At 52.2% G+C, this 115343-nt stretch carries 98 protein-coding genes and 6 pseudogenes (2 of these 104 only partly in view); 62 read left to right on the top strand and 42 right to left on the bottom strand.

Features of this window, described 5'->3' with window-relative positions:
• The 5 genes and pseudogenes from sgrT to BJJ97_RS01785 form a co-directional block, all read left to right on the top strand.
• On the top strand, positions 1 to 101 hold the 3' portion of the coding sequence (sgrT, locus tag BJJ97_RS01805) for a glucose uptake inhibitor SgrT (protein WP_095992910.1). It extends 64 nt beyond the left edge of the window; the window shows 101 of its 165 coding nt (coding positions 65-165); its start codon lies beyond the left edge, outside the window; it ends in the stop codon at positions 99 to 101.
• Positions 102 to 691: 590 nt separating this feature from the next.
• The gene (locus BJJ97_RS01800; RefSeq protein WP_095992909.1) at positions 692 to 2311 is read left to right on the top strand and encodes a methyl-accepting chemotaxis protein; all 1620 of its coding nucleotides are present in this window, start codon (positions 692 to 694) and stop codon (positions 2309 to 2311) included.
• A gap of 217 nt (positions 2312 to 2528) precedes the next feature.
• Complete coding sequence (locus BJJ97_RS01795) at positions 2529 to 3365, top strand: AraC family transcriptional regulator (protein ID WP_095992908.1); 837 nt, start codon at positions 2529 to 2531, stop codon at positions 3363 to 3365.
• Positions 3366 to 3469: 104 nt separating this feature from the next.
• Positions 3470 to 4203: pseudogene (locus tag BJJ97_RS01790) on the top strand (AzlC family ABC transporter permease).
• On the top strand, positions 4200 to 4511 hold the full coding sequence (locus tag BJJ97_RS01785; protein WP_039501490.1) for an AzlD domain-containing protein: 312 nt from the start codon (positions 4200 to 4202) through the stop codon (positions 4509 to 4511). The pseudogene BJJ97_RS01790 and the gene BJJ97_RS01785 overlap by 4 nt, the downstream one beginning before the upstream one ends.
• A gap of 68 nt (positions 4512 to 4579) precedes the next feature.
• On the opposite strand, the gene leuD is transcribed toward BJJ97_RS01785, so the two are convergent.
• Genes leuD through leuA form a run of 4 tightly spaced genes read right to left on the bottom strand, consistent with a single transcriptional unit; the run spans position 4580 to position 9288 of the window.
• A complete protein-coding gene (gene leuD / locus BJJ97_RS01780) occupies positions 4580 to 5182 on the bottom strand; it encodes a 3-isopropylmalate dehydratase small subunit (RefSeq protein WP_095992907.1) in 603 nt (200 codons plus the stop codon).
• 13 nt (positions 5183 to 5195) lie between these two features.
• Complete coding sequence (gene leuC / locus BJJ97_RS01775; protein WP_095700622.1) at positions 5196 to 6596, bottom strand: 3-isopropylmalate dehydratase large subunit; 1401 nt, start codon at positions 6594 to 6596, stop codon at positions 5196 to 5198.
• A gap of 2 nt (positions 6597 to 6598) precedes the next feature.
• Positions 6599 to 7690 carry a 3-isopropylmalate dehydrogenase gene (leuB, locus tag BJJ97_RS01770; RefSeq protein ID WP_039465791.1) on the bottom strand — a complete coding sequence of 364 codons (1092 nt, stop codon included), beginning with the start codon at positions 7688 to 7690 and terminating at the stop codon, positions 6599 to 6601.
• Positions 7690 to 9288, bottom strand: a complete 1599-nt coding sequence (gene leuA, locus BJJ97_RS01765) for a 2-isopropylmalate synthase (protein ID WP_039483465.1) — start codon at positions 9286 to 9288, stop codon at positions 7690 to 7692. Before leuA ends, leuB begins: the two co-directional genes overlap by 1 nt.
• A gap of 410 nt (positions 9289 to 9698) precedes the next feature.
• On the opposite strand from leuA, the gene BJJ97_RS01760 reads away from it, so the two are divergent.
• The 4 genes from BJJ97_RS01760 to cra all read left to right on the top strand — a co-directional run bounded on the left by BJJ97_RS01760 (position 9699) and on the right by cra (position 15350).
• On the top strand, positions 9699 to 11504 hold the full coding sequence (locus tag BJJ97_RS01760) for an AMP-dependent synthetase/ligase (RefSeq protein ID WP_095995305.1): 1806 nt from the start codon (positions 9699 to 9701) through the stop codon (positions 11502 to 11504).
• Between the two features lie 361 nt (positions 11505 to 11865).
• A complete protein-coding gene (gene ilvI / locus BJJ97_RS01755) occupies positions 11866 to 13584 on the top strand; it encodes an acetolactate synthase 3 large subunit (protein WP_095992906.1) in 1719 nt (572 codons plus the stop codon).
• Between the two features lie 2 nt (positions 13585 to 13586).
• Entirely contained in the window at positions 13587 to 14078 is a 492-nt protein-coding gene (gene ilvN, locus BJJ97_RS01750; protein ID WP_095700619.1) for an acetolactate synthase small subunit, read from the top strand.
• Positions 14079 to 14345: 267 nt separating this feature from the next.
• Positions 14346 to 15350, top strand: coding sequence for a catabolite repressor/activator (gene cra, locus BJJ97_RS01745; protein WP_039483474.1), 1005 nt, complete (start codon positions 14346 to 14348; stop codon positions 15348 to 15350).
• Between the two features lie 67 nt (positions 15351 to 15417).
• On the opposite strand, the gene BJJ97_RS01740 is transcribed toward cra, so the two are convergent.
• Positions 15418 to 15855: an L-alanine exporter AlaE gene (locus tag BJJ97_RS01740; RefSeq protein WP_010681525.1), complete on the bottom strand. Its 438-nt coding sequence runs from the start codon at positions 15853 to 15855 to the stop codon at positions 15418 to 15420.
• Between the two features lie 888 nt (positions 15856 to 16743).
• Here BJJ97_RS01740 and mraZ point away from each other — a divergent pair.
• The 16 genes from mraZ (at position 16744) to lpxC (ending at position 34619) form a co-directional block, all read left to right on the top strand.
• Positions 16744 to 17202 (top strand): division/cell wall cluster transcriptional repressor MraZ, encoded by a 459-nt coding sequence (gene mraZ, locus BJJ97_RS01735; RefSeq protein ID WP_010298042.1) that lies wholly within the window; start codon positions 16744 to 16746, stop codon positions 17200 to 17202.
• Between the two features lie 2 nt (positions 17203 to 17204).
• Positions 17205 to 18149 (top strand): 16S rRNA (cytosine(1402)-N(4))-methyltransferase RsmH, encoded by a 945-nt coding sequence (gene rsmH, locus BJJ97_RS01730; RefSeq protein WP_095700617.1) that lies wholly within the window; start codon positions 17205 to 17207, stop codon positions 18147 to 18149.
• The gene (gene ftsL / locus BJJ97_RS01725; protein ID WP_039278301.1) at positions 18146 to 18466 is read left to right on the top strand and encodes a cell division protein FtsL; all 321 of its coding nucleotides are present in this window, start codon (positions 18146 to 18148) and stop codon (positions 18464 to 18466) included. The genes rsmH and ftsL overlap by 4 nt, the downstream gene beginning before the upstream one ends.
• A gap of 23 nt (positions 18467 to 18489) precedes the next feature.
• Positions 18490 to 20253 carry a peptidoglycan glycosyltransferase FtsI gene (locus BJJ97_RS01720; RefSeq protein ID WP_095992905.1) on the top strand — a complete coding sequence of 588 codons (1764 nt, stop codon included), beginning with the start codon at positions 18490 to 18492 and terminating at the stop codon, positions 20251 to 20253.
• Positions 20240 to 21727, top strand: coding sequence for a UDP-N-acetylmuramoyl-L-alanyl-D-glutamate--2,6-diaminopimelate ligase (murE, locus tag BJJ97_RS01715; protein WP_095992904.1), 1488 nt, complete (start codon positions 20240 to 20242; stop codon positions 21725 to 21727). The genes BJJ97_RS01720 and murE overlap by 14 nt, the downstream gene beginning before the upstream one ends.
• On the top strand, positions 21724 to 23085 hold the full coding sequence (gene murF, locus BJJ97_RS01710; RefSeq protein WP_095992903.1) for a UDP-N-acetylmuramoyl-tripeptide--D-alanyl-D-alanine ligase: 1362 nt from the start codon (positions 21724 to 21726) through the stop codon (positions 23083 to 23085). Before murE ends, murF begins: the two co-directional genes overlap by 4 nt.
• Positions 23079 to 24161, top strand: a complete 1083-nt coding sequence (gene mraY, locus BJJ97_RS01705) for a phospho-N-acetylmuramoyl-pentapeptide-transferase (RefSeq protein WP_010298023.1) — start codon at positions 23079 to 23081, stop codon at positions 24159 to 24161. Before murF ends, mraY begins: the two co-directional genes overlap by 7 nt.
• Before the next feature lie 3 nt (positions 24162 to 24164).
• Positions 24165 to 25481 (top strand): UDP-N-acetylmuramoyl-L-alanine--D-glutamate ligase, encoded by a 1317-nt coding sequence (gene murD / locus BJJ97_RS01700; RefSeq protein ID WP_095992902.1) that lies wholly within the window; start codon positions 24165 to 24167, stop codon positions 25479 to 25481.
• Entirely contained in the window at positions 25481 to 26683 is a 1203-nt protein-coding gene (ftsW, locus tag BJJ97_RS01695) for a cell division protein FtsW (RefSeq protein ID WP_039483495.1), read from the top strand. The genes murD and ftsW overlap by 1 nt, the downstream gene beginning before the upstream one ends.
• Positions 26680 to 27771: an undecaprenyldiphospho-muramoylpentapeptide beta-N-acetylglucosaminyltransferase gene (gene murG / locus BJJ97_RS01690; protein WP_095992901.1), complete on the top strand. Its 1092-nt coding sequence runs from the start codon at positions 26680 to 26682 to the stop codon at positions 27769 to 27771. Before ftsW ends, murG begins: the two co-directional genes overlap by 4 nt.
• 62 nt (positions 27772 to 27833) lie before the next feature.
• Positions 27834 to 29294 (top strand): UDP-N-acetylmuramate--L-alanine ligase, encoded by a 1461-nt coding sequence (gene murC, locus BJJ97_RS01685; RefSeq protein ID WP_095700611.1) that lies wholly within the window; start codon positions 27834 to 27836, stop codon positions 29292 to 29294.
• 8 nt (positions 29295 to 29302) lie between these two features.
• Positions 29303 to 30223, top strand: coding sequence for a D-alanine--D-alanine ligase (locus BJJ97_RS01680; protein WP_095992900.1), 921 nt, complete (start codon positions 29303 to 29305; stop codon positions 30221 to 30223).
• Between the two features lies 1 nt (position 30224).
• Entirely contained in the window at positions 30225 to 31067 is an 843-nt protein-coding gene (gene ftsQ, locus BJJ97_RS01675; RefSeq protein ID WP_095700609.1) for a cell division protein FtsQ, read from the top strand.
• A gap of 53 nt (positions 31068 to 31120) precedes the next feature.
• Entirely contained in the window at positions 31121 to 32377 is a 1257-nt protein-coding gene (gene ftsA / locus BJJ97_RS01670) for a cell division protein FtsA (RefSeq protein WP_039483509.1), read from the top strand.
• 68 nt (positions 32378 to 32445) lie between these two features.
• A complete protein-coding gene (gene ftsZ / locus BJJ97_RS01665) occupies positions 32446 to 33597 on the top strand; it encodes a cell division protein FtsZ (RefSeq protein WP_005975217.1) in 1152 nt (383 codons plus the stop codon).
• A 104-nt stretch (positions 33598 to 33701) separates the two neighbouring features.
• Complete coding sequence (gene lpxC / locus BJJ97_RS01660) at positions 33702 to 34619, top strand: UDP-3-O-acyl-N-acetylglucosamine deacetylase (protein ID WP_039278868.1); 918 nt, start codon at positions 33702 to 33704, stop codon at positions 34617 to 34619.
• 18 nt (positions 34620 to 34637) lie between these two features.
• On the opposite strand, the gene BJJ97_RS01655 is transcribed toward lpxC, so the two are convergent.
• Positions 34638 to 35165 (bottom strand): DUF721 domain-containing protein, encoded by a 528-nt coding sequence (locus BJJ97_RS01655; protein WP_095992899.1) that lies wholly within the window; start codon positions 35163 to 35165, stop codon positions 34638 to 34640.
• 26 nt (positions 35166 to 35191) lie between these two features.
• Between BJJ97_RS01655 and secM the strand changes: the two genes are divergently transcribed.
• The 3 genes from secM to mutT all read left to right on the top strand — a co-directional run bounded on the left by secM (position 35192) and on the right by mutT (position 39008).
• Positions 35192 to 35707 carry a secA translation cis-regulator SecM gene (gene secM / locus BJJ97_RS01650; protein ID WP_174864976.1) on the top strand — a complete coding sequence of 172 codons (516 nt, stop codon included), beginning with the start codon at positions 35192 to 35194 and terminating at the stop codon, positions 35705 to 35707.
• Positions 35708 to 35819: 112 nt separating this feature from the next.
• On the top strand, positions 35820 to 38522 hold the full coding sequence (gene secA, locus BJJ97_RS01645; RefSeq protein WP_095992897.1) for a preprotein translocase subunit SecA: 2703 nt from the start codon (positions 35820 to 35822) through the stop codon (positions 38520 to 38522).
• A 90-nt stretch (positions 38523 to 38612) separates the two neighbouring features.
• Complete coding sequence (gene mutT, locus BJJ97_RS01640; RefSeq protein WP_095992896.1) at positions 38613 to 39008, top strand: 8-oxo-dGTP diphosphatase MutT; 396 nt, start codon at positions 38613 to 38615, stop codon at positions 39006 to 39008.
• A gap of 44 nt (positions 39009 to 39052) precedes the next feature.
• Here mutT and yacG read toward each other — a convergent pair whose 3' ends face one another.
• From yacG to coaE, 3 genes are all read right to left on the bottom strand, one after another.
• Positions 39053 to 39247: a DNA gyrase inhibitor YacG gene (gene yacG, locus BJJ97_RS01635; RefSeq protein WP_039483526.1), complete on the bottom strand. Its 195-nt coding sequence runs from the start codon at positions 39245 to 39247 to the stop codon at positions 39053 to 39055.
• Positions 39248 to 39322: 75 nt separating this feature from the next.
• Positions 39323 to 40075, bottom strand: a complete 753-nt coding sequence (zapD, locus tag BJJ97_RS01630) for a cell division protein ZapD (RefSeq protein ID WP_095992895.1) — start codon at positions 40073 to 40075, stop codon at positions 39323 to 39325.
• The gene (gene coaE, locus BJJ97_RS01625) at positions 40068 to 40694 is read right to left on the bottom strand and encodes a dephospho-CoA kinase (protein WP_095700604.1); all 627 of its coding nucleotides are present in this window, start codon (positions 40692 to 40694) and stop codon (positions 40068 to 40070) included. The genes zapD and coaE overlap by 8 nt, the downstream gene beginning before the upstream one ends.
• 293 nt (positions 40695 to 40987) lie before the next feature.
• On the opposite strand from coaE, the gene BJJ97_RS01620 reads away from it, so the two are divergent.
• A complete protein-coding gene (locus BJJ97_RS01620) occupies positions 40988 to 42028 on the top strand; it encodes a GMP reductase (protein WP_039483533.1) in 1041 nt (346 codons plus the stop codon).
• An 86-nt stretch (positions 42029 to 42114) separates the two neighbouring features.
• Here the strand turns inward: BJJ97_RS01620 and hofC are convergent.
• From hofC to BJJ97_RS01595, 5 genes and pseudogenes are all read right to left on the bottom strand, one after another.
• Positions 42115 to 43319: pseudogene (hofC, locus tag BJJ97_RS01615) on the bottom strand (protein transport protein HofC).
• On the bottom strand, positions 43316 to 44812 hold the full coding sequence (gene gspE / locus BJJ97_RS01610; RefSeq protein WP_095992894.1) for a type II secretion system protein GspE: 1497 nt from the start codon (positions 44810 to 44812) through the stop codon (positions 43316 to 43318). Before gspE ends, hofC begins: the two are co-directional and overlap by 4 nt.
• Positions 44813 to 44814: 2 nt before the next feature.
• On the bottom strand, positions 44815 to 45261 hold the full coding sequence (gene ppdD / locus BJJ97_RS01605; protein WP_095700600.1) for a prepilin peptidase-dependent pilin: 447 nt from the start codon (positions 45259 to 45261) through the stop codon (positions 44815 to 44817).
• Between the two features lie 318 nt (positions 45262 to 45579).
• Positions 45580 to 46470, bottom strand: a complete 891-nt coding sequence (nadC, locus tag BJJ97_RS01600; protein ID WP_095992893.1) for a carboxylating nicotinate-nucleotide diphosphorylase — start codon at positions 46468 to 46470, stop codon at positions 45580 to 45582.
• Between the two features lie 144 nt (positions 46471 to 46614).
• Positions 46615 to 47475, bottom strand: coding sequence for a nucleoside-specific channel-forming protein Tsx (locus tag BJJ97_RS01595; RefSeq protein ID WP_095992892.1), 861 nt, complete (start codon positions 47473 to 47475; stop codon positions 46615 to 46617).
• Between the two features lie 419 nt (positions 47476 to 47894).
• On the opposite strand from BJJ97_RS01595, the gene ampD reads away from it, so the two are divergent.
• Together ampD and ampE are read left to right on the top strand one after the other, a co-directional pair.
• On the top strand, positions 47895 to 48467 hold the full coding sequence (gene ampD / locus BJJ97_RS01590; RefSeq protein ID WP_095992891.1) for a 1,6-anhydro-N-acetylmuramyl-L-alanine amidase AmpD: 573 nt from the start codon (positions 47895 to 47897) through the stop codon (positions 48465 to 48467).
• Positions 48467 to 49321 carry a beta-lactamase regulator AmpE gene (gene ampE, locus BJJ97_RS01585; RefSeq protein WP_095992890.1) on the top strand — a complete coding sequence of 285 codons (855 nt, stop codon included), beginning with the start codon at positions 48467 to 48469 and terminating at the stop codon, positions 49319 to 49321. Before ampD ends, ampE begins: the two co-directional genes overlap by 1 nt.
• Positions 49322 to 49357: 36 nt before the next feature.
• Here ampE and BJJ97_RS01580 read toward each other — a convergent pair whose 3' ends face one another.
• From BJJ97_RS01580 to BJJ97_RS01570, 3 genes are all read right to left on the bottom strand, one after another.
• Positions 49358 to 50314: a glycoside hydrolase family 43 protein gene (locus tag BJJ97_RS01580; RefSeq protein WP_167385213.1), complete on the bottom strand. Its 957-nt coding sequence runs from the start codon at positions 50312 to 50314 to the stop codon at positions 49358 to 49360.
• Positions 50292 to 51725, bottom strand: coding sequence for a glycoside-pentoside-hexuronide (GPH):cation symporter (locus BJJ97_RS01575; protein ID WP_095992888.1), 1434 nt, complete (start codon positions 51723 to 51725; stop codon positions 50292 to 50294). The genes BJJ97_RS01580 and BJJ97_RS01575 overlap by 23 nt, the downstream gene beginning before the upstream one ends.
• Before the next feature lie 182 nt (positions 51726 to 51907).
• Entirely contained in the window at positions 51908 to 53266 is a 1359-nt protein-coding gene (locus BJJ97_RS01570; protein WP_095700594.1) for an amino acid permease, read from the bottom strand.
• Between the two features lie 681 nt (positions 53267 to 53947).
• On the opposite strand from BJJ97_RS01570, the gene pdhR reads away from it, so the two are divergent.
• The 4 genes from pdhR (at position 53948) to lpdA (ending at position 61057) form a co-directional block, all read left to right on the top strand.
• Positions 53948 to 54712: a pyruvate dehydrogenase complex transcriptional repressor PdhR gene (gene pdhR / locus BJJ97_RS01565; RefSeq protein WP_039483559.1), complete on the top strand. Its 765-nt coding sequence runs from the start codon at positions 53948 to 53950 to the stop codon at positions 54710 to 54712.
• Between the two features lie 141 nt (positions 54713 to 54853).
• Positions 54854 to 57517: a pyruvate dehydrogenase (acetyl-transferring), homodimeric type gene (gene aceE / locus BJJ97_RS01560; RefSeq protein WP_039483562.1), complete on the top strand. Its 2664-nt coding sequence runs from the start codon at positions 54854 to 54856 to the stop codon at positions 57515 to 57517.
• Positions 57518 to 57531: 14 nt separating this feature from the next.
• Positions 57532 to 59418, top strand: a complete 1887-nt coding sequence (aceF, locus tag BJJ97_RS01555; RefSeq protein WP_095992887.1) for a pyruvate dehydrogenase complex dihydrolipoyllysine-residue acetyltransferase — start codon at positions 57532 to 57534, stop codon at positions 59416 to 59418.
• Positions 59419 to 59632: 214 nt separating this feature from the next.
• On the top strand, positions 59633 to 61057 hold the full coding sequence (lpdA, locus tag BJJ97_RS01550) for a dihydrolipoyl dehydrogenase (RefSeq protein WP_039490973.1): 1425 nt from the start codon (positions 59633 to 59635) through the stop codon (positions 61055 to 61057).
• Between the two features lie 61 nt (positions 61058 to 61118).
• Here the strand turns inward: lpdA and BJJ97_RS01545 are convergent, their stop codons facing one another.
• Positions 61119 to 62015, bottom strand: a complete 897-nt coding sequence (locus BJJ97_RS01545) for a LysR family transcriptional regulator (RefSeq protein WP_095992886.1) — start codon at positions 62013 to 62015, stop codon at positions 61119 to 61121.
• A 115-nt stretch (positions 62016 to 62130) separates the two neighbouring features.
• Here BJJ97_RS01545 and BJJ97_RS01540 point away from each other — a divergent pair, with 115 nt between their 5' ends.
• The 6 genes and pseudogenes from BJJ97_RS01540 (at position 62131) to BJJ97_RS01515 (ending at position 70707) form a co-directional block, all read left to right on the top strand.
• Positions 62131 to 63324, top strand: coding sequence for a serine hydrolase domain-containing protein (locus BJJ97_RS01540; protein WP_095992885.1), 1194 nt, complete (start codon positions 62131 to 62133; stop codon positions 63322 to 63324).
• Entirely contained in the window at positions 63321 to 64505 is a 1185-nt protein-coding gene (locus BJJ97_RS01535) for an MFS transporter (protein ID WP_193438347.1), read from the top strand. The genes BJJ97_RS01540 and BJJ97_RS01535 overlap by 4 nt, the downstream gene beginning before the upstream one ends.
• Positions 64506 to 64701: 196 nt before the next feature.
• Positions 64702 to 66608, top strand: a pseudogene (locus tag BJJ97_RS22435) (rhamnogalacturonan lyase).
• A gap of 246 nt (positions 66609 to 66854) precedes the next feature.
• Positions 66855 to 67478 (top strand): hypothetical protein, encoded by a 624-nt coding sequence (locus tag BJJ97_RS01525; protein WP_039483703.1) that lies wholly within the window; start codon positions 66855 to 66857, stop codon positions 67476 to 67478.
• 224 nt (positions 67479 to 67702) lie between these two features.
• Positions 67703 to 68881, top strand: coding sequence for a dienelactone hydrolase family protein (locus BJJ97_RS01520; RefSeq protein WP_095995303.1), 1179 nt, complete (start codon positions 67703 to 67705; stop codon positions 68879 to 68881).
• 113 nt (positions 68882 to 68994) lie between these two features.
• Positions 68995 to 70707, top strand: coding sequence for a hypothetical protein (locus tag BJJ97_RS01515; RefSeq protein ID WP_095992884.1), 1713 nt, complete (start codon positions 68995 to 68997; stop codon positions 70705 to 70707).
• A gap of 123 nt (positions 70708 to 70830) precedes the next feature.
• Here the strand turns inward: BJJ97_RS01515 and BJJ97_RS01510 are convergent, their stop codons facing one another.
• Complete coding sequence (locus BJJ97_RS01510; protein ID WP_095992883.1) at positions 70831 to 72159, bottom strand: MmgE/PrpD family protein; 1329 nt, start codon at positions 72157 to 72159, stop codon at positions 70831 to 70833.
• A 107-nt stretch (positions 72160 to 72266) separates the two neighbouring features.
• Positions 72267 to 73250 carry a helix-turn-helix transcriptional regulator gene (locus BJJ97_RS01505; RefSeq protein ID WP_095700587.1) on the bottom strand — a complete coding sequence of 328 codons (984 nt, stop codon included), beginning with the start codon at positions 73248 to 73250 and terminating at the stop codon, positions 72267 to 72269.
• A 422-nt stretch (positions 73251 to 73672) separates the two neighbouring features.
• Here BJJ97_RS01505 and BJJ97_RS01500 point away from each other — a divergent pair, with 422 nt between their 5' ends.
• Entirely contained in the window at positions 73673 to 75967 is a 2295-nt protein-coding gene (locus BJJ97_RS01500; RefSeq protein WP_095992882.1) for a TonB-dependent siderophore receptor, read from the top strand.
• 81 nt (positions 75968 to 76048) lie between these two features.
• On the opposite strand, the gene BJJ97_RS01495 is transcribed toward BJJ97_RS01500, so the two are convergent.
• The gene (locus BJJ97_RS01495) at positions 76049 to 76360 is read right to left on the bottom strand and encodes an ArsR/SmtB family transcription factor (RefSeq protein ID WP_039317193.1); all 312 of its coding nucleotides are present in this window, start codon (positions 76358 to 76360) and stop codon (positions 76049 to 76051) included.
• 260 nt (positions 76361 to 76620) lie between these two features.
• On the opposite strand from BJJ97_RS01495, the gene BJJ97_RS01490 reads away from it, so the two are divergent.
• Positions 76621 to 78021, top strand: coding sequence for an RtcB family protein (locus BJJ97_RS01490; protein ID WP_095992881.1), 1401 nt, complete (start codon positions 76621 to 76623; stop codon positions 78019 to 78021).
• Positions 78022 to 78164: 143 nt separating this feature from the next.
• Here BJJ97_RS01490 and BJJ97_RS01485 read toward each other — a convergent pair whose 3' ends face one another.
• A complete protein-coding gene (locus BJJ97_RS01485; protein WP_095992880.1) occupies positions 78165 to 78671 on the bottom strand; it encodes a DUF3060 domain-containing protein in 507 nt (168 codons plus the stop codon).
• A gap of 445 nt (positions 78672 to 79116) precedes the next feature.
• Between BJJ97_RS01485 and acnB the strand changes: the two genes are divergently transcribed.
• On the top strand, positions 79117 to 81714 hold the full coding sequence (gene acnB, locus BJJ97_RS01480) for a bifunctional aconitate hydratase 2/2-methylisocitrate dehydratase (RefSeq protein WP_095701965.1): 2598 nt from the start codon (positions 79117 to 79119) through the stop codon (positions 81712 to 81714).
• Between the two features lie 205 nt (positions 81715 to 81919).
• Positions 81920 to 82279, top strand: a complete 360-nt coding sequence (yacL, locus tag BJJ97_RS01475; RefSeq protein ID WP_095992879.1) for a protein YacL — start codon at positions 81920 to 81922, stop codon at positions 82277 to 82279.
• Positions 82280 to 82364: 85 nt separating this feature from the next.
• On the opposite strand, the gene BJJ97_RS01470 is transcribed toward yacL, so the two are convergent.
• The 8 genes and pseudogenes from BJJ97_RS01470 to BJJ97_RS01435 form a co-directional block, all read right to left on the bottom strand.
• A complete protein-coding gene (locus tag BJJ97_RS01470; protein WP_095992878.1) occupies positions 82365 to 83039 on the bottom strand; it encodes an amino acid ABC transporter permease in 675 nt (224 codons plus the stop codon).
• 1 nt (position 83040) lies between these two features.
• Positions 83041 to 83766 (bottom strand): amino acid ABC transporter ATP-binding protein, encoded by a 726-nt coding sequence (locus tag BJJ97_RS01465; protein WP_095992877.1) that lies wholly within the window; start codon positions 83764 to 83766, stop codon positions 83041 to 83043.
• Positions 83763 to 84442, bottom strand: a pseudogene (locus BJJ97_RS01460) (amino acid ABC transporter permease). Before BJJ97_RS01460 ends, BJJ97_RS01465 begins: the two are co-directional and overlap by 4 nt.
• Before the next feature lie 6 nt (positions 84443 to 84448).
• Positions 84449 to 85207 carry a transporter substrate-binding domain-containing protein gene (locus BJJ97_RS01455; protein WP_095992876.1) on the bottom strand — a complete coding sequence of 253 codons (759 nt, stop codon included), beginning with the start codon at positions 85205 to 85207 and terminating at the stop codon, positions 84449 to 84451.
• 383 nt (positions 85208 to 85590) lie between these two features.
• Positions 85591 to 86256, bottom strand: a complete 666-nt coding sequence (gene fsa, locus BJJ97_RS01450; RefSeq protein WP_095992875.1) for a fructose-6-phosphate aldolase — start codon at positions 86254 to 86256, stop codon at positions 85591 to 85593.
• Between the two features lie 53 nt (positions 86257 to 86309).
• Positions 86310 to 87569: a PTS ascorbate transporter subunit IIC gene (locus tag BJJ97_RS01445; RefSeq protein WP_039483604.1), complete on the bottom strand. Its 1260-nt coding sequence runs from the start codon at positions 87567 to 87569 to the stop codon at positions 86310 to 86312.
• Positions 87570 to 87583: 14 nt separating this feature from the next.
• Entirely contained in the window at positions 87584 to 87871 is a 288-nt protein-coding gene (locus BJJ97_RS01440) for a PTS sugar transporter subunit IIB (RefSeq protein WP_039470109.1), read from the bottom strand.
• Between the two features lie 22 nt (positions 87872 to 87893).
• A complete protein-coding gene (locus BJJ97_RS01435) occupies positions 87894 to 88337 on the bottom strand; it encodes a PTS sugar transporter subunit IIA (protein WP_095992874.1) in 444 nt (147 codons plus the stop codon).
• Positions 88338 to 88652: 315 nt separating this feature from the next.
• On the opposite strand from BJJ97_RS01435, the gene BJJ97_RS01430 reads away from it, so the two are divergent.
• Complete coding sequence (locus BJJ97_RS01430; protein WP_095992873.1) at positions 88653 to 89843, top strand: LacI family DNA-binding transcriptional regulator; 1191 nt, start codon at positions 88653 to 88655, stop codon at positions 89841 to 89843.
• Between the two features lie 45 nt (positions 89844 to 89888).
• Here BJJ97_RS01430 and BJJ97_RS01425 read toward each other — a convergent pair whose 3' ends face one another.
• The 6 genes from BJJ97_RS01425 to BJJ97_RS01400 all read right to left on the bottom strand — a co-directional run bounded on the left by BJJ97_RS01425 (position 89889) and on the right by BJJ97_RS01400 (position 96012).
• Positions 89889 to 90578: an SDR family NAD(P)-dependent oxidoreductase gene (locus tag BJJ97_RS01425; RefSeq protein ID WP_095992872.1), complete on the bottom strand. Its 690-nt coding sequence runs from the start codon at positions 90576 to 90578 to the stop codon at positions 89889 to 89891.
• Between the two features lie 46 nt (positions 90579 to 90624).
• Positions 90625 to 91092, bottom strand: coding sequence for a YhcH/YjgK/YiaL family protein (locus BJJ97_RS01420; protein ID WP_039555260.1), 468 nt, complete (start codon positions 91090 to 91092; stop codon positions 90625 to 90627).
• A gap of 186 nt (positions 91093 to 91278) precedes the next feature.
• The gene (locus BJJ97_RS01415) at positions 91279 to 92466 is read right to left on the bottom strand and encodes a sialidase family protein (RefSeq protein WP_095992871.1); all 1188 of its coding nucleotides are present in this window, start codon (positions 92464 to 92466) and stop codon (positions 91279 to 91281) included.
• Positions 92467 to 92469: 3 nt separating this feature from the next.
• The gene (locus BJJ97_RS01410) at positions 92470 to 93885 is read right to left on the bottom strand and encodes a sodium:solute symporter family protein (RefSeq protein WP_095992870.1); all 1416 of its coding nucleotides are present in this window, start codon (positions 93883 to 93885) and stop codon (positions 92470 to 92472) included.
• 37 nt (positions 93886 to 93922) lie between these two features.
• Positions 93923 to 94807 carry a dihydrodipicolinate synthase family protein gene (locus tag BJJ97_RS01405; protein WP_039470120.1) on the bottom strand — a complete coding sequence of 295 codons (885 nt, stop codon included), beginning with the start codon at positions 94805 to 94807 and terminating at the stop codon, positions 93923 to 93925.
• A 68-nt stretch (positions 94808 to 94875) separates the two neighbouring features.
• Entirely contained in the window at positions 94876 to 96012 is a 1137-nt protein-coding gene (locus tag BJJ97_RS01400) for an iron-containing alcohol dehydrogenase (RefSeq protein WP_095992869.1), read from the bottom strand.
• Between the two features lie 236 nt (positions 96013 to 96248).
• Between BJJ97_RS01400 and dtnK the strand changes: the two genes are divergently transcribed.
• The 4 genes from dtnK (at position 96249) to BJJ97_RS01380 (ending at position 100218) form a co-directional block, all read left to right on the top strand.
• Entirely contained in the window at positions 96249 to 97577 is a 1329-nt protein-coding gene (dtnK, locus tag BJJ97_RS01395) for a D-threonate kinase (protein ID WP_095992868.1), read from the top strand.
• Positions 97570 to 98550 carry a D-threonate 4-phosphate dehydrogenase gene (locus BJJ97_RS01390; RefSeq protein WP_095992867.1) on the top strand — a complete coding sequence of 327 codons (981 nt, stop codon included), beginning with the start codon at positions 97570 to 97572 and terminating at the stop codon, positions 98548 to 98550. The genes dtnK and BJJ97_RS01390 overlap by 8 nt, the downstream gene beginning before the upstream one ends.
• Before the next feature lie 143 nt (positions 98551 to 98693).
• Entirely contained in the window at positions 98694 to 99518 is an 825-nt protein-coding gene (locus tag BJJ97_RS01385) for a DeoR/GlpR family DNA-binding transcription regulator (RefSeq protein WP_095700569.1), read from the top strand.
• A gap of 16 nt (positions 99519 to 99534) precedes the next feature.
• A complete protein-coding gene (locus tag BJJ97_RS01380; protein WP_095992866.1) occupies positions 99535 to 100218 on the top strand; it encodes an HAD-IB family hydrolase in 684 nt (227 codons plus the stop codon).
• A 42-nt stretch (positions 100219 to 100260) separates the two neighbouring features.
• On the opposite strand, the gene BJJ97_RS01375 is transcribed toward BJJ97_RS01380, so the two are convergent.
• The 6 genes from BJJ97_RS01375 to BJJ97_RS01350 all read right to left on the bottom strand — a co-directional run bounded on the left by BJJ97_RS01375 (position 100261) and on the right by BJJ97_RS01350 (position 104829).
• Entirely contained in the window at positions 100261 to 100836 is a 576-nt protein-coding gene (locus BJJ97_RS01375) for a TerD family protein (RefSeq protein ID WP_095700567.1), read from the bottom strand.
• Between the two features lie 72 nt (positions 100837 to 100908).
• On the bottom strand, positions 100909 to 101487 hold the full coding sequence (locus tag BJJ97_RS01370) for a TerD family protein (RefSeq protein ID WP_095700566.1): 579 nt from the start codon (positions 101485 to 101487) through the stop codon (positions 100909 to 100911).
• A 52-nt stretch (positions 101488 to 101539) separates the two neighbouring features.
• A complete protein-coding gene (locus BJJ97_RS01365) occupies positions 101540 to 102583 on the bottom strand; it encodes a TerC/Alx family metal homeostasis membrane protein (RefSeq protein ID WP_095700565.1) in 1044 nt (347 codons plus the stop codon).
• A gap of 25 nt (positions 102584 to 102608) precedes the next feature.
• Positions 102609 to 103064 carry a tellurite resistance TerB family protein gene (locus tag BJJ97_RS01360; RefSeq protein ID WP_095700564.1) on the bottom strand — a complete coding sequence of 152 codons (456 nt, stop codon included), beginning with the start codon at positions 103062 to 103064 and terminating at the stop codon, positions 102609 to 102611.
• Between the two features lie 23 nt (positions 103065 to 103087).
• A complete protein-coding gene (locus BJJ97_RS01355) occupies positions 103088 to 104248 on the bottom strand; it encodes a TerD family protein (RefSeq protein ID WP_095992865.1) in 1161 nt (386 codons plus the stop codon).
• Entirely contained in the window at positions 104248 to 104829 is a 582-nt protein-coding gene (locus tag BJJ97_RS01350) for a TerD family protein (RefSeq protein ID WP_095700562.1), read from the bottom strand. The genes BJJ97_RS01355 and BJJ97_RS01350 overlap by 1 nt, the downstream gene beginning before the upstream one ends.
• 322 nt (positions 104830 to 105151) lie before the next feature.
• On the opposite strand from BJJ97_RS01350, the gene BJJ97_RS01345 reads away from it, so the two are divergent.
• The 12 genes and pseudogenes from BJJ97_RS01345 to BJJ97_RS01295 all read left to right on the top strand — a co-directional run.
• Positions 105152 to 106216 carry an ATP-grasp domain-containing protein gene (locus BJJ97_RS01345; RefSeq protein ID WP_095992864.1) on the top strand — a complete coding sequence of 355 codons (1065 nt, stop codon included), beginning with the start codon at positions 105152 to 105154 and terminating at the stop codon, positions 106214 to 106216.
• A gap of 6 nt (positions 106217 to 106222) precedes the next feature.
• Positions 106223 to 107365 carry a phosphoribosyltransferase domain-containing protein gene (locus tag BJJ97_RS01340; protein WP_095992863.1) on the top strand — a complete coding sequence of 381 codons (1143 nt, stop codon included), beginning with the start codon at positions 106223 to 106225 and terminating at the stop codon, positions 107363 to 107365.
• Positions 107358 to 108140, top strand: a complete 783-nt coding sequence (locus BJJ97_RS01335; RefSeq protein ID WP_095992862.1) for an HAD family hydrolase — start codon at positions 107358 to 107360, stop codon at positions 108138 to 108140. The genes BJJ97_RS01340 and BJJ97_RS01335 overlap by 8 nt, the downstream gene beginning before the upstream one ends.
• Positions 108133 to 108877, top strand: a pseudogene (locus BJJ97_RS01330) (cysteine protease StiP domain-containing protein); the annotation flags it as partial. The gene BJJ97_RS01335 and the pseudogene BJJ97_RS01330, both read left to right, overlap by 8 nt.
• A gap of 110 nt (positions 108878 to 108987) precedes the next feature.
• A pseudogene (locus BJJ97_RS22430) lies at positions 108988 to 109215 on the top strand (RNA-binding protein); the annotation flags it as partial.
• Entirely contained in the window at positions 109215 to 110168 is a 954-nt protein-coding gene (locus tag BJJ97_RS01325; protein ID WP_095992860.1) for an HpcH/HpaI aldolase/citrate lyase family protein, read from the top strand. The pseudogene BJJ97_RS22430 and the gene BJJ97_RS01325, both read left to right, overlap by 1 nt.
• Before the next feature lie 344 nt (positions 110169 to 110512).
• On the top strand, positions 110513 to 110977 hold the full coding sequence (locus BJJ97_RS01320; RefSeq protein WP_095700556.1) for a tellurium resistance protein TerW: 465 nt from the start codon (positions 110513 to 110515) through the stop codon (positions 110975 to 110977).
• Between the two features lie 158 nt (positions 110978 to 111135).
• Positions 111136 to 111774 carry a vWA domain-containing protein gene (locus BJJ97_RS01315; protein WP_095700555.1) on the top strand — a complete coding sequence of 213 codons (639 nt, stop codon included), beginning with the start codon at positions 111136 to 111138 and terminating at the stop codon, positions 111772 to 111774.
• A gap of 20 nt (positions 111775 to 111794) precedes the next feature.
• A complete protein-coding gene (locus BJJ97_RS01310; RefSeq protein ID WP_095992859.1) occupies positions 111795 to 112439 on the top strand; it encodes a TerD family protein in 645 nt (214 codons plus the stop codon).
• A complete protein-coding gene (locus tag BJJ97_RS01305) occupies positions 112440 to 113078 on the top strand; it encodes a vWA domain-containing protein (RefSeq protein WP_095700553.1) in 639 nt (212 codons plus the stop codon).
• Between the two features lie 119 nt (positions 113079 to 113197).
• Positions 113198 to 114238 (top strand): TerY-C metal binding domain-containing protein, encoded by a 1041-nt coding sequence (locus tag BJJ97_RS01300; RefSeq protein WP_095700552.1) that lies wholly within the window; start codon positions 113198 to 113200, stop codon positions 114236 to 114238.
• Positions 114238 to 115343, top strand: partial view of a PP2C family serine/threonine-protein phosphatase gene (locus BJJ97_RS01295; protein WP_095992858.1) — the 5' portion only. The gene runs 502 nt beyond the window's last position; only the first 1106 of its 1608 coding nucleotides appear in the window; the start codon lies at positions 114238 to 114240; its stop codon lies off the right edge, out of view. Before BJJ97_RS01300 ends, BJJ97_RS01295 begins: the two co-directional genes overlap by 1 nt.

Raw genomic sequence — 115343 nt, 5'->3', positions numbered from 1 at the left:
TTCGGTGGATGTCTACCCAACAGCGCATTGCATTATTGCAGCAGGCGACGCAGTGGCACCTGAAAGACATGTCTGACGACGAGTACCGTCATTGGCTCTAGGTGGCATGAAGCAATTTATTCTGAGTAAAACAATTTATTCTGAATAAAACAATGTATTCTGAGTAATGGTGATGTTTCACCAGCCAGCGAGTTTTTCGCTGGCTTTTTTTATGGTGTTGACTGCCGCTAGCTTTGGCTGTTGTGGATGGTTTGCATAGTGGGAAGGTATCAGCGGCGTTGTTCACGTGATGCTTTTATATTCAGGATGACGAAATAATCAATCAGTAATGTTGAATGTTAAAGCGTGTTTATTTTCAATAAAAAAGAATGACTCCGTTAATTTATTTTTTCTCTTATAATTAATATTAATGTAAGAATAATGACTAAAATAATTCACTAATTTAGTGTAATGGTTTTCATTCTAAATTGTTTTTCTTGGAAACTATTTTCGTTGAAATTATAGGCGGTTTTTTGTGATGGCGGTCCTATGGATAAAATTATTCTTTATAGTCCACTGTTTTTTATCTTGTGTTTAACGCACATTGTCACAACCTTTAAATATTATGTAACATGCAGCAGCGTTTTATTTTTTCTTGCTTACCAGCAATTTACTTCACAGCAATTTTTTGAATAACTCGACGGATGTAAAAATGAGCGATGTTCCTTATCAGTCAATAGCGATTTACGAAAAACCAGAACCCTGGCACGCTGCACCTGGCGTACACAACATCAAACTGACGCCCCTTTTCATCATTGTTTTTTCTGGTGTTTTACTTCTTTTTGCTTTGGCAGTTTCCACATCGTCCTATTTCCTTAAGCAGGCTGAACAGTCGTTAAATAGTTCGACGCTGGAATTGAATGTTCGAATGGAACTTGTTGATAGTGCTAATCATATGCGTGCAGCGCGTATGAATTTGCTACATGCTGTGAATCACTTACGTAATGGCCTTACTGATAACTACAATGCGAGTATGAAAGCGGCAGAAGAACGTTTGTCGATGTCTCAGCAAATGTTTAATGGGTATCAAAATAGGTCGGTTCGTTCTGATGTTGAACTCGCCCGCGATAATGAATTAAAAGCGCGCTATGGCGATTATGTTGAACGCGGTATTAAACCCATGTTTGACATCGCGAAGAAGGGCAATGTTGAAGAACTGAATGCATTTGAGTCGACGACCCTGTCTAAATTGGACGATGAGTATGATGTGCCGTTGAAGGCGTCTTATCTTTATCGGGTTGAGATGGCGAAAAATATTAATGTGACGGCGGAAAGGAATTCCACTCTGGGCTATACGCTCATGATAGGCGCCTTTATTCTGGCGATCGTATTAACGGGCATGACGTTCTTATTAATTCGTCGGGTCATTATTAACCCAGTGCAGTATTGGGTGTCACGCATACAGGCCATCGCGCACGGTGATTTAACGCGCACGAGTGTGGATGTCGGACGGAATGAAATCGGTATTTTGGGGAATAACATCCAGCAAATGCAGGATTCGCTCTCCGAAACGGTTGGCTCGGTACGCGACAGTGCAGAGTCGATTCACAGCAGTTCGACGAAAATTACCGTCGGTAATACGGATTTGTCTGCACGAACAGAGCAGCAGGCTGCGGCGTTGGCGGAAACGGCGGCCAGCATGGAGCAGCTCACGGCTGCGGTGAAGCAGAATACCGATAATGCGCACCATGCAAGCGTTGTGGCGACGGAGACCTCAGCCAAAGCGGTGAACGGTGGCAGCATTGTTGAACAGGTTGTGGGGTCTATGGCGGATATCGCCAAGAGTTCAGACAAGATTTCTGAGATTATCGCGCTCATTAACGGGATTGCATTCCAGACCAATATTCTGGCACTGAATGCGGCGGTTGAAGCAGCGAGAGCGGGCGAGCAGGGTAAAGGATTTGCGGTAGTCGCAGGAGAGGTGCGTAATCTGGCACAGCGCTCGGCTAACGCCGCGACGGAAATTGCCGCACTGATTAAAGAATCCGAAGCCAGAGTGACAGAGGGAACGACGCTGGCATCCGAAGCGGGTAAAGCGATGGCCGAGATTGTGGCTGAAATTAATAACGTCACCCGCATCATGAATGAGATCGCGCTGGCGTCTGATGAACAGAGCAGTGGCATCAATCAGGTGTCGTTAGCGATATCAGAAATGGATCGCGTCACGCAACAGAACGCGACGCTGGTGCTAGAGGCGTCCTCGTCTGCCGCATCGCTTGAGCAGCAGGCCGAACGGTTGAATCTTGGCGTGTCCCGATTTCATCTGATGTAACCCGGTGGGTAAAAGACAAAAGCGGTAAAAGACAGGAATCATCATTAATGGCCAGCGGCTTTGTCGCTGGCTTTTTTTCGTTGTTTTTTCGAGCATGGGGATGTGAATCCGCTTCTGATAGAATCAGTGAACAGGTACGCTGTTTCTGGCGATAAAAAAGTACGCACGTATCGCTTCCGCCAGAGCAATTTTGTACAAATGATAAGAGGATTAACGTGTGCATAAAAAGCCGGTAGTGCAAGAGCAAACACACTTCAGACACCTGGAAGCATTAGGGGGTCTGGATATGTTGCAGGCGCAGTACTATCAGCAGCGTTTTCCTCGTCATGTGCATGATACGTATTGCATCAGTGTGATTGAGCAGGGGGCTCAGCGTTTTTATCGCTCCGGTGCAGAGCATGTTGCGCCCAAAGGTGACATCATTCTGGTGAACGCGGACGATGTGCACACGGGGAGCTCCGAGGTTGAAACTGGCTGGGCCTATCGTGCCATTTATCCGCATCCCGATCTTTTTTGCTCGATTAATCAGGATCTGCAACGCTCAAAGGATTCGATCCCGTGGTTTCCCGACGCCGTTGTTCACGACCCTGGGCTGTCGGAACAGTTGCTCATGACGTTCAATATGCTCGCTCAGCCGGGCAATATTTTATTGAAAGAAACGCTGCTGTTGTCGTCATTGACCTGGCTGACGATGCGTTATAGCAAGACGCGCCTGACACCGCAGATGCTGCCCGTTGCGACCCAAAATATATTGAACGTTAAAGCGTTTATGGACAGCTATCCCGAGAGAGAACTGGCTCTCGTTGAATTGGCCGCGCTGGCCGAACTCAGTGTGTGGCACTTCTTACGACAGTTTAAAGCGGTGGTGGGGATTACGCCTCACGCTTACTTGATTCAGGCTCGCCTGCGCAAGGCTAAGACACTGTTGCGTAAAGGCGGTGCTATCCTTGATGTCTCCGTATCGTGTGGTTTTACCGATCAGAGCCACTTTCATCGTCATTTCAAAAATTCTTTGGGGCTGACGCCGGGCGAGTTTGCTAAAGGCAATCTGTAGTTATACTCGTCCCCTATTCTGGGGCGCAGCAAATTCATCCAATACTCTTAAACAACGTTTTGTTAGTTTTCCGCTATCGATTTTTTATGGTAGTGCAATGTTATATGGAAAACACCGTAGCCCGCTCATCGTCTGAATCAAAAGACACCGTTAGTCCGTGGAAGCATTTTATGACCGGCGTGGTTGAAATGCTGCCGCTCTGTTTGTCCGTGGTGCCCTGGGGAATTCTAGCTGGTTCTATGGCTATCCAGTCGGGATTATCTGTCGGACAAAGTATCGGGATGTCGGCGATTATTTTCGCGGGGCGGCGCAGCTCGTCTCGCTCGGGTTGCTCATGTCTGGGGCGAATGTCGCGACGCTATTAATCTCCGTTTTTTTTATCACCGCACAGCACCTGATATATGGCCTGACGCTACGAGAATATGTTTCAACGTTGAAATTAAGAAAGCGGCTTCCTATCGGATTTTTATTATCAGACGAGCTTTTTGCACTCAGTGAAAAGAAAGACCGTAAGAACAACGTTAGCACCAGCTATTTAATTGGTGCGGGTTTCACCTTTTATATTTTTTGGAATATCTTCAGTATTCTTGGTGTGGTCATGGCGTCATCTGTGCCCGACTTGGATAAGTATCATCTTGATTATTCTATCGTTGCTACGTTCATCACCATCGTTGTGCCGATGATAAAGAAAATCAGTACCTTCTCTGGCGTACTGTTCTCTCTGCTGTTGTCGATGTTATTGACCTATTTCAAGGTAGAAGGTGCCATTGCTATTGCCGGCGTCGGCGGCATGTTTTTCTCTGTATTCATCGCGTCTGTGCTTAAGGAAGAAAAATGAGCTGGTTATTGATATTCGTTCTGGCAGGGATTGTGTTTTTTAATCGCTATATTTTTCTCGAACCCGCTGTGCCGGTAAAAATTCCGGTTTTACTCCATCGTGCATTAAAGTATTCAGCACCTTGTTTACTCACCGCGATTTGCGGGCCGATTATTTTAATGGATCACGGTGTGATTCGCGCATTTCCTGATAACCCGTATTTTCTCGGCGCGATAGTGAGTGTGGTAATTTCATTCTTTATCAGAAATATTGTGGGCGCGGTGCTTTTGAGTATGTTGGCTTTTTATCTGATTGCCGCGCTGTTGTAATCCCCCCATTCTTCCAAAAGAAAAAGCCCGCAATAAAGTGCGGGCTTCGGGCTATCTGTAATCTTGAATCAGTTCAAAAATGCAGGCTGATTCTTTTCATACTCGGTAATAGACGCTTCGTGTTGCAGCGTCAGGCCGATGCTGTCTAATCCGTTGATCATGCAGTGACGGCGGAAGCTGTCGATTTCGAACGGATAGCTTTTGCTGCCCGCCTGAACAACCTGATTTTCCAGATCGACCGTGAAGGTAATACCTTCCTGACCGTCAACCAGCTTGAACAGCTCGTCCACTTCTTCGTCGCTCAATTTCACCGGCAGCAGCTGGTTGTTAAACGAGTTGCCGTAGAAGATATCGGCGAAGCTTGGGGCGATAACGACGTTGAAGCCGTAATCGGTCAGCGCCCACGGCGCGTGCTCACGGGAAGAGCCGCAGCCGAAGTTTTCCCGCGCTAGCAGGATGCTCGCTCCTTTGTAATGCGGCTGATTCAGCACAAACTCAGGGTTAGGCTGTTGGCCCGCATCGTCCAGAAAGCGCCAGTCGTGGAACAGGTGTTGGCCGAAACCGGTACGCGTCACCTTTTGCAGAAACTGCTTAGGAATGATGGCGTCGGTATCGACGTTAGCGGCATCCAGAGGAACCACCAGACCTGTGTGTTGAGTAAATTTAGCCATGTCGGTTTCTCTCTTAATTCAACTCGCGGACGTCGGCAAAGCGACCCGTCACTGCGGCAGCCGCAGCCATTGCCGGGCTGACCAGATGGGTGCGGCCAGCGCGACCCTGACGGCCTTCAAAGTTACGGTTGCTGGTTGATGCACAACGTTCGCCGGGGTTCAGGCGGTCATTGTTCATCGCCAGACACATGGAGCAGCCCGGTAAGCGCCACTCAAAGCCCGCCTCGATGAATACTTTATCCAGCCCTTCCAGCTCCGCCATGGTTTTTACCGGGCCGGAACCGGGTACGACGATAGCCTGAACGCCAGCGGCGACTTTACGCCCTTTGGCGATTTCTGCTGCGGCGCGCAAATCTTCGATACGCGAGTTGGTGCAGGAGCCGATGAAGACTTTATCGATCTTCACGTCGGTCAGTTTAATGCCGGGTTGCAGATCCATATAGGCCAGCGCTTTGGCCGCGGAGGCGCGTTCTACCGGATCGCTGAAAGAGTCAGGGCTAGGGATTTCCTGATTGACGGCGATAACCTGACCGGGGTTGGTGCCCCAGGTGACTTGCGGCGCGATCTGAGCGGCGTCCAGCGTGACGATTGTGTCGAACTGTGCATCATCGTCGGATTTCAGCGTGCTCCAGTACGCAACGGCAGCATCCCAGTTGGCATCTTTCGGTGCAAACTGACGGCCTTTCAGGTAGTTGAAGGTGGTGTCATCCGGTGCCACCAGACCCGCCTTCGCGCCCATCTCAATGGCCATGTTGCACAGCGTCATACGGCCTTCCATGCTCAGCGCACGAATAGCGGTACCGCAGAATTCAACGACGTGACCGGTGCCGCCTGCGCTACCGGTTTTACCGATGATCGCCAGCACGATGTCTTTCGCGGTGATGCCGTGTGGGGCATCGCCGGTGACTTCGATCTTCATGGTTTTGGCGCGACCCTGCTTCAGGGTTTGCGTCGCCAGCACATGTTCCACTTCCGACGTACCGATACCGAAAGCCAGTGAGCCAAATGCGCCATGCGTTGCCGTGTGTGAGTCACCGCAGACGATGGTCATACCCGGCAGCGTCATCCCTTGTTCAGGCCCGATAACGTGAACGATGCCCTGATACGGGTGGTTCAGGTCATACAGCTGAACGCCGAATTCCGCACAGTTCTTGATTAACTCCTGCATCTGGATGCGGGCCATCTCGCCACTGGCGTTGATATCTTTGGTTTGCGTGGACACGTTGTGGTCCATGGTCGCGAAGGTTTTCCCCGGTTGACGAACCTTACGGCCCATCGCGCGCAGGCCGTCGAAGGCCTGTGGGGACGTCACTTCGTGTACCAGATGTCTGTCGATATACAGCAGCGGCGTTTCGTTCGGCGCTTCATGAACCACGTGCGCTTCGAACAATTTTTGATATAACGTCTTACCCATGGTTATGCCCCTTGCGCGACAAAACGCGCAATCACGTCGCCCATTTCGTTGGTGCCGATCGCGCTGCCGGTGCTTGCCAGATCGGCAGTGCGGTAGCCTTCAGCCAGTGCGGTATTGACGGCTTTTTCGATCGCCTCTGCGGCATCATCCGCACCCAAGCTGTAGCGCAGCAACAGTGCCAGCGACAGAATCTGTGCAATCGGGTTAGCAATGTCTTTGCCAGCGATATCCGGTGCGGAACCGCCAGCCGGTTCGTACAGGCCAAAGCCTTGCTCGTTCAGGCTTGCGGACGGCAGCATACCCATTGAACCGGTAATCATGGCGCACTCGTCGGACAGAATGTCACCGAACAGGTTAGAACACAGCATCACGTCAAACTGAGACGGATCTTTAATTAACTGCATCGTTGCGTTATCGATATACAGGTGAGACAGCTTCACATCGGGATAGTGCTGTGCGACTTCGTTGACGATCTCGCGCCACAGAATCGAGCTTTGCAGCACGTTGGCTTTATCGATAGAGGTCACGATGCTGCGACGTTTGCGAGCGGATTCAAACGCGATATGGGCGATGCGCTCAATCTCGAAACGGTGATACACCTCGGTATCGAAAGCGCGCTCATACTGACCGCTACCTTCACGACCTTTTGGCTGGCCGAAGTAGATCCCACCCGTCAGTTCGCGGACGCACAGGATATCAAAGCCTTTCGCGGCGATATCACTACGCAGCGGACAAAACGCTTCCAGCCCCTGATACAGACGAGCAGGGCGCAGGTTGCTGAACAGTTTGAAGTGCTTACGCAGAGGCAATAACGCACCGCGCTCCGGCTGCTCTGCCGGTGGCAGGTGTTCCCATTTAGGGCCGCCCACGGAACCAAACAGAATCGCATCGGCCTGCTCACAGCCTGCGACGGTCGCCTGCGGCAGCGGCGTGCCCTGACGGTCAATGGCGATACCGCCAACGTCATATTCGCTGGTGGTAATGCGGATGCCAAAACGCTGACGTACCGCATCCAGTACTTTATGGGCCTGCGCCATTACTTCTGGGCCAATGCCGTCTCCGGGTAAAACGGCGATATGGTAGCTCTTTGTCATCACACTGTTTCCTGACTGTTTTGTTGTTTGCTATCGTTTTGTTGTTGGTTGCTGTGCTGCTGCAGACGTTGAATTTCTTTTTCTACCTGCTGAGCACGTTTGATGTTGTTTAATACATTTACCATTGCCTGCGCGGAAGATTCAACGATATCCGTTGCCAGACCGACGCCGTGGAAGCGACGCCCTTGATAATCCGCGACAATATCAACCTGACCCAGCGCATCACGACCCTGGCCTTTGGCGGTCAGTTGGTATTTGACCAGTGAAACCTGATAACCCGTAATGCGGTTGATCGCCTGATAAACGGCATCCACCGGGCCATTACCCGTTGCGGCTTCTGATTGGGTTTCTTCGCCGCAGATCAGTTTTACAGAGGCAGTTGCCATCACGCTGGAGCCGGACTGAACGCTGAAATAATCCAGATGGTAGAACTCAGGCTCTTCCTGCTGACGGCTGATAAAGGCCAGCGCTTCCAAATCGTAATCAAAGACCTGACCTTTCTTGTCCGCCAGTTTCAGGAAGGCAGAATACAAGTCGTCCAGATTGTAATCGCTGTCCTGATAGCCCATCTCTTCCATGCGGTGTTTCACCGCCGCGCGACCAGAACGGGAAGTCAGGTTCAACTGTACTTCTTTCAGGCCGATGGATTCTGGCGTCATGATTTCGTAGTTTTCACGGTTCTTCAGCACGCCATCCTGGTGAATACCAGAGGAGTGAGCGAAGGCGTTGGCTCCCACAACCGCTTTGTTAGCAGGGATAGGCATGTTGCAAATCTGGCTGACCAGTTGGCTGGTACGGTAGATTTCCTGATGATTGATGTTGGTGTGTACATTCAGGATGTCATGGCGGGTTTTGATCGCCATGATGACTTCTTCCAGTGAACAGTTACCCGCGCGTTCGCCGATACCGTTCAGTGTGCCTTCTACCTGACGAGCGCCTGCATGCACCGCTGCCATGGCGTTGCCAACGGCCAGACCCAGATCGTCATGAGTGTGAACGGAAATGATAGCTTTATCGATATTGGGAACACGTTGGTACAACGAGGCGATGATATTGCCGAACTCATGCGGCATGGTGTAGCCGACGGTGTCCGGGATATTGATGGTGCGAGCACCGGCATTGATGGCAGCTTCAACCACGCGACACAGGTCTGGGATTGGCGTGCGGCCCGCATCTTCGCAGGAAAATTCAACATCGTCTGTGTAGTTACGTGCGCGTTTGATCATGTAAATGGCGCGTTCGATCACTTCATCCAGCGTGCTGCGCAGCTTCGTGGCGATGTGCATCGGTGAGGTCGCGATAAAGGTGTGGATACGGAACGCTTCTGCGACACGCAGCGCCTCTGCGGCGACATCGATGTCCTTCTCGACGCAGCGGGTCAGGCCACACACACGACTGTTTTTGATATTGCGTGCAATCGTCTGAACAGATTCAAAGTCGCCGGGAGAGGACACAGGAAAGCCAACTTCCATAACATCAACGCCCATACGCTCCAGGGCGAAGGCAATTTGCAGCTTCTCTTTTACACTCAGACTCGCCTGTAAAGCCTGTTCACCATCGCGTAATGTGGTATCGAAAATAATGACTTGCTCGCTCATCGGTTTAGTTCCTTGTCGTGTCTACTTGTACTTGGCGCTCGGCGAGTAAAAAAAAACCCGCGCATCAGCGCGGGTTTTTGTATCGTGTGGCGAGAAACTTAGTTCTGAACTCTGCCCACAAACCTACCGCGCAAGAAGGATGCGTTTAGTAGTAGGCCTAGTAGGACAGTAAAGTTGAACATGGTGTCTCGTCATCTAAAATTCGGTGTTCCTTTATTGGTACGCGATTATCAGGGTTATGTCAACTTTTGATTGGTGTGACATGCATCAAGTAAACCAGCGATAGCCTGCGCCGAATGAACGAAAGATCGTTGCGGTTTTGAACAATGACGGTAGACTGCACGCCAAATAATGTACAGCTGTACGCTGAAACGCTGTCAAATTCTTCCCCCTTAGAAATTCTTTTACAGATGAATAATCATTTACAGCCATACCATGTGGTGCACCGGGTCCAAGATCGAATCAATCACTGCGCAGGCCGTATTACGTTGCGCGAGTGGACGCCTGCGGGCGAGCAGCAGCTCACCTGGACACAGGCCGGGCAGCGCATTCAGCGCATTGCCAGCGCGCTCTTAGCGCTGGGGCTGGATGTTCAGGAACGGGTTGCAATTTTCTCTCATAACTCAATGAATTGGTCGCTAGCCGATCTGGCGCTGCTGCACCTGCGTGCGATCAGCGTGCCAATCTATGCCACGAATACGGCGTCGCAGGCGGCGTTCATCATCAATGATGCCGATATCCGTACGATATTCGTCGGCGGCCAGGAGCAGTTGGATGCGCTGCTGGCGCTGCGGGACACGTGCCCGCAACTGCGAAACATCATCGTGATGGACGAGGGCGTTAATCTACGCGGTAGCGACATCGCGCAATCCCTGCATGAATTTGAAGCGCAGGCCGTAGACGATTTCTGGCGTGATGAATGGCAAACGCGCATCGACAGCCGCGATCTCAACGATCTGTTTACGCTGATCTATACCTCTGGCACTACCGGCGAGCCGAAAGGCGTCATGCTGGATTACACCAACATGGCGATGCAGCTTAAGCTGCATGACGATCGTTTAAGCATGTCGGAAAACGACGTATCGCTCTGTTTCTTACCGCTTTCCCACGTATTTGAACGTGCGTGGAGCTTTGTCATCATGCATCGTGGTGCCCAGAACGTGTATCTCAACAACACGAATCTGGTTCGTGATGCGATGCAGGCGGTGAAGCCGACGGTGATGTGCGCCGTACCGCGTTTTTATGAGAAAGTTTATAGCGCCATCCATGAAAAAGTGGCGCAGGCGCCGTGGTATCGCCAGCGGCTATTTAACTGGGCCATCGCGCAGGGGCAACACGCTTTTCTGACGAACCAAACCGCGAAGAAGGGCGGTCTCTTCCGCCGCGTTATGCACCACTATGCAGACCGTCTGGTGTTAGGGAAACTGCGCCAACTGCTGGGGGGCGAGATTCGCTTTATGCCAGCCGCAGGCGCGCGACTGGATGACAATATCATTCTGTTTTTCCGGTCGATCGGGATTCGCATTATCTATGGTTACGGCATGACAGAAACCTGTGCGACGGTTTCCTGCTGGGAGGAAGGCCGCTTCCGCCTGGGCTCTATTGGTACGCCGTTGCCGGGCATTGAGGTCCGCATTGGCGAGGAGAAAGAGATTCAGGTACGCGGTGCGACCATCATGCGGGGCTATTTCCACCGTCCGCAGGAAACCGCAGAAACGTTTACCGAAGATGGCTGGCTGAAAACCGGCGATGCGGGGGAACTGGATGCCAACGGTAACCTGTTTATTACCGAACGGTTGAAAGACCTAATGAAAACCTCCGGCGGTAAATATATTGCCCCGCAGCATCTGGAAGGCACGCTGGGACAGGATCGCTTCATCGAACAGGTTGCGATTATTGCGGACACGCGTAAGTACGTGTCTGCGCTGATTGTTCCTTGCTTTGAGGCATTGGAAGAATACGCTCATTCCATCAATCTGAAGTACCATGATCGTCTGGAGCTGCTGCGCCACAGCCATATTATTGAGCTGTTCGAACAGCGTTTGCGGGAGATGCAGAAAGAGCTTTCCCGCGTGGAGCAGGTGAAGAAATTCACGCTGCTGCCAGTGCCGTTTTCGATGGCGGAGGGGGAATTGACGCCAACGCTCAAGCTGCGCAGGAAGATCATCAACCAGCGTTACCAACTGGAAATTGATGCGATGTACGCAGAGTCTTGATGATGTCGTAGGCCGAGAAGCGCGTTTCCTGAAAAGAAATGTGGTTTTCGGCCTCAATATTTCACTCTGTAATTTGTGGCCTTTATGGACGATCTCTCAGGTCTGAAGGTTCCCAGTTAGTATTTTATCTCAGTTCCTTTTTCCCTCACGTTTGATTTCCCCTAGGCACGATTAAGGGCGGTGGTTTTTTGCCGTTTGTCTGCGTCATAATCTGGCGTTATGTTAATGGGTTATCAGTAATCCCTATAATATTTCGTATTCTTGTACTAAAAGTTAACAGTATTAATACAATGTGAGCGCGGGGATTTCTCCCGATCAATACAGAAGCGGATTCCGCTTTCTGAACAAAAGAGGCAGACCCATGGAGATGTTGTCAGGCGCCGAAATGGTGGTCCGATCGTTGATCGATCAGGGCGTAAAACATGTGTTCGGTTATCCGGGCGGTGCGGTGTTGGATATTTACGACGCCCTGCATACGGTTGGCGGTATCGAGCATATTTTGGTGCGGCATGAGCAAGGTGCGGTACATATGGCGGATGGCTATACGCGCGCGACGGGTGAGGTCGGCGTTGTGCTGGTCACGTCCGGTCCCGGTGCGACCAATGCCATTACCGGTATCGCTACTGCCTATATGGACTCCATTCCTATGGTGGTGTTGTCCGGTCAGGTTGCGACTTCGTTGATTGGCTACGATTCCTTCCAGGAATGCGACATGGTGGGGATCTCTCGCCCGATCGTGAAGCACAGTTTTCTGGTCAAGAAAGCGGAAGATGTCCCGACGATCCTGAAAAAAGCGTTTTATCTGGCATCAACCGGACGTCCGGGGCCCGTGGTGGTCGATCTGCCGAAAGACGTCATGAATCCGGCGAATAAGCTGCCGTACGTTTACCCCGAAAGCATCAGCATGCGTTCCTATAGCCCGACGGTTCAAGGGCACAAAGGGCAGATTCGTCGTGCGTTGCAAACGCTGCTGGCGGCAGAAAAGCCGATTATCTACAGCGGTGGCGGCGTGATTAACGCAGAGTGCCACGAAGAACTGCTGACGCTGGCGGAAAAACTGAACCTGCCAGTGACAACCTCGCTGATGGGGCTGGGCGGCTTTCCTGGCACGCACCGTCAATGCCTCGGTATGCTGGGGATGCACGGGACGTATGAAGCCAACATGGCTATGCATAACGCCGATGTAATTTTCGCCGTCGGGGTGCGCTTCGACGACCGTACAACGAACAATCTGGCGAAGTACTGTCCGAATGCGACGGTATTGCATATCGATATCGATCCCGCGTCGATTTCCAAAACGGTCAATGCCGATGTTCCTATCGTTGGCGATGCCAAACAGGTATTAAGCCTGATGCTGGAGTTGCTGGCGCAAGATGGCGCACAGCAGCAGTTTGATGCGCTGCGCGACTGGTGGCAGGTTATCGAACAGTGGCGTGGGCGTCACTGTCTGAAATACAGCACCGACAGCGACAAGATTAAACCGCAGGCGGTGATTGAAACGCTGCATCGGCTGACCGAAGGCAAAGCCTATGTGGCATCGGACGTCGGCCAGCACCAGATGTTCGCCGCGCTGTATTATCCTTTCGATTTACCGCGCCGCTGGGTGAACTCCGGTGGACTGGGCACGATGGGCTTTGGCCTGCCTGCGGCATTGGGCATCAAACTTGCTCTGCCGGAAGAAACGGTGATTTGCGTAACGGGCGACGGCAGTATTCAGATGAATATTCAGGAGCTTTCTACGGCGCTGCAATATGATCTGCCTGTGGTGGTCATTAACCTGAACAACCGTTTCCTCGGCATGGTGAAACAGTGGCAGGACATGATTTACTCTGGCCGCCATTCCAGTTCTTACATGGAATCATTACCGGATTTCGTCAAGCTGGCTGAAGCGTACGGTCACGTCGGGATTTCTATCGATACGCCGGACGAACTGGAAAGCAAGCTGTTGCAAGCGCTGGCGCAGAAAGATCGTCTGGTGTTTGTTGATATCAATATCGACAGCAGCGAGCATGTTTACCCCATGCAGATTCGCGGCGGGGCGATGGATGAAATGTGGTTGAGCAAAACGGAGAGGACCTGATCATGCGGCGGATTTTATCAGTATTACTTGAGAATGAATCAGGCGCCTTGTCACGTGTCGTCGGCCTGTTTTCCCAGCGCGGCTACAATATCGAAAGTCTGACGGTGGCACCAACCGAAGACCCAACGCTATCTCGTATGACTATCCAGACGGTAGGCGATGAAAAAGTGCTGGAGCAAATCGAAAAGCAACTGCATAAGCTAGTGGATGTCCTGCGCGTCAGTGAACTGGGGCAGGGGTCGCACGTTGAGCGTGAGATCATGCTGGTGAAGCTACAGGCTACAGGCTATGGTCGTGAAGAAGTGAAACGCTGCGCCGATATTTTCCGCGGCCAGATCGTGGATGTTACCGCTTCGCTTTATACCGTACAGCTTGCTGGTACCAGCGATAAACTGGATGCGTTCCTCAGTGCCGTACGTGAAGTGTCCGAAATTGTTGAAGTGGCGCGTTCTGGTATCGTCGGCGTATCGCGCGGCGATAAAATCATGCGTTAATCGACTTTTCGCTGCTTTTTCTTTTAAGAGGCCCGATAATCGTATCGGGCCTTTTTATTTCCCTTATCTTATATAGACACAATATATTCAGCTTAAAAGACATCCATTATTGATATGGCAGCTTGAAATATGTGGGTAACGTGATAAAAGCAGTTGCCGTACAAAAGCTTCTGCTGTTAGATCTACGCCATATCCATGATGATTTTATGGTCATCACACTATTTATTGAGCCGGCCTACTTATTTTCCGGCCTACTAAGGGGTTACCGTGAAACTGGATGAAATCGCGCGTCTTGCGGGTGTTTCACGCACGACAGCCAGCTATGTCATTAACGGGAAAGCAAAACAATATCGCGTCAGCGATAAGACCGTTGAGAAAGTCATGGCTGTCGTCAGGGAGCACAATTATCATCCCAACGCCGTCGCGGCTGGATTACGTGCCGGGCGTACGCGTTCAATTGGTTTGGTTATTCCCGATTTGGAAAATACCAGCTATACGCGCATCGCTAATTATCTGGAGCGCCAGGCCAGACAGCGCGGATATCAGCTATTAATTGCGTGTTCAGAAGATCAGCCAGACAACGAGATGCGGTGTATTGAGCATCTGTTGCAGCGCCAGGTTGACGCGATTATTGTTTCTACTGCATTACCGCCAGAGCACCCGTTTTATCAACGTTGGATAAACGGCAGTCTGCCGATTATTGCGTTAGACAGGGCGTTAGATCGTGAGCACTTCACCAGCGTGGTGGGAGCCGATCTTGAAGATGCTGAAATGCTGGCGCAAGAATTAAGGAAAATGCCTGCGAAATCGGTACTTTATCTTGGTGCCTTGCCTGAGCTTTCCGTCAGTTTCTTGCGTGAGCAGGGGTTCCGTCAGGCATGGGCGGGCGATCCGCGCGAAGTGAATTACCTTTATTCCAATAGCTATGAACGTGTGGCTTCCGCTGCTGCGTTTATGGATTATTTGAAAGATAATCCTATGCCCGAAGCGTTGTTCACCACCTCATTCCCGTTATTGCAGGGGGTGATGGATGTTAACCTGAGGATTAACGGACGTTTGCCGAATAATCTGGCTATCGCGACCTTTGGGGACAATGAGCTGTTGGATTATCTGGAGTGCCCGGTATTGTCTGTCGCTCAGCGCCATCGTGAAGTCGCGGAACGCGTACTGGAGTTGGTGCTTGCCAGTCTGGATGAGCCGAAAAGACCGAAGCCAGGTTTGAATCGTATCCGACGTAATCTGTACCGCCGTGGCTCACTGAGTCGCGTGTAATCTCTACCTGCTTTTTTGCGCCATAGATTGCTATGGCGCTTCTTCCTTACCCAGCCTCAATTCACTTTTACGGCAAGGCGACCCGGAATAGCCGACGGCAATATTCCAGAAAGTAGCCATATATCACGCCCGTCACCATCGACACCACCAAATTACTGGTCACTGCGGTCAGGATTTGCGCGGGATTTGCCCCGATAGACCAGAGAATGATGGCGTAAACCGGGGATTGGAAACTGACATAGGCAAACAGATCGGCAACGCTGCGCACCAGGAAATGCTCACCGCCGTGACGTCTGGCCATATTCAACACGCGATCGCGATAAAGCCCGTACGGCCAGGCAATGGCAATATTGACGGGGATAGATAACAAGCGTGAAGACAGCGATTGTTCGAAGCTCATACCGGAAAGCATGATTTCTATCGCCATGCCGGTGATGAAACAATAGACAACGAGCGCAAAGGTATCTGCGGTGGCACTTCGCAATCGTGACGTCGGGGAAAACATTCCTGGTTGCTCCATTCTTAGGGCGGATAAACTGGTGTAATGGCTTGGCATGGTTTTTTGTCATGCCTTATTTTGTTTGTGTAGTTTACATCACTGCATGATTGGCTTTGTACTAGGTAAAAATATTTATTTATGAGTGTTTTTTATACTTTCCCGCTACTTTATGTCTGTCCGGTAATTTTCCCGTTTTTTTATCGCGACAAGGGATTTAAAGTTATTTAAAAACAATTTGTTATGATTTTTTGGCAAGAGGCCTTTCTGCGCGGAAGAGAATTGCGTTAAAGCATTAAAGGAAGTGAGTAGATGACCGATAAAACAGGGTTGCTTGTGGTGCCCCATTTTTAATACGTCTTTGGGGATGAAGGGCGCTCAATTTATTCGGCGCGTTTCCTGAACCTGCTTTCTTTTCAGGAAACCGAATTCGTCAGTAGGGGTATCAATTAACGTAAATCAGCTGATTAATGAGGAATTGGCGATGTTGATGTTAAAAATGTGACATTGAGCAGATGTTAACAGCTACGGTATGATGCTGCGGACTTGTGTAGGCCTTGGTATTCAAGGTGTTTGGCTTGGTAAGACTATTCTGAAAACCGCTGTCTTTGGTATCAGCTTGTGACAATAAAAATAATCGATATACCGGAGTTGGTGGCTATATGTTTGCAATGTTCTCGTTCCGCTATGAATTTATCTCAAATTATCATGATGTTAATCTTTGTTAATTCTGACTCCTTATTCCTTTTGCCTCTATTACGGCCCCAATTCATTCAGGAATAATCCCAAAGCGCGCCAGCTCTGGCTTGACAAGGTTTTCATACCCTCCGTACACTCTTAAAGGTGGGATTTTGTGGGGTAAAGTGGTGAAAAAGGTTATGGAGGGGTAACTCAGGTATGTTTCGTGGAGCTACGCTGGTTAACCTCGACAGTAAAGGGCGCCTTGCTGTGCCTACCCGATATCGGGAAATGCTGAACGGGGAATCGCAAGGTCAAATGGTTTGCACCATTGACTTGCATCAGCCATGCCTGCTGCTTTATCCCCTACCTGAATGGGAAATTATTGAACAAAAATTGTCGCGCTTGTCGAGCATGAACCCTGCTGAACGTCGTGTTCAGCGTTTGTTATTGGGGCATGCCAGCGAGTGCCAAATGGATAGTGCAGGGCGTTTGTTGATTGCGAATACGTTAAGGCAGCATGCGGACCTCAAAAAAGAAGTGATGCTAGTCGGGCAGTTCAACAAGTTTGAACTGTGGGATGAACAGACTTGGTATCAACAGGTCAGGGATGATATTGACGCTGAACAATCGACTCAGGAACCTTTGTCTGAGCGGTTGCAGGACCTATCGCTATAGCCATGCTGGAAAATTATAAACATACCACCGTCCTGTTGGATGAGGCAGTAAATGGCCTGAACATTCGCAGCGGCGGCATATACATCGACGGCACATTTGGCCGTGGTGGCCATTCTCGTCTGATTCTTTCCCAACTGGGGCCGGAAGGACGTCTGTTAGCTATCGATCGCGATCCTCAGGCAATTGAAGCCGCCAAGGCGATTGACGATCCTCGTTTCTCTATTATTCACGGGCCGTTTTCCGCGATGGCGGAGTATGTTGCGGAACTCGGACTGACCGGAAAGATCGATGGCGTTCTGCTCGATCTTGGCGTTTCTTCTCCTCAGCTTGATGACCCTGAGCGTGGGTTCTCCTTTATGCGCGATGGCCCGCTGGATATGCGTATGGATCCGACGCGTGGCTTGTCCGCTGCTGAATGGCTGATGAAAGCGGAAGCTGACGACATTGTCTGGGTCTTGAAAACGTTCGGCGAAGAGCGTTTTGCCAAGCGTATTGCTCGCGCCATTGTGGAACGTAATCGTCTTGATCCGATGACGCGAACAAAAGAACTCGCCGAATTGATCGCTGCCGCCAGCCCGTTTCGGGAAAAACATAAACATCCGGCAACGCGCAGTTTTCAGGCGATCCGCATTTATATCAATAGCGAACTGGAAGAGATCGAACGTGCACTAGAAGGTGCATTGAGCGTACTAGCTCCGCAGGGGCGTCTGTCGGTGATCAGCTTCCACTCGTTAGAAGATCGGATTGTGAAACGGTTTATTCGCCATCAGAGCCGTGGGCCACAGGTGCCAGCTGGCCTGCCGTTAACGGAAGAACAGTTGCGCAGCCAGGGCGGACAGACGTTAAAAGCTGTCGGCAAGAAACTGATGCCTTCGGAAGCCGAAGTGGCGGAAAACCCACGCGCGCGCAGTTCTGTTCTGCGTTTTGCCGAGAGACTGCCAGCGTGATCGGTAACGAGCGGCATACTCTGGTTGGCGTCATTGGTGAAGATTTGCTGCGTCATGCAAAGCTCCCGGTGTTGCTGATGGTTGCCGTGCTGGTTTCTGCGGTCTTTGTGGTTACAACGGCGCATAAGACGCGTCTGCTGACGGCTGAACGCGAACAGCTTCTGCTGGAGCGTGATGCGTTGGATATCGAATGGAGAAACTTGATCCTAGAGGAAAACTCACTAGGGGATCATAGCCGCGTGGAGCGGATCGCGACGGAAAAACTGCAAATGGGGCACGTTGATCCGTCACAGGAAAACATTGTGGTTAAGCAATGAACTAAATAGGCAACCAGCTAAGCATGAAAGCAGCCCGTACAGGAAAGTTAAAGCGCCAAGAAGATCAAGCCAGCTTTGTTAGCTGGCGTTTTGCGTTGCTTTGCGGCTGTATCCTGCTTGCGATGGTTGGCTTGATGGCGCGTGCGGCTTATCTTCAGGTCATCAACCCAGACAAACTGGTGCGTGAAGGGGATATGCGTTCTCTGCGCGTACAGGAAGTGCCAACGGCACGCGGCATGATAAGCGATCGTGCTGGCCGGCCTTTGGCCGTCAGCGTGCCGGTAAATGCCGTCTGGGCCGATCCGAAAGAAGTGAACGATCGTGGCGGTATTACGTTGGATACGCGCTGGAAAGCACTGTCCGATGCGCTCGATATTCCGTTGGATCAGTTGGCAACCAAGATCAACGCTAATCCTAAAGGTCGCTTCGTTTATCTGGCTCGTCAGGTGAACCCAGCTATTGGTGAATATATCCATAAGCTGAAGCTACCGGGCATTAATCTGCGGCAGGAATCTCGCCGGTATTATCCTTCTGGACAAGTGACCTCTCACCTCATTGGCTTCACCAATATCGATGGACAGGGTATTGAAGGCGTTGAGAAAAGTTTTGACCGCTGGCTGACTGGGCAACCCGGTGAACGAACCGTGCGTAAAGACCGGTTTGGCCGCGTGATTGAAGATATCTCCTCCGTTGACAGCCAGGCTGCACACAATCTGGCGCTCAGTATTGATGAGCGTTTGCAGGCGCTGGTTTACCGTGAACTCAATAACGCCGTTGCCTTTAACAAAGCTGAGTCAGGAACGGCCGTATTGGTCGATGTGAATACGGGCGAAGTGCTGGCAATGGCGAATAGCCCGTCTTATAACCCGAACAATTTGGCGGGTACGCCGCAAGACATTATGCGTAACCGCGCGATTACCGACATTTTCGAACCCGGCTCTACCGTTAAACCGATGGTGGTAATGACGGCGCTACAGCGCGGGGTCGTGAAAGAAAACAGTGTACTCAGCACCCTGCCGTATTACGTCAATGGTCATGAGATCAAAGACGTGGCGCGTTATAGCGAATTGACGCTGACGGGTGTGCTTCAGAAGTCGAGTAACGTTGGCGTGTCCAAGCTGGCGTTAGCGATGCCTTCCTCTGCGCTAGTAGATACTTATGCGCGCTTTGGATTAGGAAAAGCGACCAATTTGGGGTTGGTCGGAGAAAGCAGTGGCTTATACCCTCAAAAACAACGGTGGTCTGACATAGAGAGGGCCACCTTCTCTTTCGGCTACGGGCTAATGGTAACACCGTTACAGTTAGCGCGAGTCTATGCCACGATCGGCAGTTTTGGCATTTATCGTCCACTGTCGATTACCCGAGTTGATCCACCCGTTCCTGGTGAGCGTGTCTTCCCTGAAGCGCTGGTGCGTTCCGTGGTGCATATGATGGAAAGCGTGGCGCTACCCGGCGGCGGCGGTACCAAGGCGGCCATCAAAGGTTACCGCATCGCGATTAAAACCGGTACGGCCAAGAAAGTTGGCCCAGATGGCAAATACATCAACAAATATATTGCCTACACGGCGGGTGTGGCACCAGCCAGTAACCCACGCTTTGCTCTGGTTGTTGTGATTAACGATCCGCAGGCAGGGAAGTACTACGGCGGCGCGGTTTCTGCGCCAATCTTTGGCGCCATCATGGGCGGCGTTTTGCGTACGATGAATATCGAACCGGATGCCTTGCCGACGGGCGACAAAAACGATTTTGTAATTAATAGAGAAGAGGGATCAGGTGGCAGATCGTAATTTGCGCGATTTACTTGCGCCGTGGGTGCAAGACACTCCGGCGTGCGCGCTGCGGGAAATGACATTAGACAGCCGCGTTGCGGCTGCCGGGGATCTGTTTGTCGCGATTGTCGGGCACAAAGCAGATGGACGGCGCTATATTCCGCAGGCAATTGCGCAAGGCGTAGCAGCGATTGTTGCCGAAGCAGAAGGTGAAGCCGCTGATGGCACCGTTCGCGAAATGCACGGTGTGCCAGTGGTGTATCTCAGCAATCTGAACCAGCGGCTTTCTGCGCTGGCAGGCCGTTTTTATCAGCAGCCTGCGGAAAAGTTACAGCTGATTGGCGTAACGGGAACCAACGGAAAAACGACGACGACTCAGCTTCTGGCGCAGTGGAGCCAGGCATTAGGCGAAACGAGTGCGGTGATGGGCACGGTAGGCAATGGCCTATTGGGTCGGGCGATTCCGACAGAGAATACGACAGGATCCGCTGTCGATGTTCAGCAGGTACTGAGCCAGTTGGTAGAGCAAGGCGCGACGTTCGCCGCAATGGAAGTGTCCTCGCACGGTCTGGTGCAGCATCGTGTGGCTGCGTTGCCGTTCGCGGCGGCGGTGTTCACTAACCTGAGCCGCGATCATCTTGATTATCATGGCGATATGGAAAGCTACGAAGCGGCCAAATGGGCGCTGTTCGCCGAGCATAGCGTCGGGCAGATGATTATCAACGCTGATGATGAGATTGGGCTGCGCTGGTTGGCGAAGTTGCCGGATGCGGTTGCTGTCACTATGGAGAACAATCTGGTCCCCGGCTGCCGTGGGCGCTGGCTGAAAGCGACACAGATTGATTATCACGACAATGGTGCCACGATCGCGTTTGATTCAAGCTGGGGGCATGGCGAAATTGAAAGCCGTCTGATGGGCGCGTTTAACGTCAGCAATATGCTGTTGGCGCTGGCAACGCTGCTGTCTCTCGGTTATCCGCTCGACAAATTGGTCATCGCGGGCTCTCATCTGCAACCCGTATGTGGCCGCATGGAAGTTTTCCATGCTGAAGCAAAACCAACAGTCGTTGTGGATTACGCCCACACGCCAGACGCGCTGGAAAAAGCGCTTGAAGCGGCTCGCTTGCACTGTCAGGGGAAACTCTGGTGTGTGTTTGGCTGTGGTGGCGATCGTGATAAAGGTAAGCGCCCACTTATGGGCGGTATCGCAGAACAACTGGCTGACCGCGTTGTGGTTACCGATGATAACCCGCGTAGCGAAGAACCTCAGGCCATTGTTGCCGATATTCTCTCCGGGCTGCTGGATGCCGGACGCGTTCAGGTGATTCACGGACGTGCTGAAGCGGTCACGAGCGCGATCATGCAGGCGCAGGAAAATGACGTGGTGCTGGTTGCGGGTAAAGGGCACGAAGATTACCAACTGGTGGGCAATCAGCGTCTTGATTATTCCGATCGCATCACCGTTGCCCGCCTGCTGGGGGTGATTGCATGATTCGCGTCTCCTTGCAGCAGCTTGCCACGGTGCTGAATGCGCAGCTGATTGGCAAAGATATTGAAATTGAAGATGTTTCAACCGATACGCGTAAGTTGACGTCCGGTGGTTTGTTTGTTGCGCTGAAAGGCGAGAAATTCGATGCGCATGATTACGCTGCTGATGCAGTGAAAGGCGGCGCGGCGGCTCTTTTAGTCAGTAAGCACTTACATATCGATGTGCCGCAGCTGCTGGTGAGCGATACGCGTCTGGCGCTGGGTCAATTAGGTGCATGGGTTCGTCAGCAGTCAACGGCGCGTGTTGTCGCCCTGACAGGCTCTTCCGGCAAAACCTCGGTTAAAGAGATGACGGCGGCGATTCTGCGCCAGTGTGGCTCCGTGTTGTATACCGCTGGTAACTTCAACAACGATATCGGTGTGCCGCTAACGCTGTTGCGTCTGACGGCGGAACACCAGTTCGCAGTGATTGAGCTGGGGGCGAATCACATTGGTGAGATTGCCTATACCACCGATCTGGTGCGGCCGGAAAGCGCGTTGGTCAACAACTTAGCTGCCGCGCATCTGGAAGGTTTTGGTTCACTGGCCGGCGTGGCGCAGGCGAAAGGTGAGATATTTTCTGGTTTGCCAGCAGACGGCGTAGCGATCGTGAATGCGGACAGCAACGATTTCCCGCACTGGCAGGTCATGCTGAATCATAAAACCGTCTGGCGTTTCTCACCGCAGGCTGCTTGCGATATCGATTTTTTTGCCAGCGACGTAGACGTTTTGGCGCAAGGCACGCGCTTCACTCTGCATACACCGTTTGGCGAAACGCAGGTTCTGCTGCCTTTACCGGGTAGACATAACATCTCGAACGCACTGGCGGCGGCTTCACTGGCGATGTCCGTCGGAGCGACGCTGGAAGCCGTTAAAGCTGGGTTATCTCAGCTTCAGGCTGTGCCTGGGCGGCTGTTCCCGATTGCCTTGTCTGAAGGCAAACTGCTGCTGGATGACAGCTACAACGCCAATGTCGGCTCAATGACGGCTGCGGCACAGGTGCTGGCAGAGATGCCGGGCTACCGCGTGATGGTCGTTGGTGATATGGGCGAACTGGGTGATGAAGCCCCTGAGTGCCATCGTCAAGTGGGCGAAGCGGCGCGTGTTGCAGGCATTGATCGTGTATTGAGTGTGGGAACATTGAGTGAATTGATCGGCACGGCCAGTGGCAATGGTGAGCATTTTCAGGATAAAGCCGCTCTGGTTTCACGTTTGAAGGTGCTGATGTCAGAACATAACGTCATCAGCGTATTGGTTAAAGGCTCACGCAGTGCTGCGATGGAGCAGGTTGTACATGCATTACAGGAGAATGCGCAATGTTAGTATGGCTGGCCGAACATTTGGCCAAACTTTATACCGGTTTTAACGTCTTTTCTTATTTGACGTTCCGCGCCATTGTCAGCCTGCTGACCGCATTGGTTATTTCCCTATGGATGGGACCGCATATGATTGCCTGGTTGCAGCGTTTGCAGATTGGGCAGGTTGTGCGTAACGAAGGGCCAGAATCGCATTTCAGTAAGCGCGGAACCCCGACGATGGGCGGCGTGATGATCCTGGTGGCGATTATCGTTTCCGTTTTGATGTGGGCGAATCTGTCTAACCCGTATGTCTGGTGCGTACTGCTGGTGTTAGCGGGCTATGGCGCGGTCGGCTTTGTCGATGATTACCGCAAAGTGGTTCGTAAGGATACCAAGGGGTTGATTGCCCGCTGGAAATATTTCTGGCAGTCGGTGATTGCGCTCGTGGTGGCTTTCACCATGTATTCCATCGGTAAAGATACGCCAGCCACGCAGCTGGTTGTACCGTTTTTCAAAGACGTAATGCCGCAACTGGGCCTGCTCTATGTTGCGCTGGCCTACTTTGTGATTGTCGGCACCAGTAATGCGGTAAACCTGACCGATGGTCTGGATGGCTTGGCAATCATGCCGACCGTGTTTGTTGCCGCTGGCTTTGCGCTGGTGGCATGGGCAACGGGGAACATGAATTTTGCCGGTTACCTGCACATTCCGTATATCCGCCATGCCAGTGAACTGGTGATCGTCTGCACCGCGATTGTGGGCGCAGGGCTTGGGTTCCTGTGGTTTAACACCTATCCGGCGCAGGTCTTCATGGGTGACGTCGGTTCGCTGGCGCTGGGCGGCGCGCTGGGGACTATCGCGGTCCTGCTGCGTCAGGAGTTTTTGTTAGTGATTATGGGCGGTGTCTTCGTAGTCGAAACGCTGTCGGTGATTTTGCAAGTCGGGTCCTTTAAGTTGCGCGGGCAGCGGATTTTTCGCATGGCACCGATTCATCATCATTATGAACTTAAGGGCTGGCCGGAACCGCGCGTGATTGTGCGCTTCTGGATTATTTCGTTGATGCTGGTGCTGATTGGCCTGGCAACGCTGAAGGTACGGTAAGACATGGTGGACTATCAGGGTAAAAAAGTCGTCATTATCGGGTTGGGTCTGACCGGGCTCTCCTGTGTTGATTTCTTTCTCGCGCGCGATGTCGTACCGCGCGTGGTGGATACCCGCATCAGTCCGCCAGGTCTGGATAAGTTGCCGGAGCAGGTGGAACGACACCTCGGCAGCTTGAATGAAGACTGGCTAATGAGCGCAGATTTGATCGTCGCCAGTCCTGGCGTTGCGTTGGCAACGCCGATTCTGTGTGACGCTGCCGACGCTGGCATTGAGATCGTTGGCGATATCGAGCTGTTCTGCCGTGAAGCGCAAGCCCCGATTGTGGCGATTACCGGTTCTAACGGTAAAAGCACGGTGACGACGCTGGTCGGTGAAATGGCGCGTGCCGGAGGCTGGCAGGTGGGAGTGGGTGGCAACATCGGCCTACCTGCACTGCAACTGCTTGAACAGCCTGCTCAGCTTTATGTGCTGGAGCTGTCGAGTTTCCAATTGGAAACGACGAGTAGCCTGCACGCCGCTGCGGCAACCATTCTGAACGTGACGGAAGATCACACCAACCGTTATCCGTTTGGTCTACAGCAGTATCGCGCGGCGAAATTGCGTATTTATGAACACGCAGACTTGTGTGTTGTGAATGCTGACGATGCGCTGACCATGCCGGTTCGCGGTGCGGATGCGCGCTGTCGCAGTTTTGGCGTCGATGTTGGTGATTACCATCTTAACCGCCAGCAGGGAGAAACCTGGCTGCGGGTGGACGGCGAACGTGTGCTCAATACCCGTGAAATCAAGCTGGTCGGGCAGCACAACTATACGAATGCATTGGCAGCGCTGGCGCTGGCTGATGCAGTGAAGATTCCACGTGCGTCTGCGCTGACGGCGTTGACGTCATTTACCGGGCTGCCTCATCGCTTTCAAATGGCTTTTGAGCGCAACGGCGTACGGTGGATCAATGATTCTAAAGCCACCAATGTGGGCAGCACCGAGGCTGCATTGAGCGGTTTGGCGGTAGAAGGCACGCTGCACCTGCTGTTAGGCGGTGACGGTAAATCTGCTGATTTCTCGCCGCTGGTACCGTATCTGCAGGGCGAACACATTCATGTGTATTGCTTCGGTCAGGATGGGCAACAGCTGGCTGCGTTGCGTCCAGACATTGCCGAGCAGACAGAAACGATGGAACAGGCGATGCGTATCATCGCCGAACGCGTAAAGCCGGGCGATATGGTGTTGCTGTCGCCAGCCTGCGCAAGCCTGGATCAGTTCCGCAGTTTTGAACAGCGAGGCGATGAATTCGCTCGTCTGGCGGAGGCGTTAGGCTGATGCGGTTCTTCGGGCTGGCGTTTATCGAGCGCATCAAGAGCTGGGTGATGGGAACGCGCGAAAGCGATACGCTCAGCATTGTTCTGTACGACAGAACATTGGTGTGGTTGACGCTTGGGCTGGCCGTGATTGGTTTTGTGATGGTGACGTCGGCTTCCATGCCTGTTGGGCAGCGTCTTGCTAGCGATCCGTTCTTGTTCGCGAAGCGTGATGCGATTTATCTGGGGTTAGCATTTGGCTTGTCGTTAATCACGCTGCGTGTCCCGATGGAGATATGGCAACGTTACAGCCCGGTGCTGCTACTGCTCTCCATGGTCATGCTGCTGGTGGTGCTCGCAGTCGGAAGCTCGGTCAACGGTGCATCACGCTGGATTTCGCTGGGGCCATTGCGTATTCAGCCTGCGGAATTATCCAAGCTGGCGCTGTTTTGCTACCTGTCCAGTTACATGGTGCGCAAAGTTGAAGAAGTGCGGAATAACTTCTGGGGCTTTTGCAAACCAATGGGCGTGATGGTGGTGTTGGCGGTGCTGCTGCTGGCACAGCCTGACCTCGGTACCGTGGTTGTACTGTTTATTACGACGCTGGCGATGCTGTTTCTGGCTGGCGCCAAGATGTGGCAGTTTCTGGCGATTATCGGCTGTGGGGTGTTTGCCGTTGGCCTGCTGATTGTCGCTGAGCCTTACCGTATGCGCCGTGTGACGTCTTTCTGGAATCCATGGGACGATCCGTTTGGCAGCGGCTACCAGTTAACACAGTCCCTGATGGCGTTTGGACGCGGTGAATTCTGGGGGCAAGGGCTGGGGAATTCAGTACAGAAACTGGAATATTTGCCGGAAGCACATACCGATTTCATTTTCTCTATTTTAGGTGAAGAACTCGGCTATATCGGTGTGGTTTTAGCGTTGTTAATGATATTCTTCGTCGCTTTTCGCGCGATGTCTATCGGGAAGCGAGCGCTGGAAATCGATCAGCGTTTTTCGGGCTTTCTGGCGTGTTCTATCGGTGTCTGGTTCAGCTTTCAGACGCTGGTGAACGTAGGCGCGGCGGCGGGGATGCTACCGACGAAAGGGCTGACGTTGCCGCTGATCAGTTACGGCGGTTCCAGTTTGATCATTATGTCGACGGCAATTGTTTTGCTGTTACGCATTGATTTTGAAACGCGTCTGACGAAAGCGCAGGCGTTTACGAGAGGTGCCCGATGAGTGGCGAAGGCAAGCGTTTGATGGTGATGGCTGGCGGTACGGGCGGGCATGTCTTCCCCGGGCTGGCGGTTGCGCATCACCTGATGGCGCAGGGCTGGCAGGTTCGCTGGTTAGGCACAGCGGATCGTATGGAAGCCGATTTGGTGCCTAAGCATGGTATCGAAATTGATTTTATCCGCATATCTGGCTTGCGTGGTAAAGGCATTTGGGCGCAGTTAAGCGCGCCGATTCGTATTTTTCAGGCAGTGCGCCAGGCTCGCGCGATTATGCGACGTTACCAGCCTGATGTGGTGCTGGGTATGGGCGGTTATGTTTCCGGCCCCGGTGGCTTGGCTGCCTGGCTGTGTGGCATTCCGGTCGTACTGCATGAGCAAAATGGCATTGCAGGGCTGACCAACCGCTGGTTATCCCATATCGCCAAAAAGGTATTGCAGGCATTTCCGGGCGCATTTCCTAAAGCGGATGTTGTGGGGAATCCGGTCAGAACCGATGTGTTGGCATTGCCTGCGCCGGAAACTCGATTAGCCGATCGCTCAGGCCCTGTGAGGGTGCTGGTTGTTGGTGGTAGTCAGGGCGCAAGAGTGCTGAACCAAACGCTGCCCGGCGTGGCAGTTCAGTTGGGCGATCGCGTGACGATTTGGCATCAGGTCGGTAAAGGCGCGTTATCAACCGTTCAACAGGCCTATCAGGATGTTGGGCAGACGCAGCACAAGATTACAGAATTTATTGATGACATGGCGGCAGCTTACGCCTGGGCGGATGTTGTGGTGTGCCGTTCCGGCGCATTGACCGTCAGTGAAATTGCGGCGGCTGGGTTACCGGCGCTGTTTGTCCCGTTCCAGCATAAAGATCGGCAGCAATACTGGAATGCGCTGCCGTTGGAAAAGGCAGGCGCAGCCAAAATTATTGAGCAGCCACAGTTCAACGTGGCGGCTGTTAGCGAGGTGCTGTCCAGTTGGGATCGCGCAACCTTGCTGACAATGGCGCAAAAAGCCCGCGCAGTAGCCATTCCAGATGCAACCGAGCGGGTTGCGGCGGAAGTCAGTGCAGCGGTAGGCAGTCGGGCCACACATGTGGCTCATGGTTAATTAATACAACGTTGTCGAACATAAGGCTGTGCGACGACGCTACAAGGTAGCGATAGAATAAAGTGAATACTCAACAACTGGCGAAACTACGTTCAATCGTGCCCGAGATGCATCGCGTCCGGCACATACACTTTGTCGGCATCGGCGGTGCTGGCATGGGTGGTATCGCCGAAGTGTTGGCTAACGAAGGTTATGAAATTAGCGGTTCCGATCTGGCTCCGAATGCGGTGACGCAGCAGTTGACCGAACTTGGCGCGCAGATTTATTTCCACCACCGTGCGGAGAACGTTCTGAACGCCAGCGTGGTGGTGGTATCGAGCGCGATTACGGCGGATAACCCTGAGATTGTCGCCGCACATGACGCACGTATTCCGGTGATCCGTCGTGCCGAGATGTTGGCGGAGCTGATGCGTTTTCGTCACGGTATTGCGATCGCAGGTACGCACGGTAAGACGACGACAACGGCTATGGTCTCCAGTATTTACGCGGAAGCGGGACTGGATCCGACGTTTGTGAACGGTGGATTAGTGAAGGCGGCGGGAACGCATGCGCGTTTGGGCTCAAGCCGCTACCTGATTGCAGAAGCAGATGAAAGCGATGCGTCTTTCCTGCACTTGCAGCCGATGGTGGCGATTGTGACCAACATTGAAGCCGACCATATGGACACCTATCAGGGCGATTTTGAGAACCTGAAGCAGACGTTCATCAATTTCCTGCACAACCTGCCGTTTTACGGGCAAGCGGTGATGTGTATTGATGATGCGGTAATCCGTGAGCTGCTGCCACGCGTGGGTCGTCATATCACCACGTATGGTTTTAGTGACGATGCCGATGTACGTGTCGCTGGGTATCGCCAGACTGGCGCACAAGGGCACTTTACGCTTGAGCGGAAAGACAAGCCGTTGCTAAACGTCATGCTGAATGCACCGGGGCGTCACAATGCGCTCAACGCGGCGGCGGCGGTTGCCGTAGCAACGGATGAAGGTATTGATGACGAGGCGATTCTACGCGCCCTTGAGCGTTTTCAGGGCACCGGTCGTCGCTTTGATTTTCTCGGTGAGTACCCGCTTGAACTGGTGAATGGTCAAAGCGGCACGGCGATGTTGGTGGATGATTATGGTCACCACCCGACGGAAGTCGATGCCACGATTAAAGCCGCCCGTGCCGGGTGGCCGGATAAGCGATTGGTCATGATTTTTCAGCCGCATCGCTATACGCGAACCCGCGATTTGTATGACGATTTCGCGCACGTGTTATCACAGGTTGACGTGCTGCTGATGCTGGAAGTGTATTCCGCCGGAGAGTCGCCGATTCCAGGCGCGGACAGCCGTTCGCTGTGCCGTACGATTCGCGGAAGAGGTAAGATTGATCCGATTCTGGTGACGGATGTGGATACTTTACCGGAACTGTTGTCACAGGCGCTGCGAGGTGAAGACCTGATTTTGGTTCAGGGTGCCGGCAACATCGGTAAATTGGCGCGTAAACTGGCTGATTCCAGATTACAGCCGCAGATGAGTGAATGAGGAACATCATGACTGAGAAAGTTGCTGTATTGCTTGGTGGAACCTCTGCCGAACGTGAAGTGTCGTTACTTTCCGGTCAGGCGGTTTTGGCTGGCCTGAAAGAAGCGGGCATCAATGCGCATGCCGTTGATACTCGCGACTTCCCCGTGACAAAGTTGAAGGAAGAAGGCTTTACCAACGTTTTCATCGCGTTGCATGGACGTGGTGGTGAAGATGGCACATTGCAGGGCGTTCTGGAATTCCTGGGGCTGCCTTATACCGGTAGCGGCGTCATGGCATCCGCACTGACAATGGATAAACTCCGCACCAAACAGGTGTGGCAAACGGTGGGATTGCCAGTATCGCCATACGTGGCGCTGGATCGTCGCCAATATTCAGAAACGGCGGCAAATGCGTTGCTGGCGAAGTTCGCTCATCTCGGGCTGCCGTTGATCGTCAAGCCAAGCCGTGAAGGTTCCAGCGTCGGCATGAGCAAAGTGAATACGCTTAGCGAACTGCCTGCGGCACTGGAAGAAGCATTTCGTCACGATGATGATGTTCTGGTCGAGAAATGGCTGACTGGCCCAGAGTATACGGTTGCTATCCTGGGTGATGACGTGTTGCCTTCTATTCGTATTCAGCCTGCGGGTACGTTTTACGATTATGAAGCGAAGTATTTGTCGGATGATACGCAGTATTTCTGTCCGAGTGGTTTATCGGACGAGCAAGAGCAGGCGTTAGCTGGACTGGCAATGGCAGCGTATCGTGCGGTGGATTGCAGCGGATGGGGACGCGTCGATTTTATGCTGGATAGCGACGGCGCTTTCTATCTGCTTGAGGTGAATACGTCTCCGGGGATGACGAGCCACAGCCTGGTTCCTATGGCGGCGCGCCAACGTGGGCTGACTTTCTCGCAACTGGTCGTGAAAATTTTAGGGCTCGCTGGCTGATATGTCGCAGGCAGCGCTGAATACACGCGGACGAGAGCCTGAAACGAAAGGAACACGTCGCAGTAATGGAGGCCAATTGGCAGGAATGATTTTCCTGCTGATGGTGATAGGGACGATCGTCTGGGGAAGTTGGATGGTCGTGGGGTGGATGAAAGATGCCAGCCGCTTACCGCTCTCCCGCATGGCAGTGACAGGGGAAAGGCAGTACACCACCAACGACGATATCCGTCAGGCTATTTTGTCGTTGGGGTCGCCGGGAACGTTCATGACACAGGATGTGAACGTGATCCAGCAGCAGATCGAGCGTCTGTCGTGGATAAAACAGGCCAGCGTGCGCAAGCAGTGGCCGGACGAATTAAAGATTCATCTGGTTGAATATGTTCCGGTAGCGCGTTGGAATGATCAGCTAATGGTTGATGCAGAAGGAAATTCGTTCAGTGTACCTGCCGAGCGTATTGGCAATCGCAAGATGCCGCTGCTGTATGGCCCGGAAGGCAGTGAAGCAGAAGTGCTGGAAGGCTATCGCGCAATGAATCAGACGCTGGCCGCCGGGAAGTTTACGTTAAAAATGGTGGCGATGAGTGCGCGGCATTCGTGGCAACTAGGATTAGACGATGATACTCGCCTTGAATTGGGGCGGGACGATAGGGCCAAACGTCTGCAACGCTTTATCGAGCTGTATCCGCTGTTGCAGCGGCAGGCTCAGAGCGAAAACAAACGTATCAGCCATGTGGACTTGCGGTACGACAGCGGGGCCGCGATAGGCTGGGCTCCAGCTTTGCTTGATCAACAACAGGGTGATCAACCACAACACGGTGATCGGCAACGAGTTGGTCAGCACTAAGACATTGATCAGCAACAGAACAGTAACCAGAAACAGGCACAGGCTAAACAACAATGATCAAGTCGACGGACAGAAAACTGGTAGTTGGGCTGGAAATCGGTACAGCAAAAGTGGCTGCGCTGGTAGGGGAAGTTCTGCCCGATGGCATGGTCAACATTATTGGCGTAGGCAGTTGCCCGTCACGCGGTATGGATAAAGGCGGCGTAAACGATCTGGAATCGGTCGTTAAATGTGTTCAGCGCGCTATTGATCAGGCTGAGTTGATGGCAGACTGCCAGATCTCTTCCGTGTATCTGGCGCTCTCGGGAAAACACATCAGTTGCCAGAATGAAATAGGGATGGTGCCTATTTCAGAAGAAGAGGTTACGCAGGATGACGTGGAAAGCGTGGTGCATACCGCTAAATCCGTGCGCGTGCGTGATGAACACCGTGTTCTCCATGTGATTCCACAGGAGTACGCGATCGATTATCAGGAAGGGATTAAAAACCCGGTTGGCTTATCTGGCGTGCGCATGCAGGCGAAAGTCCACCTGATAACCTGCCATAACGATATGGCGAAGAACATTGTTAAAGCCGTTGAACGCTGCGGCTTAAAAGTCGACCAGCTGATTTTTGCGGGACTGGCTTCCAGTTATGCGGTTCTGACTGAAGACGAACGTGAGCTGGGCGTGTGCGTAGTGGATATCGGCGGCGGTACAATGGACATTGCGGTCTATACCGGCGGCGCATTGCGACACACTAAAGTGATTCCGTATGCGGGCAATGTGGTTACCAGCGATATTGCTTACGCATTTGGTACGCCGCCGACGGATGCCGAAGCGATCAAGGTACGCCACGGTTGTGCATTAGGCGCGATTGTTGGCAAAGATGAGAATGTGGAAGTCCCGAGCGTTGGAGGACGTCCACCCCGCAGTCTGCAAAGACAGACATTGGCGGAAGTGATTGAACCACGTTACACCGAGCTGTTGAACTTGGTGAACGATGAACTTTTACAGTTGCAGGAGCAGTTGCGTCAACAAGGCGTGAAACACCATCTGGCGGCAGGGATCGTGCTGACGGGCGGTGCCGCGCAAATAGACGGCCTGGCGGCCTGTGCGCAGCGTGTGTTCCATACACAGGTGCGTATTGGACAACCAATGAATATAACAGGGCTGACGGATTATGCCCAAGAGCCTTATTACTCAACGGCGGTTGGGTTGTTGCATTACGGAAAAGAATCTCATCTGGGTGGTGAGCATGAAGTCGAAAAACGTACCTCAGTGAGCAACTGGTTCAAGAGAATCAACAGCTGGTTGAGGAAAGAATTTTAATGTTATCAAAGAGATCACCTGGCACAGTTTTATGATCTCGCAGTTACAGGCACAAACGGAGAGAAATTATGTTTGAACCAATGGAATTAACCAACGACGCGGTGATTAAAGTCATCGGCGTCGGTGGCGGCGGTGGTAATGCCGTCGAACACATGGTGCGTGAGCGCATCGAAGGCGTCGAATTCTTCGCGGTCAACACGGATGCACAGGCATTACGCAAAACGGCTGTTGGCCAGACGATTCAGATTGGCAGTGGCATCACTAAAGGTCTGGGTGCAGGCGCTAACCCAGAAGTCGGCCGTAATTCGGCTGAAGAAGATCGTGAAGCACTGCGTTCAGCACTGGAAGGTGCGGATATGGTGTTTATCGCCGCAGGTATGGGCGGTGGTACAGGTACAGGTGCTGCGCCAGTTGTTGCCGAAGTCGCAAAAGACCTGGGCATTCTGACCGTCGCTGTGGTGACCAAGCCTTTCAACTTTGAAGGCAAAAAGCGTATGGCGTTTGCAGAGCAGGGTATCGCCGAGCTGTCTAAGCACGTCGACTCGCTGATCACCATTCCAAACGACAAACTGCTGAAAGTGCTGGGTCGCGGTATCTCCCTGCTGGATGCATTTGGCGCAGCAAACGATGTACTGAAAGGCGCGGTGCAGGGTATTGCCGAGCTGATCACACGTCCGGGTCTGATGAACGTCGACTTTGCAGACGTGCGTACCGTGATGTCCGAAATGGGTTATGCCATGATGGGTTCCGGTGTTGCGCGTGGTGAAGACCGTGCAGAAGAAGCCGCTGAAATGGCGATCTCCAGTCCACTGTTGGAAGACATTGATCTGTCCGGCGCACGTGGCGTATTGGTCAACATCACTGCGGGCTTTGACCTGCGTCTGGATGAGTTCGAGACGGTAGGTAACACCATCCGTGCATTTGCATCCGATAATGCGACAGTTGTAATCGGTACATCGCTTGACCCGGAAATGAATGATGAACTGCGTGTCACGGTTGTTGCGACGGGTATCGGCATGGACAAACGTCCTGAGATTACTCTTGTGACGAACAAGCAGGCCAGCCAGCCTGTGATGGATCATCGTTATCAGCAACACGGTATGACGCCACTGGCGCAGGAAAAACCGGCGGCCAAAGTGGTTAATGACCAGAATCCGCAGACGAATAAAGAGCCAGACTATCTGGATATCCCGGCGTTTCTGCGTAAGCAGGCAGACTAACTTGCTGCCAGATAACGTTGGAATCTCCGCTCTTTGTGCTAAACTGTGCCACCGAGCCTGGTGTATACTAGGTCGGTAGGTTCAGTAACATGCGAGATAAAATGATGATCAAACAACGTACATTAAAACGTATTGTTCAGGCGACTGGTGTCGGGTTACATACCGGCAAGAAGGTCACGTTGACCATGCGTCCTGCACCGGCAAATACCGGGGTCATCTATCGCCGCACAGACTTGAATCCCCCGGTTGATTTTCCGGCTGATGCAAAATCCGTGCGTGATACCATGCTCTGTACTTGCCTGGTTAATGAGCATGACGTCCGTATTTCTACGGTGGAGCATCTTAACGCTGCGCTTGCAGGGTTGGGCATTGACAATATTGTCATTGATGTTGACGCGCCGGAAATTCCAATTATGGATGGCAGCGCCAGCCCGTTCGTTTACCTGCTGTTAGATGCCGGTATCGAAGAGCTGAATTGTGCCAAGAAATTCGTACGTATCAAACAGCCTGTTCGTGTTGAAGATGGCGACAAGTGGGCCGAGATGAAACCGTTTAACGGCTTCAGTCTGGACTTCACTATCGACTTCAATCATCCGGCGATTGATGCGGGCAACCAGCGCTATCGTTTGGATTTCTCCGCTGATGCGTTTGTTCGCCAGATCAGCCGTGCGCGTACATTCGGCTTCATGCGCGATATCGAATACTTGCAGTCTCGTGGGTTGTGCCTGGGCGGCAGTATGGATTGTGCCATCGTCGTTGACGATTACCGCGTACTGAACGAAGACGGTCTGCGTTTTGAAGATGAGTTTGTCCGCCATAAAATGCTGGATGCCATCGGCGACCTGTTTATGTGTGGCCACAACATCATCGGTGCGTTTTCTGCGTTTAAATCTGGACACGCACTGAACAACAAACTGTTGCAGGCTGTGCTGGCAAATCAGGAAGCGTGGGAATACGTGACCTTTGAAGACGAAGCTGAAATGCCGTTGGCATTTAAAGCACCGTCTATCGTGCTGGCGTAACGCTTGAACTTGAAGTAATCACTTCTTATTACGACTGGTTTTACTGGTACTCTCTCCGGCCAGCGAAGCCAGTCGTTCTAATATCTTTCTGAGTTTTTCCGGGCTATTGCCTGCTAACGTCCTCAATGTCTCCGCACTTTGTTCACTCAACTGACGCAACGGTTTGTCATCGGTATTTTCCGTCGGCGTAATGTCACTATTTTTCACGATTTCATGCCCTTTTGCGGCAAGCGTTGGATTAATCCTGATGTCGATTGAAGCCAATGATGGTAGTATTTGTGCGCGCAATGCAGAGAGCAGCGCAGGTTGTTCGTAACGTAACCGCATCAGCCAACTGGCGTTGGCGGTTTCCAGTATCAGTAAACCTTGCCGGTAATTAGCGACGCGGCACCATGGGTGCAACGGTGCAGGCAATAACCCGCGTACGGCACGGTTGAGTTTTAATAAGGCGATAGCGCGCTGTTGCACATCTTGTAGCGGGCCTTTACCCGACATGGATGCGCTATCAAACAGAAATTCCAGTGATTGTGGGCGGCTATCACGCATAGACCTGGCTCCGGTGGATGTTACTCGTGATTGGTATTCTAAATCGTTGGCGACAATTTGGCAGACGTTATTTCTGGCCGCATCTCTTATTAGGGATGGTCGCGGCGAGTCTTGGCCTGCCGACAAGCCTGAACGACTCACAGGATATCGCCTCACTCCCTAATTCAAGCTCCAGCGTTAGTCGCCAGAATAACGTATCGCTGAACCTTACCGATCTGGTCGCGCTGAAAGAAGCGCATCGGCGCTCGTCCTACAGCGTTGACTACTGGCATCAGCATGCGATTCGCACGGTAATCCGTCATCTTTCTTTTGCGTTGACGACGCCACAGACGGCCAGTGCCCAGCAGGTTGACGATCTTCAACCTCACTCTCTGGTTTTGCTGGATACGCTAAATGCGTTGCTGACGCAGGATTCCCACTATCCCTTTGTGATCTCCCCCCATGCTGGGCGCGTCACTTTTTATCCTCAGGCACACCATCAAATCGGCATCTGGCTTGCCCAAATCCGCGGCATCCGTGCAGGGCCTTATCTTTTCAGCTGAAAGTGTAGTAGATAATTAGCTGAAGAAATTACTCTCGTTTTTTGCTGAGTTTCTCAGTTTTTCGATGTTGTGTTGCCACTGGATACGTGGCACTTGTGAGATTAAAACTATTATGGTCATGAATATCCTAACCAAAATTTTTGGTAGCCGTAACGATCGTACGCTGCGTCGTATGCGTAAAAATGTTGATGTCATCGGTCGTTTCGAACCAGAAATGGAGAAACTTTCAGATGAAGAACTGCAAGCGAAAACGCAAGAGTTCCGTGCCCGTCTGGAAAAAGGTGAGTCGCTGGAGAACCTGCTGCCGGAAGCCTTCGCGGTAGTCCGTGAATCCAGTAAGCGTGTATTTGGCATGCGTCACTTCGACGTGCAGCTTATCGGCGGTATGGTACTGAACGAGCGCTGCATCGCGGAGATGCGTACTGGTGAAGGTAAAACGCTGACGGCAACGCTGCCTGCGTACCTGAATGCACTGACTGGTCGCGGCGTACACGTGGTTACCGTGAACGATTATCTGGCACAGCGTGACGCCGAAAATAACCGTCCGTTGTTTGAATTCCTTGGCCTGAGCGTTGGTATCAACCTGCCGGGAATGCCTGCTCCGGCGAAGCGTGAAGCTTATGCGGCAGACATCACCTACGGTACCAATAACGAATACGGTTTTGACTACCTGCGTGACAACATGGCGTTCAGCCCAGAAGAACGTGTACAGCGTAAACTGTACTACGCGCTGGTGGATGAGGTTGACTCCATCCTGATCGATGAAGCGCGTACGCCGCTGATCATTTCCGGCCCGGCTGAAGACAGTTCTGAGCTTTATATCAGCGTCAATAAAATCATCCCCCACCTGATCCGTCAGGAGAAAGACGATTCGGATACCTTCCTCGGCGAAGGCCATTTCTCTGTTGATGAGAAAGCGCGTCAGGTTAACCTCACCGAACGTGGTCTGGTTCTGGTAGAAGAATTGCTGGTGAAAGAAGGCATTATGGAAGAGGGTGAGTCGCTGTACTCTCCGACCAACATCATGCTGATGCACCATGTGACCGCCGCGCTGCGTGCGCACGTATTGTTTACCCGCGATGTCGATTACATTGTGAAAGACGGTGAAGTGATCATCGTCGACGAACATACTGGCCGTACCATGCAGGGACGTCGCTGGTCTGATGGTCTGCATCAGGCTGTGGAAGCGAAAGAGAAGGTGACCATTCAGAATGAAAACCAGACTCTGGCTTCCATTACCTTCCAGAATTACTTCCGCCTGTATGAAAAACTGGCAGGGATGACTGGTACGGCAGATACCGAAGCGTTCGAATTCAGCTCTATCTATAAGCTGGATACGATTGTGGTGCCGACCAACCGTCCGATGGTTCGTAAAGACTTGCCTGACCTGGTCTACATGACCGAACAGGAAAAAATCGATGCCATCATTGAAGATATCAAAGACCGCTCAGTAAAAGGTCAGCCTATTCTGGTCGGTACAATCTCCATTGAGAAATCCGAAGTGGTTTCTCAGGCGCTGGAAAAAGCGGGTATCAAACACAATGTGTTGAATGCGAAATTCCACGCCATGGAAGCGGACATCGTTGCACAGGCGGGTCAGTCTGGTGCCGTCACCATCGCGACCAACATGGCCGGTCGTGGTACGGACATTGTATTGGGTGGTAGCTGGCAGGCAGAAGTCGCACATCTGGAAAACCCGGATGACGCGCAAATTGCAGAAATCAAAGCGGCCTGGAAAGTGCGCCATGATGCAGTGTTGGCTGCGGGTGGTTTGCACATTATCGGTACAGAGCGCCATGAGTCTCGCCGTATCGATAACCAGCTGCGTGGTCGTTCCGGCCGTCAGGGGGATGCGGGTTCATCACGCTTCTATCTGTCGATGGAAGATGCGCTGATGCGTATTTTTGCCTCCGATCGCGTTTCTAACATGATGCGTAAACTGGGTATGAAACCGGGCGAAGCGATTGAGCACCCTTGGGTCACCAAGGCGATTGCTAACGCACAGCGTAAAGTGGAAAGCCGTAACTTTGATATTCGTAAACAGCTGCTGGAATACGATGATGTGGCGAACGACCAACGTCGTGCGATCTACACACAGCGTAACGAACTGCTGGATGTGTCCGATATCAGCGAAACCATCACCAGTATTCGTGAGGATGTGTTTAAAGCGACTATCGACAGCTATATTCCACCGGAATCTCTGGAAGAAATGTGGGATACGGAAGGTCTGGAACAGCGTCTGAAGAACGACTTCGATCTGGATATGCCGATCAAGGCGTGGCTGGATAAAGAGCCTGAACTGCACGAAGAAACGCTGCGTGAGCGTATTTTCCAGCAGGCGCTTGAGGTTTATCATCGCAAAGAAGAAGTGGTTGGCACTGAGGTCATGCGCAACTTCGAGAAAGGCGTGATGTTGCAGACGCTGGATTCCTTGTGGAAAGAGCATCTGGCGGCAATGGATTACCTGCGTCAGGGTATCCATCTGCGTGGCTATGCACAGAAAGATCCGAAGCAAGAATATAAGCGTGAGTCGTTCTCTATGTTTGCCGCGATGCTGGAATCACTGAAATATGAAGTGATCAGTACGCTGAGCAAAGTTCAGGTGAGAATGCCGGAAGAAATCGAAGCGCTGGAGCTGCAACGCCGTGAAGAAGCTGAGCGTTTGGCGCAGCAGCAGCAGTTTAGCCATCAGGAAGAAGATAGCCTGAATACGGGCTCACCAGCTCAGGCAGACCGTAAGATTGGACGTAACGATCCTTGCCCATGTGGTTCAGGCAAGAAATATAAGCAGTGCCACGGTCGTTTACAGAAATAATTGACCGCTGAATCCAGTGATTAAAATGTGATAAGTATAAGGGCGGTCATTGACCGCCTTTTACTTGATAAGAACCTGATAGGAAGTGTCATGACGCAAAAACAGTTATCCGTCGCGGTAGGCATCATCCGCAATGCGGATCAGCAATATTTCATTGCTCGCCGCCCTGATGGCGTGCATATGGCAGGGATGTGGGAATTTCCTGGCGGTAAAGTTGAAGAAGGTGAAACGCCAGAGCAGGCGCTGATTCGTGAACTGCGTGAAGAAACGGGTATCGAAGCCAGCGCACCACAGCCGCTAAACGACAAAACGTTTTCTACGCCGGAGAGAATCATCACGCTTCATTTCTTTCTGGTTGAAACGTGGCGGGGGGAACCCTATGGTCGGGAAGGTCAGGAATCTCGTTGGGTGAGCGTAGAAGAATTACGTGAGGAAGAATTTCCGCCAGCAAATGCAGAGATGATCCACTGGCTGAAATCGCTTTAATCTAACGTTACCTGCCTGAAAACCGCTATCGCGAAACGTGGTTGTTACTGCGTTTCGCTCCAGTCTTCACTATCAGAAACCATATCATCACTTGGAATGCGCTTTTCTTCATCAGCCCATTCACCCAAATCGATGAGCTGACAACGTTTGCTGCAAAATGGGCGATAGATGCTGGTTTCATCCCAGATGACTGCCTGCTTGCAGGTTGGGCATTTAACCGTCGTAATTTCTGTTGTCATAAGATTCTTTTTCACTCTATCTGTTACTTAACACATATTTGCTACTTAACGCATTCTGGTTTGTCAGGGCTGAGTCTAGCAGCAGGCCAGTTCAAATGTTAAACGCGGAGGAATGTGGCCGTTTTCGCTATCTAATGGCAGGAAACGGATGGCATAGCGTGTCTTATGGCCGGATATTTGCGGATAGAGCTGATGTTCCTGTTCAAGGCGCAAACGTAGCAGGTCAGCATCGGAGGCATTGTCCTGGAAGAAACCGTTCAGGCTGGTCTGCGGGCGGAACGTGCCGGAGTGGCGGATCAGTTCCAGGATCATATCCAGCGCTTGTTTGAGCGGTGACAAGGAGTTAAGCCAACCGAAAACTAATTTCTCGCGTAGCGCCTGAGGCTGATGTAGCCAGCTATGCAGGGTAGGCAGGTCGAAACTACAGCATCCGCCGGGAATACCGAGCCGCTGGCGTACCATGCCAATCAGGCGATCTTCCCGTAAGAACTGCCCCATCCGCGGGGCCGCCATCAGCGTACTGGATAAATCTTTTAGCTGACGGCGTAGCGTATGGATGCGTTCCATGTCAACGCCCGGCACATCACTCCATTGCAGCAGTTTTTGCTGTTGCCGCTCCAGTTCTTTCAGCAACTCGGTGCGTACATCTCCACGTTCCAATACATCGAGCAGCTCGGCTATGGCACGAAAAAATGTCAGAGCGCCTCCCATATCGGTCAGGGAGTGGTTTTGATGCAACTGCTGCAATAACGATTCGATACGCAACCAGGTGCGCGTTTTTTCGTTCAGCGGGTATTCGAATAAAATGGTTGAGGGGGCGTCACTCATTCTTAGTCATCCTGTCGGCTGCGGAGGCGGCTAGCTCAAGGTACTGGCGGTGTAATTCCGCAACCTGTGGAGCCAGCTCGTTTGGGCAGCGACTGTTATCAATAATATCATCGGCATAAGCCAGGCGCTGTTCTCGGGTAGCCTGTGCTGCCAGTATGTTTTCTGCTTGCTGCCGACTGATGCCATCGCGAGCCAGCGTGCGTGCAAGCTGTGTTTCTTTGTTTACATCAACGACCAGCACACGCTGTGCTCGCTGTTGTAAACCGTTCTCCACCAGTAAAGGGACGACCCACAGAATGTACGGTGCGGATGCAGCCTGAAACTGGGCCTGTGTTTCCTGATGGATCAGCGGATGGAGTAAATTATTCAGCCACTGTTTCTCATCTGGTGAGGAAAAAATCCGTTGGCGTAGTGCGGCACGGTTCAATGAACCATCGGTATTGAGCATAGCGTCGCCAAACCGGAGCCTGATGGCATCCAGTGCGGGTTCCCCTGGCTCGACTACCTGACGCGCGATGATATCCGCATCAACGATAGTGGCCCCTAATTTGGCAAATTCATCAGCGACGGTGCTTTTTCCGCTGCCGATACCGCCCGTTAAGGCTACGATATATGTCATTGCACCCGTGTTGAAAAGTTAACATTTCTACTATTTTCAAGGGTGAGGAATATCTTCCCGTCCCCCTGAAGTCAATCAGGCATCAACTGCAGTGTGCTTCACGTTATCACTTTGCTAGGTGATAGGTAAATTTCTCTGATTTTATCCCAAATAAAGTGAAAATCGCAGTCTTGCCGCAGGATTATTCATGCGTATGATAACGTCACTGGTAAAGGGCATTATTTTTTCAGAAATGATTATGCTCAGTAACGATACTGAGCATTCCGCCGTCACTAACCAGGAACTCGAACCTCATGCGTATTGAAGAAGATTTAAAGTTAGGCTTTAAAGACGTTCTCATCCGGCCAAAGCGTTCGACGCTGAAAAGCCGCTCTGACGTTGAACTGGAACGTCAATTCACCTTCCTCCATGCCGGTGGCAACTGGTCCGGCGTACCGATTATCGCCGCCAATATGGATACCGTGGGTACGTTTAGTATGGCGGAAGTCCTGGCTTCTTTTGATGTTCTGACGGCTGTCCATAAACACTATTCTGTCGAGCAATGGTCTCAGTTTGTGCAACGCGCACCAGCATCGGTATTACGCCATGTTATGGTCTCGACCGGGACATCTGAGGCTGATTTCATTAAGTTAAAGCAAATCTTGGCGCTGTCGCCTGAGCTGAAATTCATCTGCATCGACGTAGCTAATGGCTATTCCGAGCACTTCGTCACGTTCCTGCAAAAAGCGCGTGAGGCCTGTCCAGACAAGGTTATCTGTGCTGGAAACGTCGTGACCGGTGAAATGGTGGAAGAACTTATCCTCTCCGGCGCGGACATCGTGAAAGTTGGTATTGGCCCCGGTTCTGTCTGCACGACGCGCGTTAAAACGGGTGTCGGTTACCCTCAGCTTTCTGCTGTGATTGAATGTGCTGACGCAGCACATGGTCTCGGTGGGCAAATCGTGAGCGACGGCGGGTGCGCCATGCCGGGCGATGTCGCGAAAGCATTTGGCGGCGGCGCTGATTTCGTCATGCTGGGCGGTATGTTGGCAGGACATGATGAATGTGAAGGCACCATCGTGGAAGAAAACGGTGAGAAAATGATGCTGTTCTACGGCATGAGTTCCGCATCTGCGATGGAGCGTCATGTTGGCGGCGTGGCAGAGTACCGTGCCGCAGAAGGAAAAACCGTGAAATTGCCTCTGCGTGGTCCGGTAGACAATACCGTGCGCGATATTCTTGGTGGCCTGCGTTCCGCCTGTACTTATGTTGGTGCATCCCGTTTGAAAGAGCTGACAAAGCGTACAACGTTTATCCGCGTGGCCGAGCAGGAAAACCGCATTTTCAACGGGTAGTTGCCGCCGTTACGCGCCGTCTTCCCGCTGTTAGCGGCGGTGCATACGACGTAGCTTGTGGTTGTTTGTATGCTGTATTGGTCGGTTCAGGCACCGGCCAATACATTCCCCAACTGGAAGATAGGCAAATACATGCCAATCACCAGCGCCCCTACCATTCCCCGACGACCATCATCAGCAACGGTTCCAGCGTTTGCGTCAGCATGTCCGCCTGCTGCTGTACTCGACCCTCATGCCATTCTGCCAGCTGTGTAAAGATCGCATCCAACGCACCGGTTTCTTCCCCCACGCGAATCAGCTGCGGACAGGGCGCGGGGAACAGCATGGCGTGATGCTGTGTGGCATGGTATAGCGACGTACCCTGATGCAGTTGCGCTTGTATTTGTTGAATTGCGGCCTGATAAAGCGGATGACGGATCGTCGCGGCAGCATCCAGTCCTTCCGGGAGCGTCAAGCCAGCATGTTGCGTCATGGCGAGAATATGAAATATCTGGTTCAGCGATTTACCGCGTAACAGGCTGGATACGATAGGAAGCTTCAGCAGCCATTCTTGCTCTCGGGTTTTCCACAATGGTCGTTTCTGCCTCAAGCGGGCGTACCCCACGATCAAACCACTGAGCACCAGTAATCCAATAAATCCGTAGTCAGTGACTATCTCTGCCAGATGGAGCAACTGACGGGTAAACCACGGCAACGGCGTATCGAATGAGGAATAGAGCGACGCAAACTCGGGCAGAACCAGCGTCAACATCATCATGCTGACCAGCATGGCAATGGCCAAAACAAAGCAGGGATAGCGTAACGCTTTGATGACTTTCTGTTGCAGTCTGGACTGTTTTTCTTGCTGCTGAGCGAGCTGTAGACAGCATGCGTCCAGCTTCCCGGTCAGCTCGCCGACGGCAATGAGGGATTGATACAGAACGGGAAAGATATGAGGATAGTCATGTAATGCTTCAGACAGTGAGCTTCCCTGAGCAACATGGGTACGAATATCCCGTAATACGCAGCGCCAGCCGGGGCGTTCATGCTGTTCCGACACGAGTTTTAATGCTTCCAGCAGCGGTAATCCGGCTTGTAGCAGGGCAGCAAGTTGTTTGATTAACTCGCCTAGCTGTTCACGTTTCCAGTAGCGTAGCGACAGGTAATGGCCGGCTTTTACGAGAAGCGGCTGGTAGCCCCGTGCAATCAGGCTGGCATAGGCGTGCTGGCGATGTGTGCTAATGAGTTCTCCATCAATGAACTCACCCTCGGACGTGATGGCCTGCCAGTGATATAAGCGCTGTAGCCTCATTTTTCCTCCTGATTCATTGACCGCTCATCGCCCACCACACGGTAGACTTCAGCAAGTGAGGTCATGCCGTCGTTGACCAGCTCAAGCCCTGCGGCCAGCAACGTTGGAAAACCTGAACGGCGAGACAGTGCAGATAATTCCCCTGTGCTGGCGTTTCCCGCTAGCGCGGCCTGAAAATCTGGCGTGATAGGCAACAATTCATAGAGCGCGACGCGGCCATAGTAGCCAGAAAAACAGTGGCTACAGCCGCGGGCTTGCCAATGTTGCAGTGGCCCTTGCCATACGTCATTTGGCAGTGAAAGTAGCGGTTCTTCTGGGGTTTTACAGTGCGGGCATAACCGACGTACAAGGCGTTGGGCAATAATGAGTTTGAGCGCTGCGGCTAACAGGTAACCGGGGATGCCCAGATGACTGAGGCGAGTTAACGTTTCTACGGCAGAGTTGGTATGCAGCGTGGACATGACCAGATGGCCGGTTTGTGCAGCTTTTACCGCAATTTCTGCGGTTTCAGCGTCACGGATTTCACCGATCATAATGACGTCTGGATCCTGTCTCAGCAGCGCTCGTAAAATTCGGCCAAAGCCCAGTTCGGCTTTGGGATTGATTGCTGTTTGGTTGATGCCCTGCAAGGGAATTTCGACCGGATCTTCCACGCTACAGATATTGCGGCTGCACTCGTTCAGCCAGCGTATCGCGCTGTAAAGCGTGACGGTTTTGCCACTGCCCGTTGGACCCGTGACTAACAGCATCCCCTGTGAGGCGCTCAGCACGCTAATCACCTGCTGTAACGCCTTTGCGGTGAGCCCAAGTTTATCCAGTGCCAGCTCCTGCTGATGCGTTTGCAAAATACGCAGTACGACTTTTTCGCCCTGTTGTACGGGCAGCGTAGCAATGCGCAACGAATAGGCTTGTTGATCCAGCGTCAGGCTGAACTGGCCGTCCTGCGGCAATCGCCGCTCAGCGATGTTCAACTTACCCATGATTTTCAGCCGCGCGGTAATACGGTTTGTCAGTTCAGGCGGCGGTGCGGATATGGCCTGTAGCACACCGTCAATGCGTAGGCGTACGCGATAGCTGTCTAGCAACGGCTCAAAGTGGATATCAGAGGCGCGCCGCTGAACGGCGAGGCGTAGCGTTTGATGGATAAATTGTGCAACAGGGGAGTCATCGTCATGATCCTGTTGCTCGGCGCTGTTGCTCTGAGTCTTGTTGTGAGTGTTGGCATAAGTGCTGGCCTGATAGGTTTCTGCAGGCTCGGCAACGGCGTTCACCGGATTAAGCTGCTGTTCCATTCTGGCCTGTGGCCATTGTTCCACCATAATTCGGCGATTGCTGGCGAAACGCAGCGCGGCAATCATCTCCGCAGAAGGGGACGCCGTGACGGCGACCGACAGCGTTTGTTCATCGAGACTGAGCAACAATGCCTGATAACGTCGGCACAGCGTCTGCAACTCGTTGAGCGTATGCTCGGAGGAGAAGGAGGAGTCCGTCATGACTAACCCGCCGTGTTATCGAAACGGAAAACGTCCTGACAGGCAGATTGCAGGCTCTCTGTGCTGTCGTCCGTGGCACAGTTTTTTGTCCAACGTGAAGCGCCGATTTCGGTATCCCACGTTGGCGTCAGAATAACGCGCAGCCCTTGCAGAGTGGATTGACCAGTCAGCGTGATTACCCCTTGGGCGACGCTAACGGCGCTGACATAACGTGAAGATTTGCTACCCGGAATTCCCTGACTACCGGTATTGCAGGCCGTAAAAGCGGCATTTTCCAGACCACAGAGATCGACGGGCGTTTTATAAGACACCATCGTCTGAAGCATGTCCGTTAGCGCTGCTTTTTGCAGATAGCCTTGATAAGCCGGTACGCCAATAGCGCTGAGGATGGCGACGATCGCAATAACAATCATCAGCTCAATCAGCGTAAATCCTTGTTGTGTTGTCATGTTGATTTCCCTGTTGTGGCGCATAAATATTGTGGCGCATAAATCTATGTGTACGGCCGGCAGCATAGAAAAGGGAGCGAAGGCTGACGAGCAGGGAAAGGCGAAACAGGAAAGCGCTACGACATGTTTTTAGCGACTTGCAGAGGATTGAAAATTTTTTGCGAGCAGAGACGCAATTTTCACGCTGTCGGGACGTCGGGACAGGACGTTCGCGCAGGATTTGTAGTGTGTGTTGTTATGATGATGTGCGAGAGGATGGAATATTGATAGGTGAACGAGGTGCGAAATGGCACCTCGCTGGTAGAAATAGAGAAGCGGTTAGACGAAGCGCATGGATAAATCCAGTGCCTGTACGTGCTTGGTTAACGCCCCCACGGAGATATAGTCCACGCCCGTTTCCGCGTAGCCACGCAGCGTGTCGAGGGTGACATTACCGGATATTTCCAGCAATGCGCGGCCTTGTGTGGTGTTAACGGCTTCCCGGATATTATCCAGACTGAAATTATCCAGCATGATGATATCTGCGCCCGCTTCCAGCGCCTGCTGTAATTCATCCAGCGATTCGACTTCAACTTCTACCGGAACATCGCTGCGTAAAGACTGTGCTTTTTCTACCGCATTTTTGATTGAGCCCGCGGCGATGATGTGGTTTTCCTTGATCAGGAAGGCGTCGGATAAACCGAGTCGGTGGTTGTCTCCGCCACCGCAGGATACGGCGTATTTCAGCGCGGTTCTCAGCCCCGGCAGCGTCTTGCGCGTATCCAGCAGCCGAGTACGCGTTCCCTGCAATACGGCAACATAGCGGCTGACTTCAGTGGCGACACCGGACAGCGTTTGCAGGAAATTCAGCGCAGTACGTTCGCCCGTCAGGAGCTGTTTAGCTGGCCCTGTGATGTCACACAGCGTTTGGTTGGGCGTGATAGCGTCGCCATCGGCAACGTGCCAGACGATCGTTGTCGTGTCGCCTAATTGAGAAAAGACTTCCTCAAGCCAGCGCGTGCCGCAGAATATGCCCGCTTCACGCGTGATAATGCGTGCGCTGACGGTCTCGTTGTCGGGGAGTAGAAGCGCGGTAATGTCTTGATTAGCATCGACGATGCCACCTAAATCTTCACGCAAGGCCAGTTGCACGCTGGCGGGGATATCTTGTGCAATACGAGCGAGCAAGGCTTTTTGGCGTTGTTCCTGACTGTAGCGACGCGTTGACATGACAAAACTCCGAAGGGGGATTCGGAGGTCTATGCTACCTTGTTTACATCAGGACATCCAGAATGAATAATTATTACAATTCAAACTGTTACTGTTATTAATCTTCCGGCGAACATCCGTGGTCGCCGGAAAGAGGAGGCGATTTTAGAAGTTGTAACCAACGACCAGGTAGTAGCCCCAGCCGGTAGATTTCACTTCAAACGGGCCTTTGCCGAAATTGAGTTCTGCGCCATCAGCCCATTGGCCGCCGTTGTGGAAATAACGAGCGACGAAAGAGTAGTGCCAGTGGTCGTAGCCCAGCGCCAGAATATGGCTGGAGGCAATGGAGTTGTTAGTGCGGCTTGAGTTCGATTTGTCACGCAGTTCTGAGCCAAAATCGAAATTGGTGAAGCTGATGTACGAGACGTTGCCGCCCAGCATCGAACCCAGTGGGTAAGAGTATTTCACTTTTACACGGTAGCCGTCCCACTCATTTTCGTTAGCAGCGCCGTAGTTCTGCCATTGGTATTTGGCATAGCCGTTCACTGACAGAGACAGATTGGTGCCGGTATCAATATCGGTACCTAAGCCCATGTACCAGGTACTTTGGCGTGAACCGCTGTTGCGACCCTGATCGTAAATAACGTTATTGGCGATGTACCACTCTTTAAACGGACCAAAGCTCAGGTCAGCTCCCGTCAGCTTATCAATAGAGAAGCGTGGTTCGATCTCGACAAACAGCGGAGAGCCTTTGTCCCAAATGCCACGGCTGTCGGGATCGCCACCAAAAAACTTAGGCGCATCGGCGTAACCGTAGAAATCGAACCAGTCTTTACGCGCAAATGCTTCGTATTCCAGGTAAGTCGTGCTGTTCAGTTGCGGTCCGAAACGGGTGTGGGCGCTACCGACGACGTTAATGCTCTGGTGCCACCAGTCGGACAGGTATTCGGCTTTATTGCTGTCAGCAAGAACAGGCATTGAGCATGACAGTGCGAGCAACGCGCCTGCGGCGAAAGTTTTTTTCATGTTAAGTACCATAGTGTTAGACGTCATGTGCGTCGTACGTAAGACCGCAAAATAAGTTTTGGTAATATCTAAAAAAATCAGAAGATAATTTTGTCATGCATTTTAAGTAAAAATAGACGCAATGCACGAAAACGATTGCCTTTTATTATGCTATTACATTTGTAATGTGATTTTAATCACATAATGGTGTTAGGAATTTCACCTTACTAAAAAAGTATCGGGATTGCATTCAGGCAGGAAAGCGACGGGAATATCACAAAACGAACGGTAAAACCTATTGATACCCAGTTGAATAGATAGCACGGCGTGAAACATGGTATCTTGGATGCAAGGACCTTTTGGCTACAATTGTTTTTACTCCTGAAATTGATTTTTCGCCTGATTCAGCCGGCAAACGATACGATGCGAGGTTATCGCCGATGCTTTTGGAAAATGGCTGGTTATCCGACATTACACACACGCCTTCACCGCATTATGATGGTCGCCCGAATGATGAGGTGCCTTCCCTACTGGTGATCCACAATATCAGTCTGCCGCCCGGCGAGTTTGGCGGTCCGTATATTGATCAACTGTTTACGGCGACGTTGGATCCCACTGCGCATCCTTATTTCGCCGACATTTCCCATTTACGCGTCGCGGCACACTGCCTGATTCGCCGCGATGGGAAAATCACACAGTATGTGCCTTTCGATCAACGCGCCTGGCATGCTGGTGTGTCGGTGTTTGAAGGCCGGGAACGCTGTAATGATTTCTCTATTGGCATTGAGTTGGAAGGGACGGATACGCTGCCTTTTACCGCGCAGCAGTATCACTCGCTGGTGGCGATTACGCGCCTATTAATGCGGGCCTATCCTATTACGCCGTCGCGCATTACCGGACACAGCAACATCGCGCCGGGCCGTAAAACCGACCCCGGACCGGCATTTGACTGGGACGGCTATCATCGTCTGCTACAAGAAAACTGGACAGAGAACAAAGGGAGTCTGGATTAATGACGCTGTTTACACTGTTGCTTACGCTGGCATGGGAGCGCTTGTTCAAACAGGGCGAGCACTGGCAGATCGATCATCGGCTTGAGGTTGTATTCCGGCACGTACCAGCTCCGTCTTTATTGCAAACGCTGTTCCTGACGCTCTGCAGCATGGGCATCGTGGCGGGCTTGCTGTGGCTCACGAGCGGTATTCTATTCGGCCTAATTTCTCTTTTGCTGTGGATTATCATCAGCCTGATGTGCATTGGTGCGGGTGAAATTCGTCAGCACTATCGACGCTATTTGCAGGCTGCACAGCGCGGTGAGGCGGATGCCAGCCGGGAAATGGCAGCAGAGCTGGCGCTGATTCACGGTCTGCCCGTTGGCACAGGCGAAAGCGAGCAATTGAAAGAGTTGCAAAATGCGCTGCTGTGGATAAATTTCCGGTTTTATTTAGCGCCGCTGTTCTGGTTTATCGTTGCCGGACCCTACGGGCCAATTGCGCTGATGGGGTACGCGTTTTTACGCGCCAGACAGACCTGGCTTGCCCGCCACCACACCCCGCTGGAGCGCGCGCAGTCTGGCGTCGATAGTTTACTGCATTGGCTTGATTGGATTCCCGCCCGCTTGGTCGGCGCCGCTTATGCATTGCTGGGGCACGGCGAGAAAGCGCTGCCTGCCTGGTTCGCCTCGCTGGGGGATTCTCGCAGTTCACAGTATTGGGTGTTGACTCAACTGGCCCAGTTTTCTCTCGCGCGTGAATCCCACGTTGAGCCTGTGGAGACGCCTAAAGCCGCCGTGACGCTGGCGAAAAAGGTGACGCTGGCATTAGTGGTCGTCGTTGCGCTCCTGACGATATACGGTGCGCTGGTTTAATTTCTAAATGTACGTCCCAGCGCACCCATTTCTCGCTTATTGCCTGTCAGCGGGCGGTTCGCCGAACACGGGCATACCGTCACGATCCCAGGTGAACGTTTTAATCCGCGTATGGCGATTCGGGTCATACAGCGGATCGCCTTCTATCTCCGTGTAGTTGCGGGCATGGTAAACCAGAACGTCTTCGCCCGTTTCTGTTTGAGTAAAGCTGTTATGGCCCGGCCCAAATTGCCGGTTTTCCCAGCTGGTGGTAAAGACTGGTTGCTGCAATTTATGCCAGCTTGTCGGGTTCAACAGATCGCTGCCTGCATTCGCCCACAGTAAGCCGATACAGTAATTTTCATCGGTGGCGCTGGCGGAATAGGTGATGAAGAGACGTTCGCCGTGCTTAATGACCGCGGGTCCTTCGTTGACTTTAAAACCAATCACTTCCCACGGTAATTCCGGCTTGCTCAACATGACCGGCGTGCCTTTCAGCGTCCACGGATTTTCCATTTCCGCCAGATACAGATTCGAATTGCCCGCAATAGCGGGATCTTTTTGCGCCCACAGATAGTAGCGTTTGCCTTTATGTTCAAAGTGGGTGGCATCCAGCGAGAAGGTATCGAATTGCGTATAAATCCGGCCTCTTTCAACCCAGTTGCCTTTTAGCGGGTCGCTGTCTGCACATTCCAGCGCAAACATGCGGTGCTGGAATAAACCGTCTTTGATGTCTTCCGTCGGTGCCGCGGCGAAATAGACATACCATTTGCCATTAATCACGTGCAGTTCCGGCGCCCAAATCAGCGCACTTAACGGGCCGCGTTCATGCTTACGCCAGATCGTCACCGGGGTCGCGTGGGCAAGGGCCTCCAGCGAACTGGCCCGGCGAATTTCGAGCCGATTGTATTCAGGTACCGAGGCAATAAAATAGTACTGTCCATCCGTGTGGCGAAGAATGAAAGGATCTGCCCGTTGTTCAATCAGTGGGTTAGGCCATTGATGTGGGTTCATCATTCTCTCCTCCTCTTTTGACGTTGGGTGATTGGCTGTCGCGGCTCTCGCTCAGTTCCCGATAGTTATTACGGCGTTTTTCCAGATCAATTTGTATTTGCTGCATGAGTTGGCGATCGACCTTCAGCAAACGCACAACGCCTGCGGTAATCAAATAGCCTACGCCGGGAATAAGGGTGAACAACATAATGATGCCGTTCATGGCTTCGGCATTTTGCTGTGGGGCATTGGCATCATAACCATAGTAGGACAGCAGGAAGCCGACCATCGCACCCGCAATCGCCAGCCCGACTTTCAGGAAGAACAGATTGCCTGAAAAGCTGATCCCGGTGATTCGCTTGCCGGTTTTCCACTCGCCGTAGTCATCCACATCGGCCATCAGCGACCAGTGTAGCGGGGAAGGGATTTGATGCAGAACATTCAGCAGGAAGTACATCACCAGAATAAAGCTGGTCAGGTGAGGGTTGAAGAAGTAGAAGGCGCTGGAGAAGATCGCCAGTGCGATGTTGACCCAGAAAAATACTTTCAGCTTGCAGAAACGGTCGGTCAGCGGTTTCGCCAATGCGCTGCCGAACATCATGCCGACCACGCCGAGGCTGATAAACAGGCTGGCGAATGAGACGGACTTTTCCATCACCCAGGTGACGTAGTACATCGTGGCCGCCATGCGGATAAATCCAGGGCAGACGTTACACAGGGTTAACAGCAGAATGCGCGGCCATTGGTCGTTTTTCCAGACGTCTCGCAAGTCTGCTTTCAGCGCATCGTTGGTGGGGATGGCGGGCTTAATTCGCTCCTGAACGGTGGCAAAGCAAAACAGAAACATGAATAGGGCAATGATCGCCATCACGCCCATCGACATTTGGTAGCCGCGCGCTTTGTCCTCGCCGCCGAACCACTCTGCCATAGGCAGCAGCGTCGAAGAGAGGATGAGCGTAGCGATACCGACCATAATGAAACGGTATGACTGACAGGATACCCGTTCATGCGGGTCTGCGGTGATCACGCCGCCAAGTGAGCAGTAGGGGATGTTGATAGCGGTATAAGTCAGCGACATCAGAAAATAGGTGACGAAAGCGTAGATAACTTTGCCGTTATAGCTCCAATCCGGTGTGGTAAACATGAGTACGCTGAACAGAACGTAGGGCACGCAGACCCAAAGCAGATAAGGCCGAAAACGACCCCAGCGGCTTTGGGTGCGATCGGCGATCGCGCCCATAATCGGGTCCGTGACGGCATCGATGACGCGAATGGAGAGTAGTAGGGTGCCGACCAAGGCAGGCGAGAGCCCGTAGATATCGGTGTAGAAATAGCTCAGAAATAGCATGATGGCCCCGCCAATCATGTTGCATCCTGCGTCACCCATTCCGTAGCCAATCTTTTCTTTAACGGACAGTGCGTTGTTCTTCATGAATACGACTCCTGTGCTTAACGTGTAAACACGATTATTCCCTCGATAGGGATAAAAGAGCGTATGAAATCGGTTGCAAAAATGGACAAACGGGTCGGGTGGGGCAAAGTGTGATGGAGGCTACAAATATGAAAATGGCCGACAGAGTCGGCCATGAAAAAGGATGGGGTGAACGCTGAGGCTTACTTCGCCAGATTTTTCTTTTTGATAAAGTAGCCCACGCCCAGAATAACCAGCCAGACCGGAATCAGCATGACGGAAATCTGAATGCCCGGCGTCAGGAACATGATGACCAATATACCCGCCAGGAACAGCAGACAGATGTAGTTACCCAGCGGATAAAGCAGCGCTTTAAACTTGGTCACCGTACCTTCTTTATCCTTCTGTGAACGGAACTTCAGGTGTGCCAGACTGATCATCGCCCAGTTAATCACAAGAGCAGACACAACCAGCGCCATCAATAGCTCGAACGCTTTGCCGGGAATGAGGTAGTTGATCAGCACGCACAGCGCCGTTGCCAGCGCGGAGATACCGATAGCAACAACCGGAACACCACGAGCATCGACAGTTTTCAGTACTTTTGGTCCGTTACCCTGTTTCGCCAGACCGAACAGCATACGGCTGTTGCAATAAACACAGCTGTTGTAAACAGACAGCGCAGCGGTCAGTACCACGATGTTCAGCACCGTTGCTACGACGTTGCTGTTCAGTTCATGGAAAATCATGACGAACGGGCTACCGCCTTCCACGACCTTGCCCCACGGGTACAGTGACAGCAGGATAGCGAGTGAACCGATGTAGAAAATCAGGATGCGGTAGATAACCTGATTGGTCGCGCGTGGAATGCTTTTCTCTGGGTCATCCGCTTCTGCCGCGGTAATCCCCACCAGTTCCAGCCCGCCAAATGAGAACATGATCACGGCCATCGCCATCACCAGACCGAGCACGCCGTTCGGGAAGAACCCGCCCTGCGCCCACAGGTTGGTTACGGTTGCTTCCGGCCCGCCCGTACCGCTGAGCAGCAGCCAGCCACCGAAGACGATCATGCCAATAATCGCGACGACTTTGATGATGGCAAACCAGAATTCCATCTCACCGTAGACTTTGACGTTCGCCAGATTGATGGCGTTAATCAGCAGGAAGAAGACGGCGGCGGATACCCAAGTCGGAATATCTGGCCACCAGTACTGGACGTAAATCCCCACGGCGCTAAGCTCAGCCATGGCGACCAGCACATACAGCACCCAGTAGTTCCATCCCGATGCGAAGCCCGCGAAATCGCCCCAGTATTTATAAGCAAAGTGGCTGAACGATCCGGCTACCGGCTCTTCAACCACCATCTCGCCCAGTTGGCGCATAATGAGAAACGCGATCAGGCCGCCAATTGCATAGCCTAACAGGACCGATGGCCCGGCCATTTTGATTGTCTGCGCAATACCAAGAAAGAGGCCAGTACCTACCGCGCCACCCAAGGCAATCAACTGAATATGACGGTTTTTCAAACCACGCTTTAGCGTGCCGTCCGTTTGTTGATTATCCATCAAATTTAACCCTCTGCCAGTGCAAGTAAAAAACACGGTGTGAACGAACACGCGTATTAGTGACTGTACGTTTGTGTAATTTTATTTTTACGGGTGGTGTTTCTTTAAATAATGAAACCGCTACCGTTTGCCAGAGAATAGTGGTAAGTGCGCAAGATTGCACTGATTTCTTATAGTCTGATAATTAAAAACTATCGCTACATCAAAATTTTCACCCTTCTTTTATTAAGAGCCTGATGACAAGAAAATCGCGAGAGGTTTTTTAGGATGAGAAGGGGTTGTTACCCCTTTAGGTTTACTCCCTTTTATTATCTCTTTATCCCTGCTGTAAAAAGCGTGCTTACCACAATGTGGCGTTACCGAGGATTATGTTTTTCCTTTGAGAATAAAAATTCTTATTTTTTGAATTAAAATTCACTATTTTCGTATTTAAACGGTTCAGCAATGCCTGCTTTTCGTTTCAAAAAAGTTAAAATATAGACAGAGGGGATTAATGGTAATACCACAGGCGGGCTATCACTTTGCCGCATGTTTCTCGTGCATTTGTTAAAATCTGGTGGGATTGGTGATTTAGCTCAAGGTCCTTATGGACAGAAGGTGAATACTTTGTTACTTTAGCGTCACGTTTTTGAAATTGGTATTACCAATTGACTCCGCGCCATTCGCAGAGAAGAATTCATTATGGCATACAGCAAGATCCGTCAGCCCAAACTGTCAGATGTGATTGAACAGCAGCTGGAGTTTCTGATTCTTGAGGGAACCTTGCGCCCCGGCGAGAAGCTCCCACCGGAGCGCGAACTGGCAAAACAGTTCGATGTTTCCCGCCCTTCTCTGAGAGAAGCCATTCAACGCCTGGAAGCCAAAGGTCTCCTTTTGCGCCGTCAGGGTGGTGGTACCTTCGTTCAAGCCAATCTATGGCAAAGCGTCAGCGATCCGCTGGCAGAATTACTGAGCACACATCCCGAATCACAGTTCGATCTTCTGGAAACGCGTCATGCGCTGGAAGGCATTGCTGCCTACTATGCTGCGTTGCGTGGCACAGAGTCGGATCTGCAACGTATCCGGGATTGTCATGCCGTGATTGAGAAGGCGAGGGAAGCGGGCGATCTGGACGCCGAATCAGAAGCCGTTATGCAGTATCAGGTTGCTGTAACAGAAGCCACGCATAATGTGGTGTTGCTGCATTTGGTGCGCTGTATGGGGCCGCTGCTCGAACAGAACGTGAGGCAGAATTTTGAATTGCTTTATTTGAGCCGTGAAGTGCTGGCTCAGGTTAGCATTCATCGCGCCAGCATTTTTGAGGCGATTGTTGCCCGTGAGCCGGAAAAGGCGCGCGAAGCATCACACCGTCATCTGGCGTTTATTGAGGAAGTATTGCTGGATCTTAACCGGGAACATAGTCGGCGCGAGAGATCGCTGCGTCGGCTCCAGCAACGCAGGGATTGAGCATCCGTAATTTGGGGCTCTGAATGCGGTAATGACGACGATGAGCCTGTCTTCATGCGTTTTGCTTAGGACGAAACCTAACTCAGAATGCAGGAAGACAGGCTCCATAAACTAACTGATTAGAGAAGATAAGGAATAACCATGTCAGATCGTTTAAATAATGACGTGGATCCGATCGAAACCCGCGACTGGCTGCAGGCGATCGAATCGGTCATCCGTGAAGAGGGTGTTGAACGCGCCCAGTTCCTGATTGATCAGGTTCTGAGTGAAGCACGTAAAGGCGGTGTCAGCGTTGCTGCTGGTACAGCTGCACGTCAATACATCAACACCATCGCAGTGGAAGACGAGCCGGAATACCCTGGTAATCTGGATCTGGAACGTCGTATTCGCTCAGCAATCCGCTGGAACGCGATCATGACAGTACTGCGTGCTTCTAAAAAGGATCTGGATCTGGGCGGCCACATGGCTTCTTTCCAGTCTTCCGCCACTTTCTATGAAGTGTGCTTTAACCACTTCTTCCGTGCTCGCACTGCGCAGGACGGCGGCGACCTGGTCTACTTCCAGGGCCACATTTCTCCGGGCGTTTACGCTCGTGCCTTCCTTGAAGGCCGTCTGACTGAAGACCAGATGAACAACTTCCGTCAGGAAGTTCACGGTAACGGTCTGTCTTCTTATCCGCACCCTAAACTGATGCCGGACTTCTGGCAGTTCCCGACCGTATCTATGGGTCTGGGCCCGATCGGTGCTATCTACCAGGCTAAATTCCTGAAGTATCTGGAAAACCGTGGTCTGAAAGATACCTCTAAGCAAACCGTTTATGCCTTCCTGGGCGACGGTGAAATGGACGAACCAGAATCCAAAGGTGCGATCACTATCGCGACCCGTGAAAAACTGGACAACCTGGTGTTCGTCATCAACTGTAACCTGCAACGTCTGGATGGTCCTGTTACCGGTAATGGTAAGATCATCAACGAGCTGGAAGGTATCTTCAGCGGCGCTGGCTGGGATGTGATCAAAGTCATGTGGGGCGACCGTTGGGACGAACTGCTGCGTAAAGACACCAGCGGTAAACTGATCCAACTGATGGAAGAAACCGTCGACGGTGACTACCAGACCTTCAAATCCAAAAACGGTGCCTATGTGCGTGAGCACTTCTTCGGTAAATACCCGGAGACGGCAGAACTGGTTAAAGACTGGACCGACGATCAAATTTGGGCACTGAACCGTGGTGGTCACGATCCGAAGAAAGTCTACGCTGCACTGAAAAAAGCGCAGGACACCAAAGGCAAACCAACCGTTATTCTGGCGCATACCATTAAAGGTTATGGTATGGGCGACGCGGCTGAAGGTAAGAACATCGCGCACCAGGTTAAGAAAGTTAACATGGATGGCGTGCGTTACTTCCGCGACCGCTTCAACGTGCCAGTGTCTGATGCCGACATCGAAAAACTGCCGTACATCACTTTCGATAAAGAGTCTGAAGAGTACAAGTACCTGCACGAGCGTCGTCAGGCGCTGGGTGGCTACCTGCCTTCTCGTCAGCCTAACTTCAGCGAAAAACTGGAACTGCCAACGCTGGAAGATTTCCGCACTCTGCTGGAAGAGCAGAATAAAGAAATCTCTACCACTATTGCGTTTGTACGTGCACTGAACGTGATGCTGAAGAACCAATCTATCAAAGATCGTTTGGTTCCGATCATCGCTGACGAAGCGCGCACCTTCGGTATGGAAGGTCTGTTCCGCCAGATCGGTATTTATAGCCCGAAAGGCCAGCAGTACACTCCGCAGGACCGTGAGCAGGTTGCTTACTACAAAGAAGACCAGAAAGGTCAGATTCTGCAGGAAGGTATCAACGAGCTGGGCGCAGGTTCTTCCTGGCTGGCGGCGGCAACGTCTTACAGCACCAATAACCTGCCGATGATCCCGTTCTACATCTATTACTCCATGTTCGGTTTCCAACGTATCGGCGACCTGTGCTGGGCAGCGGGTGACCAACAGGCACGTGGCTTCCTGATCGGTGGTACTTCAGGTCGTACGACGCTGAACGGCGAAGGTCTGCAGCACGAAGATGGTCACAGCCATATTCAGTCTCTGACTATCCCGAACTGTATTTCCTACGATCCGGCATTTGCCTACGAAGTTGCTGTCATCATGCATGACGGTCTGCACCGCATGTACGGTGAAGCGCAGGAAAACATTTACTACTACATCACTACGCTGAACGAAAACTACCACATGCCTGCGATGCCGCAGGGTGCGGAAGAAGGTATCCGTAAGGGTATCTACAAGCTGGAAACGGTTGAAGGTAGCAAAGGTAAAGTTCAACTGCTGGGTTCAGGTTCTATCCTGCGTCACGTACGTGAAGCGGCTCAGATTCTGGCGACAGACTACGGTATCGGTTCTGACGTATTCAGCGTAACGTCCTTCACTGAACTGGCACGCGAAGGCCAGGATTGTGAGCGTTGGAACATGCTGCATCCGACCGAAACGCCGCGCGTACCTTACGTGGCTCAGGTACTGAGCGATGCGCCAGCGGTTGCATCTACTGACTACATGAAGCTGTTTGCTGAGCAAATCCGTAACTTCATCCCAGCTAGCGATTACCGCGTACTGGGTACTGACGGTTTCGGTCGTTCTGACAGCCGTGAGAACCTGCGTCACCACTTCGAAGTGGATGCGTCTTACGTCGTGGTTGCGGCTCTGGGTGAACTGGCTAAACGCGGTGAAATCGATAAGAAAGTGGTTGCTGATGCCATCACTAAATTCAACATCGATGCAGATAAAGTTAACCCGCGTCTGGCATAAGAGGTAAAGATTACATGGCTATCGAAATCAACGTACCGGACATCGGTGCAGATGAAGTTGAAGTCACCGAAGTGCTGGTGAAGGTTGGCGACAAAGTTGAAGCTGATCAGTCGCTGATCACGGTTGAAGGTGATAAGGCTTCTATGGAAGTCCCTTCTCCGCAGGCTGGTGTCGTGAAAGAGATTAAAGTCTCTGTCGGTGACAAAGTTGAAACTGGCAAACTGATCATGATTTTCGATTCCGCCGACGGTGCAGCTGACGCTGCACCTGCTAAGGCAGAAGAGAAGAAAGAAGCCGCTCCGGCTGCTGCACCAGCAGCATCTGCGACGAAAGACGTCAGCGTGCCGGATATCGGCGGTGACGAAGTTGAAGTGACCGAAGTACTGGTTAAAGTGGGCGACACCGTTGCTGCTGAACAATCTCTGATCACCGTAGAAGGCGACAAAGCGTCTATGGAAGTCCCGGCACCTTTCGCAGGTACGGTTAAAGAGATCAAAATCAGCACCGGCGATAAAGTCTCTACCGGTTCTCTGATCATGGTATTCGAAGTGGCTGGCAGCGCACCTGCAGCCTCAGCAGCGAAAGCTGAAGCGGCACCTGCTGCTGCACCAGCGGCTTCTGCGGCGAAAGAAGTCAACGTACCGGATATCGGCGGTGACGAAGTTGAAGTGACTGAAGTGATGGTTAAAGTTGGCGATAAAGTCGCGGCTGAGCAATCACTGATCACCGTTGAAGGCGACAAAGCTTCAATGGAAGTCCCTGCACCATTCGCGGGTACGGTTAAAGAAATCAAAATCAGCACCGGCGACAAAGTTAAAACCGGTTCACTGATCATGGTCTTCGAAGTGGAAGGTGCTGCACCTGCGGCGGCTCCAGCGGCCAAGCAAGAAGCGGCTGCTGCACCTGCTCCAGCGGCCAAACCTGCTGCTGCGCCAGCTGCGAAAGCAGAAGGTAAGAGCGAGTTCGCTGAGAATGATGCTTACATTCACGCAACGCCGGTTATCCGTCGTCTGGCTCGTGAATTCGGCGTGAATCTGGCGAAAGTGAAGGGTTCTGGTCGTAAAGGCCGTATCCTGCGCGAAGACGTTCAGGCTTACGTGAAAGATGCAGTGAAACGCGCTGAGTCTGCGCCAGCGGCTGCCGCTGGCGGCGGTCTGCCAGGCATGCTGCCATGGCCGAAAGTTGATTTCAGCAAGTTTGGTGAAGTGGAAGAAGTGGAACTGGGCCGCATCCAGAAAATCTCTGGTGCTAACCTGAGCCGTAACTGGGTGATGATCCCGCACGTTACGCACTTCGATAAAACGGATATCACCGATCTGGAAGCGTTCCGTAAACAGCAGAATGCCGAAGCTGAGAAGCGCAGACTGGATGTGAAATTCACCCCAGTTGTCTTCATCATGAAAGCCGTTGCCGCTGCGCTTGAGCAGATGCCACGCTTCAACAGTTCCCTGTCTGAAGACGCGCAACGTCTGACGCTGAAGAAATACATCAACATCGGTGTTGCGGTTGATACCCCGAATGGTCTGGTGGTTCCGGTGTTCAAAGACGTGAACAAGAAGAGCATCACTGAGCTGTCTCGCGAACTGATGGCGATCTCCAAGAAAGCCCGTGACGGTAAACTGACTGCAGGCGAAATGCAGGGCGGATGCTTCACGATCTCCAGCCTGGGCGGCATCGGGACTACGCACTTTGCGCCGATCGTCAACGCGCCGGAAGTCGCTATTCTTGGTGTGTCTAAGTCCGCGATGGAACCGGTCTGGAATGGTAAAGAGTTCACTCCGCGTCTGATAATGCCGATGTCTCTGTCCTTCGACCACCGTGTCATTGACGGTGCTGATGGTGCTCGCTTCATTACCATCATTAACAATACGTTGTCTGACATCCGCCGTCTGGTGATGTAATCGAAAAGCCGGCCTGACGGCCGGCTTTTTTCTGATAAGCTGTTATTTGTTACAGCTGTCAGTGATCAAGGACAAATCGTTAGTCGCTTGTTGTTTCAAAATTGTTAACGATTTTGTAAACTACAGCGGCAAAGACACGTCCCGGTGGAAGAGGGCGTTAAGACTCAATAACAATGACGTCACAGACCCGCCGGAAATCAATTAAGAGGTCATGATGAGTACTGAAATTAAAGCTCAGGTAGTGGTACTTGGTGCCGGCCCCGCGGGTTACTCTGCTGCATTCCGCGCGGCGGATTTGGGTCTGGAAACTGTACTGGTAGAGCGCTACGCCACGTTGGGTGGGGTGTGTCTGAATGTGGGTTGTATCCCTTCCAAAGCCCTGCTGCACGTTGCTAAAGTCATAGAAGAAGCCAAAGCACTGGCAGAACACGGTATCGTGTTCGGTGAACCTAAAACCGACATTGATAAAATCCGTCTGTGGAAAGAAAAAGTCATCACCCAACTGACCGGTGGTCTGGCTGGCATGGCGAAAGGCCGTAAAGTTAAAGTGGTTAACGGTCTGGGCAAATTCACAGGTGCCAACACGCTGGAAGTTGACGGCGAAAACGGCAAAACGACGATCAACTTCGATAACGCGATTATCGCGGCGGGTTCACGTCCAATCCAACTGCCTTTCATTCCTCATGATGACCCGCGCGTATGGGATTCTACCGATGCGCTGGAGCTGAAAAACGTCCCAGGACGTCTGCTGGTTATGGGCGGCGGTATCATCGGTCTGGAAATGGGTACCGTTTACCATGCTCTGGGTTCACAGATCGACGTTGTTGAAATGTTCGATCAGGTTATCCCGGCTGCTGACAAAGATGTTGTTAAGGTCTTCACCAAGCGTATCAGCAAGCAGTTCAACCTGATGCTGGAAACCAAAGTGACGGCAGTAGAAGCCAAAGAAGACGGCATCTATGTGACGATGGAAGGCAAAAAAGCGCCAGCCGAGCCACAGCGTTACGATGCGGTTCTGGTTGCTATCGGTCGTGTACCGAACGGCAAAAACCTGGATGCAGGCAAAGCGGGCGTGGAAGTTGACGATCGCGGCTTCATCCACGTTGATAAGCAAATGCGCACCAACGTGCCGCACATCTATGCTATCGGCGACATCGTCGGTCAGCCGATGCTGGCGCACAAAGGTGTGCATGAAGGCCACGTTGCTGCCGAAGTGATCTCCGGTAAGAAACACTACTTCGATCCGAAAGTGATTCCTTCTATCGCCTATACCGAACCGGAAGTGGCCTGGGTAGGTCTGACCGAGAAAGAAGCGAAAGAGAAAGGCATCAGCTACGAAACCGCGACCTTCCCATGGGCAGCGTCTGGCCGTGCTATCGCGTCTGACTGCGCTGACGGTATGACCAAACTGATTTTCGACAAAGAAACTCACCGTGTTATCGGTGGTGCGATTGTCGGTACTAACGGTGGTGAACTGTTAGGTGAAATCGGTCTGGCGATCGAGATGGGCTGTGATGCAGAAGATATCGCACTGACCATCCATGCGCACCCAACGCTGCATGAGTCTGTTGGTCTGGCAGCTGAAATCTTTGAAGGCAGCATCACTGACCTGCCGAACCCGAAAGCGAAGAAGAAGTAAGTTCGCTCAGGTTCGAATAGCGTGAATTCAATCCGGCACCTTTACAGGTGCCGGATTTTTTTTACGTATCAGAGGCGGGAAATACTCGCGCGCAGAGAAAATCGACGAGTGCCCGCACTTTTGGTGACGGGTGTTTGCTGGCAGGCCACAACACATAGAAGACGCCGCTGCGTTCCACATAGTCGGTCAGGATCGGCTGTAGATGGCCGCTGGCCAGCGGTTCACGGATGGAGAAGTCTGGCAGGTAGGCGATCCCCAACCCTTGCAGTGCGAAACAGAGGCGCGTTTCGATGTTGTTGCAGACCATCGAGGTGGGTAATGGTAACTCTGGGTCGCCGGGGGGAAGTCGTAGCGCCCACGGCTCCAGCTTGCCGCTGTTGGGAAAGCGGTAGTGCAGACAGGCGTGCTGCATCAGATCGACAGGTATCTGAGGGGTGCCACGCCGGGTAAGGTAGTCTGGCGCAGCGACTAGCAGAGAACGGAAGGCGCCCAGCCTCCGAGCGGTGAGGCGTGAGTCAACGGGGTCTCCTGTCCGTACCACAGCATCAAAACCTTCCTCAATGACGTCCACCATTCGGTCGGTGAAGTCCAAATCCAGTTCGATCTCAGGGTATTCGCGCATGAATTCTCCGAGTACGGGCAACACCAGTGAACTGACCAACGGAAGACTCACACGCAGGCGTCCGCGCGGTACGGCGCTGGTCTGCGAGAGTTCCAGTTCTGCTGCCTCGATTTCAGCCAGAACTCGCCGACTACGCGCCAGAAATAGTGAGCCTTCGGCGGTCAATGTGATGCTGCGCGTACTGCGGTGAAATAGCCTCACACCCAATTTTTCTTCAAGCCGAGCGATGCTTTTGCCTACCGCAGACGCTGACACGCCCAGCAGTCGGCCAGCGGCAATGAAACTGCGTGTTTCGGCCACCTGCACAAATACCGCTAAGCCATTCAGGCTATCCATACTCCCTCTCTATTGCGGACAGTTTGTTCCGTATATTAAGGAACAGTAGCCTACTTTTTCTTTAATTGTCGATTTTCTATCGTAACGGGAACACTCATTGATAAAAGGAACACCCGTGATAACTCCCGTATTTCCTCTGGATACCGGTGCCTCAGCAGCCCCTATCTCTCCCCGAATTCAGGCCGTCGTTCAACAGGCGCTGGACGATGGGCGTTTGGTCGGTGCTGTCGTGCTGGTCGCGCGCAACGGAGAATTGATTCATCAGCAGGCCGCAGGATGGGCTGACCGGGAAAGCGCCCGCCCTATGGCGCTGGATGCCATCTTCCGGCTGGCTTCTGTCAGCAAGCCCATCGTGTCGGTTGCGGCACTGGTACTGGTGGCGCAAGGTCGGCTCGATCTGGATGAGGATATCACTCGCTGGATGCCGACGTTTCAGCTCCGGCTGGCCGACGGCAACCCTGCTCGCGTTACCGTGCGGCAACTGCTTAGCCACACCGCGGGTTTGGGCTACCGCTTTTTCGAAACCCATGCGGACGGCCCCTATGCACAGGCGGGTGTCTCAGACGGTATGGATGCTTCCGGCATCAGCCTGAATGAGAACCTGCGGCGTATCGCCAGCGTTCCCCTGCAATACGTGCCGGGAGAGGCTTGGGGTTATTCGCTGGCAACCGATGTATTGGGAGCCTTGATCGAATGCATCCACGGTACGTCATTGAACGAGGCGGTTCGCCAACTGGTGACCGACCCACTGGGCATGCACGATACCGACTTCGTTATACGTGACCCATCGCGCCTGACTACTGCTTACGTGAACGACACCCCGCAGCCGCATCGCCTGACCGAAGGTGAAACGGTTTCTCCCTTTGAAGGAGCAATTGGTATTGCGTACAGCCCTGCGCGCATCTTTGATCCTCAGGCCTTTCCATCTGGTGGTGCTGGCATGGCGGGTACTGCCTGGGATCTGTTACGCCTGCTGGAAGCCCTGCGTAAAGGGGGCGGCGTTCCGCTGCCCGACGCGCTGATCGAGGAGATGGGACGCGATCAGACTCAGGGGCTGGAACTGTCCAATGCACCGGGCTGCGGTTTTGGCCTCGGCTTCTCGGTCTTACGCGATCCGCTGTTAGCCGAGTCACCCGAATCATCAGGCACCTGGCGCTGGGGGGGCGCCTACGGTCATTCATGGTTTGTCGATCGAACACAAGGTTTGAGCGTCGTGGCCTTCACCAACACGATGTACGAGGGGATGTCGGGGCGTTTTGTCACCGAACTGCGCGATGCCGTGTATGGCGAGTTGGAGGCTGCACGATGACTGCCTCACTGACCGATATACACCGTGACAGACTGCCCATTGCCTCATTGCTGGCATTAGCCACGGCAGCGTTCATCACTATCCTGACTGAAGCGCTGCCAGCGGGCTTGTTGCCGCAAATGGCGCAAGGTCTGGCGGTGTCCGAAGCCTGGGTCGGGCAAACCGTCACTATCTATGCCGTAGGTTCTTTGGCGGCCGCGATCCCGTTAACCGCCGCGACGCAAGGTGTGCGTCGCCGCCCGCTGCTACTGTCAGCCATTGCAGGTTTCGCTGTCGCCAATGCTATTACGGCATTTTCCGGTAGCTACGTGCTAACGATGGCGGCGCGTTTTCTGGCGGGTGTTTCAGCTGGGCTGCTGTGGGCGCTGCTGGCGGGCTATGCGGCCCGTATGGTGCCTGAACACCAGAAGGGACGGGCTATTGCGATAGCGATGGTCGGCACGCCATTAGCCTTGTCGCTGGGTGTGCCCGCGGGAACCTTTCTTGGCAACGCGATCGGCTGGCGAATGTGTTTCGGTATGATGAGTGGTTTGGCCTTAATACTGATGTTGTGGGTACGTATTCAGGTACCGGATTTCGCTGGGCAATCAACAGGCAGGAGGCTATCTCTGGGGCAGGTGTTCACCATGGCAGGCGTGCGGCCCGTGCTATGTGCCGTGCTGGCCTTTGTGCTGGCGCATAACATTCTCTACACCTACATTGCGTCGTTTCTCGCGGCGGTGGGCATGGTTGCGCAGACTGGTTTGGTGCTGCTGGTATTCGGCGTTACATCACTGCTGGGCATCTGGATCGTTGGCGTGCTGATTGACCGTTATTTGCGCGCTCTGACGCTCGCCTGCTCGGCATTGTTCTGTCTGTCCGTACTGGCGCTTGGCGTGGCAGGTGATGTATTGGCTGTGGTCTATGCGGCCGTGGCCGTCTGGGGATTAGCCTTCGGCGGTGCGGCAACGCTATTCCAGACGGCTCTCGTCAGAACGGCGAAAGGGGGGACCGATGTGGCGCAGTCTATGTTGGTTACCGCCTGGAACGTGGCTATTGCAGGGGGAGGTATCATCGGTGGTGTTCTGCTGGAGCGCCTCGGCGTTGCTGCCTTCTCTCCGGTGCTGTTGGTGCTGTTATTGATTACGTTCGTTGTGGTGTGGTCTGCCAGACAACACGGCTTCCCTGTAACGCGACGGTAGAGTGCCAGATGACGGTTTTTTATCTGTGACTTTTATAGCGCAATAAATTGTTTATTTATCATACATAGACGTCATGATTTCTTGCCTTGTTTTCGTGATTGATAATTACGCTGCTGTACTAATCTGGCGTGGATATGCCTGTATGCAATTTGTACAACGGGAGTAAGGGCATTCTTCACGTAATCAAGGAGAGAAAATGAAACGCTATTTATCAACGCCGCGAGCAGGCGTCATTGCTGTTACATTGCTTGCTACACTGATGGGCGGTGGGCAGGATGGGCTGATGACGTCGGCTTATGCAGCAGGAAAAAGTAAGCAAATTGAATTGCTGGATCGCGGACTGTTTGCATTCAAATCATCGAAACATGTTTTCTTAAGCTGGCGGCTGTTTGCTACTGACCCTGAAAATATTGCTTTTAATCTCTATCGAGATGGTCAACTCATCAATCCTTCCCCTCTGAGTACAACGACTAACTTTATCGATCCGGATGGTAAAGCCGATTCTACTTATGCGATACGCCCGGTCATTAAGGGCGTCGAAGGAAAAGAAGATGTCGCTAAATCTGTACTGAGTGGTCAACGTTATCAGTCGATTCCCTTGAAGAAACCTGCCGATGGTGTGACACCAAAAGGAGATGTGTATTCCTATGGGGTGAACGATGGATCCGTTGGTGATTTGGATGGTGACCGTCAATACGAATATGTAATTAAGTGGGCGCCGAGTAACTCAAAAGATAATTCGCACGCTGGCTATACCGGCAATACTTATATTGATGCCTATAAAGAGGATGGAACGCGCCTCTGGCGTATTGATTTGGGTAAAAACCTCAGGTCTGGCCCCCATTACAACGACTTTATTGTGTACGACCTGGATGGTGACGGTAAAGCCGAAGTGATGCTGAAAACCGCCGATGGGACAATCGATGGCGAAGGAAATGTCATTGGTGATAGTCAGGCGGATTATCGCAATGGCAATGGTTATGTTCTCTCTGGGCCAGAATACCTGACGGTGTTTAGTGGTCAAACCGGGAAAGCAATGGCGACGGTGGATTATATCCCGAGCGCGGTGATGTATGCGACTGGGGTGATTGCTATGGTAATCGCGTTGATCGCTTTCTCGCGGGGGTTGCCTACCTTGATGGCGAAAGACCGAGCGCGGTTTTTTCACGCGGCTACTATCGGCGCGCGGTGATTGTCGCGTGGGACTGGCGTAATGGCAAGTTGACGAAGCGTTGGACGTATGACAGCGGAACGGCTGGTGATGTGCTGAACACGGCGTATGGACAAGGTGCGCACCACCTTCGTACTGGCGATGCGGATGCGGATGGGAAAGACGACATTATCTTTGGCGCAGCAACGATTGGCAGCAATGGCAAGCTATTGAATTCCACTGGTCTGGGGCATGGCGATGCGCTGCACTTTAGCGTTCTCGATCCTTCGCGTGCTGGTAAACAGGTGTTTATGGTACATGAGTCCGCGAACCAGTATGGTAATAACGCGATGGAGATGCACGATGCCGCCACGGGCAAGATCCTTTGGGGATACAGTAACGGTTCGGGTGGTGATAATGGGCGCGGCGTCTGTATGGATGTCGATCCCGCTCACTTAGGGGTGGAATGCTGGTCTTCGCAAGGTGGGTTGTTTAATGCGAAAGGCGAGCGGATTTCCGATAAAAAACCATCGCAAATCAATTTTGCTATCTGGTGGGATGGCGATCTGCTGCGTGAGACATGGGATCGCGCGACGATTGATAAATGGATACCGGCTAAAGAGAAAACCGAGCGGGTATTCAGCGCTTATACCTACAATTCGGGGACGTGGATAAATGGGACGAAAGCGACACCCGTTCTGAGTGCCGATCTGTTTGGCGACTGGCGTGAAGAGTTCATTATTCCCAAGTCTGACAGTAGCGAACTACAGATTTTCAGCACGACGTCGGAAACTACATACCGTATGTCAACGTTGATGCACGACCCGGCCTATCGGACACAAGTCGCGGCTCAGAATGCGGGCTATAACCAGCCGCCGCATACCAGCTTCTATCTTGGTGAAGGAATGACATTTCCGGTGAAATGGGAAAGTGTTTATACCGTACCTAAGTAATGTTTTCTCGGCACGATGACGATCGTGCCGATTTTCTTCCAACGTATCGGGTTATCTGGGGGTGTATCACGGATTAGTGCGAACTAAATGATTCCTGGTTCTGCCCGGCTCAAGGTTAGCGAGGATAATGCTGTTGCGAAAATTGGCTAATAAACACGCATGATGTTTGGTATTATAGACCCCAACGAAGTGCAACAGGCTATGCTTATAATGTCACCAGTCCTCAACGATAGCGGGAGTTTTGATATGGCGATTCTTCCAATGTCATATAGCCCCGCCACTATGGCGCGGGAATATCGGAAAATTGGCGAAACGAGCGTGAATGGTCGCGCCGTGGATATTTATATCCATAATGAGCGGCATCATGCCGTTGCCATATATGGAGAGCCTGATGACGTTAACGGTGATTTACGGCATGTTGTTGTCGCAAAGATTGATCTGAAATCCCGTAACAGCGACGACGAAGCCGAAACTATTTTGGCTGTCATAGGTTATTACGAGAACCTGCAACCGGTGAGTGACTACCTTACTCAGGTTGAAGGCGTGATTGTCACTAAGCGTGAACGAAACGCCAATGTCGCCAGCGCTATGTATAAGGCGCTCATTAACGACGGTATCGTGCTGGTTAGTGATAACGTTCAATTTCCTGGTGGGAAGGCGTTGTGGGCGCGTATGGCACGTAAAGAGGTTGGCATTGAGGTATTTGTGTTCGACTCAGAACAACGTACTTTCTGGCCGTATGACGGAGAACGGATTCGATACGATGGTCGCAGCATTCCCGAAAGCGATATATGGAGCCTTGCGCCTAATGAATCGCGAAAAGGAGTTGTGCTGGTGGCTGAACGCAAACGAGACGAATCAGCCGCCTGATGTCGTTCTGCTCTGAGACGTTAAGCGATTTCAAATCGTTATTATGCAATAAATTGAACACTCTGATCGCTGACGTGTGTGGTATTCCCCTCTGCGCCTACGCTGTTGCGACGAACCTTTTTTGCCAGTCGCTTCGCAGAATGCGCGTTCCGTCCGTTTATTTTTAGCGGCGTCAATTACAATCAAACCTCAAAAAGAAACGACGTTTTATTTTTGAGGTTATGATGAATCTTAATACCTTACGCTCCTCTGTCTGGCTACTGGCGGCTTTGCTGACCAGTCCTTCACTGATGGCGAACGATATGAACCCTACGATTCAACCCGCGACAGATCAGGCGGTGACGGATGAAGGACTGCCTTCATTTTATCCGCAGCTTAAACAGCAGATGACCTACTCGGACTCTTGGCTATCGGGGAATTTTACGGATTTTAGCGAATGGCAAACCCAGTCGAGAAAAACGCTGCGTTCGCTGCTCCTGACGCCGGATTCCACCAAAGACTTTGCCCCGCAGACGATGGAAAAACAGGATCGCGGCAGCTATACGGCGGAGAAGGTCGCCTTTAACCTGACCGATGAAAGCCGCGTAGACGCGTTGCTTTTGACGCCAAAAAGCGCGGGGCCGCATCCTGCGGTGATCCTGCTACACGATCACGGCGCGAAGTTTGATATCGGCAAAGAGAAGATGATCAAACCGTGGGGCAATGACAAGCAGCTCGATTCTGCACAGGCGTGGGCCGATAAGTTCTTCACCGGCCGTTTTGTCGGGGATGAACTGGCGAAGCGGGGCTATGTGGTGCTGGCGGTCGATGCGCTAGGTTGGGGCTCGCGCGGGCCAATTAAATATGAGCAGCAGCAGGCGCTGGCGAGCAATTTCTTTAATCTGGGGCGCTCACTCGCGGGTCTGATGGCCTACGAAGACATGCGGGCGACGGACTTTCTGGCATCGCTTGAACAGGTTGATAAGCAACGTATTGGCGTCGTAGGTTTCTCGATGGGCGCCTATCGTGCCTGGCAGCTCGCCGCGCTATCCGACAAGGTCGCGGCAACGGCAGCGGTATCTTGGATTGGCACGTATGACGGCCTGATGACGCCGGGCAACAATGTGCTGAGAGGGCAGTCGGCATTCTACATGCTGCATCCGGGGCAACCGACGCGCTTTGATTTCCCTGATGTGGCGAGCGTCGCCGCGCCAAAACCGATGCTGCTATTTAACGGTGGTCAAGACAAACTGTTCCCGACGCAATCCGTTGAAGATGCTTACGCCAAAATGCACAAGGTGTGGCAATCCCAGCGGGCGGACAGCAAGCTGCAAACCAAAATCTGGCCTGAGCTGGGGCACGTTTTCTATCAGGAACAGCAGGAAGAAGTCTTTAGCTTTTTAGACCAATGGCTAAAGCCCTAGCCGTCAGTGCCTGAATTATAATAAGTTTTTTGATAACATCAGCTTACTGATGCATGACTCGCCTCTGCGTGCCGCGGCATTCAGAGGCTTTTTAATTTTACAGGGACGAAGTGATGAGGAAATATCTGGGTATTATCATGATGGCGCTATGGCTGTCGGGCTGTAATGGAGAGGAAACACTGAGCGAGGGAAAATATCTGGTTGAGGATGTTCGCGTTGTGTTTGATAACAGTAAACATCCTGAAGCCAATAAAAACAGAGATGAGCTTCAGGAAAATATCACACAAAGCTTCAAAGGCATTAAAGACGATATCTACTTCAGTCTGACGCCGACGCAGGTGATTTACACTACTTCGGATGGCGAATATACCAGGGAGATCAAAGATAACCGAGTGCAGATAAACGGTATGTTGCACACGTTAAAAATCGATGGAAAGAACACGGTTCATTTTGTGTCAGATAAAAAATCAGCCTGTGCATTTTATTACTGTGAAATCACCATGGTATTGAAAAAGACAAAAGCACAGTCACCCGATTTACTCAAAATCCAGCAGCGTTTTGAAGAACGCAAAAAAGCCTATCAGGCGCAGCTTCTTGAAGAGAAAGAGGCATTTAACCGCGCGCCGATGGATGATTTTCCCGGTATTCCCTTTTATCCCGAAGAATATTTTACGATTAAGCTGCCGTTTAGCATGTACGACAAGCTGAGCCTACGAGAGCACGGGATGTATATTCGCAGGATGGGGCGTCTACTCATCGACCGGGAAAATAAAGACACGCAGATCTACACCTATCGGGATAAGCAGAATAACACCGACGTTGACTTGTTTACCGTTAGCGCGGCAAAAGAGGATTTTAATCTGGCTTTGTGGCTGAAAGGGCAAAAGGGCGTGTTATTCCAGTCGGAAAACGGTGCGGCATACGATAACCAACAAGGAAAATTGGAAGCCGCCTATTTTCAATATGATGAGGCTAAGCAGCGCTATTTTATTGGGTTAGCGAATGCTGAAGATGTCGTCTCGTTAGCCAACGCATTTGCTGTGCTGCGTACGATGGACGAACGTTACCGCGGCGAGCAGGCATTGTCGATGTACGATCTGGCATTATCTCAGCCGGAATTGGAAGCGAAGTATGGCGTAAAGATCGCTGATGAATTTAAGATCGCAGAAATGCATCAGGCTATCTGGAAAGCACTCGAACAGCGCATGGAAAAGCCTGAGCGCTTTATTAAACGGAGCATGTCAAAAACGCGCATTAAAATAAAATTCCCGTCGGAAGTGTTTAAGTACGATGTTTATTTTAAGGTCGCTCCTCAGTCGATTCCTGAACTCATGGCTGAAACCAAAGAGATCGTCCCTGAAGGTAAAGAAATTGATAACATCTTTATTTATGGCGACAGCGCGTTTGTCGGCTATGAATACGATGTGAATGTGGGAAGTGGACTCACATTACAATTTTTAGTCCCGAAAGATGCAGGAACGCCACTGGAACGTCTGATGTTCCTGCATGTATTACGTCAGCTTGATGTGACGCGATTCCCAGCTATTTCCGCGCAAGAGAAAAAGAACCTGTTTACGTATGGTGAAGCGACGTCTTTTAAAAACAACCTTGATAATCGCTACTTCAAGGTAGAAGAAGGTCTCATCGACAGCACGGGCAAGCTGATCGTCAAGAATCCTGATGATGGCTATTTCAACTTTGACTATCGCTCTCCCCACATACTGGCGACCCACTATAAATCAGAGGGAGAAGGGAGTTACTCCAGAGTGCCAGGCGTGACGGTATTTGATGAAAAAGGGAAATGGCTTTCCCATCAGAAAGACTAATTCGATCTGACAGCGTGGTGGTTGTCGGTAATGGTATTGCCAGTAATCGTGCTGTCGATAATGGCGGTTATCGACAGCACCTCGCATCTCGTTAAACCCGTATTTTGTTAAACCAGCATCTTGTTAAAACAGTAGCCCAAGCAAATAGCGTAGATCGCCTTCCTGCCGTAATGCGCAGCGGTCGGCGATCTGGCTGCTGTCAAGATGTGTCAGCGAGCCGATGGTTTGCTGCAGCTTGGCACGGAGATCGGTGGGGCGCGCTGAGGTTTCCTGACGTGTGGTGCGATGGATTAGCGTGCTGCCGTTACGCAGGTGCAGCGTAACCTCATGAAAACGTGCCTCTGGGTCAAGCTCATCGGGTGGCGCGGTTTCATCGGCGCGGCGTATGACGCGATTCGCCAGCGCCGAGATCGTGGTTTCAACCGGGGCTTCCGAGAAATGTGCCAGCTTCAGTTCCCCTTCAATCAGCGCCGCCGCAATCACATATTCCAGACTGAACCGTGCTTCTACGCCGTTTGTGGCGTTACGGATAAAGGGGGCAACATCGCCACCCGGTGGGAAAGTCACCGTGATCTGTTCGATGGCATCGGCCAGATAGGCATCTGCACCATTCTGCTTATGCCATTGCTCCCGCAGTGCAAAAGCTGCCTCGGCAGCGCTGTGGGTGCCGCCACAGGTTGGGTAGCGCTTGAACTCCAGACCGGGAGACAGCATGCGCCACGGCGCGCCCCAGTTTTCAACCAGCAGCTCCGGCTGCTGTTTTTGATCGCCATGCGCGGCAAGAAAGGCGTCAATCACCTGCTGTTTGTTGCCCTCGAAGCCCGCTAAGCCCAGCTTGATGGCGGTTAACCCCGCTCTGGCGGAAAGCCCGGCATGTAGCGGTTTGACCGCTGAACCAAACTGCGCCCGCAGTCCTGCGGCCTGTGTGGCAGCCAGTCCAAGAATGGTTTGCGTCTGTTCTACCGAAGCACCAGCCAGACGTGCGGCGGCTGCGGCAGCGGCGATAGCACCGAGCGTAGCCGTGTTGTGGTAGCCGAGGCTGTAATGACGCGGGCCGCATGCCAGCCCGATTCTGCCTGCGGCTTCCACGCCGATCACATACGCCGTTAAAAATGCTTCTTCCGTGACGGAGGAATCTTCTGCAGCCAGGGCAAACAGGGCAGGCAGAATGACGGTGCTGGGGTGACCGCGAAACGCCGGATGATAATCGTCAAAGTCCAGTACGTGACCGGCATAACCCAGGATCAGACTGCGCGTCAGGCTGTCCGTGCCGCTGAAGACCTGCTTTAACGGCGCGAGCCCGCTATCGGCAATCGCTCCCTGTGCGATGGGAAGTGCGGTGGAAACGAAGTCAGTCACCCCGTCGCGGGCGGCCTCTATCGCTTCTCGATTAGGTTCGCTATGGATGATGTGGTGGGCAAGCGTTGCGGTGATATCAGTCTGATTGGTCATGGATAGTCATGTGCTGGCAGAAAAATACTAATTTACTGTGCATCGCTGAATAGCGATTAATAACCAAACGGAATAACAAATTCCATTTGGTTATTAGTGGTTCAGAATCAGAAGCGGTCTTTTAGCTGTCCCGGCGTAATACCGAATGCACGGCGCAGGGCGGTGGCAAAGTTGGCGGGGCTGTTGTAACCGGCGATGCTGGCCGCCTGCGCAATGCCGATGCCATCTTTCTGCAAGGCCAGCATGGCGCGCTGCAAACGGCAGTTACGCAGGTATTCAAACACGCTCATATTGAACGTCTGGCGAAAATGGCGCTGTAGCGTGCTTTCACTCATGTTGACGCTTTTAGCGATCTCACTCATCGAAAGATGGTCGGCGCTGCCGCTTTCCAGCATGTCTCTGACCTGTTGAATACGGTGGTAGCTGCGCAGAGTAACGCCGCTGCTTTTGTCCTGCGCCACGCTGGCGGTCAATGAAGTAAAGGCCTCGATAATCAGGCTCATACACTGCATTTCCAGATAAAGGCGCTGGAGCGGCGTTTGGCAAGGCTCTGCATCCAGCGTTTGTAAGGCAATCGCCAGCGCCTGTCGGGACGGTGTCCACAGGTGTGTCGCCAGATGCGTCTGCGTGAAATCGTGGATGGCTTGCCAGTCGCCAACGGTGTCCATCATATTGCCGTACAGCCATTCCCTGTCGAATGTCAGCGTAATGGTGCGCTCATATTCATCACGCTTGCCGATGCGGGTAAACATCGTCGGCTCCGTCAGCGCAATCAGCGAAGCGGGCTGGCTCTCTCCCAGATGCAGTTCCTGATGACCAAATGAGATGTGCGCATTGCCACTGACCACGATGGCCAGCTTGATTGCGCCATCCAGCAGGTTTTGGGTTTTCATGTTGTGGCGATTAATCACATCCGCGGTATGCAGGATCAGATGCGGATTGAGCTGCACGACAGTGAACGACCCGAATAGCACTGGCGTGTTATCGATTAGCCGGGGCCCGATAAAACGGTAGTCATTCGCGACCAGACTCGATTGCTGAACGATGTGATCTTTATAGATCGGCTTTGATGACTGAGTGAAGCTGCGCACGTGATTACCTACCTGATTAAACCCTTCGACCTGCGCCTTCCATTTTGATGCTTTGGCAAAACATTTTGCTGCTAGAGCAAACCCCGTCCTGAATAACAAATGTAACAATGACCGCGCCAAAATGGTAATGCAAATACTTCTCAATAGCATTTTTCGTTGAGAACATCACATTGCACGATAAATGCATTTTCCATTTCCGGCAATGCGGAGAAAAGGGCTGATTGATTACACACAGCATTTCATAACAACACGACGTGATGCCATTGGCATGACGCTTCTCCCCGATAACCGCCACGTTTGCGCGTTTTATCTCCGCCGTTATTCAGCGTTTTGCTGATTGTCGTTAGGTGTCGCTGTACCGGCTGCGATGTTGATCCTTTTTCAGGCTACTTATTCATTTCTTACAGGGCAGGATAATTTTGATGAAACTACCACAATCGCGTCGTTATCTGGCGACGCTCATTGGCGTTAGCTGCGGGATGACGTCGTTTCTGAGCGCTGCGCAGACCTCGCCTGCAACAGAACCTGCCCCTCAGGTGCAGAATCAGGCCGAAAGTAAAACATCGGGCGACACGATGGTGGTGACGGCCGCTGAGCAAACCCGTCAGGCTCCGGGCGTGTCGGTGATTACGGCCGAAGATATCAGTAAGCGTCCGCCTGCTAACGATCTGTCCGATCTGATTCGCACCATGCCGGGCGTCAATTTGTCCGGTAACTCAACCAGCGGCCAGCGCGGTAACAACCGCCAGATCGATATCCGTGGCATGGGACCGGAAAACACGTTGATTTTGGTGGATGGCAAGCCCGTGTCGAGCCGTACGGCAGTACGTTACGGCTGGCGCGGCGAGCGCGATACCCGTGGTGACACCAACTGGGTGCCTGCCGATATGGTCGAGCGCATTGAAGTGCTGCGCGGCCCTGCGGCGGCGCGCTATGGTAACGGCGCAGCGGGCGGCGTGGTTAACATCATCACCAAGCAGCCAAGTCAGGAATGGCATGGCACCTGGAACACTTTCCTGAATGCGCCGGAGCATAGTGCAGAAGGCGCCACCAAACGTACCGATTTCAGCCTGATGGGCGGACTGACTGACAGTCTGAGCTTCCGTCTGTACGGTAACCTGAATAAAACCCAGGCTGATGCACGCGATATTAACGAAGGGCATCAGTCCGCACGCGCGGGCAATCAGTCAGCTTCACTGCCTTCCGGGCGTGAAGGCGTGCGTAATAAAGATATCAACGGCCTGTTGCGCTGGGATATGACCAAGCAGCAGGCGTTGGAGTTCGAAGCGGGTTCCAGCCGTCAGGGCAATATCTATGCGGGCGATTCGCAAAATACCAACACCAACCCGCTTGTCGTGAGTAATTATGGCAAGGAAACCAACCGCATGTACCGCCAGAACTTTGCGGTCACGCATCGCGGCTACTGGGACAGCGGCGTTAGCTCTACGTCGTATCTGCAATACGAGCGCACGCACAATACCCGTATCCTTGAGGGACTGTCTGGCGGTTTAGAAGGGATTTTTGATACGACGAGTCCGAACCAATATGGCACGATCAAGCTGGATAATTTCACTGCGCATAACGAAGTGAATATTCCACTAAATGTCTGGGTCGATCAGGTGCTCACGTTCGGGGTTGAGTGGAACGAGCAGAAGATGAAAGATCCGGTTTCGAACTTGCAGACGACAACCGAAGCGGGCAGTGTGGGTTCGCTGAGCAGCAGTGGCCGCAGTGAGAAATCCGCTGCTCGTCTGGCTTCTGCCTTCGTGGAAGATAACGTCCAACTGACGGACAGCACCATGCTGACGCCGGCACTGCGTGTCGATCATCACAGCACGGCCGGCACCAACTGGAGCCCGTCGCTCAACCTGTCGCAGGAACTGGGTGACGACTACACGCTGAAGTTAGGTATCGCTCGTGCTTACAAAGCGCCGAACTTGTATCAGACTAACGAGAATTATCTCCTTTATAGCCGTGGACAGGGTTGTGCTGGCGGCACGTCCTGCTACCTGATCGGTAATGAAGACCTGAAGGCGGAAACCAGCCTGAATAAAGAGATTGGTCTGGAGTTTCACCGTGATGGGTTGATCGCGGGTATCACTTACTTCCATAACGATTACCGTAACAAGATTGAAGCAGGCAACAATGTCATCGGCAAAGCGGTGGGCGGCACCAATGCCCAATATGCCAACGCCAATATCTTCCAGTGGGGCAATGTACCGAAAGCCGTTATTCAGGGGCTGGAAGGTAACCTGACCGTTCCCGTCACGGAGACCATCAACTGGCGTAACAACCTGACCTGGATGCTGGAATCGAAAAATAAAACCACGGGAGATTACCTCTCGATTACGCCGGAGTTTACCCTGAATTCATCGGTAGACTGGCAGGCGACGGAGAGCCTTTCCTTCCTGGCCGATGTGACCTGGTATGGTCGCCAGAAGCCGAAGAAATATAACTACAAAGGTGAGCGCGTAACGGGTAGCGCAACCAATGAGTTAAGCCCTTATGCGCTGTTCGGGTTAAGCAGTACCTATAAGTTTAACAAGAACCTGAGCGTGACCGGTGGGGTTGATAACCTGTTTGATAAACGCCTGTTCCGTGCGGGTAATGCGCAGGATGTGGTGAACAATAACGTGGTTACCATCGCGGGTGCTGGTGCGGCAACCTATAACGAACCGGGACGGACTTTCTTTGTTAGCGTGAATACGTCGTTCTAAGCTTTATATCCGTCATACTGAATCGCGAACGCCACGGTGCTATTGTGCCGTGGCGTTTTTTATGGCGTGCCGTTGCCGCGATCAGGGACAGAAAATGCCTTTTAAGGTGGCGACGATTTTTTCCACGTCCTGATTTTCGATGCGGTAGTATAGCGTTTGCGATTCGCGCCGGTAGCTAATCAACCCTTCTTCACGCATTTTCGCCAGATGCTGCGAGAGGGCGGACTGGCTGAGCGGGATGTGTTCAAGCAGCGTGCCAACCGACATTTCACCGTGCTCGATAAGCAGGCAAAGCACCAGTAGTCTGTTCTCGTTGCCAATCGCGCGCAGCATCGCTGCGGCTTTTGCCGCACCGTCCTGCATGAATTCTCGATCCGAATTGCTCAACGCCATGTTCCTACCATCCTGCGCAACTGACTAATTTAGTGATGCCTAATGTATTGAGCTTATCATACCCTCGGCCATGAGCGAGGATAATGACTGACATCGATAAAACCGTTAATAACGGACCCAGCTCGATGCGACCTGCGGTTTACAATAGAGGCGTTCCTCCCTAGAATAGCCCGACATCCTTTCCTGAATCTGCTGCTGCAGGAAAAACAACCTTCTCTCCGAAACGGGAGGAGCGATTTTTTGTTTTTCTAGGTAGCACCATGTCTACATTTACTCGCTTACAAAAACGTTTATCCCGTTTGGGGATAGACACCGATTACCAACATTCTATTTATCATCTCCGCAGGCAGAACGCAGAAGCGCAGATTCTGTTGCCGGACACGTTGCCGCTGGAAGAAAAGGCGGTTCAGCAACTGCTGGATTTCGCCTCGGTTCACCTACCGGGCAGCGATGCACGCGTCTGTGCTGCTCGCGCGACGCCGGATTTCCATCCCGGTACGCTTGCGCCTGTCGGCAGCATTGTTGCCACAACGGAGAACTTCGTTATCCCTGCGGCGATTGGGACGGATATCAATTGTGGCATGCGCTTGCTGACAACGGGCGTGCATCATACGGATGCTGATGAGCACAAACCCGCGCTGATTCAGGCGCTCAAAAACACGTTACTGCTGGATCGGCGTGATGTTCCCGTTACGCCAGATTCGTTTTCCGCGCTCTTTGATGAAGGGTTGCCAGCGTGGCTGGCGGCACTGCCTCAGCAGGGGCTTTGGCAGGAGGTGGACTTCCGACGGCTGTCGGCGGAACTCGGCTCCATCGCCGGAACCGATGCGGTTCATGCCAATAGTCGACATGCGCCTGAGCCGTTTTTTGCGCCTCGCGAGATACTTCGACCCTCCAGTCTGGGCACGGTAGGGTCGGGTAACCATTTCGTTGAGCTGCAAATTGTCGATGCCGTGTTGGACAGGCACGCGGCGTATCAGGCTGGGGTGCAGGAAGGCGAAGTTGTGGTGATGATTCACACTGGTTCACGAGACGTGGGTTTTTATGTCGGCCAGCGTGGGATCGATAAAGCGCGAGCCTGCTGGCCCGCGGGCGAAAAATATCCGGAGTCCGGCCTGTTTGGTCTGGTTGATGAGCAGGCGACGGAGTATATGGAAGTCATGGGCGTCGCCGCACGCTATGCGTGGATCAACCGGATCGTGCTGACTGAACTGATTCGCGCTTCCTGGAAGCAGGTGTTTACGCGGGATACGAGCAAGCTGGTGGTCGATCTGTCGCATAACATTATTCTGCCGGAACACGGGATGAACCTGCATCGCAAAGGCGCGACACCCGCCAAAGCCGGGGAGTTTGCGCTGATTCCCGGTTCAATGGGTGATTACTCTTATCTCGTTACAGGGAAGGGCAATCCCGATTGGCTGTGGTCGTGTTCACACGGCGCAGGGCGTGCCGAACGTCGGCAAAGTATGCGTAACAAGGTCGATACGGCGAAGCAGGCAGATACGTTGCCCTGGCAATGCATCACACTGAAAGACGAACGCCTGCGTGAAGAAGCGCCCGCGGCCTATAAACCCGTTGCGCCTGTGATTGATATTCAGGCGCAGTCAGGGCTGATTCAACCCGTGGCACGGCTGCGCCCGTGGCTGACGTTTAAGGCCTGATGTGACCCGCTCTAGCGGGAATTGATTCGATAGTCTTTGTACTAAAAATGACGACCCAATCGGCGAGCTGTCGATTGGGTCGTGTGTTCTTCGTTGCCGGAATCCATTTATCGGGCATCTCTCAGAGGAATAAACGCAGCAAATTATGGTTTTTGTTTGATGACGTTATTAGCACCGCTGGAAGAGAGTTTCGGCTCTGTTCCTCCCCATGAGAGGCGGTTGCTGATGCCATTAAAGGAAACAACGGCGGGGCCCTTAAAATCCAGATCGAGATGATGTTCCGTACCCGTCACATTCACCTTCGCTGGTTTATCCTCGGCAAGGATGTGCGTGCGGATGGTGTTTTTATACGCGGCGACAGTCAAGTCACCTGTCGATTGACCTGTGGCGGCAATCTCTGAACCGGTTACGGTAAGCGATGTTGCGGTATCGAACGTGATGTTGTGCTCAGAGCCCGAGACGGAAATATCGGCACATTTTCCGGTCAGTACGATGTGATTGCCGTTGCCTGAAATAGTGACATCATTGCCATTACAGGGAATATCGCGCGTTAAACCGATCCCCTCCAGCTCGATAGGGGCGGCATAGACGGATGCAGTGAACGCGAAAGCAGTAGCGAAAACCATTGGCAGATACCGTTTTATCTTCATGGCATTTTTTCCTGTGATCAAAGAGGTCATCCGGCATCGTTGCCGTGAAGGCACCTATCATCTGTTAACACTTTTCCCGACTCTATTGCGAACATTCTGATTATCACTACGCCACCAAACGATGATTAATCGCGCTATGTTGTTAAAAACTTACCTATTATGTGGTTAACTCAGCATAGTTAGTGTGCGCCGTCAGGGACATGCTATTCTGCTGATGTCGGCATTTTTCAGTGATAGTGAAATTGGGCACATAGCATAGTTGAATAAAAATTAATGTTGCTATTATGTGAACGAATTAACAATCAATTCAAATCCTGATATGCTGACGAGGCTGGACCGGACACTCTACTACCTTACATCCACACGCTGGCACCCAGGCATGGACACCACAAGCGGGAACAAGAGCGCCGGGCATAATGAAGACAATGAGAGCGAGGAGAACGTCGTGCTAGAAGAATATCGTAAGCACGTAGCCGACCGGGCTGCGCAGGGGATTGTTCCTAAACCGTTAGATGCCACGCAGATGGCCGCGCTGGTTGAGTCACTCAAGAATCCCCCGGCGGGCGAAGAAGAAGTATTGCTTGACCTGCTGATTAACCGTGTCCCCCCCGGCGTTGATGAAGCCGCCTACGTGAAGGCCGGTTTTCTGGCTGCCGTCGCCAAAGGCGAAGCCACTTCCCCACTGGTCACTCAGGAAAAAGCGATTGAGCTGCTGGGTACCATGCAAGGGGGCTACAACATTCATCCGCTGATTGATGCGTTAGACAACGACAAGCTGGCACCGATTGCCGCCGAAGCGCTGTCCCACACGCTGCTGATGTTTGATAACTTCTACGATGTAGAAGAAAAGGCGAAAGCAGGCAATGCGCACGCCAAGAAAGTAATTCAATCCTGGGCTGATGCCGAGTGGTTCCTGTCCCGCCCGAAACTGGCGGAAAAAATTACCGTTACCGTCTTTAAAGTCACTGGTGAAACCAACACGGATGACCTGTCTCCGGCACCTGATGCCTGGTCACGCCCTGACATCCCGCTGCACGCGCTGGCGATGCTGAAAAACGCCCGTGAAGGCATCGATCCCGATCAACCTGGCGCCGTGGGCCCGATCAAACAGATCGAAGAACTGAACAAGAAAGGCTTCCCGCTGGCTTACGTCGGTGACGTTGTCGGTACCGGTTCATCGCGTAAATCGGCAACCAACTCCGTGCTGTGGTTCATGGGGGATGATATCCCTCACGTCCCGAACAAACGCGGCGGTGGTGTGGTGCTGGGCGGCAAGATCGCCCCGATCTTCTTCAACACGATGGAAGATGCTGGTGCGCTGCCGATCGAAGTCGATGTGAACGATCTGAATATGGGCGATGTGATTGATATCTACCCGTATGAAGGTGAAGTCCGTCGTCATGACACCAATGAAGTGCTGGCGACGTTTGCACTGAAGACCGACGTCTTGCTGGATGAAGTTCGCGCTGGTGGCCGTATTCCGCTGATTATCGGCCGTGGACTGACGTCCAAAGCGCGCGAATCACTGGGCTTGCCGCACAGCGATATCTTCCGTATTTCCAAAGCGGTTGAAGCCAGCAAAAAAGGCTTCTCGCTGGCGCAGAAAATGGTAGGACGTGCCTGTGGCGTCGCGGGTATTCGCCCTGACGAATACTGCGAACCGAAGATGACGTCTGTAGGTTCACAGGACACCACCGGGCCGATGACCCGTGACGAGCTGAAAGATCTGGCCTGTCTGGGCTTCTCTGCTGATTTGGTGATGCAGTCGTTCTGTCACACCGCGGCCTATCCGAAGCCGGTTGACGTGACCACGCACCACACACTGCCTGATTTCATCATGAACCGTGGCGGCGTATCGCTGCGTCCGGGCGATGGTGTTATCCACTCCTGGCTGAACCGTATGCTGCTGCCGGATACCGTCGGTACAGGTGGTGACTCTCACACCCGTTTCCCAATCGGTATCTCTTTCCCTGCGGGCTCCGGTCTGGTGGCATTTGCTGCCGCGACGGGCGTGATGCCGCTGGATATGCCGGAATCCGTTCTGGTGCGCTTCAAAGGCAAAATGCAGCCGGGCATTACCCTGCGCGATCTGGTTCACGCCATTCCGCTGTACGCCATCAAGCAAGGCCTGTTGACCGTTGAGAAGAAAGGCAAGAAGAACATCTTCTCTGGTCGTATTCTGGAAATCGAAGGTCTGCCAGATCTGAAAGTCGAGCAGGCGTTTGAACTGACCGACGCCTCGGCGGAACGTTCTGCGGCTGGCTGTACGATCAAGCTGGATAAAGCGCCAATCATCGAGTATCTGAGCTCCAACATCGTGCTGTTGAAGTGGATGATCTCCGAAGGCTACGGCGATCGTCGTACGCTGGAGCGTCGTATTCAGGGCATGGAAAAATGGCTGGCCGATCCACAACTGCTGGAAGCGGATGCCGATGCCGAGTACGCGGCGGTGATCGACATCGATCTGGCCGACATCAAAGAGCCGATCCTGTGTGCGCCGAACGATCCAGACGATGCGCGCTGGTTGTCTGACGTGCAGGGCGAGAAGATTGATGAAGTCTTCATCGGTTCCTGTATGACCAACATCGGTCACTTCCGTGCGGCAGGTAAACTGCTGGATAGCCACAAAGGCCAGCTGCCGACCCGCCTGTGGGTTGCGCCGCCGACCAAGATGGATGCGGCACAGCTGACCGAAGAAGGCTACTACAGCGTGTTTGGTAAGAGCGGAGCGCGTATCGAGATCCCAGGCTGCTCGCTGTGTATGGGTAATCAGGCGCGCGTAGCGGATGGTGCGACGGTCGTTTCTACCTCGACGCGTAACTTCCCGAACCGTTTGGGAACCGGCGCTAATGTGTATCTGGCCTCTGCCGAACTGGCTGCGGTTGCCTCATTGCTGGGTCGCTTGCCGACGTCAGAAGAGTACCAGACCTACATGTCGCAGGTGGATAAAACCGCGCAGGACACCTATCGCTATCTGAATTTTGACCAGTTAGGTCAATATACCGAGAAAGCGGATAGCGTGATCTTCCAGACGGCGGTCTAACTCGCTATAGTTCGCATCTCTACATCGAAGGAGGCCTTGTGCCTCCTTTTTTTCTGCCCGTTTTATACGCGTCATACCTCACGTTGCCTGTGCATTGGCGGTTGGCATCGTGCCTTTGCAGCATGAAAGGTGAAGGTGTATCACGACGATAGGGGGCAGAGGCGACTAAACTGAACAAAAGAAACATAACAGTGAGGATGGCATCATGGACTATGAATTTTTGCGGGATGTGACGGGCCAGGTCATCGTTCGTATGTCGATGGGACATGAAGCGATCGGGCACTGGTTCAATGAAGAAGTGAAAGGCCAACTGACGATATTGAATGACGTCGAAGATGGCGCGCGTTCCGTCGCAGGCAGCGAGCGGCAGTGGCGGCGCGTGGGGCATGAATACACGCTGTCGCTGGATGAAGAAGAAGTGATGGTGCAGGCAAATCAGCTGTCTTTCACCACGGATGAGCTGGAAGAGGGCATGAGTTATTACGACGAAGAGAGCCTGTCTTTATGCGGTCTGGATGATTTTCTGACGCTGGTGGAAAAGTACCGCGAATTCGTCCTGCATTGACAGAACGGTGAAGGAAAAGCGTGCTGGAGTCAGTACGCGGGGAACCTTTGACCGTTATCTGCATCAATCATCGCTCACTGTCAGGCTAGGCCTGAGTGAGGACAAGCAGCTTTCGTTCAATGATTCTGGACAGCAGCACAATAAAAGAAATCAGCACTAAGTAAACCAGCGCGGCGAACAGGTAGGCACTGAAAAACTCAAAGTTAGTTGCCGCGACTTCCTGAATGCGGGAAAAAAATTCAGTGTACTGGATGAGGAAAGCAATGGTGCTGTCTTTGATATTATTAATGACCTGATTAGTCAGTGCGGGCACTGAGGTGATTAATACCTGAGGCAATATCATTAAGCGAAATATTTGCCATTGACTAAACCCTTGTACGACGGCCGCTTCCGCCTCGTACTTGTTCAGGGAATTGTAAGTGGTTGTCATATAGGCGGCGTTATAAGCCCCGATATTCAGGGTAAATCCCGTTACCGCGACAGCGAAAGGCGATAAGTTAATACCGGTTTGTGGCAAGCCGTAATACATGACAAATAAAATAAGAATTAATGGCGTGCCGATAAAGAAGTCCATATACATTTCTGTTAGCTTTTTAACGGCAGGTCGGTTGCTGATACTCAGAAAAAAAATAACAATGCCCCAGAAAAAGCCCGTGAGAGAAACCACTGTCGCCAGCTTTACTGTCTCGCTGATTCCATCAAGCACCAGAGGAAGCTGATCTATCAGCTCGTGATAAAAACTCATCCATCCGGCAAGCATATTACTTTTCTCCAAAAAAATAATGAATGTCCGGTTCGCCATTGAGGGCTGACAGCTCTGCGAAAGATCCTTCGGCCCGGATCCTGCCATAATTTAGGAAGGTCACTCTGTCACAAAGCTGTTTAGCCAGACGTATATCGTGGGTGACACATAATATGGTGACTTTCCGCCGGTGAAGTTGCTTTATGAGCGAACCCACTTCACGGGTCATGAGTGGATCGAGGGCGGATGTTGGCTCATCAAATACAATGATTTCAGGATCGGTAACCAGAGCACGGATGAGAGCAACGCGCTGTTGCTGGCCGCCAGAGAGCTGTGAAGGGTATTTCATACCGTGCTCCTCCATCCCCAGCCTTTCCAGTTCATATAAGGCTTTAGTTCTGGCATCACGTTCGGAGACGTTAAAGACTTTACGCAGCGCCAGAGTAATATTGTCCATAACGTTCAGATGGCGATATAGCGCGTAGTTCTGAAAAACGAATCCAATTTTTTTCCTGAAATCGAGAATATTAAATTTTTTATCGGTAACGTTCTGACCATGAAAAAATATATTACCCGTATCTGGGCTTTCAAGCTGAGCCAGACAGCGCAGCAGCGTCGTTTTGCCACAGCCTGATGGGCCCATGACGATTTTTATTTCGCCATGCTCAATCTGTAAATTAAGATTATCCAGCACCTTTTTGCTACCGAGCGTCTTACTGACCTCGCGTAATTCTATTAACGTCATCTATTGCCACCCTGATTTTTCAAGCCATCGCCCGTTACCTGAAATCTCATTTCAAGCCGCCTTACGGCAATAATAGATAATTTGTAAATGAGAAAATAAAGGATTGCCGCCAGCGTATAAATGACCAGACCGTTCATCGTGACTGCGGTCAGGGACATGGCCTGCTTGGTGATTTCTGGTATACCCACGGTGTAGGCAAAAGGTGTGGCTTTTAATACCGATGAGAATTCGTTGGCTACCCCAGGAACAGAAAAGCGGAGCATTTGCGGTAGCTCGATGTATCTTATAATTTGTAATTTCCCTAAACCTGCGGTCTTGGCGGCGGTAATCTCTGACGGATCAACCAATTGAAGCGCACCACGGAACACTTCCGCAAGATAACTCCCGCTGATTAAGCCAATGCTAATGTTCATGGCAAGCAGGGGGGAATGCTCAGGCCTATTGCAGGAAGGCCGAAATAAACGAGGAAGACAGCGATTAAAACGGGAATACCACGAAAAATGAAGACCAGAATATCCAGTATGTTCTTCACTGGGGGAAAAACCAGTCGCCGTAACACGGCGACGGTTAATCCAATAACCAAGGCTGATGAAAAACACGTAAATGTGACGATGAGCGTGTACTTGACACCTTCAAACAAGAAATAATAGATGTTTATCATGTCTTGTGATGACATCGTTTTTTATTTCATCCACTTATCTACGATACCCGATATTTTTGCTTCACCCTGTTCATTCAGCCAGGTATTAAAGTCATCGCGCACCGGTGAATCTTTCTTAAAGGCAAACCCAAGGTGGTCAACGCCTTTGAAAACATAGCGGCTTTCAATCGGGGCTTTTTGCTTGTTCTTGTAGTTAAAGTAAACCGGGTCTTCTATGAAGGCGAGATCTAAGTTGCCATTTTTCAAGTCGGCAATGGTTTCATTATAAGAGGGGTAAAGTTTTACTGTGCTCAGCGAGTAATATCCTTTGGGTTCCAGATCGGTTTTTATCAAATCGGCGTAAGCCATACCTCTGGGAAACCCTACGGTGTATTTTTTTAAATTATGTAGATCGCTCAGGTCTATATCACGATTATTTAAGCTCACCAGATTAAATGAATTCACATAATAGGGCGCGGAAAAATCCATGACTTTCTTACGTTTATCCGTGATGGATATCCCTGAAAATGCGACATCAGCCTGACCACTTGCCACGGAACCCAGCATGCCATCCCATGAGTATTCTGTTATTTTCAGTTTGCAGTTTCTCTCCTTACAATAAGAAGAGAAGAGTTCAAGATCGATCCCTTCTAATTTACCGTCAGCGGATTTAAATAGCATCGGGGGTGACGCTGGAGAAACCGCAACGTTAAGTGTCTTTCCATCGACAGGATTGGCGGCGAAAGCCGTAAATGAGGTTATTCCTAAAATTGTGCCTAATAAAAACGTTTTGAGTAACATGCTGGACTCCTGAATGTAATAAAAGATACATACGTATTTTGAATCAACCATAGGAGAAAAGTATTGCCACTATCGCTATCGGCAAAGGGTAAAAGCCACATTTCAAACAAGAGCCGTATTTCTGCCAGAATACAGAGCCTCAGCAATGCGCCATTTAAACCTTAATTTAAACTTACAAGACAAGTAGTTTTATATTGTAACTATTGGTTATCGTTATTATCACTGAAAAAACTACTGAATGATAAATATAATCACCTCTTTCTTAATGTGCAAATTTTGTCCAATCAATTATCTTATGGGAGAACAGAGCTACGGCTACGGTGAGATACCGCGTGTTCGCATGAGGTAACACCACCCGGCGAGCGAGTGGTGTTGTCCATCAATCAACCAAGATCGGCATGACCAAAGCGTGCTTGCCAGTCATGATCGAACCGGTTAAGCGCATCTTCAACCGCAGGATCTTGCAGGAACAGTTCAGCAACGGCAGGGTCGACGGTAATCGCCCGACACCCCGCCAGCAGGCAGTCCAGCACCTGACGCGGCGTGCGAAAACTGGCTGCCAGTACCTGAGTCTGCGGGCTGTGCAGGTTAATCAGGGTTTGCAGCTCTTTCACGATCGCAATCCCATCGCCACCCTGCGCATCAATGCGGTTGACGTAAGGCGCGATATAGCGAGCGCCAGCCAGCGCGGCATAAAACCCTTGCCCTGCACCGTATACGGCGGTGCCGAGGGTGGGAATATCCAGCGCCGTCAATTGCCTGATGGCACTCAAACCCGCATGCGTCACCGGCACTTTGACGACCAGAGAAGGAATCACATCTCTGAGCTTCAATGCCTCTCCCACCATCACGTCAGGATCGCGCGACATCACCTGAGCGAACAGCTGTCCTTCCGTGCCGATAAGGGCCTGCATGTCCCGCAGCACGCTATAAATATCGGATTTTCCGCGTGCGACAATGCTCGGATTGGTGGTCACGCCTTTAATCGGCAACACGCCAGCGAGTCGTTCTACTGCGGCGACATCCGCCGTATCTAAATAGAATTCCATCATTTCCCCCGTTAACTAAAACTGGTCTGTCGGATGACATTCATCATGCGGGCTTAGCGCACGATAATGCCCAGTAGAATCCCCACTGCGCCGAAATCAGAATCGCTGAACGTGGTGTTCGCCAGTCCGATACTGCCCAGCACTGGCAGCAGGAAAACAGGCAGGAAGGTAATCAGCAGTCCGTTGGCAAAAGAACCTAAAATTGCACCGCGACGTCCGCCGGTGGCGTTACCGAAAACGCCAGCCGCTGCGCCGACGAAGAAGTGCGGCACCACGCCGGGAATGATCACCGTTAATCCCATCAGGTAGAGCAGGACCATACCGATCACCCCAGCCGCAAAGCTGCTCAGGAAGCCGACCAGAACGGCATTCGGGGCATACGGGAAGACCACGGGGCAATCTAATGCTGGTTTAGCGTTGGGAACCAGTTTGTCAGAAATGCCTTTAAACGCAGGCACGATTTCCGCAATCACCATCCGCACGCCTTGCAGCACGATGTATACGCCAGCGGCAAAGGTAATGGATTGGATCAGCGAAAACATGAACCAGTTTTTCCCACCGGCGTTCATCGTTTTCACCGCTTCAGGGCCGGCAAACAGGCAGGTGAAAATGAAGATGAAAAACATGGTAAAGGCGATGGCAACCGGCGTATCACGCAGGAACAGCAGGCTCTTTGGTACTTCCATGTCCTCCGTTGATTTCTCTTTATTACCAAACTTGCTGCCGATAAACGCTGACAGCAGCTGTGATATCGCCGAGAAGTGACCAAAGGCGACGTCATCCGAGCCTGTGACTTTCTTCATATACGGGTGAATAATGGCAGGGAACAGCACCATTGATACCCCAACGACCAGCGACCCAACGGTAATCAGCAGCACGCCTTTCATGCCTGCGGTCGCCAGAATCACGGCAACCATCATCGACATAAACAGCGTGTGGTGGCCGGTCAGGAAAATGTATTTCCACGGCGTAAAGCGGGCAATCGCGATATTGATGACCATCGCGAAGAACATGATCATCGCCATCTCGGTGCCGAAGTTCTTCTGTGCTACCGCGACAATGGCTTCATTGTTCGGCACCACACCGGCGATACCAAATGCATGGTGGAAAATCTGGGCGAAATCTCCCAGCGAGGACACGATCAGGCTCGCGCCCGCCCCGAGGATCAGGAAACCCATGACGGTTTTCACCGTGCCCTTGATGCATTCCGTAACCGGTTTTTTCTGTGCAATCAGGCCGATAAGCGCAATCAAACCGACCAATATGGACGGTTCAGACAGCACATCACTCATTAAAAAACGGAAGAATTCCATTTTTGATCCCTCGCTTATAATGCGCCAAGTTCTGTCAGGGCGACCGACAGGCGCTCTTTCATCGCCACTTTATCGATCATGTTGCTCAGGGACACAATTTTCCCCCCGACTGCCTGCGCGACGAGCTGATCGGCAATATCCTTTGTACCGACAAAGATGTCGCTGTCCGTGCCTTTCGCCGAGCCTAAATCTACGTGATCCACGTCAGCAACCACGCCGAGTTCTTTAACGATGTTTTTAATGCTCATTTCCATCATCAGGCTGGTACCCAGGCCGTTACCGCATACGACTGTAATTTTCATAATCTGTGTCCTCTGGTGGCAATTAATAACGAGAAATAACGGAAAGCACCTGTTCGACTTCCGTCGCGTTAATTAACGCGGCGACGTCATCAGGCGTGTCGAACAACTGCGCGAGCTGTGAAATAATATCGATATGGCTGTTGCTGTCTGTGGCGGCCAGAACAATCAGTAAATGCACAGGATCGTTGTCTTCGGAATGGAAAACCACGCCGTCGCGAATCAGCGTCAGGCTGACGGCGAGTTGGTTTACGCCGTCTTCCGGGCGCGCATGCGGCATGGCAATTCCCGGGCCGACGACATAGTAAGGACCGATGGCCTCATGAGAGCGGTAGATCGCCTCAACATAAGTGGGTTCAATCGAACCGTTATCCAGTAAAGGCTTACAGGACAAGGCGATAGCGTGACGCCAGTCATCACAGGCAGGTAAAATCTGAACAACGTCTGGTGTTAGTAAAGTGTTAAGCATTAGAGTCACCTCTGTATCATTCTGAACGCAGGATAGTGTGCCGGCCTCGAAAATAATGTGATTAACATCTAAAAAGATAGCGCTAACTGATATGACTATCATTAACTGTGACCTGCTTAGCACAAGCGGGGCCATTATTTGTTCCCCCGTGTTGTCACAGGCACACTATGAACGGCGATAACACGGCGTGAATGAGTCGGGAAATCGGGTGTTCTCACGTTGCCTACCCCTTCACGCTAGCCTGAAGGCAATGACGTAACAGGCTGTTATCGCGACCGTGCGATGAGAAAAATGACGAATGGAGAGGAAGTGAGCATGCGTAAGCGTCGCAGTACCGGTAAGGTTACGCTACAGGATGTCGCCGACTACGCGGGCGTAGGGACGATGACGGTATCGCGCGTGATGCGCAAACCCGATCTGGTCTCTGAAAAGTTACGCAGCAAAGTGGAACTGGCCGCCAGAGCATTAGGCTATGAACCCAATCAAGAGGCCAGCCAGCTCACCGAGAGTACGAGTCGCGTGACGCTACAGGACATTGCGAGCCATGCCGGTGTCGGCGCGATGACGGTGTCCCGTGCGTTGCGGGAGCCAGGGTTGGTTTCTGATGCGACACAGAAGAAAATCAATGATGCGATAAAAACGCTGGGCTATGTACCGAATCAGGCCGCAGGCGCGCTGGCATCAGCCTATCAGCCTGCTATCGCAGTGCTTTATCCTTTTCAGCAAGATCGCGCCAGCGTGCGTTTTGTGCAGGCGCTGCAACAGGCAGTCGGTAAACATAACGTTCCGTTAATCATGGGCTGCCATGAATATCGCCAGCATACCGAAGCGGGCATGGTCGAAAAACTCCTGCAACAGCGGCCAGCGGCGTTGGTGTTATTCAGCGCGCAACTCTCACAGCGAACCCGAGATATTATTCAGGCCAGTAACGTCATTACGGTGAACGTTTCCGGTGCTGATGTGCTGAGTGCGAACATCAATATTGATATCGCCCTTGCCGAAGCGGCGGAGCAACTGACGATGTCGCTGCTGGAAAAGGGGTATCGCCACGTGGCTTATATCGGCGCTCATACGGATAACCGTTTGCAAAAACAGCAGTTGAACGGTTGGAATAAAGCCATGCTGGCGCATTATCACAATGCGGATTTGAAAATTACTATCCCGGAGGCACCGAGTCTGCAATTTGGCCGCTATGCCATGACGGAACTGCTACAAAACCAGCCGGAGCTGGATGCGATTATCTGTAGTCATGAGGAAATAGCGCTGGGCGCGCTCTTTGAATGCCAGCGCCGCCTGATGAAAGTCCCTTACGATCTAGCGATTGCCTGTCTGGATGGTTCTGAACAATGTGAGCACACGTTCCCAGCGCTGACCGCGATGCGACTGGACTATGAAAAGCTGGGGGCGGAGGTTGGGCGTTTGGTGCTCGCCATGATGGACAACGACGAGCATCCCCCCGTACAGGAAAAGGTGAAATTCATCTTTGAGCCGCGCGCCAGCAGCTAGCCAAACCGGCCTGTGGGGCCAGTTTGGCTAGGAAATCGTGATGGCTTACAGCGATGCGCCACCGCACATCACCAACTGCTGCCCGGTAATGGCTGCGGCAGATGGGGAGAGCAGATAACCCACCAAATCTGCCACTTCCTGTGGCTGGATGAAGCGCCCAATCGGTGGCAGCTTCGGCGGAGAACTCTGGCGGCCCGGCATCGTCAGCATCGGCGTTTCCGTTGCGCCCGGCGCGACGATGTTTACCGTAATGCCGCGCGGAGCCAGTTCCGCTGCCCAGCTTCTTGCCATGCCGATCATTGCGGATTTGGTGGTGACGTACTGGCTGCGTCCTGCTGAACCGCTCGACGTGCGGCTGCCCAGCAGTACAATCCGGCCACCCTGCGGCAGCTTATCGACCAGACGGTCGGCAAGCACCTGCGCCGCGTTGATATGCAATCGCCACAGCGTTTCACCGTCTTCCAGCGAAAGCTGACCGAGCGGGGCCGCTTTCATGATGCCAGCGGCATGGATCACGGCATCAACCTGCGTAATCTCGTCCAGAATAGCCGTCAGCGCGGGCGTATCCATGATATCCACCGCGCGGTGGGTAAAGTGTGGATGTGAATAGTCACCCGGCTTGCGTGACAGGCCGGTTACCCGCCAGCCTTCCGCCAGTAATTTTTGTGTGATGGCGGCACCGATCCCTGAGCTGCTACCGGTAATCAGGGCGTGTTTAGGGGCTGTCGTTGACATGTGTCTCCTTAATCAAACTTAACGGCTTTGATGCAACCATTCTTAATTACAATAACGTGACGGGGATTTTAAACACGGCTTTTTTGACCGGAGCAGGGCTGTCGTTAATCGCACACAGCGCCTGATGGGCTTCACCCGGATAGAACGTGACGAAGTCGCCTGCCCGAAGGTGGATCTGATGCGGCACCTGAGGATTATCCAGAATGTAGAGGTCCGGCTTACGTTCAGTCGCGGGCTGACCATGCACATCATTCAGACCGTAACCGATAATCTCCTCACCTTCCAGAATCAGTTGAATATCGAGGTAGTTGCTGTGAAATTCGGTATGTCTCGTGGCACGCGGTGCGGTGTTCACGGTGCCGATGTTGTAGAACCAGTCGGCACCTTCCGGCTGGTAACGGCCTTCGGGCAGCGCATTCAGTTCAGCCAGCGACATGCCCGGTGCGGACAGAATCGCCCACAGTGCATCGGGCAGCGTAGCGAGTTTGAGGGCGTTGAGGTTTCCTGCAATCATAATAGTATCCTGAAGATATACCCGTCATACTTCAAGTTGCATGTGCGTTGGCTTCATTCAGTCACCCGAATCACTTACTTGAGTAAGCTCATCGGGATTCCCTCACTTGCCGCCTTCCTGAAACTCGAATTATTTAGGGTATTGCGGGGGAGAACCCCCGCTGACAAAGAGAAAAAGCAGCGCGGTTTAGTTCGCTTTGACCCACTCTTCACTCACCACGACGTGCTTGATCGCCTGACGGAAGTAGGTGAACGCTACGTGCAGCTTACCGTCTTGCGCTTGTTTGACGCTGGGGTAAGAGAACTCGCGGTTCAGCTTCTCCGTGGAGTTATTGGTCATGCAGTAACCGTCACCCACTTCGATATTACGCTGCCACGGCCAGCTTTTACCGCCGTCTTCCGAAATGGCGAGCGTCATCGGGGCGCGTGGAGCACCCCAGAAGGCGCTACGGCCACCAGCTTGTACTTCCGGTATTTTGGCATCGCTGGCTTTGTCTTCTTCATCCTCGATTTCATCGTACAGCGACAGACGGCGTTCGGTGGCATCGGCGGCGCTCATATGGTTGAACACCAGCGCCAGATGGCCATTCTCCAGCGTCGTCACCTGAATGGACGAGTTATTGTTCGGCAAATCGGTCGGCACGGGATCCGACCAGGTTTTACCGCCATCCGTTGAACGGCTTTGGTAGATGAAATCAGCCCAGCGACTGCGGTACAGCGCCAGCAGCGTGCCGTCGTGCAACGGGGTGATGTTCATATGCACGCAGCCCGTGCTGTTTGGCACCGGGTATTCCTGCCAGGTTTTCCCCTGATCGCTGGAAATTTTTACGGCGCTGTCATCATCGTTGCCGACCCATTTCTCACCCGGCTGAACGCGGCAGTAGAACACCGGCAGCAGCCAGTCGCCGTTTTTCAGCACAGTGATGGGCTGGCGGATGAAGGTGCCCGGCTGATCGAGCAACGTGCCGATCTCGCCCCAGGTCACACCCAAATCCGTAGACTGGCGGTAGCGCACAATCGCAGTGTCCTGATTACCGGATTTCTGCGCGGTGTACAGCAGCCAGAGCACGTTGTCCGGTGCGAGGAACAGAACTGGGTTCTGCTCAGAACGCGTAGCATCTTCAGACAGCTTAACGGCTTGACTCCAGTTATCGCTGCCTTTCACCAGGCGAGACATGTAGATAGAGATATCTGCAATCCCTTCTTGGGTACCGCCAAACCAGACACACAGCACATCGCCGTTCGGCAGATGGAGCAGGTTGGCCGCATGATTCTGCGGGCATTCCGATGGAATGTAGGCATCCAGACGCGCGGCATCGCCTTCTGCGTGATGAACTTTTCCGCTACGTTCCACAGTAATGATTTCGCTACTCATGACTCAGGCTCCCGATTTATTTTCAGTTGGAGAGGTTTTGATTTTGTTCGCTTTGTTCGGAATCATGCGGTCGATCAGTATGACGACAGCAGGGGTAACCAACGCGACATACATGTTATCAATGCCGTATGGGTTGCCGAGAATATACCAAACAGAGGTGGCCACGCAGGCGGAGATCAGGCTGGCGTTTGCACCGCGAGCGCTGCCGAAGAACGGCAGGTAGAACGCAATGACGGCAACCACGGAAATCGACAGTCGAATGGCGCGCGTAAAGAATGACAGCTTCAGGATTTCAGGGACGAACAGAACGAAGATGAGCGGCGCGAAACCTACGACAAGCGAGAGGATCCGGGTCATTTTCATTTCTTTTTCTGGCGTCGGTTTCCAGTAAGGAACGTAGAAATCCTTAATCAGCAGGGAAACGATAGCCAGTGCCACCATACTCACGCTGATGAAGATAGACGCGACCAGTGACGTGGTGACCAGACCAGCGAGCCATGGGTTCATGTCTTGCAAGAAGACTGGCATTGCGTACAGGCTGTTGATTTCAGGGTGGGCAAACTTCGCTGCAACACCGATGACCGCGATAGCCAGCGCAATCGGCATACAGAAGAAGAAGGCAACCCAGGTAGCACGTTTAGCGCTGGTGGCATCTTTCGTTGACGAAATTGCCTGAATCACGAACTGCGTACAGAAGATAGAACCGATAGTCCCGATCAGCCAGGCGAAGATGGTGCTGGCACCGAGCTTACCGTCCCACGTCCAGTAGTAATCCGGCATTTGTTCGATCATTGGCTTAAAGCCGCCGGTCATTTTCAATGCCACAAACAGAATGATCATGACGCCAGCGTACTTCACGGCACTGTGGATCAGCGTGATGTAGGCCGTTCCTTTCAAGCCACCGAAATAGTAGTAGAAAGTACTGACGATGGCAGTGATCAGCGCGGCGACAGGCAGGGAGACTTTCAACACCGTGGCGATGGCTGCCGCGCCGCTGACGTAGTTGCCCACGTTAACCAGCAACAGCGCATAGATCATGATGATCGAAATGATGTTCTTGGTGCTGGTACCGTATTTCTCGGCAATCGCGCCGGAGATGGTGATTTTCCCGGTGTTATAAATCTTCTTCACCAGAATCATACCAAACAGCGGGAAACCGATGGCGGCGCCAATCACCGACCATGATGCGGCAAAGCCGTTCTCAAAGGCGGACTGTGCCGTACCGATGGTGGATTTGGCACCGATGAACTCGGTCATCAGCAGGATACCGACGATAAACGCCGGTAGCGCGCGTGAGCCTTCCATGAACTCGGTGTTCGATTTACTGCGTAGCTTGTAGGTTAACCATGAGGTGAATGCGATATAAAATACAATCATCCCAACGATTATGAGGGTGTCAGTAAAGTTAAAATGGTTCATATCTTCTCGGCCTTAAGTGGAAATTGATATTTCTCTGTTACTGCGAGAATTGACTAAGTATGTTGCGGATGTTGTCTTCATCCTGTGCGGAAAACTGGATCGGATAGCGGCTGACGCCGACATCTTCACCCATAATCGCCAGCGCTTTTTTCACCACAGCCGGTGAGAACGCGATGGCGTACAGTGTCTTACGCAACTCGGCAACCTGTTCTTGTGCCTGACGGGAGCCTTCGATGTCACCCGCATTGAAGCGGTGCCAAATCTGGCTGATCGGTTCCGGTGCCACGTTAGCCAGCCCGGAAATACAGGCGGAGCAGCCGTCAACAAAGCCCTGGTGAATGAGCGAGTCTGGGCCATTCAATACGTTAAAACCCTGTACACCTTTCACCGCTTGCACATAACCGCTCAGGCTTTCATAGCTGCCTGCGCTGTCTTTAATGCCGATGATGTTCGGGTGATCCGCCAGCGTACGGACAGTTTCCGGCGCCAGCGTATTCCCCGTGCGTGCAGGAATGTTGTAGAGAAACACCGGCACAGTCAGCGCATCGGCGACGGCGGTGTAGTGGGCGATCAGTTCTTCTTGTTTGAGTGGGATGAAATAGGGGGTGATGACCGAAACGGCATCGACACCCAGCGCGGCGATGCGCTTGCCGAGCTTGATGGTTTCCCGCGTGGAGATTTCACCGATGTGGCCGACAACCGGCACTTTTCCGGCAACTTCATCAACGCAGGTTTCAGTGACGGCGACTTTCTCATCGGTGTGCAGCACGAAAAACTCACCGTTGGTGCCGTTACAAAAAATACCGTTGCCGTAGCGCATCTGGCGCTGAACCTGAAGACGCATAGCAGCGGGGTTAAATTCGCCCTGGTTATCAAACGGCGTGACGATGGCAGTTAGTACGCCGGTAATATTTTTACTCATTGTTCTTCCTCGTGACACGTAATCAAAAAGATGAAAAGTTAAAACCGTTCTACCTAAACCCGCGCGCTTTAAAACAGAGTCAGATAAACCTCACGGACGTCGTCGGCGCTGACCTGTGTCGGCACGTTTTTCATCAGGCGCTGAACCTGTAACGCGGCATCAACCAGGTACGGCAGGTGGTCTTTTTCGACCCCGAGCTGCTGTAAGGTGTTAGGCAGGTTGAGTCGTTTAACCAATTCGCTGAAGTAGGTCACCAGCGCCTGCGCTTTTTCCGCTGTACTGAGCGTCAGATTGGCATCCGGCAGCAGGTCATACGCCTGTGCGAATTTCTCCTGTGCGGCGTCCTGCACGAAACGCATGCAAGGGGCGAGCAGGATGGCGTTCGCTACGCCGTGCGGGATGTGGTACTTGCCGCCCAGCGGGTAAGACATGGCGTGAACCAAATGCGTACCGGAGTGGGCAATGGCGGCACCGCCGTAATAGGACGCCCACAGCATGTTCAGCTTGGCTTCCATGTTGCTCGGCTCGCGCACGGAGGTTTCGAGGTTGGCAAACAGCTTTTTCAGGCCAATCAGCGCGTAGTTGTCGCTGACCGGGTTAGCAATCGTCGAGGTGAAGCACTCGATCAGGTGGCAGAGCGCATCGATACCGGTTGAAGCAGCGATATGTGACGGCATGCTGATGGTCAACTCTGGCACCAGCGCAACGTAATCCGGCAGCATCACTGGCGTAATAATGCCGACTTTGGTCTCTTTTTCCGGGATCGCCAGAATGGCATTCGGCGTGGCTTCTGAGCCGGTTCCTGCGGTGGTCGGGATCAGCAGGGATGTCGTGCGGCGAGTCGGTTTCTCTCCTGCCAGCAGGCTATCCAGCGTGACGGTTTCATCGCCCGCGCACAGTACGGAAAGCAGTTTGGCGACGTCCAGTACGCTGCCGCCGCCCACGCCGATGACCAAATCGGTCTGGATTTGATTGAGCTGGCTCAGTATCTGCGCAACATCGTGCTGGCTTGGTTCGGCAGGAACATGATCAACCAACAGAACCTGCGGAACGGCTTGCTTAACTTGTGCGATCAGCGCCTGAACATCAGGCAGCCCGACGATGTTTTTGTCGGTGACAAATAAAACGTGCTGTTTCCCTGCCAACAGGTGACTAATGTCCTGAAGTACCCGGTAACCGCTGAGGATAGTGCTATTGATATTCATGCTTATTACCTTGCCTTTTCTCTTTCGCCAGAGCGTTATCGCTATGATGATAATGGTTGCGATGGTGATTACTTTCAGTCAAATGACGTGGTTCTCATCACGTCTAAACGCCATTTGCCACATCGTGGTGATAATTTATAGGTGAAATTCCTTTTAAATAATTTGATATTGCTCACATATAATCAAATGTGATTCAATATAATCATTATCAGGTAATCATGAACCGGGGATGAAGTATGTCAAACGTGCAGCAATCAGCAGAACAGGTATTAGTGGTCGCTGATGACTTTACGGGTGCCAATGATGCGGGCGTCGGTTTGGCGCAGCATGGTGCTCGGGTTAGCGTCGTATTTGACGTTAATAAACTGCATGCGGATTTACTGGGTGATGCGGTGGTGATCAACACCGATAGCCGTGCGGTGTGTGACGACGTGGCGTCTCAACGTACTGTAGAAGCGGTTGCAGCCTGGCAGGCCGCTGGTGGACAAGGCTGGATTATCAAGAAGATTGACTCGACGCTGCGCGGGAATGTGGGGGCGGAAATCGCCGCCGCGCTGTCTGCGGCAAACGTGCCCGTCGCGCTGATTGCTGCAGCGTCGCCGACGCTGGGGCGTGTGACCCGCAAAGGTGAAGTCTGGGTGAATGGCCGTCTGCTTACCGACACGGAATTTGCCAGCGATCCCAAAACGCCGGTGACCTCGGCTTCTATCGCTGCCCGTCTGGCAGAGCAAACCGCTTTACCGGTGGCGGAGATACACCTTGATGACGTCCGTCAGGCCCATTTAGCCGACCGTTTGCAGCAACTGGCGGACGAAGGCGTACGTCTGATTATTCTTGATACGGATGTGCAGGACGATCTGACACATATCGTTGATGCTGCCAGAACGTTGCCGTTTCGCCCCTTGCTGGTCGGCTCGGCGGGCCTGAGCGAAGCGCTGGCGAATGCGCAGAATTTTACGCGTAAAACCGAAAAACCGCTGCTGGCTGTCGTCGGATCGATGAGCGACATCGCTCAAAAACAGATTGCGGCCGTCAGGCTGCGCAGCGATGTCACGCTGGTTGAGATCGATATCAACGCACTCTTTTCAGCCGATTCATCCACCGTCATGGCATCCCAGTGTGAGGACGCGGTAAAGGCGCTGATGAAGGGTAATCACTGCATTATTCGTACCTGTCATAACGAAAATCAGCGCTTCGAGATCGACGCGCGGTGCCAGCAGCTTGGGCTCAGCCGACAGCAGCTTGGCGAAACGATCAGCCACTCTCTGGGGGAACTTACGCGCAATATTGTTCAGGCGCTAGACAGCCTGACGGCGGACAGCGCTAACCGGCGTCTGCCGGGCGGACTGTATTTATCCGGTGGTGACATTGCGATTGCTGTGGCAACCGCACTGGGCGCGACCGGCTTTCAGATTAAGGGGCAAATCGCATCCTGTGTGCCCTGGGGATACCTGCTGAACAGCGTTGTCGGCACGACCCCTGTGATGACTAAAGCGGGGGGTTTTGGCAACGAAACTACTTTGCTCGACGTTTTACGTTTTATTGAGGAGAAGGTCAGTGAGTAAAATTATTGCGGTAACGATGGGTGATCCGGCAGGGATTGGACCGGAAATTATTATCAAGTCTCTGGCCGAAGGCGAGCTTTCCGGCGCATCCGCTGTGGTGGTGGGCTGTGTACAGACGATGCAACGTATTCTGGCGCTGAATATCGTGCCAGGCGTAGAACTGAAAATCATTGATAAACCGTCTGACGCGGTCTTCGCGCCGGGCGTAATCAACATGATTGATGAGCCGCTGGAAGATCCTCAGGCGCTGAAGCCTGGCGTTGTTCAGGCGCAGGCGGGCGATTTGGCTTACCGCTGCATCAAGAAAGCGACTGAGCTGGCGATGGCGGGTGAAGTCCATGCGATTGCCACCGCACCGCTGAATAAAGAAGCGCTGCACTCGGCGGGTCACCTCTATCCGGGCCACACCGAGTTGCTGGCAAAGCTGACCAACAGCCGCGACTATGCGATGGTGCTGTATACCGATAAGTTGAAAGTTATCCATGTTTCAACGCACATCGCGCTGCGTAAATTCCTGGATACGCTGAACCGCGATCGCGTGGAAACGGTGATCGACATGGCGGATGTCTTCCTCAAGCGCGTTGGTTTTACCCACCCGCGTATCGCCGTTGCCGGGGTTAACCCGCATGCGGGCGAGAATGGTTTGTTTGGTGACGAAGAGATCAAAATTGTGTCGCCATCGGTGGAAGCCATGAAGGCCAAAGGTATTGATGTTTATGGTCCATGCCCGCCGGATACCGTCTATTTACAGGCATATGAAGGCCAGTACGATATGGTGGTGGCGATGTATCACGATCAGGGCCACATTCCGCTGAAGCTGCTAGGCTTCTATGATGGGGTGAATATCACCGCCGGATTGCCGTTCATCCGCACGTCTGCTGACCACGGCACGGCGTTTGACATTGCCTGGACAGGTAAAGCGAAGCCCGAAAGTATGGCGATCTCTATCCAGCTCGCCATGCAGCTGGCCTGATTTGCGGTGACGCATCACCGTTGATAGCACGGTTTTTTAAGCTACAGTGCACATTGCAGGATATCTTCCTTCCCGCGTTCGGGAAGGTTTCTGGTATCCTGCAATCAAGAAGCAACAACTTAAAATAACTTGATAACAGCAAGATGGATATCGCCGTGGATCCTACATTAACTGATGCTTTCCGCATGAGCGGGGATAAAGTCAAAGGGCAGAGCCGTCTTGATCAGATTATGGATTACCTGAAAAGCCATAATCTGGTGACGGTAGATGAACTGGTGTCCGTGATCGACGCTTCCCCAGCGACGATCCGTCGTGACTTGATCAAACTGGACGAGCAGGGTGTGATTAGCCGCAGTCATGGCGGTGTGACGCTCAATCGTTTTATCCCTTCCCAGCCGACCACGAATGAGAAATTACATCGTAGCCTTCAAGAAAAGCAGGCGATAGCTCGCTATGCCGCGACGCTGGTTAAACCGGGCAGCGCGGTGGTGCTGGATGCGGGTACGACCATGCTGGAGCTGGCGCGTAACCTGACGCATTTGCCGCTGCGCGTAATTACCGCCGATTTGCAAATTGCGCTGTTCCTGTCTGAATTCAAGCAGATTGAAGTGACGATTATCGGTGGGCGTATCGATGACAGCAGCCAGTCCTGCATCGGCGAACACGGCCGCCGTCTGTTACGCAGCATTTACCCCGATATCGCGTTTATCAGCTGTAACTCGTGGAGTCTGGATAAAGGCGTCACTACGCCGACGGAAGAGAAAGCAGGCGTAAAACAAGATCTTGGCGCGAATGCCAGCCGCCGGATACTGCTGGCTGACAGCAGTAAATACGGTGCGTACTCACTGTTCTGCGTCACGCCTCTGTCGGAGCTAACCGATATCATCACCGACAGCGCGTTAGCACCCGAGGTGCAAACGGAGCTGAAAGGCAAAACGTTCAATCTGACGCTGGTTGGTGGTTTATAGGGGAGTTTTTTGACCAATGAGCACTGAGTTTAATCGCGCTCGTCAGGTTCTATCGGTCTTCGACTTCGATGGAACGTTGACCTACCATGACAGTTTTATTCCTTTTTTACGTTTCGCCTTCGGCAAGCGTGTTTTTGCTCGCCGAGTGATGCATCTGGTGTTGCCTTCCGCGCGTTGTATACAGCGTAAATTGACGCGAGATGAACTCAAAGAAGCGCTCATCGCCACCTTTCTTACGGGTGTCGACGTTTCCTGGATGCAGGAAAAAGCAGAGGCCTTCTGCCACCGCAAGTGGAATACGTTGATGCGCAAGTCAGGTTTACTTGGCGTTGCCGCGGAACTCCATTCCGGCGCTGAGGTGACACTCTGTTCAGCATCGCCAGAGATCGTGTTACGTCCTTTTGCCGATCGACTGGGTATCAAACTGATTGGGACGCAGCTTGAAGTGGAAAACGGCGTACTGACTGGGAAGATTAACGGGCATAACTGCCGATGTCTTTATAAGGTAGAACGCTTGGAAGGGGTGTATGGCCCGCTGAGCCAATATCATTTGCGCGCGTGGGGCGATACCCGTGGCGACTACGAGCTATTAGCATCCGCTCAAGATGCGCACTGGCGTCATTTTCACCCGCAGTGGATGCGGTTCAAGCCGCTTGCAGAACGGTTGCTGCTATCGGGTGTCGTTAAAGGGCATCCTTAAATAGTAATGGCTCCCCAGTTTGAACCGAGGAGCCAGTATCAATTAGATATTGACGCCGTGCTGGGACGCAAGGGCGGACAACCCACCCGCGAAACCTTGACCTACGGCCTTGAATTTCCACTCAGCACCATTGCGGTACAGTTCGCCAAAAATCATGGCGGTTTCGGTGGAGGCATCTTCAGATAAATCGAAACGCGCAATTTCAGCGCCCGTATCATTGTTATATACGCGCATGAAGCTGTTGCTGACCATACCGAAGTTTTGTTTACGAGCTTCGGCATCGTAAATAGTCACGGAAAATACCAGCTTTTTCACTTCAGCCGGCACCTTCGCCAGATGGATTTTCACTTGCTCATCATCGCCGTCGCCTTCTCCAGTACGGTTGTCACCTTGGTGCTCAACGGAGGCGCATGGGCTCAGTTTATTATTGAAGAAAATAAAATTAGCGTCGGACAGTACTTTGCCGTCTTCACCGACCATAAATACTGAGGCGTCCAGATCGAAAGCTTGTCCATCGGTGACACGAGAGTCCCACCCCAGGCCGACCATGGCAATATTCATGGTTGGTGCTTCTTTCGTCAGGGATACATTACCGCCTTTTACCAGAGAAACTGCCATTTTATAGCTCCTGCTTTAGATTGGATTACCGGGCAGTTTAGGCTGCCCGGAGGGGAAACAAAGTAAGGGTTATCAGGATGCGTTGATACCGTACTGTGAACAAACAGATGCCAAACCACCAGCATAGCCTTGACCCACTGCACGGAATTTCCACTCCGCATTATGGCGATACAGTTCCCCGAACAGCATTGCGGTTTCGGTTGAAGCATCTTCAGTCAGATCGTAGCGTGCGATTTCGGTCTGAGTGTCATCGTTTACCAGGCGGATGAACGCACCGGAAACCTGACCAAAACTCTGGTTACGTGTTTGTGCATCATGAATCGTGACAACGAAAACGATTTTGTCCACTTCAGTTGGAATCAGATCTAGCTTAATTTTCAATGACTCGTCATCTCCATCGCCCGCGCCTGTGCGGTTATCGCCGGTGTGAGCCACTGAGCCGTCAGCAGACTTCAGGTTGTTGTAGAAAATGAAGTCAGTATCGCCACGCACTTTGCCGTTAACATTTAACAGGAATGCCGAAGCATCCAGGTCAAAGTCCTGACCATCTGTTGCGCGGGCATCCCAGCCAAGGCCGACTAAGACATTTTTCATTGTCGGCGCTGCTTTGCTCAGTGAAACATTACCGCCTTTAGAAAGAGAAACGCTCATTAAATTAACCTCTTAAGTTGATATTTCAGAATTCAGTGTAAGGAGCAGAAGACTAGCTCTCCTTGTTCTCCTCAGCATCGGGTTTACCTGGGAACATGATACTGATGATAATACCTAACGCCAGTACACCCAGAACAACAAGTAGGCTGGTGGTTGCCGAGATGCCATAGCCATGGTGCCATATGTGGTCGGTTGCGTTCAGACCAAGCTTGGCGGCAATGAAGAATAGCAACACAATAACGGCTTTTTCCAGATGCACCAGATATTGTTTCAGCGCTTCCAGTACAAAATAGAGTGTACGCAAACCAAGGATAGCGAACATCATGGCGCTATAGACGATCAGCGGTTCACGGCTAACGGCAATAATAGCGGGAACAGAGTCAAAGGCGAACATCACGTCAGAAAGTTCGACGACTGCCACACACAGCATCAGTGGAGTAGCGTAAAACGCGGCTTTGGTACCACGGCCAATAGTGACGTCTTTGTTCTCTGGTTTAGCGAGTTCTTCGTCCACTTCCTTCTGGTTTAACAGGAAAGCGTGGCCTCGCAATTTTGGCCAAATAGGGAAGAAGCGCTTAACTAAACGATAAGCAAGGTGCTGTGAGTAGTCTTCGATCTCATCACTATCGTCACCGCTTCTCAACATCATGACGGCGGTCCAGGCAACGATCAACGCAAAGACGATCTCCACATAAGGCCCCAGGCTGAGCAGCCCAGTCCCGATCGCAACGAAGATACCGCGGAACACGATGGCCCCGATGATCCCCCAGTAAAGAACGCGGTGACGGTAGCGGTCTGGAACGGAGAACCAGGAGAAAATTGCCATCATCACGAACAGGTTATCTACCGACAGCACTTTTTCCAGCGCATAGCCAGTGATGAACAGGCTGGCGACCTCGGTACCGTGGTGAATATAGAGGAACCCTGCAAAAGCCATTGCTACCACGACCCAGAACACAGACCAAAGTGCAGCGCTTTTCAATGAAATCGGCTTGTCATGACGGTGCATGAACAGGTCGATAAAAATGGCCCCGATAGCCAGTGCTATGAAAACAATGACGGTTTCTGTCGGGAAGCCGATATTAGTGGACACCATAGATAACCCTTAGAGGATATTGACATCAAAGGCCGAAATCGGCCGGTTGGAACCCAAGCGCTGTTGCGATCTCGCGAACGGCATTTTGTTCTGCTGCATCGAAATCACCGTCACTTTTAGCAACAGCAATACCCACTCGCAGGGCGAGTTGTGCCGCTTCAGGCTGATCTTTGAGCGCCAGGATATATTTCATCGTTTCACCTTTTCCAATTTCTTCATCGAAATCGAAACTGGTGGCTAACTTGTTAAAGAATTCAATGACTTCAGCAGTATCAAATACTTTTAACTCTTCTGATGATTTGAGAAAACCGATCATCTTCTGTTTTTCTTCTGCACTCACACCACCGCTGGATACCGCGATACGGACACAAACCGCGACAGTACCTTGCAGAAATTTCTTGTTTTTGAAGCGTCCGACCTGTTTGGTCAACTCTTCCCGGCTGGCGTTAAAGGCACCTTTAACCTTATTAAGAAAACTCATTTTTAAACCCTCGTAAAATGAAACTATTTTGAGCCCGCCTTCCAGCGGAACCCCCACCCATGTGCGTTATCCATCTCGCCGTGGTCACGGAAGAATTGGTTGATACGTTCTACCTTGATGCTTCCCCCTTCATTGACAAGACGTGCGACAGCACACATGCTGCGGTTATCTTGTCCTTCCGTCATGCGGGTTTCGATCGGCGGTTGATCGGGGATGTGTAGCGTGACCACGCCATCGGTTTTATCCCAGCTAGGTACACCTTCGTAGATAAAGGCGTAAATCAGAATCTGACGCAGGTTCTTCCATTCACGACCATTGATATGCAGCCATTCGCCATCTGACACATCACCAGTACGGTCATCCCCTTTGAGCAGGACAAACGGCTCGTTCTGGTAGTCACCAAAGCGGCTTCCCAGAGCCTGAATCACGGTTTTGTGACCATCTTGCATTTCGACAAAAGCACCGAGGTCGAGATCGACGCCCTTACTGCCACCAAACATACCTCGTAGCCCAGAAGCTTTACTTTCACGATGCCAGTTGAGGTTGATGCGGATCTCGCCGAAGTTGTCTCGCTTCTCCAGGCTAATGGCCGGTTTTTCTTTGGTGAGTGATACCTTGCTCAGGTTGATGCGGGTTGGTGCGGGAGTCGGTGCCGGTGTGGGCGCAGGCGCTGCGGTAGGCGCTGGGCTTGCCGACACCTCAATACCAAAGTGCTCGGCGAGAGGTTGTAGCCCGCCGTTAAACCCCTGTGCGATAAAGCGGAATTTCCAGTCGTTGTTACGACGGTAAAGCTCTCCCAGGATCAAGGCCGCTTCCTGGCGTCCAGCCAATTCGACGTTGCCGTTAACCAGAACCTCATTATCAGCCTCAACTTGAATGTTGAGTCGCTGTAAATTTGCGACGGTCTGGCTGCTTTCACAGGCAACGGTGAAGGCGACTTTTTGTACGTCTGGTTTTAGCCGGGTAACATCGATAGTGAAAACGGTGTTATTCCCTTCGTTGCTCAGACTGATACTGCCGTCATCGTTACGTGGCTGACCGTAAAAAACCATATCAGCATCGCCCTGTACCTTACCGGTTGAGAACAAACGGAAAGCACTGGCGTCGACTGCTGAGCCGGAAAGTATACGAACCTGCAACGTTTTATTGGGGACGGGGGCATTGCCTCCTGGGATCAAATTCATTAGCGCACCACCGTCGTAACAATATCGGCGTGCATATCACTAATGGTGCGCCCACGACAGGCCTGCCCATGAGCCGTGAAATCCCATTGGCCGTTATTGCGACGCAGTGATGAGATAACGATACCAGTATGAGAACCTTGTTCGGTCAACTGATAGCGAGCTTGTTCTTTATTGGCCTGGTCAACAACGCGGCAGAATGCATTTTCAACTTCATTAAATGTTTGGCCACGGAAGCTGTTCACGGTGAACGCCAAATATTCGACGTTTTGAGGTAACCGGTTCAGATCAACGCGGATCACTTCGTCATCACCATCTCCTTCGCCAGTCAGGTTATCACCGCTATGCACTACCGACCCACAGGAGGATTTCAATTTACGAAACCATACGGTATCGATTTCATTACCCGCTTTGTCGAGCAGCACGCACCCAGCATCGAGATCAATTGACGAATTGCCGCCAAATAATCCCCCTAGAAGGCCCTTCTTTTTGATTGGATCCCAGCCTAAACCAAAATGAAGATTGCTGATTGCAGAAGACTGTTTACTGAGAGAAATTGTCTGGTTTTTACTTAACGAAACCATAGCCATATTCCTTATAAAGGTATTGAAAAGAACAACGCTTTTTACACCAAAATCCATTGATGAAGAAAATCATATCATGATGTAGTTTGTGAGCAAGAAACTTTTTACCTTTTATTATTTTAAATGTATCATGCTAATGATTTTAATATGAATATTAACAAATCCGCATAAATCATCGATGGCGTATTGCTATTTTAAGCTGCTTCATTAAGGTTTTTTATTTACTTGATGTAAATCATAATATGATTGACATATAAAGATGGCATAAATAGACTCAGTACGCTTAAAGTAATCAGTCAACACCGTATGGAAATACATACCAATGACACATAAAATTTGGCTGATGGAAGGGTTGTCTTCCCAGCGCGATATGATTTTGGCGATCAAGTCTTTTGTCGAAACGCGCGGTGCAGATGTGACCATTTTTGCCTCTCATCGTAATGAACGTAATGAAATTTTGTCTCTGGCCGATCGTGCGATCCTGGAGCCTAAAGACGAGGCTGCGCGACTCTCATTTATTCTCACCATCATCAAGACTCAGGGAATTCATGTCATCCATGCTGGCCGACATAGCCGCTGGTGCGAAAACCATCGACATGAAATTGAATCCCTTGGTGTAAAACTCACGACTGGCACTGTTGATGCCAAATCGTTACTGATAGCGGATGACAAAGTCTCTTTTGCCGATGAAATGGAGAAACTGGGGCTGGCTGTCGTGCCGTCAATTCGCGTGTCCTCTGTTGATGAACTCAGGCAGCAGATCGCTGCGGCACCTTTCTCTGGTGCACCGCTGTGCGTGAAACCTGTCACGGGAATTTATGGCATGGGTTTTTGGCGTTTTGATGATAACGCCTCACCGATGTCAGTATTTACCGATCCAGACAGACGTCTGGTTGCGCCGAAATACTATTTGCAAGCACAGGAAGAGGCAGGGAATTTTGCGCCGCTGGTACTCATGCCGTACCTGCCGGGGCCGGAATATTCTGTCGATATGCTGGTAGAAAACGGCACCGTGTTGGCGGCGGTTGCGCGGCGTAAGGTCGGTGCGCTGCAATATCTGGAGAATAGTGGTGAGGCTTATCAGCTCGCCATTGCCTGCGCTGAGGCAATGCAGGCAGATGGTTTAGTCAATGTGCAAACCCGTAACAATAGCGATGGGATCCCCCAACTGCTTGAGATCAATATGCGCCCTTCTGGTGGCATCGGTTATACCCGTTTTAGTGGCGTAAACCTGCCCGGCCTATTTGCCCTGCGCCAACTGGGGTTACTGAGTACACAACAGGTGGTTGAGCTGGCGGCTGAGGCTTTTTCGCCCGCGACAGTGCGCTCTATAACCGATGTTGTCCATTACCAGACCACGTTGTCTAATCGACTTCAAGAAGGGTAAGTCGCCATGTCACAGGTTTCACCACAGCCCGTTTATACTCGCAGCCTTTCCTGCGGCACACTGAATGTGACGCCAACCGGCGGCGTGGCAGCACTGGATACCTTGTTTGATATCGCTGAACGCCGTAATCCTAAGCGTGCCTTTTTGTTTGTTAGTAAGGTTCTGGGGCGACATATTCCTGTGTCTCCAACGGTTATGCGCGGTGTTTATCGCCAGCTTGCAGAACAGCTTCCTACTTCTATCGCCGGTCCCGTGCTGTTTATTGGCATGGCTGAAACCGCGGTGGGTTTGGGCGCAGGGGTTTTTGATGAGGTGAGGCAACGGGTCAGTGACGCCGTTTATTTGACTTCCACTCGTCATCCGCAAGATGGCGAGCTGCTGTGTGAGTTTAAGGAAGCGCATAGTCACGCCACCGATCACCTGATCTATCTTCCCGACAATGAACAACTGCGTCGCCGCGTGCTTGATGCGCGTACTCTGATCCTGATCGATGATGAAGCGACCACCGGCAATACATTCATTAATTTACTCGCTGCACTGCGTGAAACGGCGTTATTCAAGCATTTGCAACAGGTGTTTGCCGTCACGCTGACTGATTGGAGCGGGAGTGCTCTCGCACAGCGTTGTCCTTTACCGATTCAGTCGATTTCTCTGGTTCAGGGCGACTGGCAGTGGGTGCCAAAGCCAGATGCACCACTGCCTGTGATGCCGACGGTTAACGTGACGGCACGCGGTAACGTTGCTATCACCGGCAAACAGAGCTGGGGACGTTTGGGAATGGGTGAACCTGCGGGGGATTTAGGACGAGATTTACGCGTGTCGCAGGGTGAAAAAATATTGGTGTTGGGCAGTAGTGAGTTTGTTTGGGAGCCTTTCTTACTGGCAGAACATTTGCACGCGCAGGGGGCTGAGGTTAAGTTCAGTTCAACGACGCGATCGCCTATCGCAAACGGATTCGCTATTCAGTCAGCGATAACGTTCAATGATAATTACGGGCTAGGCATTGCGAATTTTGTCTACAACGTGCTGCATCAACGTTTCGATCGCATTTTGCTCTGCGTGGAAACGCCGCCAGAGAGTGTGGATTCCCAATTACTCGATGCGCTGGCGACGGTTGCGCCCCAGGTGGAGATTATCAGCTATGACTAAGCCCGTTATTTTTTCTGACCTTGACGATACCTTGTTTCAGACGCGGCGTAAGATGGTCGATGAGCTGGATCTGGAGCCGTACCGCACGGGAGCGCTGGACCCCAGCCTGACACCGCGCAGTTTTATGACTGAAGAGCAGGCGATGCTGGTGGACTGGATGCTGGAACACGCTGAACTGATTCCGGTGACAGCGCGTGGCACGGAGGAAATAGCCCGTGTGACCATCCCTTTCCGCTCTTGGGCGGTCACCACACATGGTGCGGTGATCCTCACCCCGCAGGGTGAACCGGACAGTGACTGGAAAGCGCAGATATTGAGCGATTTGGCACCCTATGCGGAGCAACTTCACGCGATGCAGCAGGGCATCACCGAACTGATGGCAGCGCGTGGGATTAACGGCTGGGCACGCATTAATTACGAATATGGCGATACCCCGATTTATCTGGTGATGAAGCACCGAGATAGCACCAGACTTGAGGAGCTTTACGCTATCGCCGATGAAATAGAGCAGCGCTACCCGACTCAGGGTTTTTACGTGCACCGCAACAGTAACAACATTGCCTGGTTACCTGATCCGGTAGAAAAAGGGCTGGCAGTGACTTATTTACTCAATAAATTACGTGCGGAACGGGGAAGCTTTCCCGTTATTGGCTTGGGAGATAGCCTCAGCGATCACCGTTTTATGAAACTCTGCACCTGGTACGGGTTGCCCCGACAAGGCCAGTTTGCGGAGGCGATCGCCCGCCGCGTTTTCGGAGATCCCAAAAATGCATGACGATATCACGCCCTTCTCTGGTTCCTATTTACCAGACGACATCCACTTTTTGCTTCAGCCTGTAGAGATTGAAGTGACTTCTGTGGAAGAGAAGGAACGGCTGATTCAATCGGGCGCTAAGCACTATTCAGATATGCTGAGTCAGGAACCGGAACCGACGGTGTGGCACCTTGAACTGTTCTCCCGCGCCCTCGAACAAGGGGGGGCTCGTTTAGCTCGAGAGGTACAGATGCTCGCGCAGACGCTGGCAGAGCGTTTTGGTGATACGCCGATAGTGTTGACCAGTTTAGTGCGTGCAGGTGTTCCTCTGGGCGTGATGCTGCACCGGGCTTTGCGTGCTATGGGGAAAACGTCCTACCACTATGGCATTAGCATTATCCGCGATCGGGGCATTGATAACACCGCGCTGGAATGGATTGAAACCCGCCACGGCAGCGAGGGCATTGTGTTTGTTGATGGCTGGACGGGTAAAGGCGCTATCACGGGTGAATTGATCCGATCCTTAAAGGGGAGAGCGGGATATCCCGCTCAGCCGCGCTTGGTCGTACTGGCAGATCCCTGCGGTTGTGCCTGGCTGGCGGCGAGTAATGATGATTGGCTGATTCCGTTCGGGATTATGGGCGCACCTGTTTCTGGGTTGATATCCCGATCTTTATGGGCCGATGAAGGGCTACACGGCTGTGTGATATGCGATCACCTTAAGCGCTATGAGTGCAGCCAAATGCTGGTGGATACCATTGAGGCGCTGCATGGCTCGTCCTCTTCTGTGGTTCCATCATGTGGTGAGTCACTGCCTGAACGACAGCATTATCTTCAACAACAGAGCGAAAGGGTGATCCGCACGTTGGCTGAACGTTATGACATCAACAGTATCAATCGAATAAAACCGGGAATCGCTGAAGCAACTCGTGCCGTGTTGCGCCGTGTGCCGGACCATGTTTTGGTACGAAAGCTGGACGATCCCGATGTCGCTTTGTTGGTTTATCTCGCCCAGGAAAAGGGGATTACCATTACTGAAGTCGGTGATGAAATCGGTCAGTACCGTGCGGTTACGATCATCAAAAGGGTGCACTGATGAACAAAAGGCTTTCTCCCTGGAATCTCGGTGCGACGCTTTATATGCCTGCCACGCGTACCGATATTGCTGATGTTATCCTGAACGATAAAATTAGCGGGCTGCGTTCTCTGGTTATTTGCCTTGAAGATGCGGTCGCTGAAAGCGATGTGCCTCTGGCACTCTCACGGCTTCGTGAACTGCTGACGAGATTGGCACAGGCGAGAGACGTCGATGGAAAAGCTGATTGGCCGCTGGTTTTCGTTCGTCCGCGCGACAGTGAAATGGGGCAGTGGCTTGTGGATGAAATGGATTTGAGTCCGCTGGATGGGCTGGTGCTACCCAAATTTACCCTGTCTTCCTTGCCTCTGTGGTGGGAAGCGGTGCGTAATAGCGAGCTTTGCATGATGCCCACGCTGGAAACCGAAGATGTTTTTGACGTGGTGCAGATGCGTGAATTAGCCACTCAACTCCAGTCTCACCCTTGCCATGAGCGTATTATCGCGCTGCGCATTGGGGGAAACGATCTGATGAATGTGATCTCACTGCGGCGCTCGCGCCACCTGACTCTATATGATGGGCCTATGGGGTATGTGATCAAAATGCTGGTCTCGATATTTGCGGCCCGAAATTTCGCGTTGACCGCACCAGTCTGTGAACATATTGACGATCACGAGATCATGTCCCGCGAACTCGCGTTGGACATGGCGCATGGGTTGGTAGGGAAAACGGCTATTCATCCCAAGCAAATTACGCTCATTGAGCAGGCGTTGATGGTGTCGGCCACCGACTATGCGGATGCGTTGCGTATCCTGAACTCTAGCCAGGCGGTGTTTAAATCTCAGGGATCGATGTGCGAGCCTGCCACGCATCGGCGCTGGGCATCGGAGATTCTGGAACGCGCTCAGGTCTATGGCATCGCATCAGAGCAGAATCAGGGGCCGCGCTTTATCGCAGCAACGCATAACCATTGAGGCGATGTTGATCGAAGGTAGCGCGTTGCGATACTCCGTTCTGCTTGGGGGAACATCCGGTATTTTCTCTGGTTTATCTCTCGTTGAAAATTTGTCTGTTAGAGTAAGAAGATATTAAAATTTTGCTTAGGGATGCAGAGGACGTGCTTATCCGCTGCCATCCTTATTGTCTGCCCATGCTCAGAAACGAGGGTGGCACTATGATTACCCAGCGTTAAGGGCTGCGGTATGATAGTTCGTTAATTAACAGTAATTAGCATGAGATCATCTAGAAAAATGCCAGTGAACACGCTTATTTTTCAGCCCATACGATCATTATTCTGGAATGCAGGGTGTGATTCTCTATGCAACTAAGCACCCGTCAGGTACGTGTTTTCCAGCTTGCCAATATCCTGGGAACGGGGAAGCCCGTTGCCGCCGCACAAATCATCGCCGCGCTTGATTGCTCGGAACCTACGTTGACCCGCGTACTGAAGGAGCTGAGAAACACGTATTCTGCTGAGATAAAATACAGCAAAGCACTACACGCTTATCATATGGTTCAGCCCGGCCAGCTCGATAAAAAAACGTTACGTCGTATGGCGGAAGCGCTGTCATCTAATGCTGCGTTTAAAGAAGAAACGGTGAGTCGGGTCTTTCTGGATAAAGAAAAAAAGAAAGCGGTTTCTCTGTCATTAAGAATGTCGATCTTGCGTAAGATCGACACGCTTGCACGTCTCAAAGACGTGACGCGTAGCGAAGCGGTGGAAATGCTGATCGATAAATGTGCGAATGAGTTGATTCGTGCTTCCTCGCCGTCAAAAAAATAACTCACATCACGCGGGCTTCTCTTGCCCGTGCCTTTCTCTGTATCTCATTCTCCTCCCTCAAGTTAACTGATTGACGATGCGTGTTTTTTGTTGAGATAACGACCAGATTGATTATGATGTCTTAATCGTATTATTCATAAAATTAATGGATTGATGATATGCGAAGACTACCGGTCTATTTGTTACTCGATACCTCTGGCTCAATGCATGGTGAGCCAATTGAAGCCGTGAAGAACGGGGTACAGACACTCCTCACGACGCTACGCCAAGACCCTTATGCGCTGGAAACGGCCTATGTTTCCGTCATTACCTTTGATACTTCTGCCCGCCAAGCGGTCCCGCTAACCGATCTGCTTAATTTCAAATCCCCCGATCTGGTTGCCAATGGCACGACTGCGCTTGGCGAAGCGTTATCGCTGGTAGCACAGGCTATTGGGAGTGAGGTTCGGAAAACCACGGCAGAAACTAAAGGAGATTGGCGTCCGCTGGTCTTCATCATGACCGACGGTGCGCCGACAGATGACTGGCGCAAAGGCGTTGCTGATTTTAAGTCGGCTCGTACTGGCGTTGTGGTTGCTTGTGCTGCTGGGCAGGTAGCAGAAACGAAAGTACTACAGGAAATTACCGAGATAGTCCTACGGCTTGATACCGCAGATTCGAATTCCATTAAGGCTTTCTTCAAGTGGGTATCGGCCAGCATCTCGGTTGGAAGTCAAAAAGTGGAATCTGGTAAAAAAGAAGTTATCGGTCTTGACGATCTTCCTCCTCCGCCGCCAGAAGTGAATGTCGTGCTCTAACAGAAAAACAAGGAGACTGTATGTCAGTCAGTTTGCGTAAAGGACAAAGTGTTAGCCTCAAGAAGAATGAATTCGATCTCTCCTCTGTGACTATCGGTCTAGGCTGGGACATCAGCGAAGAGAAAAAAGGATTCCTGGGGGGCATCTTTAGCAAAAAAACAGAAGATGAGTACGATCTCGATGTGGTTGCCTTCCTGTGTAACGCCGAAGGAAAAGTGGTCGATTTGGGGAAAATCGAAGGGGGTCGGCCAACGTTAGATAACGGGGATGTGATCTTTTTTAATAACCAGCGACATCATTCAGGGCAAATCTGGTTAACTGGCGACAACCGCACCGGCGCGGGAGATGGCGATGATGAGCAGATTATTGCCAACTTGAATACGCTGGATGCCAGATACGAAAAAATCGTCTTTATTGTCCAGATCTACAATGGTCGGGAACTGCAACAGCACTTTGGCAAAGTACAGAATGCCTTTATCCGCGCCGTGGATGCTAAAAATATTGAAATGGCGCGTTTTGACCTGTCTGGCGGGCCTGCATTTAACCAAAAATTCTCCATGGTGTTTGCTGAACTGGTACGTGAAGGGACGGGCTGGAAACTTAGCGCGATTGGCGAACCTTCCGATTCAGATTCCTTTATCACGCATTTAAAGAGCTACCTGTAAATGAGACGTCTACCGGTTTATCTCTTGATTGATACGTCAGGCTCCATGCGTGGTGAGTCCATTCATGCGGTCAATGTGGGGATCCAGGCGATGCTAAGCGCGTTGCGTCAGGATCCTTATGCGTTAGAAAGTGTCTATATCTCAATCATCACATACGACAATGAAGCGCGGGAGTTTATCCCGTTGACGCCGCTGGAAGATTTCCAGTTTACCGATATTGTGGTGCCTAGCGCGGGCGGAACGTTTACGGGCGCGGCCCTTGAGTGCCTGATTCAGTCAGTCGATCGCGATATCAAACGTTCCGATGGCGATCAGAAAGGCGACTGGCGGCCTCTGGTGTTCCTCATGACTGACGGCAGTCCCTCTGACGCCTATGCGTACGATGAAGCAGTGAAAGAAATCAAAAAACGTGCTTTTGGTTCGATCATTGCCTGTGCCGTTGGGCCGAAAGCCAAGCATGAACACCTTAAACAATTGACCAGCCAAGTGGTGGCGTTAGAAACGCTGGACTCTACGGCGTTTGCCGGTTTCTTCAAATGGGTTTCGGCGAGTGTTGCATCAGGTAGCGCTAGCTCCGGTGTCAATGCTGGTCAGGATAACCTGCCGCCACCCCCTCCCGAAATACAGCTGGTTCTGTGACACCAAGGCAGGGCTCCCAACAGGGCTCTGCCTTTATTTTATCAATATCGAACCCAGAGAAGCGCTTACCGCAAAGGCTATTCTGAATAAAAGCGATTCGCTTAATAAAGGTGTCTGTGATGAGACGACTACCCATTTTCTTCGTTCTCGACTGCTCGGAGTCGATGATCGGAGATAATCTGAAGAAAATGAACGATGGCCTCCAGACTATCGTCAGCGATCTGAAAAAAGACCCTCACGCCCTCGAAACCGCATGGATTTCTGTCATCGCTTTTGCTGGTGTGGCGCAAACCATCGTCCCCCTGGTGGAAGTGGTGTCATTTTATCCACCGCGTCTGCCGTTAGGTGGTGGCACTAGCCTCGGGGCGGCGATACGGGAATTGACGAAACAGATCGATGAGCAAGTCAGAAAGACGACGCAAGAGCGTAAAGGTGATTGGAAACCGGTGGTCTATTTACTGACCGATGGTCGCCCGACGGATGATATCACCCCAGAGATTACACGTTGGAAAACACACTACGCCAGTAAGGTTAACCTGATTGCGATTGGCTTAGGGGCTTCTGCCGACTTGAGTACGCTGCGCCAGCTCACCGAAAATGTCTTGTTGTTTACTGATGCACAGGAAGGGGATTTCACCCGCTTTATTAAATGGATAACGGCCTCTGTTACCGCACATAGCCGTAGCGTCGGCGAGGAGGCTCCGCCGCTGTTGCCGACGACGGGGTCTATTGTTCGGCTGGCCAAGGATGAGGTGGCGAGGGCTTATGATGAGAACTGTGTGATCCTCGTCGGCCGCTGCAATAAATCACGTCGTCCCTATCTGATGAAATATGAGCGCCCCAACGTCAATCTGTCTTCCCTCAATTTTAAGCTTAATATCAACGGGTTTAATTTGGCAGGCTGTTTCCCTATTGATGACGATTATTTTGCCTGGAGTGATGCCTCCGCCTCTGCGCTACAGGTGAATACGAGCGAATTACACGGTGCGCCGGGTTGCCCCCATTGTGGTAATGCCAGTGCCTTCGCGATGTGTTCCTGTGGAAAGCTATTGTGTATCAACGGGCCAGAAACCGTGATATGCCCATGGTGCGACAATAATATTAGCTTTAGTGAAAATGGCGGTGTGGAAGATTTTGATGTTAACCGTGGGAGAGGCTAATGGATCATGATGTCAGTCTGAATCGCCAGATATTCACGCTTATTCTACAACAGGCAGGAAAAACGCTTTCCGAAGCCGAACATCACGTCTGGGACAATGATACTGAGTTATGTCTACAGTTAGAAAAACTGCGTGAACAGGTGATGCTCAAGGTTGAAGGAACGCCGCCAACTAGCGCCGCAACGCTACCCGATGTGGTAACCGCATCGGGGCTGGATGATACGCTTCCGTCTGAGATCATCGTGTCGGAGAGCGTCGAGCCGGTATCGACCCGCGGTGCAGAATCGACAGAGCAGGAGAGCGCGGAAAAAGCACCGTGGGAAACGATGCCCTTTGCGGAATTGAATGCCACGAAAAATAACCTGAGTGGTGCAGATATGCTAAAACCTGGACAGATCCCAACGTCGAACCAGCGCCAGAACACGGCTCCTACGGCGCGTGCGCCACAGGCAAAAGTTAACATCGCCAATGCGCGTGTCGGTACGCCATTTAACGCGCCTATTGAAATTATCCTCGATAACGGAATCCAGCCTGATATACAGGACGTGATTTTTGGCGAAGCGATCGGGCTACATTTCGACCGAGACACGACGTCGCTGGTGGGAACGCCGACCCAAAGTGGCGATCGGGAAATCACCCTCCACTGGTCATGCGGAGCTGCGCTAACAGGGACAACAACGGTGCTCTTGATCGTGAATCCCGATCCACGCAGCCTATGGAAAATTATCGATCCTCCAGCGGACGATCGTTATTTTAAAGCGAATGTCGCGCACCAACTGATCCGTCAACCAGACGTTAATATCGCCGCCGCTAGCCGCCGAGGGCGTTCACACGAACACGTTGGTACTTTTCGTGATGATGATTATTTTATCGCTCACGATAATGACAGCGGCTGGAGCATCCTGCTGGTTGCCGACGGTGCAGGGAGCGCCAAAAATTCTCGTCAGGGGTCGCGACTGGTGACAACGGTCGTGGGAACCTATCTGGCGCAGCAGATGGCGGAAGAATCGGCTGCATGGCTAAAGCCCGAGATCGCCCAGTGGACGCCGGAAGGTCAGAAAGAGATTTTCGCCTTCTTCATCAGGCAGTTTCATAAGGCGGCACA

It is taken from the genome of Pectobacterium polaris (assembly GCF_002307355.1).
GTDB classification, from domain to species: Bacteria; Pseudomonadota; Gammaproteobacteria; order Enterobacterales; family Enterobacteriaceae; genus Pectobacterium; species Pectobacterium polare.
Note: the sequence above shows the minus strand (reverse complement) of the source record. Positions and strands in the feature narration are given on the sequence as shown.

Coding starts and splice junctions, on each gene's coding strand:
- BJJ97_RS01800 (WP_095992909.1), top strand. CDS start 692: ATGAGCGATGTTCCTTATCAGTCAATAGCGATTTACGAAAAACCAGAA.
- BJJ97_RS01785 (WP_039501490.1), top strand. CDS start 4,200: ATGAGCTGGTTATTGATATTCGTTCTGGCAGGGATTGTGTTTTTTAAT.
- leuD (WP_095992907.1), bottom strand. CDS start 5,182: ATGGCTAAATTTACTCAACACACAGGTCTGGTGGTTCCTCTGGATGCC.
- leuC (WP_095700622.1), bottom strand. CDS start 6,596: ATGGGTAAGACGTTATATCAAAAATTGTTCGAAGCGCACGTGGTTCAT.
- leuB (WP_039465791.1), bottom strand. CDS start 7,690: ATGACAAAGAGCTACCATATCGCCGTTTTACCCGGAGACGGCATTGGC.
- leuA (WP_039483465.1), bottom strand. CDS start 9,288: ATGAGCGAGCAAGTCATTATTTTCGATACCACATTACGCGATGGTGAA.
- BJJ97_RS01760 (WP_095995305.1), top strand. CDS start 9,699: ATGAATAATCATTTACAGCCATACCATGTGGTGCACCGGGTCCAAGAT.
- ilvI (WP_095992906.1), top strand. CDS start 11,866: ATGGAGATGTTGTCAGGCGCCGAAATGGTGGTCCGATCGTTGATCGAT.
- ilvN (WP_095700619.1), top strand. CDS start 13,587: ATGCGGCGGATTTTATCAGTATTACTTGAGAATGAATCAGGCGCCTTG.
- BJJ97_RS01740 (WP_010681525.1), bottom strand. CDS start 15,855: ATGTTTTCCCCGACGTCACGATTGCGAAGTGCCACCGCAGATACCTTT.
- mraZ (WP_010298042.1), top strand. CDS start 16,744: ATGTTTCGTGGAGCTACGCTGGTTAACCTCGACAGTAAAGGGCGCCTT.
- rsmH (WP_095700617.1), top strand. CDS start 17,205: ATGCTGGAAAATTATAAACATACCACCGTCCTGTTGGATGAGGCAGTA.
- BJJ97_RS01720 (WP_095992905.1), top strand. CDS start 18,490: ATGAAAGCAGCCCGTACAGGAAAGTTAAAGCGCCAAGAAGATCAAGCC.
- murF (WP_095992903.1), top strand. CDS start 21,724: ATGATTCGCGTCTCCTTGCAGCAGCTTGCCACGGTGCTGAATGCGCAG.
- mraY (WP_010298023.1), top strand. CDS start 23,079: ATGTTAGTATGGCTGGCCGAACATTTGGCCAAACTTTATACCGGTTTT.
- murD (WP_095992902.1), top strand. CDS start 24,165: ATGGTGGACTATCAGGGTAAAAAAGTCGTCATTATCGGGTTGGGTCTG.
- ftsW (WP_039483495.1), top strand. CDS start 25,481: ATGCGGTTCTTCGGGCTGGCGTTTATCGAGCGCATCAAGAGCTGGGTG.
- murG (WP_095992901.1), top strand. CDS start 26,680: ATGAGTGGCGAAGGCAAGCGTTTGATGGTGATGGCTGGCGGTACGGGC.
- BJJ97_RS01680 (WP_095992900.1), top strand. CDS start 29,303: ATGACTGAGAAAGTTGCTGTATTGCTTGGTGGAACCTCTGCCGAACGT.
- ftsQ (WP_095700609.1), top strand. CDS start 30,225: ATGTCGCAGGCAGCGCTGAATACACGCGGACGAGAGCCTGAAACGAAA.
- ftsA (WP_039483509.1), top strand. CDS start 31,121: ATGATCAAGTCGACGGACAGAAAACTGGTAGTTGGGCTGGAAATCGGT.
- ftsZ (WP_005975217.1), top strand. CDS start 32,446: ATGTTTGAACCAATGGAATTAACCAACGACGCGGTGATTAAAGTCATC.
- lpxC (WP_039278868.1), top strand. CDS start 33,702: ATGATCAAACAACGTACATTAAAACGTATTGTTCAGGCGACTGGTGTC.
- BJJ97_RS01655 (WP_095992899.1), bottom strand. CDS start 35,165: ATGCGTGATAGCCGCCCACAATCACTGGAATTTCTGTTTGATAGCGCA.
- secA (WP_095992897.1), top strand. CDS start 35,820: ATGGTCATGAATATCCTAACCAAAATTTTTGGTAGCCGTAACGATCGT.
- mutT (WP_095992896.1), top strand. CDS start 38,613: ATGACGCAAAAACAGTTATCCGTCGCGGTAGGCATCATCCGCAATGCG.
- yacG (WP_039483526.1), bottom strand. CDS start 39,247: ATGACAACAGAAATTACGACGGTTAAATGCCCAACCTGCAAGCAGGCA.
- zapD (WP_095992895.1), bottom strand. CDS start 40,075: ATGAGTGACGCCCCCTCAACCATTTTATTCGAATACCCGCTGAACGAA.
- coaE (WP_095700604.1), bottom strand. CDS start 40,694: ATGACATATATCGTAGCCTTAACGGGCGGTATCGGCAGCGGAAAAAGC.
- BJJ97_RS01620 (WP_039483533.1), top strand. CDS start 40,988: ATGCGTATTGAAGAAGATTTAAAGTTAGGCTTTAAAGACGTTCTCATC.
- gspE (WP_095992894.1), bottom strand. CDS start 44,812: ATGACGGACTCCTCCTTCTCCTCCGAGCATACGCTCAACGAGTTGCAG.
- ppdD (WP_095700600.1), bottom strand. CDS start 45,261: ATGACAACACAACAAGGATTTACGCTGATTGAGCTGATGATTGTTATT.
- nadC (WP_095992893.1), bottom strand. CDS start 46,470: ATGTCAACGCGTCGCTACAGTCAGGAACAACGCCAAAAAGCCTTGCTC.
- BJJ97_RS01595 (WP_095992892.1), bottom strand. CDS start 47,475: ATGAAAAAAACTTTCGCCGCAGGCGCGTTGCTCGCACTGTCATGCTCA.
- ampD (WP_095992891.1), top strand. CDS start 47,895: ATGCTTTTGGAAAATGGCTGGTTATCCGACATTACACACACGCCTTCA.
- ampE (WP_095992890.1), top strand. CDS start 48,467: ATGACGCTGTTTACACTGTTGCTTACGCTGGCATGGGAGCGCTTGTTC.
- BJJ97_RS01580 (WP_167385213.1), bottom strand. CDS start 50,314: ATGAACCCACATCAATGGCCTAACCCACTGATTGAACAACGGGCAGAT.
- BJJ97_RS01575 (WP_095992888.1), bottom strand. CDS start 51,725: ATGAAGAACAACGCACTGTCCGTTAAAGAAAAGATTGGCTACGGAATG.
- BJJ97_RS01570 (WP_095700594.1), bottom strand. CDS start 53,266: ATGGATAATCAACAAACGGACGGCACGCTAAAGCGTGGTTTGAAAAAC.
- pdhR (WP_039483559.1), top strand. CDS start 53,948: ATGGCATACAGCAAGATCCGTCAGCCCAAACTGTCAGATGTGATTGAA.
- aceE (WP_039483562.1), top strand. CDS start 54,854: ATGTCAGATCGTTTAAATAATGACGTGGATCCGATCGAAACCCGCGAC.
- aceF (WP_095992887.1), top strand. CDS start 57,532: ATGGCTATCGAAATCAACGTACCGGACATCGGTGCAGATGAAGTTGAA.
- lpdA (WP_039490973.1), top strand. CDS start 59,633: ATGAGTACTGAAATTAAAGCTCAGGTAGTGGTACTTGGTGCCGGCCCC.
- BJJ97_RS01545 (WP_095992886.1), bottom strand. CDS start 62,015: ATGGATAGCCTGAATGGCTTAGCGGTATTTGTGCAGGTGGCCGAAACA.
- BJJ97_RS01535 (WP_193438347.1), top strand. CDS start 63,321: ATGACTGCCTCACTGACCGATATACACCGTGACAGACTGCCCATTGCC.
- BJJ97_RS01525 (WP_039483703.1), top strand. CDS start 66,855: ATGGCGATTCTTCCAATGTCATATAGCCCCGCCACTATGGCGCGGGAA.
- BJJ97_RS01520 (WP_095995303.1), top strand. CDS start 67,703: ATGAATCTTAATACCTTACGCTCCTCTGTCTGGCTACTGGCGGCTTTG.
- BJJ97_RS01515 (WP_095992884.1), top strand. CDS start 68,995: ATGAGGAAATATCTGGGTATTATCATGATGGCGCTATGGCTGTCGGGC.
- BJJ97_RS01510 (WP_095992883.1), bottom strand. CDS start 72,159: ATGACCAATCAGACTGATATCACCGCAACGCTTGCCCACCACATCATC.
- BJJ97_RS01500 (WP_095992882.1), top strand. CDS start 73,673: ATGAAACTACCACAATCGCGTCGTTATCTGGCGACGCTCATTGGCGTT.
- BJJ97_RS01495 (WP_039317193.1), bottom strand. CDS start 76,360: ATGGCGTTGAGCAATTCGGATCGAGAATTCATGCAGGACGGTGCGGCA.
- BJJ97_RS01490 (WP_095992881.1), top strand. CDS start 76,621: ATGTCTACATTTACTCGCTTACAAAAACGTTTATCCCGTTTGGGGATA.
- BJJ97_RS01485 (WP_095992880.1), bottom strand. CDS start 78,671: ATGAAGATAAAACGGTATCTGCCAATGGTTTTCGCTACTGCTTTCGCG.
- yacL (WP_095992879.1), top strand. CDS start 81,920: ATGGACTATGAATTTTTGCGGGATGTGACGGGCCAGGTCATCGTTCGT.
- BJJ97_RS01470 (WP_095992878.1), bottom strand. CDS start 83,039: ATGCTTGCCGGATGGATGAGTTTTTATCACGAGCTGATAGATCAGCTT.
- BJJ97_RS01465 (WP_095992877.1), bottom strand. CDS start 83,766: ATGACGTTAATAGAATTACGCGAGGTCAGTAAGACGCTCGGTAGCAAA.
- BJJ97_RS01455 (WP_095992876.1), bottom strand. CDS start 85,207: ATGTTACTCAAAACGTTTTTATTAGGCACAATTTTAGGAATAACCTCA.
- fsa (WP_095992875.1), bottom strand. CDS start 86,256: ATGGAATTCTATTTAGATACGGCGGATGTCGCCGCAGTAGAACGACTC.
- BJJ97_RS01445 (WP_039483604.1), bottom strand. CDS start 87,569: ATGGAATTCTTCCGTTTTTTAATGAGTGATGTGCTGTCTGAACCGTCC.
- BJJ97_RS01440 (WP_039470109.1), bottom strand. CDS start 87,871: ATGAAAATTACAGTCGTATGCGGTAACGGCCTGGGTACCAGCCTGATG.
- BJJ97_RS01435 (WP_095992874.1), bottom strand. CDS start 88,337: ATGCTTAACACTTTACTAACACCAGACGTTGTTCAGATTTTACCTGCC.
- BJJ97_RS01430 (WP_095992873.1), top strand. CDS start 88,653: ATGCGTAAGCGTCGCAGTACCGGTAAGGTTACGCTACAGGATGTCGCC.
- BJJ97_RS01425 (WP_095992872.1), bottom strand. CDS start 90,578: ATGTCAACGACAGCCCCTAAACACGCCCTGATTACCGGTAGCAGCTCA.
- BJJ97_RS01420 (WP_039555260.1), bottom strand. CDS start 91,092: ATGATTGCAGGAAACCTCAACGCCCTCAAACTCGCTACGCTGCCCGAT.
- BJJ97_RS01415 (WP_095992871.1), bottom strand. CDS start 92,466: ATGAGTAGCGAAATCATTACTGTGGAACGTAGCGGAAAAGTTCATCAC.
- BJJ97_RS01410 (WP_095992870.1), bottom strand. CDS start 93,885: ATGAACCATTTTAACTTTACTGACACCCTCATAATCGTTGGGATGATT.
- BJJ97_RS01405 (WP_039470120.1), bottom strand. CDS start 94,807: ATGAGTAAAAATATTACCGGCGTACTAACTGCCATCGTCACGCCGTTT.
- BJJ97_RS01400 (WP_095992869.1), bottom strand. CDS start 96,012: ATGAATATCAATAGCACTATCCTCAGCGGTTACCGGGTACTTCAGGAC.
- dtnK (WP_095992868.1), top strand. CDS start 96,249: ATGTCAAACGTGCAGCAATCAGCAGAACAGGTATTAGTGGTCGCTGAT.
- BJJ97_RS01385 (WP_095700569.1), top strand. CDS start 98,694: ATGGATATCGCCGTGGATCCTACATTAACTGATGCTTTCCGCATGAGC.
- BJJ97_RS01380 (WP_095992866.1), top strand. CDS start 99,535: ATGAGCACTGAGTTTAATCGCGCTCGTCAGGTTCTATCGGTCTTCGAC.
- BJJ97_RS01375 (WP_095700567.1), bottom strand. CDS start 100,836: ATGGCAGTTTCTCTGGTAAAAGGCGGTAATGTATCCCTGACGAAAGAA.
- BJJ97_RS01370 (WP_095700566.1), bottom strand. CDS start 101,487: ATGAGCGTTTCTCTTTCTAAAGGCGGTAATGTTTCACTGAGCAAAGCA.
- BJJ97_RS01365 (WP_095700565.1), bottom strand. CDS start 102,583: ATGGTGTCCACTAATATCGGCTTCCCGACAGAAACCGTCATTGTTTTC.
- BJJ97_RS01360 (WP_095700564.1), bottom strand. CDS start 103,064: ATGAGTTTTCTTAATAAGGTTAAAGGTGCCTTTAACGCCAGCCGGGAA.
- BJJ97_RS01355 (WP_095992865.1), bottom strand. CDS start 104,248: ATGAATTTGATCCCAGGAGGCAATGCCCCCGTCCCCAATAAAACGTTG.
- BJJ97_RS01350 (WP_095700562.1), bottom strand. CDS start 104,829: ATGGTTTCGTTAAGTAAAAACCAGACAATTTCTCTCAGTAAACAGTCT.
- BJJ97_RS01345 (WP_095992864.1), top strand. CDS start 105,152: ATGACACATAAAATTTGGCTGATGGAAGGGTTGTCTTCCCAGCGCGAT.
- BJJ97_RS01340 (WP_095992863.1), top strand. CDS start 106,223: ATGTCACAGGTTTCACCACAGCCCGTTTATACTCGCAGCCTTTCCTGC.
- BJJ97_RS01335 (WP_095992862.1), top strand. CDS start 107,358: ATGACTAAGCCCGTTATTTTTTCTGACCTTGACGATACCTTGTTTCAG.
- BJJ97_RS01325 (WP_095992860.1), top strand. CDS start 109,215: ATGAACAAAAGGCTTTCTCCCTGGAATCTCGGTGCGACGCTTTATATG.
- BJJ97_RS01320 (WP_095700556.1), top strand. CDS start 110,513: ATGCAACTAAGCACCCGTCAGGTACGTGTTTTCCAGCTTGCCAATATC.
- BJJ97_RS01315 (WP_095700555.1), top strand. CDS start 111,136: ATGCGAAGACTACCGGTCTATTTGTTACTCGATACCTCTGGCTCAATG.
- BJJ97_RS01310 (WP_095992859.1), top strand. CDS start 111,795: ATGTCAGTCAGTTTGCGTAAAGGACAAAGTGTTAGCCTCAAGAAGAAT.
- BJJ97_RS01305 (WP_095700553.1), top strand. CDS start 112,440: ATGAGACGTCTACCGGTTTATCTCTTGATTGATACGTCAGGCTCCATG.
- BJJ97_RS01300 (WP_095700552.1), top strand. CDS start 113,198: ATGAGACGACTACCCATTTTCTTCGTTCTCGACTGCTCGGAGTCGATG.